Annotated in this window: 109 protein-coding genes and 5 tRNA genes (2 of these 114 running past the window's edge); 88 read left to right on the top strand and 26 right to left on the bottom strand. The window is 46.9% G+C overall.

Annotated elements, in window-relative coordinates; translation table 11 throughout:
• On the bottom strand, nt 1-219 hold the 5' portion of the coding sequence (pyrH, locus tag F0P94_RS11160) for a UMP kinase (RefSeq protein ID WP_150903958.1). It extends 510 nt beyond the left edge of the window; only the first 219 of its 729 coding nucleotides appear in the window; it begins with the start codon at nt 217-219; the stop codon falls past the left edge of the window.
• A gap of 336 nt (nt 220-555) precedes the next feature.
• Nucleotides 556-1,050: an acetyl-CoA carboxylase biotin carboxyl carrier protein subunit gene (locus F0P94_RS11155; RefSeq protein ID WP_150903957.1), complete on the bottom strand. Its 495-nt coding sequence runs from the start codon at nt 1,048-1,050 to the stop codon at nt 556-558.
• Nucleotides 1,051-1,129: 79 nt separating this feature from the next.
• On the opposite strand from F0P94_RS11155, the gene F0P94_RS11150 reads away from it, so the two are divergent.
• From F0P94_RS11150 to F0P94_RS11080, 15 genes are all read left to right on the top strand, one after another.
• On the top strand, nt 1,130-3,715 hold the full coding sequence (locus F0P94_RS11150) for a M1 family metallopeptidase (protein WP_150903956.1): 2,586 nt from the start codon (nt 1,130-1,132) through the stop codon (nt 3,713-3,715).
• A 227-nt stretch (nt 3,716-3,942) separates the two neighbouring features.
• A tRNA-Tyr gene (locus F0P94_RS11145) sits at nt 3,943-4,029 on the top strand.
• Nucleotides 4,030-4,046: 17 nt separating this feature from the next.
• A tRNA-Gly gene (locus F0P94_RS11140) sits at nt 4,047-4,119 on the top strand.
• Nucleotides 4,120-4,179: 60 nt separating this feature from the next.
• Nucleotides 4,180-4,251: transfer RNA gene (locus F0P94_RS11135), tRNA-Thr, on the top strand.
• Between the two features lie 63 nt (nt 4,252-4,314).
• Nucleotides 4,315-5,502, top strand: coding sequence for an elongation factor Tu (gene tuf / locus F0P94_RS11130; RefSeq protein ID WP_150903955.1), 1,188 nt, complete (start codon nt 4,315-4,317; stop codon nt 5,500-5,502).
• Nucleotides 5,503-5,624: 122 nt separating this feature from the next.
• Nucleotides 5,625-5,697: transfer RNA gene (locus F0P94_RS11125), tRNA-Trp, on the top strand.
• Nucleotides 5,698-5,732: 35 nt separating this feature from the next.
• Nucleotides 5,733-5,915, top strand: coding sequence for a preprotein translocase subunit SecE (gene secE / locus F0P94_RS11120; protein ID WP_317133061.1), 183 nt, complete (start codon nt 5,733-5,735; stop codon nt 5,913-5,915).
• 9 nt (nt 5,916-5,924) lie between these two features.
• A complete protein-coding gene (gene nusG, locus F0P94_RS11115) occupies nt 5,925-6,488 on the top strand; it encodes a transcription termination/antitermination protein NusG (protein WP_150903953.1) in 564 nt (187 codons plus the stop codon).
• 46 nt (nt 6,489-6,534) lie between these two features.
• The gene (rplK, locus tag F0P94_RS11110; RefSeq protein WP_150903952.1) at nt 6,535-6,978 is read left to right on the top strand and encodes a 50S ribosomal protein L11; all 444 of its coding nucleotides are present in this window, start codon (nt 6,535-6,537) and stop codon (nt 6,976-6,978) included.
• A gap of 14 nt (nt 6,979-6,992) precedes the next feature.
• A complete protein-coding gene (rplA, locus tag F0P94_RS11105; RefSeq protein ID WP_150903951.1) occupies nt 6,993-7,682 on the top strand; it encodes a 50S ribosomal protein L1 in 690 nt (229 codons plus the stop codon).
• Between the two features lie 11 nt (nt 7,683-7,693).
• The gene (gene rplJ / locus F0P94_RS11100) at nt 7,694-8,236 is read left to right on the top strand and encodes a 50S ribosomal protein L10 (RefSeq protein ID WP_150903950.1); all 543 of its coding nucleotides are present in this window, start codon (nt 7,694-7,696) and stop codon (nt 8,234-8,236) included.
• Between the two features lie 42 nt (nt 8,237-8,278).
• Nucleotides 8,279-8,656: a 50S ribosomal protein L7/L12 gene (rplL, locus tag F0P94_RS11095; RefSeq protein WP_150903949.1), complete on the top strand. Its 378-nt coding sequence runs from the start codon at nt 8,279-8,281 to the stop codon at nt 8,654-8,656.
• A gap of 294 nt (nt 8,657-8,950) precedes the next feature.
• The gene (gene rpoB / locus F0P94_RS11090) at nt 8,951-12,823 is read left to right on the top strand and encodes a DNA-directed RNA polymerase subunit beta (RefSeq protein WP_150903948.1); all 3,873 of its coding nucleotides are present in this window, start codon (nt 8,951-8,953) and stop codon (nt 12,821-12,823) included.
• Between the two features lie 147 nt (nt 12,824-12,970).
• Nucleotides 12,971-17,284: a DNA-directed RNA polymerase subunit beta' gene (gene rpoC, locus F0P94_RS11085; protein WP_150903947.1), complete on the top strand. Its 4,314-nt coding sequence runs from the start codon at nt 12,971-12,973 to the stop codon at nt 17,282-17,284.
• A gap of 1 nt (nt 17,285) precedes the next feature.
• A complete protein-coding gene (locus F0P94_RS11080; protein WP_150903946.1) occupies nt 17,286-17,609 on the top strand; it encodes a DUF3467 domain-containing protein in 324 nt (107 codons plus the stop codon).
• Nucleotides 17,610-17,953: 344 nt separating this feature from the next.
• On the opposite strand, the gene F0P94_RS11075 is transcribed toward F0P94_RS11080, so the two are convergent.
• Complete coding sequence (locus F0P94_RS11075) at nt 17,954-18,325, bottom strand: hypothetical protein (protein ID WP_150903945.1); 372 nt, start codon at nt 18,323-18,325, stop codon at nt 17,954-17,956.
• A 178-nt stretch (nt 18,326-18,503) separates the two neighbouring features.
• A tRNA-Arg gene (locus F0P94_RS11070) sits at nt 18,504-18,575 on the bottom strand.
• A gap of 304 nt (nt 18,576-18,879) precedes the next feature.
• Here F0P94_RS11070 and rpsL point away from each other — a divergent pair.
• From rpsL to F0P94_RS10885, 37 genes are all read left to right on the top strand, one after another.
• The gene (gene rpsL, locus F0P94_RS11065; RefSeq protein WP_150903944.1) at nt 18,880-19,302 is read left to right on the top strand and encodes a 30S ribosomal protein S12; all 423 of its coding nucleotides are present in this window, start codon (nt 18,880-18,882) and stop codon (nt 19,300-19,302) included.
• A 16-nt stretch (nt 19,303-19,318) separates the two neighbouring features.
• Nucleotides 19,319-19,786, top strand: a complete 468-nt coding sequence (gene rpsG / locus F0P94_RS11060; RefSeq protein WP_150903943.1) for a 30S ribosomal protein S7 — start codon at nt 19,319-19,321, stop codon at nt 19,784-19,786.
• A 3-nt stretch (nt 19,787-19,789) separates the two neighbouring features.
• Nucleotides 19,790-21,889 (top strand): elongation factor G, encoded by a 2,100-nt coding sequence (gene fusA, locus F0P94_RS11055; protein WP_150903942.1) that lies wholly within the window; start codon nt 19,790-19,792, stop codon nt 21,887-21,889.
• Nucleotides 21,890-21,900: 11 nt separating this feature from the next.
• Nucleotides 21,901-22,206: a 30S ribosomal protein S10 gene (gene rpsJ, locus F0P94_RS11050; RefSeq protein WP_150903941.1), complete on the top strand. Its 306-nt coding sequence runs from the start codon at nt 21,901-21,903 to the stop codon at nt 22,204-22,206.
• 182 nt (nt 22,207-22,388) lie between these two features.
• Nucleotides 22,389-23,006 carry a 50S ribosomal protein L3 gene (gene rplC / locus F0P94_RS11045; protein WP_150903940.1) on the top strand — a complete coding sequence of 206 codons (618 nt, stop codon included), beginning with the start codon at nt 22,389-22,391 and terminating at the stop codon, nt 23,004-23,006.
• 1 nt (nt 23,007) lies between these two features.
• Nucleotides 23,008-23,640: a 50S ribosomal protein L4 gene (gene rplD / locus F0P94_RS11040; RefSeq protein ID WP_150903939.1), complete on the top strand. Its 633-nt coding sequence runs from the start codon at nt 23,008-23,010 to the stop codon at nt 23,638-23,640.
• Nucleotides 23,640-23,927 (top strand): 50S ribosomal protein L23, encoded by a 288-nt coding sequence (rplW, locus tag F0P94_RS11035; RefSeq protein WP_150903938.1) that lies wholly within the window; start codon nt 23,640-23,642, stop codon nt 23,925-23,927. The genes rplD and rplW overlap by 1 nt, the downstream gene beginning before the upstream one ends.
• A 12-nt stretch (nt 23,928-23,939) precedes the next feature.
• Nucleotides 23,940-24,764 (top strand): 50S ribosomal protein L2, encoded by an 825-nt coding sequence (rplB, locus tag F0P94_RS11030; RefSeq protein ID WP_150903937.1) that lies wholly within the window; start codon nt 23,940-23,942, stop codon nt 24,762-24,764.
• Nucleotides 24,765-25,043: a 30S ribosomal protein S19 gene (gene rpsS, locus F0P94_RS11025; RefSeq protein ID WP_150903936.1), complete on the top strand. Its 279-nt coding sequence runs from the start codon at nt 24,765-24,767 to the stop codon at nt 25,041-25,043.
• Between the two features lie 2 nt (nt 25,044-25,045).
• Nucleotides 25,046-25,447, top strand: coding sequence for a 50S ribosomal protein L22 (rplV, locus tag F0P94_RS11020; RefSeq protein ID WP_150903935.1), 402 nt, complete (start codon nt 25,046-25,048; stop codon nt 25,445-25,447).
• 6 nt (nt 25,448-25,453) lie between these two features.
• A complete protein-coding gene (gene rpsC, locus F0P94_RS11015) occupies nt 25,454-26,284 on the top strand; it encodes a 30S ribosomal protein S3 (protein ID WP_150903934.1) in 831 nt (276 codons plus the stop codon).
• 30 nt (nt 26,285-26,314) lie between these two features.
• Nucleotides 26,315-26,740, top strand: coding sequence for a 50S ribosomal protein L16 (rplP, locus tag F0P94_RS11010; RefSeq protein ID WP_150903933.1), 426 nt, complete (start codon nt 26,315-26,317; stop codon nt 26,738-26,740).
• Between the two features lies 1 nt (nt 26,741).
• Nucleotides 26,742-26,954, top strand: coding sequence for a 50S ribosomal protein L29 (gene rpmC / locus F0P94_RS11005; protein WP_150903932.1), 213 nt, complete (start codon nt 26,742-26,744; stop codon nt 26,952-26,954).
• Nucleotide 26,955: 1 nt separating this feature from the next.
• Nucleotides 26,956-27,213, top strand: a complete 258-nt coding sequence (gene rpsQ, locus F0P94_RS11000; RefSeq protein ID WP_150904010.1) for a 30S ribosomal protein S17 — start codon at nt 26,956-26,958, stop codon at nt 27,211-27,213.
• Between the two features lies 1 nt (nt 27,214).
• Nucleotides 27,215-27,583: a 50S ribosomal protein L14 gene (gene rplN / locus F0P94_RS10995; protein WP_150903931.1), complete on the top strand. Its 369-nt coding sequence runs from the start codon at nt 27,215-27,217 to the stop codon at nt 27,581-27,583.
• Nucleotide 27,584: 1 nt separating this feature from the next.
• The gene (gene rplX / locus F0P94_RS10990; protein WP_150903930.1) at nt 27,585-27,923 is read left to right on the top strand and encodes a 50S ribosomal protein L24; all 339 of its coding nucleotides are present in this window, start codon (nt 27,585-27,587) and stop codon (nt 27,921-27,923) included.
• Entirely contained in the window at nt 27,923-28,477 is a 555-nt protein-coding gene (gene rplE / locus F0P94_RS10985) for a 50S ribosomal protein L5 (protein ID WP_150903929.1), read from the top strand. The genes rplX and rplE overlap by 1 nt, the downstream gene beginning before the upstream one ends.
• Before the next feature lie 4 nt (nt 28,478-28,481).
• Entirely contained in the window at nt 28,482-28,751 is a 270-nt protein-coding gene (gene rpsN, locus F0P94_RS10980; RefSeq protein WP_150903928.1) for a 30S ribosomal protein S14, read from the top strand.
• Nucleotides 28,752-28,835: 84 nt separating this feature from the next.
• Nucleotides 28,836-29,234 carry a 30S ribosomal protein S8 gene (gene rpsH, locus F0P94_RS10975; RefSeq protein ID WP_150903927.1) on the top strand — a complete coding sequence of 133 codons (399 nt, stop codon included), beginning with the start codon at nt 28,836-28,838 and terminating at the stop codon, nt 29,232-29,234.
• Nucleotides 29,235-29,248: 14 nt separating this feature from the next.
• Nucleotides 29,249-29,803: a 50S ribosomal protein L6 gene (gene rplF, locus F0P94_RS10970; RefSeq protein WP_150903926.1), complete on the top strand. Its 555-nt coding sequence runs from the start codon at nt 29,249-29,251 to the stop codon at nt 29,801-29,803.
• A 9-nt stretch (nt 29,804-29,812) separates the two neighbouring features.
• On the top strand, nt 29,813-30,160 hold the full coding sequence (rplR, locus tag F0P94_RS10965) for a 50S ribosomal protein L18 (protein WP_150903925.1): 348 nt from the start codon (nt 29,813-29,815) through the stop codon (nt 30,158-30,160).
• 6 nt (nt 30,161-30,166) lie between these two features.
• Nucleotides 30,167-30,685, top strand: a complete 519-nt coding sequence (gene rpsE / locus F0P94_RS10960) for a 30S ribosomal protein S5 (RefSeq protein WP_150903924.1) — start codon at nt 30,167-30,169, stop codon at nt 30,683-30,685.
• Nucleotides 30,686-30,688: 3 nt separating this feature from the next.
• Nucleotides 30,689-30,868 (top strand): 50S ribosomal protein L30, encoded by a 180-nt coding sequence (gene rpmD / locus F0P94_RS10955; RefSeq protein WP_150903923.1) that lies wholly within the window; start codon nt 30,689-30,691, stop codon nt 30,866-30,868.
• A gap of 1 nt (nt 30,869) precedes the next feature.
• The gene (gene rplO / locus F0P94_RS10950) at nt 30,870-31,313 is read left to right on the top strand and encodes a 50S ribosomal protein L15 (RefSeq protein WP_150903922.1); all 444 of its coding nucleotides are present in this window, start codon (nt 30,870-30,872) and stop codon (nt 31,311-31,313) included.
• A gap of 8 nt (nt 31,314-31,321) precedes the next feature.
• Entirely contained in the window at nt 31,322-32,644 is a 1,323-nt protein-coding gene (gene secY, locus F0P94_RS10945) for a preprotein translocase subunit SecY (RefSeq protein WP_150903921.1), read from the top strand.
• A gap of 2 nt (nt 32,645-32,646) precedes the next feature.
• A complete protein-coding gene (gene map, locus F0P94_RS10940; RefSeq protein WP_150903920.1) occupies nt 32,647-33,417 on the top strand; it encodes a type I methionyl aminopeptidase in 771 nt (256 codons plus the stop codon).
• Between the two features lie 3 nt (nt 33,418-33,420).
• Entirely contained in the window at nt 33,421-33,639 is a 219-nt protein-coding gene (gene infA / locus F0P94_RS10935; RefSeq protein WP_150903919.1) for a translation initiation factor IF-1, read from the top strand.
• Between the two features lie 5 nt (nt 33,640-33,644).
• Nucleotides 33,645-33,761, top strand: a complete 117-nt coding sequence (gene rpmJ, locus F0P94_RS10930; protein ID WP_150903918.1) for a 50S ribosomal protein L36 — start codon at nt 33,645-33,647, stop codon at nt 33,759-33,761.
• 18 nt (nt 33,762-33,779) lie between these two features.
• Nucleotides 33,780-34,157: a 30S ribosomal protein S13 gene (gene rpsM / locus F0P94_RS10925; RefSeq protein ID WP_150903917.1), complete on the top strand. Its 378-nt coding sequence runs from the start codon at nt 33,780-33,782 to the stop codon at nt 34,155-34,157.
• Between the two features lie 9 nt (nt 34,158-34,166).
• Nucleotides 34,167-34,559 carry a 30S ribosomal protein S11 gene (rpsK, locus tag F0P94_RS10920; RefSeq protein ID WP_150903916.1) on the top strand — a complete coding sequence of 131 codons (393 nt, stop codon included), beginning with the start codon at nt 34,167-34,169 and terminating at the stop codon, nt 34,557-34,559.
• Between the two features lie 30 nt (nt 34,560-34,589).
• On the top strand, nt 34,590-35,195 hold the full coding sequence (gene rpsD / locus F0P94_RS10915; protein ID WP_150903915.1) for a 30S ribosomal protein S4: 606 nt from the start codon (nt 34,590-34,592) through the stop codon (nt 35,193-35,195).
• 58 nt (nt 35,196-35,253) lie between these two features.
• Nucleotides 35,254-36,243, top strand: coding sequence for a DNA-directed RNA polymerase subunit alpha (locus F0P94_RS10910; RefSeq protein ID WP_150903914.1), 990 nt, complete (start codon nt 35,254-35,256; stop codon nt 36,241-36,243).
• 71 nt (nt 36,244-36,314) lie between these two features.
• Nucleotides 36,315-36,842 carry a 50S ribosomal protein L17 gene (gene rplQ / locus F0P94_RS10905; RefSeq protein ID WP_150903913.1) on the top strand — a complete coding sequence of 176 codons (528 nt, stop codon included), beginning with the start codon at nt 36,315-36,317 and terminating at the stop codon, nt 36,840-36,842.
• A 78-nt stretch (nt 36,843-36,920) separates the two neighbouring features.
• On the top strand, nt 36,921-38,033 hold the full coding sequence (carA, locus tag F0P94_RS10900; RefSeq protein ID WP_150903912.1) for a glutamine-hydrolyzing carbamoyl-phosphate synthase small subunit: 1,113 nt from the start codon (nt 36,921-36,923) through the stop codon (nt 38,031-38,033).
• Between the two features lie 18 nt (nt 38,034-38,051).
• Nucleotides 38,052-39,323, top strand: a complete 1,272-nt coding sequence (gene eno / locus F0P94_RS10895) for a phosphopyruvate hydratase (RefSeq protein ID WP_150903911.1) — start codon at nt 38,052-38,054, stop codon at nt 39,321-39,323.
• Between the two features lie 216 nt (nt 39,324-39,539).
• Nucleotides 39,540-39,842: an FtsB family cell division protein gene (locus F0P94_RS10890; protein WP_150903910.1), complete on the top strand. Its 303-nt coding sequence runs from the start codon at nt 39,540-39,542 to the stop codon at nt 39,840-39,842.
• Nucleotides 39,843-39,867: 25 nt separating this feature from the next.
• Nucleotides 39,868-40,422, top strand: coding sequence for a hypothetical protein (locus F0P94_RS10885; RefSeq protein WP_150903909.1), 555 nt, complete (start codon nt 39,868-39,870; stop codon nt 40,420-40,422).
• 290 nt (nt 40,423-40,712) lie between these two features.
• Here the strand turns inward: F0P94_RS10885 and hscA are convergent, their stop codons facing one another.
• Nucleotides 40,713-42,575, bottom strand: coding sequence for a Fe-S protein assembly chaperone HscA (gene hscA, locus F0P94_RS10880; RefSeq protein ID WP_150903908.1), 1,863 nt, complete (start codon nt 42,573-42,575; stop codon nt 40,713-40,715).
• A gap of 362 nt (nt 42,576-42,937) precedes the next feature.
• Here hscA and F0P94_RS10875 point away from each other — a divergent pair, with 362 nt between their 5' ends.
• The gene (locus F0P94_RS10875; RefSeq protein WP_191907015.1) at nt 42,938-43,639 is read left to right on the top strand and encodes a murein L,D-transpeptidase catalytic domain family protein; all 702 of its coding nucleotides are present in this window, start codon (nt 42,938-42,940) and stop codon (nt 43,637-43,639) included.
• A 171-nt stretch (nt 43,640-43,810) separates the two neighbouring features.
• The gene (locus tag F0P94_RS10870) at nt 43,811-46,024 is read left to right on the top strand and encodes a PKD domain-containing protein (protein WP_150903906.1); all 2,214 of its coding nucleotides are present in this window, start codon (nt 43,811-43,813) and stop codon (nt 46,022-46,024) included.
• Between the two features lie 554 nt (nt 46,025-46,578).
• Here F0P94_RS10870 and F0P94_RS10865 read toward each other — a convergent pair.
• Nucleotides 46,579-47,637, bottom strand: coding sequence for an Ldh family oxidoreductase (locus F0P94_RS10865; RefSeq protein ID WP_150903905.1), 1,059 nt, complete (start codon nt 47,635-47,637; stop codon nt 46,579-46,581).
• Between the two features lie 97 nt (nt 47,638-47,734).
• Here F0P94_RS10865 and F0P94_RS10860 point away from each other — a divergent pair, with 97 nt between their 5' ends.
• Nucleotides 47,735-49,357 carry a DUF4139 domain-containing protein gene (locus F0P94_RS10860; RefSeq protein WP_150903904.1) on the top strand — a complete coding sequence of 541 codons (1,623 nt, stop codon included), beginning with the start codon at nt 47,735-47,737 and terminating at the stop codon, nt 49,355-49,357.
• 528 nt (nt 49,358-49,885) lie between these two features.
• Here the strand turns inward: F0P94_RS10860 and F0P94_RS10855 are convergent.
• Entirely contained in the window at nt 49,886-50,833 is a 948-nt protein-coding gene (locus F0P94_RS10855) for a Ppx/GppA phosphatase family protein (protein ID WP_150903903.1), read from the bottom strand.
• 11 nt (nt 50,834-50,844) lie between these two features.
• Complete coding sequence (locus F0P94_RS10850) at nt 50,845-51,741, bottom strand: class I SAM-dependent methyltransferase (protein ID WP_150903902.1); 897 nt, start codon at nt 51,739-51,741, stop codon at nt 50,845-50,847.
• 133 nt (nt 51,742-51,874) lie between these two features.
• On the opposite strand from F0P94_RS10850, the gene F0P94_RS10845 reads away from it, so the two are divergent.
• The 9 genes from F0P94_RS10845 (at nt 51,875) to F0P94_RS10810 (ending at nt 61,911) form a co-directional block, all read left to right on the top strand.
• Nucleotides 51,875-52,303: a hypothetical protein gene (locus tag F0P94_RS10845; RefSeq protein ID WP_150903901.1), complete on the top strand. Its 429-nt coding sequence runs from the start codon at nt 51,875-51,877 to the stop codon at nt 52,301-52,303.
• A 55-nt stretch (nt 52,304-52,358) separates the two neighbouring features.
• Nucleotides 52,359-53,132, top strand: a complete 774-nt coding sequence (dapF, locus tag F0P94_RS10840; protein ID WP_191907014.1) for a diaminopimelate epimerase — start codon at nt 52,359-52,361, stop codon at nt 53,130-53,132.
• Between the two features lie 177 nt (nt 53,133-53,309).
• Nucleotides 53,310-53,837 carry a GNAT family N-acetyltransferase gene (locus F0P94_RS10835; RefSeq protein ID WP_150903900.1) on the top strand — a complete coding sequence of 176 codons (528 nt, stop codon included), beginning with the start codon at nt 53,310-53,312 and terminating at the stop codon, nt 53,835-53,837.
• A 223-nt stretch (nt 53,838-54,060) separates the two neighbouring features.
• Nucleotides 54,061-54,915, top strand: a complete 855-nt coding sequence (locus F0P94_RS10830) for a hypothetical protein (protein WP_225307191.1) — start codon at nt 54,061-54,063, stop codon at nt 54,913-54,915.
• Nucleotides 54,916-54,924: 9 nt separating this feature from the next.
• On the top strand, nt 54,925-55,305 hold the full coding sequence (locus F0P94_RS19905) for a glycosyltransferase (RefSeq protein WP_225307193.1): 381 nt from the start codon (nt 54,925-54,927) through the stop codon (nt 55,303-55,305).
• Nucleotides 55,306-55,724: 419 nt separating this feature from the next.
• Nucleotides 55,725-59,102, top strand: coding sequence for a preprotein translocase subunit SecA (secA, locus tag F0P94_RS10825; RefSeq protein WP_150903899.1), 3,378 nt, complete (start codon nt 55,725-55,727; stop codon nt 59,100-59,102).
• A gap of 11 nt (nt 59,103-59,113) precedes the next feature.
• A complete protein-coding gene (gene deoC, locus F0P94_RS10820) occupies nt 59,114-59,767 on the top strand; it encodes a deoxyribose-phosphate aldolase (RefSeq protein ID WP_150903898.1) in 654 nt (217 codons plus the stop codon).
• 69 nt (nt 59,768-59,836) lie between these two features.
• Nucleotides 59,837-60,379, top strand: coding sequence for a sporulation protein (locus tag F0P94_RS10815; protein ID WP_150903897.1), 543 nt, complete (start codon nt 59,837-59,839; stop codon nt 60,377-60,379).
• A 344-nt stretch (nt 60,380-60,723) separates the two neighbouring features.
• Nucleotides 60,724-61,911 carry a M20 metallopeptidase family protein gene (locus F0P94_RS10810; RefSeq protein WP_150903896.1) on the top strand — a complete coding sequence of 396 codons (1,188 nt, stop codon included), beginning with the start codon at nt 60,724-60,726 and terminating at the stop codon, nt 61,909-61,911.
• Nucleotides 61,912-62,256: 345 nt separating this feature from the next.
• Here the strand turns inward: F0P94_RS10810 and F0P94_RS10805 are convergent, their stop codons facing one another.
• Together F0P94_RS10805 and F0P94_RS10800 are read right to left on the bottom strand one after the other, a co-directional pair.
• Nucleotides 62,257-62,631, bottom strand: coding sequence for a hypothetical protein (locus F0P94_RS10805; protein WP_150903895.1), 375 nt, complete (start codon nt 62,629-62,631; stop codon nt 62,257-62,259).
• Between the two features lie 59 nt (nt 62,632-62,690).
• Nucleotides 62,691-63,899, bottom strand: a complete 1,209-nt coding sequence (locus F0P94_RS10800) for a porin (RefSeq protein WP_150903894.1) — start codon at nt 63,897-63,899, stop codon at nt 62,691-62,693.
• Between the two features lie 172 nt (nt 63,900-64,071).
• Between F0P94_RS10800 and F0P94_RS10795 the strand changes: the two genes are divergently transcribed.
• The 3 genes from F0P94_RS10795 to amaB all read left to right on the top strand — a co-directional run bounded on the left by F0P94_RS10795 (nt 64,072) and on the right by amaB (nt 68,847).
• On the top strand, nt 64,072-64,914 hold the full coding sequence (locus tag F0P94_RS10795; RefSeq protein ID WP_191907013.1) for a DUF2490 domain-containing protein: 843 nt from the start codon (nt 64,072-64,074) through the stop codon (nt 64,912-64,914).
• A 440-nt stretch (nt 64,915-65,354) separates the two neighbouring features.
• A complete protein-coding gene (locus tag F0P94_RS10790) occupies nt 65,355-66,839 on the top strand; it encodes a Do family serine endopeptidase (protein WP_150903892.1) in 1,485 nt (494 codons plus the stop codon).
• A gap of 430 nt (nt 66,840-67,269) precedes the next feature.
• Nucleotides 67,270-68,847: an L-piperidine-6-carboxylate dehydrogenase gene (gene amaB, locus F0P94_RS10785; RefSeq protein WP_191907012.1), complete on the top strand. Its 1,578-nt coding sequence runs from the start codon at nt 67,270-67,272 to the stop codon at nt 68,845-68,847.
• Between the two features lie 379 nt (nt 68,848-69,226).
• On the opposite strand, the gene F0P94_RS10780 is transcribed toward amaB, so the two are convergent.
• The 3 genes from F0P94_RS10780 to F0P94_RS10770 form a co-directional block, all read right to left on the bottom strand.
• On the bottom strand, nt 69,227-69,892 hold the full coding sequence (locus F0P94_RS10780) for a DUF2461 domain-containing protein (protein WP_191907011.1): 666 nt from the start codon (nt 69,890-69,892) through the stop codon (nt 69,227-69,229).
• 267 nt (nt 69,893-70,159) lie between these two features.
• Complete coding sequence (locus tag F0P94_RS10775; RefSeq protein ID WP_150903890.1) at nt 70,160-70,699, bottom strand: inorganic diphosphatase; 540 nt, start codon at nt 70,697-70,699, stop codon at nt 70,160-70,162.
• 268 nt (nt 70,700-70,967) lie between these two features.
• Entirely contained in the window at nt 70,968-71,768 is an 801-nt protein-coding gene (locus tag F0P94_RS10770; RefSeq protein ID WP_150903889.1) for an energy transducer TonB, read from the bottom strand.
• A gap of 115 nt (nt 71,769-71,883) precedes the next feature.
• Here F0P94_RS10770 and F0P94_RS10765 point away from each other — a divergent pair, with 115 nt between their 5' ends.
• Nucleotides 71,884-72,312, top strand: a complete 429-nt coding sequence (locus F0P94_RS10765; RefSeq protein WP_150903888.1) for a RidA family protein — start codon at nt 71,884-71,886, stop codon at nt 72,310-72,312.
• Nucleotides 72,313-72,479: 167 nt separating this feature from the next.
• Nucleotides 72,480-74,300, top strand: a complete 1,821-nt coding sequence (locus tag F0P94_RS10760) for a MutS-related protein (RefSeq protein WP_150903887.1) — start codon at nt 72,480-72,482, stop codon at nt 74,298-74,300.
• Between the two features lie 331 nt (nt 74,301-74,631).
• On the opposite strand, the gene F0P94_RS10755 is transcribed toward F0P94_RS10760, so the two are convergent.
• Nucleotides 74,632-76,674 carry a S9 family peptidase gene (locus tag F0P94_RS10755; RefSeq protein ID WP_150903886.1) on the bottom strand — a complete coding sequence of 681 codons (2,043 nt, stop codon included), beginning with the start codon at nt 76,672-76,674 and terminating at the stop codon, nt 74,632-74,634.
• Nucleotides 76,675-76,950: 276 nt separating this feature from the next.
• Here F0P94_RS10755 and F0P94_RS10750 point away from each other — a divergent pair, with 276 nt between their 5' ends.
• The 3 genes from F0P94_RS10750 to F0P94_RS10740 all read left to right on the top strand — a co-directional run bounded on the left by F0P94_RS10750 (nt 76,951) and on the right by F0P94_RS10740 (nt 79,454).
• On the top strand, nt 76,951-77,199 hold the full coding sequence (locus tag F0P94_RS10750; RefSeq protein ID WP_150903885.1) for a hypothetical protein: 249 nt from the start codon (nt 76,951-76,953) through the stop codon (nt 77,197-77,199).
• Between the two features lie 163 nt (nt 77,200-77,362).
• A complete protein-coding gene (locus F0P94_RS10745; protein WP_150903884.1) occupies nt 77,363-78,073 on the top strand; it encodes an outer membrane beta-barrel protein in 711 nt (236 codons plus the stop codon).
• Between the two features lie 289 nt (nt 78,074-78,362).
• Nucleotides 78,363-79,454, top strand: a complete 1,092-nt coding sequence (locus tag F0P94_RS10740) for an acyltransferase family protein (protein WP_150903883.1) — start codon at nt 78,363-78,365, stop codon at nt 79,452-79,454.
• Nucleotides 79,455-79,567: 113 nt separating this feature from the next.
• On the opposite strand, the gene tsf is transcribed toward F0P94_RS10740, so the two are convergent.
• From tsf to rplM, 4 genes are all read right to left on the bottom strand, one after another.
• On the bottom strand, nt 79,568-80,401 hold the full coding sequence (gene tsf, locus F0P94_RS10735) for a translation elongation factor Ts (RefSeq protein WP_150903882.1): 834 nt from the start codon (nt 80,399-80,401) through the stop codon (nt 79,568-79,570).
• Nucleotides 80,402-80,575: 174 nt separating this feature from the next.
• On the bottom strand, nt 80,576-81,337 hold the full coding sequence (rpsB, locus tag F0P94_RS10730; RefSeq protein WP_150903881.1) for a 30S ribosomal protein S2: 762 nt from the start codon (nt 81,335-81,337) through the stop codon (nt 80,576-80,578).
• Between the two features lie 21 nt (nt 81,338-81,358).
• Nucleotides 81,359-81,745, bottom strand: a complete 387-nt coding sequence (gene rpsI, locus F0P94_RS10725; RefSeq protein WP_150903880.1) for a 30S ribosomal protein S9 — start codon at nt 81,743-81,745, stop codon at nt 81,359-81,361.
• Nucleotides 81,746-81,755: 10 nt separating this feature from the next.
• On the bottom strand, nt 81,756-82,205 hold the full coding sequence (gene rplM, locus F0P94_RS10720) for a 50S ribosomal protein L13 (protein ID WP_150903879.1): 450 nt from the start codon (nt 82,203-82,205) through the stop codon (nt 81,756-81,758).
• Nucleotides 82,206-82,402: 197 nt separating this feature from the next.
• Between rplM and F0P94_RS10715 the strand changes: the two genes are divergently transcribed.
• On the top strand, nt 82,403-83,209 hold the full coding sequence (locus F0P94_RS10715; protein ID WP_150903878.1) for a hypothetical protein: 807 nt from the start codon (nt 82,403-82,405) through the stop codon (nt 83,207-83,209).
• 85 nt (nt 83,210-83,294) lie between these two features.
• On the opposite strand, the gene F0P94_RS10710 is transcribed toward F0P94_RS10715, so the two are convergent.
• From F0P94_RS10710 to F0P94_RS10695, 4 genes are all read right to left on the bottom strand, one after another.
• Entirely contained in the window at nt 83,295-84,008 is a 714-nt protein-coding gene (locus F0P94_RS10710; RefSeq protein WP_150903877.1) for an RluA family pseudouridine synthase, read from the bottom strand.
• Between the two features lie 370 nt (nt 84,009-84,378).
• Nucleotides 84,379-85,425, bottom strand: coding sequence for a sensor histidine kinase (locus tag F0P94_RS10705; RefSeq protein ID WP_150903876.1), 1,047 nt, complete (start codon nt 85,423-85,425; stop codon nt 84,379-84,381).
• 222 nt (nt 85,426-85,647) lie between these two features.
• Nucleotides 85,648-86,343, bottom strand: coding sequence for a response regulator transcription factor (locus F0P94_RS10700; protein ID WP_150903875.1), 696 nt, complete (start codon nt 86,341-86,343; stop codon nt 85,648-85,650).
• A 388-nt stretch (nt 86,344-86,731) separates the two neighbouring features.
• Nucleotides 86,732-87,604, bottom strand: a complete 873-nt coding sequence (locus F0P94_RS10695) for an aldose 1-epimerase family protein (RefSeq protein WP_150903874.1) — start codon at nt 87,602-87,604, stop codon at nt 86,732-86,734.
• Between the two features lie 389 nt (nt 87,605-87,993).
• Between F0P94_RS10695 and pnuC the strand changes: the two genes are divergently transcribed.
• The 13 genes from pnuC to F0P94_RS10630 all read left to right on the top strand — a co-directional run bounded on the left by pnuC (nt 87,994) and on the right by F0P94_RS10630 (nt 103,119).
• Nucleotides 87,994-88,569: a nicotinamide riboside transporter PnuC gene (gene pnuC / locus F0P94_RS10690; protein WP_150903873.1), complete on the top strand. Its 576-nt coding sequence runs from the start codon at nt 87,994-87,996 to the stop codon at nt 88,567-88,569.
• Complete coding sequence (locus F0P94_RS10685) at nt 88,566-89,072, top strand: AAA family ATPase (RefSeq protein ID WP_150903872.1); 507 nt, start codon at nt 88,566-88,568, stop codon at nt 89,070-89,072. The genes pnuC and F0P94_RS10685 overlap by 4 nt, the downstream gene beginning before the upstream one ends.
• A 498-nt stretch (nt 89,073-89,570) precedes the next feature.
• Entirely contained in the window at nt 89,571-89,894 is a 324-nt protein-coding gene (locus F0P94_RS10680; RefSeq protein WP_150903871.1) for a rhodanese-like domain-containing protein, read from the top strand.
• Nucleotides 89,895-90,667: 773 nt separating this feature from the next.
• The gene (gene guaB / locus F0P94_RS10675; RefSeq protein ID WP_150903870.1) at nt 90,668-92,137 is read left to right on the top strand and encodes an IMP dehydrogenase; all 1,470 of its coding nucleotides are present in this window, start codon (nt 90,668-90,670) and stop codon (nt 92,135-92,137) included.
• A 177-nt stretch (nt 92,138-92,314) separates the two neighbouring features.
• Entirely contained in the window at nt 92,315-94,378 is a 2,064-nt protein-coding gene (locus tag F0P94_RS10670; RefSeq protein ID WP_150903869.1) for a PP2C family protein-serine/threonine phosphatase, read from the top strand.
• A gap of 15 nt (nt 94,379-94,393) precedes the next feature.
• A complete protein-coding gene (locus F0P94_RS10665; protein WP_150903868.1) occupies nt 94,394-94,732 on the top strand; it encodes an STAS domain-containing protein in 339 nt (112 codons plus the stop codon).
• A complete protein-coding gene (locus F0P94_RS10660; RefSeq protein ID WP_150903867.1) occupies nt 94,725-95,135 on the top strand; it encodes an ATP-binding protein in 411 nt (136 codons plus the stop codon). The genes F0P94_RS10665 and F0P94_RS10660 overlap by 8 nt, the downstream gene beginning before the upstream one ends.
• A gap of 191 nt (nt 95,136-95,326) precedes the next feature.
• Nucleotides 95,327-97,615 carry a peptidylprolyl isomerase gene (locus tag F0P94_RS10655; RefSeq protein WP_150903866.1) on the top strand — a complete coding sequence of 763 codons (2,289 nt, stop codon included), beginning with the start codon at nt 95,327-95,329 and terminating at the stop codon, nt 97,613-97,615.
• A gap of 154 nt (nt 97,616-97,769) precedes the next feature.
• The gene (locus F0P94_RS10650) at nt 97,770-99,140 is read left to right on the top strand and encodes a peptidylprolyl isomerase (protein ID WP_150903865.1); all 1,371 of its coding nucleotides are present in this window, start codon (nt 97,770-97,772) and stop codon (nt 99,138-99,140) included.
• A 6-nt stretch (nt 99,141-99,146) separates the two neighbouring features.
• Nucleotides 99,147-100,112, top strand: a complete 966-nt coding sequence (locus F0P94_RS10645; RefSeq protein WP_150903864.1) for an AAA family ATPase — start codon at nt 99,147-99,149, stop codon at nt 100,110-100,112.
• A 195-nt stretch (nt 100,113-100,307) separates the two neighbouring features.
• Nucleotides 100,308-101,750 (top strand): FAD/NAD(P)-binding protein, encoded by a 1,443-nt coding sequence (locus F0P94_RS10640; RefSeq protein ID WP_150903863.1) that lies wholly within the window; start codon nt 100,308-100,310, stop codon nt 101,748-101,750.
• A gap of 66 nt (nt 101,751-101,816) precedes the next feature.
• Nucleotides 101,817-102,269 (top strand): hypothetical protein, encoded by a 453-nt coding sequence (locus F0P94_RS10635; protein WP_150903862.1) that lies wholly within the window; start codon nt 101,817-101,819, stop codon nt 102,267-102,269.
• 409 nt (nt 102,270-102,678) lie between these two features.
• A complete protein-coding gene (locus tag F0P94_RS10630) occupies nt 102,679-103,119 on the top strand; it encodes an RDD family protein (RefSeq protein WP_150903861.1) in 441 nt (146 codons plus the stop codon).
• A 173-nt stretch (nt 103,120-103,292) separates the two neighbouring features.
• Here F0P94_RS10630 and F0P94_RS10625 read toward each other — a convergent pair whose 3' ends face one another.
• Nucleotides 103,293-104,420 (bottom strand): cytochrome-c peroxidase, encoded by a 1,128-nt coding sequence (locus F0P94_RS10625; RefSeq protein WP_150903860.1) that lies wholly within the window; start codon nt 104,418-104,420, stop codon nt 103,293-103,295.
• 799 nt (nt 104,421-105,219) lie between these two features.
• Nucleotides 105,220-106,500, bottom strand: coding sequence for a hypothetical protein (locus F0P94_RS10620; RefSeq protein WP_225307190.1), 1,281 nt, complete (start codon nt 106,498-106,500; stop codon nt 105,220-105,222).
• A 184-nt stretch (nt 106,501-106,684) separates the two neighbouring features.
• Between F0P94_RS10620 and recA the strand changes: the two genes are divergently transcribed.
• Nucleotides 106,685-107,719: a recombinase RecA gene (gene recA / locus F0P94_RS10615; protein ID WP_150903859.1), complete on the top strand. Its 1,035-nt coding sequence runs from the start codon at nt 106,685-106,687 to the stop codon at nt 107,717-107,719.
• A 248-nt stretch (nt 107,720-107,967) separates the two neighbouring features.
• Complete coding sequence (locus F0P94_RS10610) at nt 107,968-108,774, top strand: DUF3108 domain-containing protein (RefSeq protein WP_150903858.1); 807 nt, start codon at nt 107,968-107,970, stop codon at nt 108,772-108,774.
• A gap of 392 nt (nt 108,775-109,166) precedes the next feature.
• Here the strand turns inward: F0P94_RS10610 and F0P94_RS10605 are convergent, their stop codons facing one another.
• Both F0P94_RS10605 and F0P94_RS10600 read right to left on the bottom strand, forming a co-directional pair.
• The gene (locus tag F0P94_RS10605) at nt 109,167-113,783 is read right to left on the bottom strand and encodes an Ig-like domain-containing protein (protein ID WP_191907010.1); all 4,617 of its coding nucleotides are present in this window, start codon (nt 113,781-113,783) and stop codon (nt 109,167-109,169) included.
• A 349-nt stretch (nt 113,784-114,132) separates the two neighbouring features.
• Nucleotides 114,133-115,343, bottom strand: the 3' portion of a protein-coding gene (locus tag F0P94_RS10600) for a T9SS type A sorting domain-containing protein (RefSeq protein ID WP_150903856.1). 628 nt of this gene lie beyond the right edge of the window; only the last 1,211 of its 1,839 coding nucleotides appear in the window; its start codon lies beyond the right edge, outside the window; it ends in the stop codon at nt 114,133-114,135.

Below are 115,343 nucleotides of genomic sequence, written 5' to 3'. Positions count from 1 at the left end.
CATGTAATCGCCTTGTACGCGGTCCAGACCAACTTCTTCGGCCTGCATGCCGCGGTAAATGTTGCCGCCGCCAATTACAATGGCCACCTGCACGCCCATATCCACTACCGATTTTATTTCGGCCGAATATTCTACCAGGCGGTTCGGGTCGATGCCGTAGTTTTGTTCACCCATCAGCGATTCGCCGCTTAACTTCAGTAAGATCCGCTTATATTTCACTTTATATCTGTTTTATAGTTTCTAAATAAATCTGCCTGGTTTTGCTGTTCAGATCATTAACAGTTTGCAACCCGAAATTCTTACCGTATTTCTTCAGTTTTTTTGAATTGCCCCGGTCTTCAGGCCGGGGTATAGTAAATCAGATTTTTTGGCTTTAGCCTAATCCTAATAGTAATTCAAGCTAAAAAGTTCGGCTAAAGCCAGAATCGGTTTGCTTTTATCCCCGGCCTAAAGGCCGGGGCAAATTAATGCCTGCAATAATTGTCCGATCCAACAATCAACAATCAACAATTCCAAAGTCGAACAATCGAATATCGAACAATCGAACAGTCGAGCTTAAAATTCCAGCAGCACCTGGCCTTTTTCCACGTTGTCCTTCACGTTCACCTTAATGGCTTTCACCACGCCGTCGCCCGGAGATTTCAGGATGTTTTCCATCTTCATCGCCTCCAGTACCAGGATCTGGTCGCCTTTTTTCACCTCGTCGCCCGGTTTTACTTTAATGTCGATTACCAGGCCCGGCATCGGCGCTTTAATGTCGTTGAACTTTTTCTCGGTGGCATCGCTCATGCCCATCTGGGCAAGCAGCAGATCGAAACGGTCTTTTACCGAAACCGTGTGCAGCGTACCGTTAATTTTCAGGGTGAAGGTTTTGGCTTTATAATCAGCTTCTACCAGTTCGGCCGAATACGAAACGTTGTCTTTAATAATATGAAAGCGGTTGGCATCGATCTGAACCAGGTCCCAGTTGAACGGTTCGCCGTTCAAAAGCAGGTTGCCTTGTTTGTTATCTACCTGCCAGGAAGTATCGCCGGATTTTACCTGCAGCATATTCGGGTAAGTTTAAAGCTTGAAATTGCGGGATTTCGAAGGGAATTTCCCAAATTGAGGCAAATTTAAGGATTTCGCTATGAATTTGAAGGCTTTTGCGGTAATAAGTTTCGCAGTGGCAACCGGTATGCTTTCGGGCTGTAAAACTGCCAAACCGGGTACAAATCAAAACAATGCTTCTCTAGGAATTATAACCGCGCCTGAAAAGCAAAAAACCGTACCGGAATGGGTGCCAAAACCGGCTCCGTACCAGCCTTCCCGCACCCAGCTCAACGACATCATCCATACCAAACTCCGCGTCAGCTTCGACTGGCAAAAGCAGCATCTGCTCGGCGAAGCCACTTTAACCTGCAAGCCGTATTTTTATCCGCAAAATACTCTGATTCTGGATGCCAAAGGCTTCGATATTAAGAGCATAGAACTGGCCAGCGGGAAAGAGCTGAAATACACCTACGACGGCAAAAAACTGAACATCACCCTCGATAAAACCTACACCCGCGATCAGAAATACGAAGTTTATATTAACTACGTAGCCAAACCCAACGAACTGGAAGCCGGGGGCTCGGCAGCAATCACTTCCGACAAAGGTCTGTATTTTATTAATCCGCTAGGGGAGGAGAAAGACAAACCCCGCCAGATCTGGACACAGGGCGAAACCGAAGCCAGTTCCTGCTGGTTCCCGACCATCGATTCGCCGAACGAGAAGATGACCCAGGAGCTTTATATTACCATTGAGAAGAATTTCAAAACGCTTTCCAACGGAACCCTTATCTACTCGAAAAATAACGCCAACGGCACCCGCACCGATTACTGGAAAATGGAACTGCCGCACGCGCCTTACCTCACCATGATGGCCATTGGCGAATTTGCGGTAGTGCGCGATACCTGGAAAAATAAAGACATCGATTATTACGTAGAGCCTAAATATAAGAACAGCGCCAAAGGCATCTTCGGCAATACCCCGGAAATGCTAACCTTTTTCAGCCAGAAACTAGGGGTAGAATATCCCTGGGAGAAATACGCCCAGGTAGTGGTGCGCGATTACGTTTCCGGCGCCATGGAAAATACGTCGGCCAGCGTGTTCGGGGAATTTGTGCAGCTTACCAACCGCGAACTGCTCGACCACAGCATGGACGAAATTATTGCCCACGAGCTTTTCCACCAATGGTTCGGCGACTTGGTAACTACCGAAAGCTGGAGCAACCTGCCCCTGAACGAAAGTCTGGCCACCTACGGCGAATACCTGTGGTTCGAGCATAAATTAGGGGTAGACGAAGCCGACCTGGCCCTGAACAACGATCTGAAAAGCTACCTCCGCGAAGCCGAAACCAAACAAGTACCCCTGATCCGCTACCATTACCAGGATAAAGAAGACATGTTTGACCGGCATTCTTATCAGAAAGGCTCCCGCGTCATGCACATGCTCCGCAAATACGTCGGCGACGAAGCTTTTTTTGCCTCTTTAAAGAAATACCTGGTAGAGAATAAATTCAAAACCGTAGAAATCCACAACTTAAGATTAGCTTTCGAAGAAGTTACCGGCGAAGACCTGAACTGGTTTTTCGATCAATGGTTCCTGCAGCCGGGCCATCCGCAGCTGAAGGTTTCGCAGCAATACGCCAACGGCAAGGTGATTTTAAATATTCAGCAAACCCAGGATTCAACTTTCACTCCTATATATAAGCTGCCCCTGAAGGTGGTCGTATGGACCAATAACCAGAAAACCGAACACCCGATCACCATTACCAAAGCAAACCAGACGTTCGAACTGCCTGCCGCCGCCCAGCCCCAGTTGGTTTTGGTAGATGCCGAAGCGCAGCTGCTCGGTACGCTTCAGCACGAGAAAAGTCCGGCCGAACTCATTTACCAGTACTACCACGCCGGCAAAGCAGTTCCAAGATTGCAGGCCCTGCAGGCACTTACTGCCAAAACCTCGGAACCGGAAGTACAGAAACTGCTGCAAAATGCCCTCAACGATAAATTCTGGCTTATCCGCAGCCAGGCCGTTACGAACTATAATTTAACTACCCGCCGCTTCAACAACGAAAAGGAGGGCGCCAAAGACTTTTCCGCTCCTGAATACAACCCGGTAAAGCAAAGGATCCGCGAAATAGCTTTAAAGGACCCAAAGACCTCCGTTCGCGCCGATGCCATCGCTACGCTGGCCAGTTTCAAAGATCCGGCTTATCTCCCTGTTTTCGAAAAAGCCCTGCAGGATAGTTCTTACACCGTAGTCTCGGCCGGCGTAGATGCGTTGATTTCCCAGGAGAATGTGCAGCCTTACCAGACAAAGCTCAAGAATTTAAAAAATACAGAAAGCGAAGAAGTAGTAGCCGCCCTCGCATCTTTCTATGCCCGCCACGGCGAAGGCACCGAATACCCCTGGTTTGAAAAGCAACTGACCCGCCTTTCCGGTCCGGCATTAACTTCTTTTCTGCCGGCTTTTGCCGCTTACTTATATAAAGTGGAAAATCCCGAACGTCAGAACGGAATAAACGCGATCGAAAACCTGGCAAAGACCCATAATGCGTATTATGTACGCCTGGCCGGTTATCAGGCGCTAACGCTTTTGGCCGACGAACACGGGGTGCAGGAACGCCTGAAAACGATCAGAAACAACGAAAAAGACGAAAGGTTACAGCGGATTTATAAGCAAATGCAGTAAAACGCTATATTTTTTCAAAAAAAAACAGGCAAGTAGTTTTAACTATTGAAAAAAGTTGTACTTTCGCATCGGTTTAAGGGAAAACGGTACTTTAAACCAGTCGAAAATAAACCTGAAAATATTTTTTCAGAAAAGTTTGACAGATTGAAAAAAGCAATTAATTTTGCAGCTCCTTAGGGAAACACGCTGAGAGTAGCGGTTCTGAAAAAGGATGTTTTTTGAAATATGGGGAGATTCCAGAGCGGCCAAATGGGACGGACTGTAACTCCGTTGTTGTAATGACTTCGAAGGTTCGAATCCTTCTCTCCCCACCAATTCTTTCATTAAACAAGCGGAAGTAGCTCAGTTGGTAGAGCGATAGCCTTCCAAGCTATAGGTCGCGGGTTCGAACCTCGTCTTCCGCTCAAAACAATGCAAGACAGATTTAAACGGTAGGTTTAAATCTTTTTTTGTTAATGCAATAAGCCGACGTAGCTCAGGGGTAGAGTACTTCCTTGGTAAGGAAGGGGTCGTGGGTTCAATTCCCATCGTTGGCTCAAAAGCGTATTTTATATTCTTTTCATAAATTAGTTTCAAACTATATCTAATATTCTTTAAAAATGGCTAAAGAAACATTTGATCGTTCCAAACCGCACGTAAACATCGGTACTATTGGGCACGTTGACCACGGCAAAACTACCTTGACTGCCGCTATTACTCAGGTTTTAGCGAACAAAGGTTTAGCTGCAAAACGCGATTTCTCTTCTATTGATAATGCTCCTGAAGAAAAAGAGCGTGGTATTACTATTAACACTTCCCACGTAGAATATTCTACTGAGAACCGTCACTATGCACACGTTGACTGCCCAGGTCACGCTGACTACGTGAAGAACATGGTAACTGGTGCTGCTCAGATGGACGGTGCTATCCTGGTAGTTGCTGCAACTGATGGTCCTATGCCACAGACACGCGAGCACATCCTTTTAGCTCGTCAGGTAGGTGTACCTGCTCTGGTTGTTTTCATGAACAAAGTGGACATGGTAGACGATCCGGAATTATTAGAACTTGTTGAGATGGAAATCCGCGAGCTTCTTTCTTTCTACGATTTCGATGGCGACAACATTCCGGTTATCCAGGGTTCTGCTCTTGGTGGTCTGAACGGCGATCCGAAATGGGTAGCTACAATCGAAGAGCTGATGGCTGCAGTAGATAGCTACATTCCAATCCCGGCTCGTTTAACTGATCTTCCATTCCTGATGCCAGTTGAAGACGTGTTCTCTATCACTGGTCGTGGTACAGTAGCTACTGGCCGTATCGAGCGTGGTGTAATCAACTCTGGTGAGCAGGTAGATATCTTAGGTATGGGTGCTGAAGGCCTGAAGTCTACAGTAACTGGTGTTGAGATGTTCCGTAAGATCCTTGACAGAGGTGAAGCTGGTGACAACGTAGGTCTGTTACTCCGTGGTATTGAGAAAACCGATATCCGTCGTGGTATGGTAATCTGCAAGCCAGGTTCTGTGAAGCCGCACATGAAGTTTAAAGCTGAGGTTTACGTTCTTTCTAAAGAAGAAGGGGGCCGTCACACACCATTCTTCAACAACTACCGTCCACAGTTCTACTTAAGAACTACTGACGTAACGGGTGTAATTACCCTGCCAGAAGGTGTTGAAATGGTTATGCCAGGCGATAACATCACCATCACTGTTGATCTGATCAACAAAGTAGCGATGGAAAAAGGTCTGCGTTTCGCGATCCGCGAAGGTGGCCGTACTGTAGGTGCAGGTCAGGTAACTGAAATCCTAGACTAATTAATTTAATAAGGCCCCGTTCTGTAGAAAATTCTTTGGAGCGGGGCTTTGTTTTCATAAAATTAATTCTTAAATTTGCACTCCAATTCACATTTAGTTGATTTGTGAGTGCATTTTTTTACACGGGCGTAGCTCAATTGGTAGAGTAGTGGTCTCCAAAACCATTGGCTGGGAGTTCGAGTCTCTCCGCCCGTGCTAGTTATTAAGTTAACAAATAAAAAATTACCGAAGTGAAGAAATATATCAGCGAAACTATTACGGAGATGCGGCATAACGTTGCATGGCCGACTTATACAGAATTACAAAAGAGTTCAGTATTGGTTCTGGTAGGAACGTTAGTATTTGCTTTGGTAGTAGGTACCATGGATTACATCTACGATGCCGGCCTTTCTTTGTTTTACAATCAATTTTAATTTCAGCACATGGCGGAATTAAAATGGTATGTAGTGCGCGCGGTGAGCGGGCAGGAGAAAAAGGCTAAAGCGTACATGGAAACCGAGATCATGCGTCAGGGCCTTACCGAGTATGTGCCCCAGGTATTGATACCGGCCGAAAAGGTGTACGAAATGCGGAACGGTAAAAAGCGCGTGAGAGAAAGAAATTTCTTCCCGGGCTATGTACTGGTACATGCAGACCTTTCGCACGGCGAAGCTGAACACATTATTATCAGCACGCCGGGCGTAATTGGCTTCCTTGGTGCGAACGAAGGAAGAAATAAAGAAAACAGCAAGCCGGTTCCGTTACGCTTGTCAGAAGTTAACCGGATCTTAGGAACGGTAGACGAAGCCGAGGAACAGGTAGAAGTACTGGAATCGCCATTTATTGTTGGCGAAACAGTAAAAGTAATGGACGGTCCGTTCAACGGCTTCTCCGGAACAGTGGAAGAAGTGTTCGAAGAGCGGAAGAAACTGAACGTTATGGTGAAGATCTTCGGCCGTAATACGCCGGTAGAACTAAACTACGTGCAGGTAGAAAAAGAGTCCTGATTAAAAAGAGTACAAATTGGGTTTATACCCGAACTTAAATAAAACAATGGCAAAAGAAATTAAAGGTTATCTGAAGCTACAGATAAAGGGAGGCGCCGCGAATCCTTCGCCGCCGGTGGGACCTGCACTTGGCTCGAAAGGCTTAAACATCATGGAGTTCTGCAAGCAGTTCAATGCAAGAACCCAGGATAAAGCTGGCCAGGTTTGTCCGGTACTGATTACAATGTACACCGACAAGTCATTCGACTTTGTGGTTAAAACTCCACCAGCACCGGTTATGCTTATGGAAGCCGCTAAAATAAAGAACGGTTCCAAAGAGCCTAACCGTAATAAGGTTGGTTCAGTTACCTGGGATCAGATCAGAGAAATCGCTACAGTTAAAATGCCGGATTTGAACGCATTTAAAATTGAAGCAGCGATGAGCCTGGTTGCAGGAACTGCCAGAAGCATGGGTATCACAGTAACAGGTACAGCTCCTTGGAGTGAATAATCAGAAAGGTAGAAATGGCTAAAAATACAAAAAACCGCAAAGCGGCATTGGCAAAAGTTGATTTGAATAAAGAGTATTCTTTAGGAGATGCAGCTGGTGTAGTAAAAGAAATTACTTTTACCAAATTCGATGCTTCCGTAGACATCGACGTTCGTTTAGGCGTTGACCCACGGAAAGCAGACCAGATGGTAAGAGGTATTGTTACATTACCACACGGTACAGGTAAAGAAGTTAAAGTATTGGTTCTTTGCACCCCGGATAAAGAGCAGGAAGCAAAAGATGCTGGCGCTGATTACGTAGGTCTGGACGATTATATCGCCAAGATCGAAAAAGGCTGGACAGATGTTGATGTGATCATCACCATGCCGGCTGTAATGGCAAAAGTAGGTCGTTTAGGCCGTATCTTAGGTCCTCGTAACCTGATGCCAAACCCGAAATCCGGTACAGTTACACCGGAAGTTGGCAAAGCGGTAAAAGAAGTGAAAGCTGGTAAGATCGACTTTAAAGTAGACAAAACCGGTATCATTCACACCAGCATCGGTAAAGTATCTTTCTCTCCTGAAATGCTTGCTGCAAACGCTGCCGAAGTTATCGCAACGTTAAATAAATTAAAGCCTTCATCTGCTAAAGGTACTTACATCAGAAGTGTAACCCTTTCCAGCACCATGAGCCCGGCGGTAACGGTTGACAAGAACTCAATCTAAGAAGGAAGACAATGACAAGAGAAGAAAAACACGCAATCGTACAGGAGCTGGCAGAGAAATTTGCTTCTAACAGCTTCTTTTATATCACCGATGCAGGTGGCATGACCGTTGCCGGTATCAACCGCTTCCGTCGTCTTTGCTTCGACAAAGGCATGGAGTACAAAGTTTACAAGAATACGCTTATCCGTAAGGCTTTAGATACTTTAGGTGCTGATACTTCCGAAATGGACAAGGCTTTAAAAGGCCAGTCTGGTATCCTGTTCTCCGCAGAAAGCGGCAGCGCTCCGGCGCGTTTACTGCAGGACTTCTACAAAAAAGAAGCTTACGGTAAGAAAGATATCGCAAAACCAGTTTTCAAAGGCGCATACATCGACAGCGACCTGTTTGTAGGAGGAGAGTATCTGGATACTTTATCCAAGATCAAATCCAAGCAGGAACTCATTGGCGAAGTTATTGGTCTGTTACAGTCTCCAGCGAAGAACGTTATTTCTGCGTTATCAAGCGGCGGCAACAAACTGGCTGGTATCCTGAAAACTTTATCCGAAAAAGAATAACAATTTAATCAATCAATAAATAACTTTTTAATTTTTATAAAAATGGCAGATTTGAAAGCATTCGCAGAGCAGTTAGTTAATTTAACTGTTAAAGAGGTAAATGAACTAGCTACTATCCTGAAGGATGAATACGGCATTGAGCCTGCTGCTGCTGCTCCTGTAATGATGGCTGGCGGTGGTGGTGGTGAAGCCGCTGCAGTTGAAGAAAAAACTTCTTTCGATGTGATCCTGAAAAACGCTGGTGCTTCTAAGTTAGCAGTAGTTAAGTTAGTAAAAGAACTTACTGGCTTAGGTCTGAAAGAAGCTAAAGAATTAGTAGATGGCGCTCCAAAAGAACTGAAAGCTGGTGTTGCTAAAGACGAAGCTGATTCTTTAAAGAAAGCTTTAGAAGAAGCTGGTGCTGAAGTAGAGGTAAAATAATTACCCTCCAGTAACCATATTCACAGAATTAGACCTGGCATTTCGTCAGGTCTTTTCCTGTTTGTACCCGATTAACATTACTGAATAGAATAACCGGTTTGCCGACGGGCAAAAGGGCTCCGGTTCGGAGGAGCGCAGGATTACTTTTTTTAACATAAGACCACAGGGTTTTAAGCAGGAGTTTTCCCGGTTAGTGAGTCAGTGATTTCCGAATAGTTTGAGGTGCCAATTATTTGCCAGGCTCGAGACCGGCAAGAAAAAAGAATTTAACTGAAACATTTAAATTTTTAACCATTGGCTAAAAACAGAACCGATGAGCGGATCAATTTCGCTTCCATCAAAAAGGTAATTGATTACCCGGACTTTTTAGATGTTCAGCTACAATCCTTCCAGGACTTTTTCCAATTAGAAACCGCGGCTGAAAACCGCACGGATGAAGGTCTCTTTAAGGTATTCGCTGAAAATTTTCCCATTTCAGATTCCCGCGAAAACTTCGTTCTGGAGTTTATCGACTACCACATCGATCCGCCGAAATATTCGGTAGACGAGTGTATCGACCGGGGCTTAACTTATTCCGTACCCTTAAAAGCAAAACTTCGCCTGATCTGTAATGATGAGGACAACGAAGATTTTGAAACGATCGAGCAGGAAGTGTTCCTGGGTAATATCCCGTACATGACCGAAAAAGGCTCTTTCGTGATCAACGGTGCTGAGCGCGTTATTGTTTCGCAGCTGCACCGTTCCCCGGGTGTGTTCTTTGCCCAGAGCAAGCATACCAACGGTACGAAATTGTACTCTGCCCGTATCATTCCTTTCAAAGGTTCCTGGATCGAGTTCGCTACCGACGTAAACAACGTAATGTATGCGTACATCGACCGTAAGAAGAAATTCCCGGTTACCACGCTATTACGTGCTATCGGTTACGGAACAGATAAGGATATCTTAGACTTATTCGGCTTGTCGGAAGAACTGAAAGCCGATAAGAAAACCCTTAAGAAAGCAGTAGGCCGCAAATTAGCTGCCCGGGTTCTGAGAACCTGGACGGAAGATTTCGTGGACGAAGATACCGGTGAGGTAGTTTCTATCGACCGTAACGAAGTGTTGCTGGAACGCGACATGGAAATTACGGATGAAGACATCGAAACCATTATCGATTCTGGTGTTAAAACGGTAATTGTTCACCGCGAAAACATCAACATCGCTGATTATACTATTATCTACAATACGCTTCAGAAAGATAATTCCAACTCCGAGCAGGAAGCGGTTGAGCAGATCTACCGTCAGCTCCGGAATACGGAAGCACCAGACGTAGAAACGGCTCGCGATATTATCCAGAAGCTGTTCTTCTCCGACAAACGTTACGATTTAGGTGATGTAGGTCGTTACAGAATCAACAAAAAATTAGGACTTGACAAGAACTGGGAAGCCAAGGTGCTTACCAACGAAGATATCGTCCTGATCGTGAAATACCTGATCGGTCTGATCAATTCCAAAGCGGTAGTGGATGATATTGACCACTTAAGCAACCGTCGCGTGCGTACCGTTGGCGAGCAGCTTTATGCCCAGTTTGGTGTAGGTCTTGCCCGTATGGCGCGTACCATTAAGGAGCGTATGAACGTGCGCGATAACGAAGAATTCAAACCGGTTGACCTGATCAACGCGCGTACGCTTTCTTCGGTAATCAACTCGTTCTTCGGTACCAACCAGTTATCGCAGTTCATGGACCAGACCAACCCGCTGGCAGAGATCACGCACAAACGTCGTGTATCTGCATTAGGGCCAGGCGGTCTTTCCCGTGAGCGTGCCGGTTTCGAGGTTCGTGACGTTCACTACACCCACTACGGTCGTCTGTGTACCATCGAAACCCCGGAAGGTCCGAACATCGGTCTGATTTCTTCCCTTTGCGTACACGCCCGCGTGAACGGAATGGGTTTCATCGAAACTCCTTATCGTACGGTATCCGGCGGTAAAGTTGATCTGGAAACCCCGGTGAAATACTTAACTGCCGAAGAAGAAGATACCCACCACATTGCCCAGGCAAACGCCCGGATCGATGATAAAGGTAATTTCCTGGCAGACCGCGTAAAAGGCCGTTTCGAAGGTGACTTCCCGGTTGAACCAGGTGAAACCTATACCTACATGGACGTAGCGCCAAACCAGATCGTATCGGTGGCCGCTTCCATGATTCCTTTCCTTGAGCATGACGATGCTAACCGTGCCTTGATGGGCTCGAACATGCAGCGTCAGGCAGTACCGTTAGTTAAGCCGCAGGCGCCAATTGTTGGTACCGGTCTTGAAGAACGCGCTGCTATCGACTCCCGTGCTTTGGTTGTAGCCGAAGGTACCGGTGAGATTGCTTTTGTAGATGCTGATAAAATTGTTGTTCGTTACGACTTAACCGAAGATGACAAACTTGTTTCCTTCGATGCTGAGTTAGTGACTTACGACCTGATCAAATTCCGTCGCACCAACCAGGATACTTGTATCAACTTAACGCCGATCGTTTACAAAGGTCAGCGCGTTGAGAAAGGCCAGGCGCTTTGCGAAGGTTACGCAACAAACCAGGGCGAACTTGCACTGGGCCGTAACTTACAGGTAGCGTTCATGCCGTGGCAGGGTTACAACTTCGAGGATGCTATTGTAATCTCCGAGAAAGTTGTGCGCGACGACGTATTTACTTCTATCCACATCGAAGAATTCGAGCTTGAAGTTCGTGAAACAAAACGCGGTGAAGAAGAACTTACTTCTGAGATCCCGAACGTTTCGGAAGAAGCAGTTCGTAACCTCGATGAGAACGGTATCATCCGTGAAGGTGCGGAAGTGCGTGAAGGCGATATCCTGATCGGTAAGATCACGCCTAAGGGCGAAACGGATCCGACTCCGGAAGAAAAACTGCTTCGTGCGATCTTCGGCGATAAAGCCGGCGACGTGAAGGATGCCTCGCTTAAAGCACCGCCATCCCTGAACGGTGTGGTAATCGATACAAAACTGTTCTCCCGTCCTAAAAAAGACAAAAACCTTCGGGCCAAGTCTAAGAAGGAAGTGGAAGAATTAAAAGCCCGTTACAACAGCGAACTTCGCGCGGTAAAGGGCATTATGATTGAAAAACTGACAGCTTTGCTCGACGGCAAAACTTCTCAGGGCATCAAGCATAAGTTCGGCGACGAGATCATGTCGAAAGGCGTGAAATTCTCAAGAAAGAACATTTCTGAGAACCTGTTCCCGGATAAGAACCCTTACAAAGACGAAAGCAACTACGCCGTTCCGGAAGAAGTTACCTTGTTCAAGGACCTGATCCTGGAAAACTGGACGAACGACGACCATACGAACAGCATGTTGCTGCAACTGGTGAAAAACTACACCAAGCGCCGCAACACGATCTCGGCCCGTTTCAAACGCGACCGGTTCACGCTGGAAGTTGGCGACGAGTTACCAGCCGGTATCGTGCAGCTTGCCAAAGTTTATATTGCCAAGAAGCGTAAGCTGAAAGTAGGTGATAAGATGGCAGGTCGTCACGGTAACAAGGGTGTGGTTGCCCGTATCGTGCGGGAAGAAGACATGCCGTTCCTGGAAGACGGTACGCCAATGGACATCGTGCTTAACCCGCTTGGTGTACCTTCGCGTATGAACATCGGTCAGATCTACGAAACCGTATTGGGCTGGGCTGGTTTAAAACTGGGCCGCAAATACGCTACTCCGATCTTCGATGGTGCCACGGAAGACCAGGTTGCCGCTGAACTTACCGAAGCCGGTTTACCGGATTGGGGACGTTCTTACCTGTTCGATGGTCTGTCAGGCGATCGCTTCGACCAACCGGTAACTGTAGGGGTAATATACATGCTGAAATTAGGACACTTAGTTGATGATAAAATGCACGCCCGTTCAATCGGACCGTACTCACTCATCACGCAGCAGCCATTGGGTGGTAAAGCCCAGTTCGGTGGTCAGCGTTTCGGTGAGATGGAGGTTTGGGCGCTCGAGGCTTTCGGTGCTTCGAACGTGCTGCAGGAGATCTTAACCGTGAAATCCGATGACGTTATTGGCCGTGCCAAAGCATACGAAGCCATTGTAAAAGGCGACGTATTGCCGAAACCAAATATCCCGGAATCTTTCAACGTATTGATTCACGAGTTAAGAGGTTTGGCGTTAGAGATCACGCTGGATTAAGAACTGCTGAAAAACCGTATGCTTCCGGCCTGAAAAAGTCAGGTAGCATGCACAGGGTAAAACAGTATGCCGGGAGGCTGAAAAAGTCTTCCGGCAATACTAACCCACCATCAAGTGTTCAAATCGTAAAATTTTCAAAACTGAAAAATGGCGTTTGCAAAAACAAAAAAATTAAATCAGGACTTCTCCAAAGTTACCATCAGCCTGGCCTCTCCGGAATCTATTCTGGAGCGTTCGAACGGTGAGGTAACCAAGCCGGAAACCATTAACTATCGTACGTACAAGCCCGAAATGGGCGGTCTGTTCTGCGAGCGTATCTTTGGTCCGGTTAAAGACTGGGAATGTCACTGCGGAAAATATAAAAGAATTCGTTACAAAGGCATCATTTGCGACCGTTGCGGCGTGGAAGTTACCGAGAAGAAAGTACGCCGGGAGCGTATGGGCCACATTGAGCTCGTAGTGCCGGTTGCCCACATCTGGTACTTCAAATCTCTGCCGAACAAGATCGGTTACTTATTAGGTCTTCCAACGAAGAAACTGGATCAGATCATTTATTACGAGCGGTATGTAGTAGTACAGCCGGGTATTCTGGCAGAAGACGGCGTGAACACGCTGGACTTCCTGACCGAAGACGAGTACCTGGACATGATCGACAAACTGCCGCGCGAAAACCAGATGCTGGATAATAACGATCCGAACAAGTTTATCGCGCGTATGGGTGCCGATGCGCTGAACATGCTGTTGGAGCGTCTGAACCTGGATGATCTTTCTTACGAATTGCGTTACTCTGCTGCCCACGAAACTTCCCAGCAACGGAAAGCCGATGCTTTAAAGCGTCTTCGCGTAGTGGAAGCGTTCCGTGATGCGGCAACCCGTGTAGAGAACAAGCCCGAGTGGATGGTTATCCGCATGGTGCCGGTTATTCCACCGGAATTACGTCCGCTTGTTCCTCTGGATGGCGGCCGTTTCGCTACTTCCGACTTAAATGACCTTTACCGTCGCGTTATTATCCGTAATAACCGTCTGAAGCGTCTGATCGAGATCAAAGCGCCGGAAGTAATTCTTCGAAATGAGAAGCGTATGCTTCAGGAAGCGGTTGACTCTCTGTTCGACAACTCCCGTAAAGTGAACGCGGTTCGTGCCGAAGGTAACCGTGCCCTGAAATCCTTATCAGATATGCTGAAAGGTAAGCAAGGCCGTTTCCGTCAGAACTTATTAGGTAAGCGTGTTGACTACTCTGGTCGTTCGGTTATCGTGGTAGGTCCTGAATTGAAACTGCACGAGTGCGGTCTGCCTAAGAACATGGCGGCTGAGCTTTTCAAACCATTCATTATTCGTAAACTGATCGAGCGCGGTATCGTGAAAACGGTAAAATCTGCCAAGAAGATCGTAGACCGGAAAGATGCGGTGGTTTGGGATATCCTGGAAAATGTACTGAAAGGTCACCCGGTTCTGCTGAACCGTGCTCCTACGCTCCACAGATTAGGTATTCAGGCTTTCCAGCCGCGCCTGATCGAGGGTAAAGCTATTCAGTTACACCCGCTTGTGTGTACGGCATTCAACGCCGACTTTGACGGTGACCAGATGGCGGTGCACGTTCCACTAGGACCTGCAGCAATTCTGGAAGCCTCTATGTTAATGTTGGCGTCGCACAACATCCTGAACCCTGCCAACGGTGCGCCAATTGCGGTACCATCTCAGGACATGGTTCTTGGTTTGTATTATGTAACCAAAGGAAAACGTACTACCGAAACCGAAGTAATTCCGGGCGAAGGCATGACGTTCTACTCTCCGGAGGAAGTTATTATCGCGATAAACGAAGGTAAACTTTCGAAGCAGGCTTACATTAAAGTAAGAACCAAAGATGTTGACGAAAACGGAAACCATGTCGTTCGCGTGATCGAAACTGTTGCCGGCCGCGTGCTGTTCAACCAGTTCGTGCCGGAAGAAGTTGGTTTCGTAGACGAACTTTTAACGAAAAAGAAACTGCAGCAGATCATTTCCCGCGTGTTCAAGGCAACGGGTATGGCGCGTACAGCTCAGTTCCTCGACGATATCAAAACCTTAGGTTTCCAGTCAGCTTTCAAAGGCGGTCTGTCTATGGGTCTTGGCGATATCGTTATTCCGAAAGAGAAAGACATCCTGGTAGAACAGGCCAAGAAAGACGTAGATGCTGTTTGGGCGAACTACTCGATGGGTCTGATTACGGATAACGAACGTTACAACCAGGTAATCGATATCTGGACGCGTATCAACAACCAGATCACCGAAACCCTGATGGGCCGTCTGGAGAAACACGACCAGGGCTTCAACTCGATCTACATGATGATGCACTCCGGTGCGCGTGGTTCGAGAGAGCAGATCCGTCAGTTAGGCGGTATGCGGGGTCTGATGGCTAAGCCTCAGAAATCCCTGCAAGGTTCGGTAGGTGAAATTATCGAAAACCCGATCCTTTCTAACTTCAAGGAAGGTCTGGACGTAATCGAGTACTTCATCTCTACCCACGGTGCGCGTAAAGGTCTTGCGGATACGGCTCTTAAAACGGCGGATGCGGGTTACCTGACCCGTCGTCTGGTAGACGTTTCTCAGGACGTGATCGTAAACGAAACCGATTGCGGTACGTTGCGTGGTCTGGAAGTAAGCGCGCTGAAAGATAACGAAGACATCGTGGAATCACTGTCTGAGCGTATCCTGGGCCGTAATAACGTGCACGATATCATCGATCCGATCACCGGTGAAATTATCCTGGAAGCTGGTAACGAGATCACCGAAGAGATCACCCGTCGCGTAGAAGCAACTTCTATCGAGACCGTGGAGATCCGTTCGGTACTGACTTGCGAAACCAAGCGCGGTATCTGTGCGAAATGCTACGGCCGTAACCTGGCTTCGGGCCGCATGGTTCAGAAAGGTGAAGCAGTAGGTGTAATCGCTGCCCAGTCTATCGGTGAACCAGGTACTCAGTTAACGCTCCGTACTTTCCACGTGGGTGGTACTGCCTCTAACATTGCGGTAGATGCTTCCATCCGTGCCAAGTTTGCCGGGGTTATAGAGTATGAAGATGTTCGTACCTTAGATACCATCAACAACGAAGGCGATCCGGTACAGGTAGTAATGGGCCGTTCAGGCGAGGTGAAGATCATGGAGCCGGGCACCAACCGCGTTCTTATTTCCAACCACGTACCTTATGGTTCCTTCCTGCTGGTGCAGAACGGTCAGACCATCGAGAAAGGCCAGGAGCTTTGCAACTGGGATCCGTACAACGCGGTTATCCTTTCCGAGTTCGACGGTACGGTTCAGTACGATGCCATCGTGGAAGGTATTACTTACCGCGAGGAATCTGATGAGCAGACCGGTCACCGTGAGAAGGTTATTATCGAAACCAAAGATAAGACCCAGAACCCTGCCATTGTGGTGGTTGCCAAGAATGGCGAACCGAAAGGTTACAACATTCCGGTAGGCGCCCACATTGTAGTGGATGACGCTGAGAAGATCAAAGCTGGTCAGATCCTGGTTAAGATCCCGCGTGCCATTGGTAAAACCCGCGATATTACAGGTGGTCTGCCACGCGTTACCGAATTATTCGAAGCGCGTAACCCGTCTAACCCGGCTGTTGTGTCCGAGATCGACGGTGTGGTAACCTACGGTGGTGTGAAACGTGGTAACCGTGAGATCTTCATCGAGTCGAAAGACGGTGTGAAGAAGAAATACATGGTGCCGCTTTCCAAGCACATCCTGGTTCAGGACAACGACTTCATCCGTGCCGGTATGCCGTTATCCGACGGTGCCATCACGCCAACCGACATCCTGAACATTCAGGGTCCGGGTGCCGTGCAGGAGTACCTGGTGAACGAGATCCAGGAAGTTTACCGTCTGCAGGGTGTGAAGATCAACGATAAGCACATTGAGGTGGTAGTTCGCCAGATGATGCAGAAAGTGGTGATCCTGGATGCCGGTGATACTTCGTTCCTGGAGCACCAGGTAATCGATAAAGTTACTTTCATGGAAGAAAATGATATGATTATCGATATGAAAGTAGTGGAAGATGCCGGTGATTCAACCAACCTGAAACCTGGTCAGATCGTAACCGCCCGCCGTTTACGTGACGAGAACTCCAGCTTACGTCGCCGCGACTTACGTTTAGTAACCGTTCGCGATGCATCGCCGGCCGTTTCCCGTCCTACGCTGCAGGGTATTACACAGGCTTCCTTGGGTACGCAAAGCTTTATCTCCGCAGCTTCCTTCCAGGAAACTACCAAGGTACTGAGCGAAGCGGCTATCCGCGGCAAGGCCGACGAACTGTTAGGTTTGAAAGAGAACGTAATTGTTGGTCACCTGATCCCGGCCGGTACTGGCTTACGCGAGTATACCAAGCTGATCGTAGGCTCGAAAGAGGAGTACGACAACCTGGTTGAGTCGAAACGTCAGACATCCGCCCGTCAACGCGAATTACAGGAAAGATAAGATGGCAGATAAAGCAAAGGACCAGCAGCCGAACCAGATCAACATCGAGCTTTCGGAAGAAATTGCCGAAGGCGAGTTTGCGAACCTGGCCATGATCGCCCATTCGAGCTCCGAATTCGTGATCGATTTTATCCGGCTGATGCCGGGTATTCCGAAAGCGAAAGTAAAAGCCCGGATCGTGATCACGCCGGAACACGCAAAACGGTTGCTGACCGCGCTCAACGAAAACATTGAGCGCTACGAAGCCAGCTTTGGCGCCATCAAACAGACCCAGGAGTTTCCCAGCTTTCCGATGAACTTCGGAGGTACCGTTGGCGAAGCTTAACCTATAAACAGTATTAAAATCCCATAAAAAAGTCCCGGTTGTTTCAGCCGGGACTTTTTGTTTTAAAATGGTAGCGCTTTCGCGTATTCTTTACATATAGGGGTAAGTGGAAGAGTTAAGGATCCCTGATTTTACCAGATTACATGCTCACCTTCCTGTCATTCTGAAAGAATCTTGTGATTTACAACTACAGGTTCTGTCCTCCGGTAGAACTAATATCCAGATTCAACCTGCTGAAACTAGAAATTTAAATTCTGTCAGGGAACAGAACAGGGTAGGGGCTTTATACCAGATAATTCAATGATAAATGGAATTTAAATAAAGGTAAAAGAGCAATAAGCCTTTTATTTCAGTTCTAAATCCCTGATCCTTCGTTCCAGAATATCATAAATCTTATGAGCAGCTACTAAGGCTTTATCACGGGGAATGTCATCAAAGGTGAACTTATGATCGTTCACTTTCCAGAAATGCAGGGAGCTATGGAAATGATCGATACCCAGCATAAAGAAGTCCTGGTCTATCCGATTCAGCTCCTCCTGCAACCCCGATTTGTTCAGGTTTAATAGGTGGGAAATATTAGCCGAAATATGAGCGAGGTCATCATGATAATAGACCACAATGCAGGGGCGGAGAGAATTATGACAATCCGAGATCCACTTATTTACCAGATCCTTTTCAAAGATATTGTCTTCATTTACTTCCAGAAATTTCTTCATACGATTTCGAGTTGAAACAGTAGGGACAGTTTTTAAGGTTGAATAAAAGGTATTAAAACACTCTACGAAATTTTAACCACAGGAACTATAAAAACAGAAAAAAATAACCGGGAATTTCAACAGAGAAGATAACAAAAAAGCCCTTCAGCAGCAGGCAGAAGGGCTTTTTTGTTATGAGTGGCCGCGTCAGGAATCGAACCTGAATCAAAAGCTTCGGAAACTTCCATACTATCCGTTGTACTACGCGGCCGGGGTATTTGTCCGAAGGGAAAGCAAAAGTAGAGATTATTTTCCAGATAATCTACACCCCGCAAAAGAAAATGCTAGCTTTTTTAAGCAAAAAAGTGACTAAGTCAAATAAAATCAGTACTTTTGCGGCTCAAATTTAGGCAAGTTAAAGAAATATGAGTAATTCAAAGCTCATTTACGCGCTTCACAAATGCGTAAGTGGCTTTAAATAATTACTTTAAAATATTTTTTGATTTTGCAAGGGATATTCTATACCTTTGCAAACTAAATTTTCGAGAAGAGTTCTATTTATAACAACTTTGTAAATGCCTACTATACAACAATTAGTAAGAAATGGAAGGGAGAAGTTAACCTTCAAATCGAAGTCTCCGGCTTTGGATTCATGCCCGCAGCGCCGTGGCGTTTGTACCCGTGTATATACTACAACGCCTAAGAAGCCAAACTCGGCTATGCGTAAAGTAGCCCGTGTACGCTTAACCAACGGTAAAGAAGTTAACGCTTACATTCCGGGTGAAGGCCACAACCTGCAGGAGCACTCTATCGTGCTGATCCGCGGTGGTAGAGTAAAAGATTTGCCAGGTGTTCGTTACCACATCATCCGTGGTGCTTTGGATACTGCCGGCGTAAACGGCCGTCTGCAACGTCGTTCAAAATATGGTGCAAAACGTCCGAAACCAGGACAAGTAGCTGCTGCTGGCAAAGGTGCTCCAGCTAAAAAGAAAAAGTAATAAATAGCTTAGTATAATGAGAAAAGCAAAACCAAAGAAGAGAATACTTCTTCCTGATCCTAAATACAAAGAAACCTTAGTAACTCGTTTCGTTAACTACTTAATGTACGACGGCAAGAAAAGTGTTGCTTACAGCATTTTCTACGACGCGTGCGATTTAGTAGAGAAAAGAACCAAAGAAAACGGTCTGGAAACCTGGAGAAAAGCCCTGAACAACATCATGCCGGGCGTGGAAGTAAAAAGCCGCCGCGTAGGTGGTGCTACTTTCCAGGTGCCTACAGAGGTTCGTCCGGAGCGTAAAATTGCTTTGGGTATCAAATGGATGATTCTGTATTCGCGTAAGCGTGGTGAGAAAACCATGATGGAGCGTTTAGCCGGCGAAATTATTGCTGCTGCTAAAGGCGAAGGCGCTGCCGTTAAGAAAAAAGACGATACGCACCGTATGGCGGAAGCGAACAAGGCATTCTCACATTTCAGATTCTAATACATGGCCCGCGACCTTAGATACACAAGAAATATTGGTATTGCCGCGCACATCGATGCCGGAAAAACAACTACCACCGAGCGGATTCTTTATTACACTGGTAAATCGCACAAGTTAGGTGAAACGCACGAAGGTTCTGCTACCACCGACTGGATGGAGCAGGAGCAGGAGCGTGGTATCACCATCACTTCAGCTGCCGTAACCGTAGACTGGACTTATCGTAACCAGCCTTACCATATCAACATCATCGATACTCCGGGTCACGTGGACTTTACCGTAGAGGTAAACCGTTCCCTGCGCGTACTGGATGGTCTGGTGTTCTTATTCTCTGCTGTAGACGGTGTAGAGCCGCAGTCAGAAACAAACTGGCGCCTTGCCAACAACTACAAAGTAGCCCGTATCGGTTTCGTTAACAAAATGGACCGCTCCGGTGCCGACTTCCTGAACGTTTGCCGTCAGGTAAAGGAAATGCTGGGAAGCAACGCGGTTGCGCTACAGTTACCAATCGGTTCCGAAGATGACTTCAAAGGCGTAGTTGACCTGGTGAACTTCCGCGGAATGACATGGAACGAGAGCGACAAAGGCATGACCTGGACCGAAGTTCCGATTCCGGACGATATGCTGGAAGAAGCTGAAGAGTACCGTGAGAAGTTACTGGAAGCAGTAGCTGAGTACGACGAAAGCTTAATGGAAAAATATTTCGAAGATCCGAGCTCGATCACCGAAGATGAAATCCTGGCCGCTCTTCGTGCAGCAACCATCGACATGGCTATCGTGCCGATGCTTTGCGGTTCATCTTTCAAAAACAAAGGTGTTCAGACCATGCTGGACTACGTGATGGCTTTACTTCCATCGCCGATGGATAAAGAAAGCATCATTGGTACTAATCCGGATACAGGCGCTGAAATTGCCCGTAAACCAGATACCAAAGAACCATTTGCCGGTCTGGCCTTCAAAATTGCTACGGACCCTTACGTAGGCCGTCTGTGCTTTGTACGTGCTTACTCAGGTGTTCTGGAAGCAGGCTCTTACGTATTCAATACCCGTTCAAACAATAAGGAGCGTATCTCCCGTATCTTCCAGATGCACGCCAACAAGCAGAACTCCATCGAAAGACTGGAAGCCGGCGACATCGGAGCGGTAGTAGGTTTCAAAGACATTAAAACCGGCGATACCCTTTGCGCCCAGGAAGCGAAAATCGTTCTGGAAGCAATGGAATTCCCGGAGCCGGTAATCGGCTATGCCATTGAGCCAAAAACGCAGGCTGACGTTGATAAAATGGGTATGGCAATTGCCAAACTTGTGGAAGAAGATCCAACGCTGGTAGTTCAGACTGACCACGAAACAGGTCAGACTATCCTGAAAGGTATGGGCGAGCTTCACCTGGAAATCATCATCGACCGGATGAAACGTGAGTTCAAGGTAGAGATTAACCAGGGCGCGCCGCAGGTAGCTTACAAAGAGGCTATCACCAAATCGGTAGAGCACCGCGAAACGTACAAGAAACAATCAGGTGGTCGTGGTAAATTCGGTGATATCGTATTCGAAATCGGACCGAGAGAAGATGACAAACCAGGTTTAGAATTTATAAACAACATCGTAGGGGGTGTAATTCCAAAAGAATTTATTGCCCCGATACAAAAAGGTTTCGAAGAAGCCATGAAGAACGGTGTATTGGCAGGTTTCCCGATGGATTCCATGAAAGTACGTCTGTTCCACGGTTCTTATCACGATGTTGACTCCGATGCACTTTCTTTCGAACTTGCAGCCCGTCAGGGTTACAAGGAAGCTGCAAAGAAATGCGCTCCGAAATTACTTGAGCCAATCATGGCAGTAGAGGTAATTTCTCCGGATGAGTACACTGGTCCGGTAACCGGCGACTTGAACCGCAGAAGAGGTTTGATGAAGGGTATGGATACCAAAGGCGGTGCCCAGGTGATTAAAGCCGATGTGCCTCTTTCAGAACTTTTCGGTTATGTAACCGATTTGAGAACCATTACCTCAGGTCGTGCTACGGCAACCTTAACGTTCTCTCATTATGAGCAAGTGCCTCAGAACCTGTCAGACGCAATTGTAGCCAAAGTAAAAGGTACCGCTAAGTAAGCATTAAGAAAATGAATCAGAAAATAAGAATTAAATTAAAATCTTACGATCACAACCTGGTTGATAAATCTTCTGAGAAGATCGTAAAAGCAGTTAAAGCAACTGGCGCGATCGTGAGCGGTCCGATTCCATTGCCAACTGAAGTTGACAAATACACCGTGTTGCGTTCGCCGCACGTAAACAAAAAAGCCCGGGAGCAATTCCAGCTGTGCACTTACAAGCGTTTGGTAGATATCTACTCAACCAGCTCTAAAACCGTAGATGCCCTGATGAAATTAGAATTGCCTTCAGGCGTAGACGTAGAAATTAAAGTTTGATTTCTGCTGGTAGGCATACCAAAAAAGGGACCGGAACTAACCGGTTCCTTTTTTTTATTTGTATCTGAAAATAAAATATTTACAAACCAATTTGGTTTAAACATTTTTATTTTAGTATCTTTGCACTCCCTTAGACAAACTGTGTAAGGGCGTAAATCATTTATAATCAATCTTAAAGTAGAATGCCTGGAATAATCGGTAGAAAAATCGGAATGACAAGCCTCTTCACGCCTGAAGGTAAAAGTGTACCCTGCACGTTAATCGAAGCAGGACCGTGCACCGTTACGCAGGTGAAAACTGTTGACAATGACGGCTATGCCGCGGTGCAATTGGGTTTTGGAGAGCGTAAAGAAAAAAACACACCAAAAGCATTAGCTGGTCACTTCAAAAAAGCTAACGCAACGCCTAAGGCAAAGGTTGTGGAATTTAAAATTGAAGAAACAGCTTTAGCGCTGGGAGATGTTGTGAAAGCGGATCTGTTTGAAGAAGGCGAATTCGTGGACGCTATCGGTACCTCAAAAGGTAAAGGTTTCCAGGGTGTAGTAAAACGCTACAACTTTGCGGGTGTTGGTGGCCAGACCCACGGTCAGCACAACCGCGGTCGTCACCCAGGTTCCATCGGTGCCTGCTCTTGGCCTTCCCGTGTATTCAAAGGAATGCGCATGGCCGGCCGTATGGGTGGTGACAGAGTTAAAATTCAGAACCTGCGCGTACTGAAAGTAATCGCAGACAGAAATGTAATCGTAGTAAGTGGTTCCGTTCCAGGTGCCAAGAATTCATACATTGTATTAGAAAAATAAGATGGAGCTTTCTGTATTATCAATTAAAGGTCAGGACACTGGCAGAAAGATTACTCTTTCTGATGCTATATTTGGCATTGAACCGAACGAACATGCCATGTACCTGGACGTGAAACAATATCTGGCTAACCAGAGACAAGGTACGCACAAATCAAAAGAGCGTAACGAAGTAGCTGGTACAACCAAAAAACTTAAGAAGCAAAAAGGAACAGGCGGCGCCCGTGCTGGTAGCATGAAGTCTCCTGTATTTATCGGTGGTGGTCGTGTTTTCGGTCCGCGTCCGCGTAACTACAGCTTCAAACTGAACAAAAAACTGAAAGCCGTTGCCCGTTTATCAGCGCTTTCTTCTATGGCAAAAGACAACAAAATTGCTTTAGTTGAAAACATTGAAATGTCGGCTGCAAAAACAAAAGATTTCGTTTCGATCCTTTCAAACCTGAAAGTTGCTGAAAAGAAAACCTTAATGGTTACCGGTGCAATCAACTCTAATGTTGTACTTTCTGCCCGTAACCTGCCTAAAGTAAAAGTATCGGTAGCAAGCAGCTTATCTACTTACGATATCCTGAATGCAGAAACTGTACTGTTTACTGAAGAATCAATCAATTCATTAGAACAACTTTATAGCAACAAGTAATGGAAATTTTAAAGAGACCTCTGGTTACTGAAAAGATGACCGCTTTGAATGAAGCTGGAAAGTATGCATTCGAAGTAGACAAAAAAGCGAATAAAGTTGAGATCAAGAAAACGATTGAAAAACTTTATGGCGTTACAGTGGAGAAAGTTTGCACAAACCGCACCCAGGGTAAATTGAAAGTGAAAATGACGAAAGCCGGTATGGTATCTGGTAGAAAAGCTTCTATCAAAAAAGCAATTGTTACCCTGAAAGCAGGCGAGACTATTGATTTCTATAACGGTATATAATTTACAATAAAAATGGCTTTAAAGAAACTAAGACCAATAACACCAGGTCAGAGATTTAGAATAGCTCCTGCCTTTGATGAGATCACCTCATCTACTCCGGAGAAATCTCTGTTGGCACCTATAAAAAAATCTGGTGGACGGAATGATTCCGGTAAGATGACCATGCGCTATATAGGTGGCGGTCATAAGAAGCAGTACCGTATGATCGATTTCAAACGGACTAAATTCGGTGTTCCTGCCGTTGTAAAAGCAATTGAGTACGATCCGAACCGTACAGCTCGTATAGCCCTGCTTTACTATGCTGATGGTGAGAAAGCGTATATCATTGCTCCGGCAGGTCTTACAGTAGGCACAACCATTTTATCAGGTAACGGAATTGCTCCGGAAGTTGGTAACTGCTTGCCGCTTGCTGAAATGCCGCTTGGTACAATTGTACACAACATTGAGTTAATGCCAGGTAATGGTGGTATCCTTGCCCGTTCCGCTGGATCTTATGCTCAGTTAGTTGCTCGCGAAGGCCGCTACGCTACTATCAAATTACCTTCAGGTGAAATGAGAATGGTATTGGTGAATTGCTTAGCCACGGTAGGTACAGTTTCTAACTCAGATCACATGAACGTGAACATGGGTAAAGCTGGTCGTAACCGTTGGAAAGGTATTCGTCCGCGCGTTCGTGGTGTTGCTATGAACCCGGTAGATCACCCAATGGGTGGTGGTGAAGGTAGATCATCAGGCGGTCACCCACGTTCACGTAAAGGGTTACTGTCAAAAGGTGCGAAAACCAGAAACAAGAAAAAATATTCCGAGCAGCTAATTGTTAATAGAGGTAAAAAATAAATGGGAAGATCATTAAAAAAAGGGCCTTATATTGACTTTAGGCTCGAAAGAAAAGTTCAGGCTCTGGATGAGACTGGCAAGAAAACAGTAGTAAAAACCTGGTCCAGAAGATCGATGATCTCTCCGGACTTCGTTGGACATACATTTGCAGTACATAACGGTAATAAATTTATCCCGGTTTATGTAACTGAGAACATGGTAGGACATAAGCTTGGCGAATTTGCTCCGACCAGAAACTTCAGAGGCCACGTAGCTAAGAAAGATAAAGGTAAGAGATAATCATGGAAGCAGTAGCAAAACTAAGAAACGTACCTACCTCCCCGCGCAAAATGCGTCTGGTAGCAAATATGGTACGCGGAAAGCAAGTAAACAGTGCCCTTGGCATTTTGAAATTCGAAGCCAATTCAGGTGCTGAGAAAATTGAAAAACTTCTTTTATCCGCTTTATCTAACTGGCAGGCTAAAAATGAAGATGCCCGCATCGAAGAGTCTAACCTTTACATCAAAGCTATTTTTGTAGATGAAGGACGTACTCTGAAGCGTCTTCGTCCTGCTCCTCAGGGTCGTGGTCACCGGATCCGCAAAAGATCTAACCACGTAACGCTGATCATCGATACTAAATCTGAAGAAGAAATGGTATCTAAAAAAGCAAAAAAAGCTGAATCAACCACTAAAGCCAAATAAGTTAAAATGGGACAAAAAGTAAATCCGATTGGTCTTCGCCTGGGCATTGTAAAAGGTTGGGACTCTAACTGGTACGGTGGCAAAGATTTCGCTGAAAAGCTGGTTGAAGACGAAAAGATCCGTAAATACATCCTTGCTCGTATCCCGAAAGGCGGTATTTCCAAAATCGTTATTGAGCGTACATTAAAAAGAATCACCATTACAATCAACACTGCCCGTCCGGGTGTGGTAATTGGTAAAGGTGGTCAGGAAGTTGATAAAATTAAAGAAGAGTTAAAGAAGATCACGAGCAAAGACGTTCAGATCAATATCTTCGAAATCAAACGTCCTGAACTTGATGCTAAATTAGTTGGCGAATCTGTAGCCCAGCAGCTGCAGGCCCGTATCTCTTTCCGTCGTGCCATGAAGCAGGCAATTTCTTCTGCTTTACGCGTTGGTGCTGAAGGTATCAAAATCCAGGTTTCCGGCCGTTTAGGTGGAGCTGAGATGGCACGTACCGAGCACTACAAAGAAGGAAGAACTCCTCTGCACACCCTTCGTGCCGATATCGATTATGCTTTATCTGAAGCACAAACGGTATACGGTAAGTTAGGTATCAAAGTGTGGATCTTCAAAGGTGAGATCTACGGCAAGAAGGACCTTTCTCCAAACCAGGTACCGGCAGAAAGCAAATCTGCTTCCGGCGCTCCACGCGGCGAAAGAAATGAACGTTCTGACCGTGGCGATCGTTCTGGTCGTCGCAACGATCGCGGTGGCGACAGAGGCGGACGTGAAAACAGAGGAGAAGGTGGCGGACAACGTCGCAATAACGCAGGTGGTGCTAAACCACGCCGCTAATTATAATTATAATCATCAAGTTTTTTAGAGATGTTACAACCGAAAAGAACGAAGTATAGAAAAATGATGAAAGGGCGGGTTACTGGTTTAGCTAACCGTGGTTCCTCTATCTCATTTGGCTCATTCGCTATAAAATCATTAGAAGCCTCCTGGATCACCAGCCGTCAGATAGAAGCGGCACGTATCGCGATGACTCGCGCTATGAAGCGTGAAGGCCAGGTTTGGATCCGCATATTCCCTGACAAACCGATTACCAAAAAGCCAGCCGAAGTTCGGATGGGTAAAGGTAAAGGTTCCCCGGAATATTGGGTAGCAAACGTAAAACCAGGTACCATCATGTTTGAATCTGATGGCGTGCCTTTGGAAGTTGCGCAGGAATCGTTAAGATTAGCTGCACAGAAGCTTCCGGTAAGAACAAAATTTGTTGTACGTAGAGATTACGTTGAGAGCAAGTAGTATGAAAAATTCAGAAATTAAAGCCCTTTCTCTCGACGAGCTGAAAGTGCAGTTAAATACAGAGCGGACAAACAGCCAGAACTTAAGATTCGCTCACTCTATTTCTCCACTAGAAAATCCATTAAAGATCAGAGAATCAAGAAGGCTGATAGCTAAATTGAACACTGAGATCCGGAACCGGGAAACAGCTTTAAAATCCCAAAATGCAAAGTAAAATGGAAGCGAGAAATTTAAGAAAAGAAAGAATCGGTAGAGTTGCCAGCAACAAAATGGACAAATCTATCACGGTTATGGTGGAAACCCGCACAAAGCACCCGCTTTACGGAAAGTTTATCACCAAATCTAATAAGTTCATGGCTCATGATGAAAACAATGAGTGTGGCATTGGTGATACTGTTCGCATTATGGAGACCCGTCCGTTAAGCAAAAACAAGAACTGGCGTTTAGTTGAAATTATAGAAAGGGCTAAGTAAGATGATACAACAAGAATCAAGATTAAGTGTAGCCGACAATTCTGGAGCAAAAGAAGTACTTTGTATTCGCGTTTTAGGCGGTACAGGTAAAAAATATGCTTCTATCGGCGATAAAATTGTAGTTACTGTAAAGTCTGCTTTGTCTTCAGGTAACATTAAAAAAGGAACTGTTACCAAAGCAGTTATCGTTAGAACGAAAAAAGAAATCCGTCGCAAAGATGGTTCTTACATCCGTTTCGACGACAACGCAGCGGTTCTTTTGAACAACAACGATGAGCCAAGAGGTACCCGTATTTTCGGGCCTGTTGCGCGCGAATTGCGTGAAAAGCAATTCATGAAAATTGTATCTTTAGCACCTGAGGTTTTATAAGATGAAAACAGTATCAAAAACTACAACAAAGCTTCACGTTAAAACCGGAGACACCGTTAAGGTTATCGCTGGCGATGAAAGAGGTAAAACAGGCAAGATTACGGCTGTGGATACCAATACTTCCAAAGTGATCATCGAAGGTTTAAACTTAGTGACCAAGCATAATAAACCAAGCGCTAAGAATCCTCAGGGCGGCATCGAGAAAAAAGAAGCCGGTATCCACGCCAGCAATGTAATGTTGGTTGAAGGAAAATCAGGCGCAAATGTACGTACAGGCAAGCGCCTGAATAATAACGGTAAATTAGAGCGTTATTCTAAAAAATCCGGGGAGGCAATATAATGGCATCAGCAAGATTAAAAGAGAAATACGAAAAGGAAGTTGCACCAGCTCTGAAAGAAAAATTTCAGTATAAAAGCGTAATGCAGGTTCCAAGAATCACCAAAATCAGCATTAACCGGGGTATTGGTAATGCGGTGTCTGATAAAAAATTAGTTGATATCGGAGTTGAAGAATTAAGCACCATCAGCGGACAACGTGCTGTTCCAACGAAAGCTAAAAATTCAATCTCCAACTTCAAACTGAGAGAAGGTATGCCGATCGGCGCCCGTGTTACTCTACGTGGCGAACGGATGTACGAATTCATGGACCGTCTCCTGACAATTGCGTTGCCACGTGTACGTGACTTCAGAGGTGTTAGCGACAAAGGTTTCGATGGTCGTGGTAACTACACATTAGGGGTTAAAGAGCAGATCATTTTCCCGGAGATCAGCATTGACAAGATCAAAGCAATTTCTGGTATGGATATCACGTTCGTAACCACTGCTAAAAATGATGAAGAAAGCTATGAACTGTTAAAAGCTTTCGGTATGCCTTTTACAAACGTTAAGAAATAATAAGATGGCTAAAGAATCCGTAAAAGCCCGCGAATTAAAAAGAATAGCAATGGTAGCAAAGTACGCTGAGAAGCGGAAAGAACTGAAAGCTGCCGGCGATTATGAAGCTTTGGACAAATTGCCAAAAAATGCTTCGCCTGTTCGCTTACACAACCGTTGCAAACTTACCGGCCGTCCGAGAGGATACATGCGTAAGTTTGGCATCTCCCGGGTTACCTTCCGTGATCTTGCATCCGCTGGTAAAATTCCTGGTGTAACAAAGTCAAGCTGGTAGGTAACAATTTAGTTTTAAGTTTTAAATTAATTGTAGTATCTTTGCGGCTCGCTCAGAGCGAAAAATACTTTTAATATACTGACAATGAATACAGATCCAATAGCGGACTACTTAACCCGTTTGCGTAATGCAATCAAGGCGAACCACCGGGTAGTTGAGATTCCGTCCAGCAAGATAAAAAAAGAGATCACAAAAGTACTTTACGAAAAAGGCTACATTCAGAGCTACCGCTTTGATGATGCTGGTGTTCAGGGTACTATCAAAATTGCTTTGAAATATAATCCTGCAACAAAGCAATCAGCAATTGTAAAACTGGAAAGAATTTCTAAACCAGGTTTACGTAAATATGCTCATTTAGAGAACCTGCCGCGTGTATTAAATGGTTTGGGTGTTGCTATCCTTTCCACTTCTAAAGGTGTGATCACCGAGAAAGAAGCACGCAATTTAAATGTAGGTGGCGAAGTTTTATGTTACGTATATTAAAAGTAGGCTAAGAGATGTCGCGTATAGGTAAATTACCAATCAATCTTCCTGAAAAAGTGGAAGTAACAGTTGCTTCAAATAATGAAGTAACTGTAAAAGGCCCGAAAGGCACTTTAACTACTCTTGTTGACCGTGATATGATCGTATCGCAGAATGACAATACCATTGTAGTTGAAAGACCAACTGAACAGAAACGTCACAAAGCCATGCATGGCCTGTACCGTTCCCTGTTGAATAACATGATAATTGGCGTAAGCGAAGGCTTTAAAGAACAATTAGAACTGGTAGGGGTAGGTTTTAAAGCCGCTATGACCGGATCTACGCTGGAATTATCGTTGGGATATTCCCACAATATTTTCCTTGCTTTGCCACAGGAAGTTTCTGTAACTGCAGTAACTGAAAAAGGTAAAGCTCCTCTTATCACCCTGGAAAGCATCGACAAACAATTGCTGGGTCAGGTGGCTGCCAAAATCAGATCACTCCGCAAAGTTGAGCCTTACAAAGGTAAAGGTGTACGTTTCGTTGGTGAAGAGATCCGTAGAAAAGCTGGTAAAACTGCCTCTAAATAAGTTTAAATCATGGCTGTAAATAAAGAACAAAGAAGATTAAGAATCAGAAGAAGTATCAGAACCAAAATTTCTGGTACTTCCGAAAGACCAAGACTGTCAGTATTTAGAAGCAATAAGAATATTTACGCTCAAATCATTGACGATTTATCAGGAGTTACAATTGCTTCTGCCTCTTCGTCAAAAGTTGATGGTAAAGAATCTAAAGTTCAGACTTCAACCGAAGTTGGAAAAGAGATTGCAAAACTGGCATTGGAAAAAGGTATTACCAGTGTTGTGTTCGACCGTTCCGGTTACCTTTATCATGGACGCGTTAAATCATTAGCCGACGGAGCACGTGAGGCTGGACTTAAATTCTAAATTATTATGATCAAGAATAATGTACGTGCTGTAAAGGCTAGCGAAACCGATCTGAAAGAACGGGTAGTAGCGATTAAACGTGTAGCAAAAGTAGTTAAGGGTGGCCGTCGCTTCAGCTTTTCTGCTATTGTTGTAGTGGGCGATGGTAATGGAACAGTTGGTTACGGCTTAGGCAAGGCTAACGAAGTTACCGATGCTATTGCTAAAGGAATAGATGATGCTAAAAAGAACCTGGTAAAGGTTCCTCTTTATCATACTACTGTTCCGCATGCTATTGAAGGCAAATATTCCGGTGGTTTTGTACTGGTGAAGCCAGCTGCTGCTGGTACTGGTGTACTTGCAGGTGGTGCTATGCGCGCCGTGCTGGAAAGTGCCGGTATTAAAGACGTATTAGCGAAATCTAAAGGATCTTCTAACCCGCACAACGTGGTTAAAGCTACTTTCGATGCACTTTCTAAAATGCGTGATCCTTTGGTTGTTGCTCAGCAACGTGGTATTTCATTATCTAAAGTATTCAACGGTTAAGCAATGGCACAAGTTACAATTACCCAGGTAAAAAGCATAATCGATAGACCTGAAACCCAGAAGCTGACAATTAAAGCTTTAGGTTTAGGCAAAATTAACAAAACAGTAACCGTAGAGCTTACGCCGCAGATTGCTGGAATGGTTAATAAGGTTCAACATTTAGTATCTGTAAAAAATATTTAAAATGAATTTAAGTTCATTAAAACCTGCTGAAGGCTCTGTTAAAAACAGAAAGCGCATCGGTAGAGGTACAGGTTCAGGCAGAGGGGGTACATCCACCCGTGGTCATAAAGGTGCGAAATCAAGATCTGGTTATTCAAGCAAAGCCGGTTTCGAAGGTGGACAGATGCCTTTACAGAGACGCGTTCCTAAGTTTGGTTTCAAAAACATTAACCGCGTAGAGTACTCTTCTATTAATTTAGATGTTCTGCAGAATCTGGCTGCTAAAGGTACTACTACCTTTACATTCGAGACTTTCAGAACAAACGGATTAGCTTCTAAAAATGATCAGATTAAAGTTTTAGGACGTGGCGAGCTTACAACAGCTGTTGAAGTTCAGGCCCATGCCTTCTCTAAATCTGCTATCGAAGCAATTGAAAAAGCAGGTGGTAAAGTAATTACCCTTTAATTTGGTATATGAATAAGCTTATTACAACTGTTAAGAACATTTTCGCGATTGACGATTTAAGAACTAGAATTCTAAATACGTTAGGTTTTATAGCCATTTTTCGTTTAGGTTCTTACGTTGTGCTTCCCGGCATTGATCCCTCGCAATTAAAATCTAACGCTCAAGGAATTTTTGGTGTTTTAGATACGCTTTTGGGAGGAGCATTTAGTAATGCGTCAATCTTCGCATTGGGTATAATGCCTTATATTTCTGCATCTATCGTACTGCAATTATTAACAATTGCAGTACCATATTTCCAAAAGATGCAGAAAGAAGGTGAGTCGGGTCGGAAAAAGATTAATCAGATTACCAGAGTTTTAACGATTGCTATAACCCTTGCGCAATCGGTAGGCTTTATTGCTACGATCAATAGCGAGGCAATAGTCGCCTCAACCACGCTCTTCACCATCAGTTCGATGATTATTCTTACAGCCGGAACAATGTTCTGTATGTGGTTAGGGGAAAAAATTACCGACAAAGGTATTGGCAATGGTATTTCCATGCTGATCATGATCGGGATTGCGTCGAGGTTGCCAGGTGCTATAATCGCAGAAGCTATTTCAAAGCAATTAAACGGAGCTTTATTATTTATCCTCGAGTTAGTTGTTCTCTACTTTATTGTAATGGCAGTAGTAATGCTGACCCAGGCAATTCGTAGAATTCCTATTCAATATGCAAAACAGATGGGCGCCGGTAATGCGGCGGCCGTTTCTGCCCAGCGCCAGTTTATTCCCCTGAAAGTGAATGCTGCCGGGGTAATGCCAATCATTTTTGCCCAGTCATTGATGTTTATCCCTGCTTTGGTTGGCTCGATGTGGCGCGATGTGAATGAAGACGTGGGAGGTTTTCTGAATACGTTATCAGATCCGCACTCTTTTGTACACAATCTTTTATTTGCCCTGCTAATTCTTGTTTTCACTTATTTCTATACCGCTATAAGTGTTAACCCTAATCAGATTGCAGATGATCTTAAAAGAAGCGGCGGTTTTGTACCGGGCATAAAACCAGGTTTAGCAACGTCTGAGTTTATCGACGATGTTTTATCAAAAATAACCCTGCCTGGCGCGATATTTTTGGCAATTGTTGCAATTTTGCCTACCTTTGCATTCCAATTAGGCGTTAGCCGTGAATTCTCCAGTTTCTTTGGCGGTACTTCCCTCATCATTATGGTTGGCGTTGTGCTTGATACGATGAATCAGATTGAGAGTTACCTGCTGATGAAACATTACGATAGTATGATGAAATCCGGCAAATTGAAAGGCCGGACTCAGAATATCGCAATTGCTTCTTAAGAATGATCTTTTATAAATCCGAAGAGGAAATAGATATTATCCGGGAGGGTGCCCAGATCTTAGGCAAAGCTCACGGTATAGTAGCTGAAAATATTAAAGAAGGTATCACCACCTTATCTCTCGATAAACTTGCTTACGAGTTTATCAGAGATTCGGGTGGTATTCCCTCATTTAAAGGTTATAATGGTTTTCCTAATAGCCTCTGTATTTCGGTAAACGAAGTAGTAGTACATGGTTTTCCCAGTCCTTATGTAATTAAGGAGGGAGACATTGTCTCAGTCGATTGCGGCGTGCATTATAAAGGCTATCACAGCGATAGTGCCTATACTCATCCAATTGGAAATGTTAATGCTGAAACTCGTTTACTTTTAGAGAAAACGAAAGAAGCCCTTTACCTTGGCATCGAACGAGCCATTGTTGGGAACCGGATGGGAGATGTAGCGCATGCTATTCAGCAGCACGTGGAAAAGGAAGGCTTTACCGTGGTGCGCGAATTGGTGGGGCATGGCATTGGCAAGAATTTGCACGAAGCGCCGGAAGTACCTAATTACGGAAAAAGAGGACAGGGGCTTAAATTGCAGGCTGGTCTTGTAATGGCTATTGAACCTATGGTAAATCTTGGAACCAGGAATATTGTTCAGGAAAATGATGGCTGGACAATCAGAACCCGGGACCGGAAGCCTTCCGCCCATTTTGAACATACTGTGGTAGTAAGAAAAGACAAAGCTGAGATTCTTACTACATTTGAATACATAGAAAAAGTATTAAGATAAAATATGGCCAAACAATCGTCAATCGAACAAGACGGTACAATCATTGAAGCATTATCAAATGCAATGTTTAGAGTCGAGCTCGAGAATGGACATCAGTTGATCGCTCACATCTCCGGTAAAATGAGAATGCACTACATTAAAATTTTACCGGGCGATAAAGTTAAGCTGGAAATGTCGCCATACGATCTTAGCAAAGGAAGAATTGTTTACCGATATAAATAAAAATAATGAAAGTCAAAACATCCGTAAAAAAGAGAAGTGTTGACTGTAAAGTGATTCGCCGGAAGGGCAAGCTTTACGTGATCAACAAGAAAAACCCACGTTATAAACAAAGACAAGGCTAAAAAAAATAAAAAATAAACATGGCTAGAATAGCAGGAGTAGATATTCCGGACAAAAAAAGAGGCGAGATCGCGCTGACCTATATCTTTGGTATTGGCAGAAGTGCATCTAAGTCTATCTTAACCAAAGCCGGAGTAAGTTACGATAAAAAAGTAAGTGACTGGACAGAAGACGAGGCAAGTGCTATCCGTAACATTATCGCTACAGAGCACAAAACCGAAGGTGTTCTTAGGTCAGAGGTACAGCTCAATATCAAACGTTTAATGGATATTGGGTCTTACCGGGGCTTACGTCATAGAAAAGGTTTACCAACCCGCGGTCAGCGTACCAAAAACAATTCACGCACCCGGAAAGGTAAGCGTAAAACTGTTGCAAATAAGAAAAAGGCTACTAAATAATATTAGATAATGGCTCAGAAAAGAAAAGATAAAGCTAAGAAGCGTGTTGTCGTTGTTGAACAGACTGGCCAAGTCCATATTAAAGCCTCTTTCAATAATATCATCATCTCAGTTACTAATAATAACGGCCAGGTAATTTCCTGGGCTTCTGCAGGTAAAATGGGCTTTAAAGGCTCAAAGAAGAATACTCCTTATGCCGCCCAGATGGCTGCTTCTGATTGTGCAAAAGTGGCTTACGAAGCTGGTATGCGCAAAGCAGAGGTTTTCGTTAAAGGCCCTGGCGCAGGTCGCGAATCCGCGATCAGAACTGTTCAGAATGTTGGAATTGAAGTAACTACCATTAAAGACGTTACTCCGCTTCCGCACAACGGTTGCCGTCCGCCAAAACGCAGAAGAGTTTAATTAGTAGCATTTTATTTGACATAATATAATATGGCAAGATATACAGGCCCCAAAAGCAAAGTTTCCAGAAGATTCGCTGAGCCGATTTTCGGTGCAAGCAAAGCATTGCAAAAGAAAGCTTATCCTCCTGGGATGCATGGTCGTGGCCGCCGCAAAAAACAGTCTGAATACGCCATTCAGCTGATGGAAAAACAAAAGGTTAAGTACCTTTATGGTATGCTGGAGAAACAGTTTTCTAACCTGTTCCAGAAAGCTGCCGCTAAAGGTGGAGTAACCGGCGAAACTTTCCTGGCGATGTTAGAGTCGCGTCTGGATAATACCGTTTATCGTTTAGGTATTGCTCCAACCCGTCGTGCAGCCCGCCAGCTTGTTTTACACAAACATATTACCGTAAACGGAGAGATCGTTAACATTTCTTCATATTCTTTAAGACCAGGCGATATTGTAGCAGTTAGAGAGAAATCTAAATCTTTAGAAGTTATTACCAACAGTCTTTCTGCCCGGAACGCCCGTCAGTTTTCTTGGTTAGAATGGGATGGTAAGGAGATGACCGGTAAATTCATATCGGCTCCTTCTAGAGATCTGATTCCTGAAAAAATTCAGGAGCAGCTGATCGTTGAGCTTTACTCTAAGTAATCTTTTTACTTAGAGTGAAGTTTCCCCAAATAAATTTTCAACCATTAAAATTGCGTATATGTCAATATTAGCTTTTCAAATGCCTGAAAAAGTTGTCATGGAAAAGTCAGATGACTTTAACGGACAATTTGAATTCAAGCCACTTGAAAAAGGATATGGTGTAACAATTGGAAATGCTTTAAGACGTATCTTATTATCTTCGCTGGAGGGTTATGCGATTACCGCTATTCGGATTCCGAGTGTGCTGCATGAGTTCTCAACCATCGAAGGGGTAATGGAGGATGTTTCCGAAATTATCCTGAACCTGAAAATGGTTCGTTTTAAGAAAGTGTCGGATATGGTAGATGATAAGATCACCGTTACTATTTCCGGTAAAGACAGCTTCCTGGCAGGCGAGATCAATAACTTCACCAGCAGCTTTGTGGTTCTGAACCCTGATCTGGTAATTTGCCACCTGGATTCCAGCGTTAATTTTGAAATTGAATTAACCATTCAGAAAGGCAGAGGCTACGTACCGGCAGATGAAAATAAGCCGAACGAGCAGGTATTTGGTCAGATCGCGATCGATGCTATTTACACTCCGATCAAGAATGTGCGTTACAGCATTGAAAATACCCGGGTTGAGCAGAAAACTGACTACGAGAAACTTTTAATTGACATTCAAACGGATGGTTCAATCCACCCGGAAGATGCCTTAAAAGGAGCCGCCAATATCCTGATCCAGCATTTTATGCTGTTCTCGGATAATACCATGACTTTCGAAACTGCCAAGCAGGAAGAAGAAGAAGCGGTTGATGAGGAAATGCTGCATATGCGTAAAGTGCTGAAAACGCAATTGAGCGATATGGATCTTTCCGTTCGTGCTTACAATTGCTTGAAAGCCGCGGATATCCGTACTCTTGGCGACCTGGTGCAGTTAGACCTGCAGGATATGATGAAGTTCAGAAATTTCGGTAAAAAGTCTTTGACTGAGCTGGAAAATCTGGTAGAAGAGAAAGGCTTAACCTTCGGGATGGATCTTTCTAAGTACAAATTAGAAGAAGATTAATAAATCGACTGCATAATTCCCGATCCCTTAATTGGTTGATCGACGGTATGCACGTGCACAATTAAATAAAAATGAGACACGGTAAAAAAATAAATCACTTAGGAAGAACCTCTGCTCACCGCAAGGCGATGCTTTCTAACATGGCTTCATCTTTAATTCTTCACAAGAGAATTACTACTACAGTTGCCAAAGCAAAAGCATTACGTAAGTACGTAGAGCCTCTTCTTACAAAGTCGAAAAACGATACTACGCACTCTCGTCGTACGGTTTTCTCTTACCTGCAGAACAAAGATTCGGTTAAAGAATTGTTCGATACGGTAGCTGCTAAAGTTGCTACCCGCCCAGGCGGATACACCCGTATCTTCAAAATGGGTAATCGTTTAGGTGACAACGCCGATATCTGTATCATTGAGCTTGTTGACTTCAACGAGACGCTGGTAAAAGAAACTGGTGCAGGAGCTGCTGCTAAAGGTAAATCCCGTAGAAGATCTTCTGGTAAGAAGAAAGCTGAAGGCGCTGAAGCTGCTGCAGGCTCTACTACTGAGATCAACGATACGTCTGCCACGGAATCTACTGAAACTGCAGAAGATGCGAAATAAGGTTAACTCCTTGAAATAATTTTAAAAGGGATACGATGGAAGTCGTATCCCTTTTTTATTTTTGCAAAACCCTTTATTATGAACAACAAGAAAGCGCTGGATGCCATCTTAATGCTGGAAGATGGTACTGTTTTTAAAGGTAAAGCCCTTGGCTCGGTTGGTACTACCGGTGGAGAGCTTTGCTTCAATACCGGCATGACCGGCTACCAGGAAATTTTTACCGACCCTTCTTATTACGGACAGTTGGTTTTAACTACTACTTCGCATATTGGGAATTACGGCGTAATTCCTACGGAGGTAGAATCTGATAAGATCCAGATCAAAGGGTTGGTATGTAAGGAATTTTCTACGCACTTTTCGCGCAAAATGGCCGACACTTCGCTGCAGGAATATTTTGAAAAAGCAGGTGTGGTTGGAATTTGCGAAATTGACACGCGGGAATTGGTGCGGTATATCCGTAGTAAAGGCGCCATGAATGCCGTAATTTCTTCCGAGATCTTAGATGAAGCTGAACTTGCCCTTCAGTTAAAGAATGTACCTTCGATGGCGGGCTTAGAGTTATCCTCGAAAGTTAGTACCTCCGAACCGTATGGTTTGGAAGCCGAAAACCCGAAGTACAAAGTTGCCGTTCTGGATCTTGGCGTAAAGCGGAACAGTCTGGATGAACTGGTTAACCGGGGTTGCGAATGCAAAGTATTCCCTTATAATACTCCTTTTGAGGAAATGGAAAAGTGGGGACCGGATGGCTATTATATTTCCAATGGTCCGGGCGACCCGGCTGCTACTACTGAGGCGGTGAATACCGTAAAGGAAGTGCTTAAAATTGAGAAGCCACTTTTCGGTATTTGTATGGGGCACCAGGTGCTGGCGCAGGCCAACGGAATTCCTACCTATAAAATGCATAACGGCCACCGCGGTCTGAACCATCCGGTTAAGAACCTGATTACCGGTAAATGTGAGGTAACTTCGCAGAACCATGGTTTTGCGGTAGATGCTGAGGCGGTGAAAGATCATCCGGAAGTGGAAGTAACGCACATAAACCTGAACGATAATACCGTAGAGGGAATCCGGATGAAGAACAAACCGGCATTTTCGGTACAGTACCATCCGGAATCTTCGCCGGGGCCGCACGATTCTGAATACCTTTTCGACGAATTTATTACCTTAATCAATAACTCAATTAAAAAATAAAACTATAAACAGCTAGACATGGGCTTGATCCAAGACATTAAAGCGCGCCAGATCTTCGATTCGCGCGGTAACCCGACAGTAGAAGTAGATGTAATTACCGAGAATGGTTTCCTGGGCCGCGCTGCGGTTCCTTCCGGAGCTTCTACCGGTAAGCACGAAGCCGTAGAGTTGCGCGACGGCGATAAGAGCCGCTACATGGGCAAAGGCGTAAGCCAGGCCGTGAAAAATGTGAACGAGCTCATCGCCGATGAGCTGATCGGTTTCTCGGTGTACGAGCAGAACCTGCTGGACAAGATCATGATCGAGCTGGATGGCACACCAAACAAAGCGAAATTTGGCGCCAATGCCATTCTGGGCGTTTCCCTGGCTATTGCCCGGGCGGCAGCGCAGGAAGCTGGTTTAAGCTTGTTCCGTTACGTAGGTGGTACTTCGGCCAATACCTTGCCGGTACCAATGATGAACATTCTGAACGGCGGCAGCCACGCAGATAATGCCATCGATTTCCAGGAATTCATGATCATGCCGGTTGGCGCTTCCTCTTTCTCTGAAGCGTTACGCATGGGCTCGGAAGTATTCCACCACCTGAAAAACGTACTGAAAGATAAAGGCCTTTCTACGAACGTAGGCGATGAAGGCGGCTTTGCGCCGAACTTGTCTTCGAACGAAGATGCTATTAAAGTGGTATTGCAGGCGATCGAAAAAGCGGGTTATAAGCCAGGCGACGATATGATGATCGCCATGGACGCGGCCAGCTCCGAGTTTTTTGACGGTAAACACTACCATTTCAAAAAATCTACCGGCGACAAACTGACTTCTTCGGAGATGGTTTCTTACTGGAAAGACTGGTGCTCGAAATACCCGATCCTTTCAATTGAAGACGGTATGGACGAAGACGATTGGAAAGGCTGGAAAGAACTGACTGATACTGTGGGTGATAAAGTGCAGCTGGTAGGTGATGACCTGTTCGTTACGAACGTGAAACGCCTGCAGGAAGGTATTGACCAGGGCGTAGCTAACGCAATCCTGATCAAGGTAAACCAGATCGGTTCGCTTTCCGAAACCATCGATGCGATTAACTTAGGCCGTAGAAACGGTTATAAGAGCATCATGAGCCACCGTTCCGGCGAAACCGAAGACAACACCATTGCTGACTTGGCTGTAGCGTTGAACACCGGTCAGATCAAAACCGGTTCGGCTTCGCGTTCTGACCGGATGGCGAAATACAACCAGTTGCTCCGCATTGAGGAAGAACTGGGTGAAACCGCTTACTATCCTGGCAGAAAAATGTAGTTTCGAATTTTCGATTGTTCGAATTTTCGACAAATAAATAAAGCGCTCTGGTAGAAAATTTTATACCGAGTTTCTTTGTAACTTTAAGGCCGCTTTCAGCAATGAGGGCGGCTTTCTTTTTAGTCTTTAGATGTTGGATATTAGACGCTGGACTTTTAGTTTCTAAAACTCCTAACTTTAAACTCATAACTCTTAACTCTTAACTTTTGCAAAGCAATGCTGGAGCGTATACCAAGAATTTTCCGGAGCTTTTATTTTCTCGTGACGGCGGCGTTTCTGGTATGGATGTTCTTTTTCGATGAGAACGATTTCATCCGGCAGTACCAGATGAGCAAAAAGCTGAGCGACCTGGAAGAGGAAAAGGAATACTACTTATCGAAAATTGCGGAAGTGCAGAAGGACCGCCACGAACTGATGAGCAATGCTGACTTGCTTGAGAAGTTCGCCCGGGAAAAATACCTTATGAAGCGGCCTGCGGAGGAAGTGTTTATTGTAGTTCCGAAGAAGGAAGATAAGTAGCTTTTTGGTTGGGAATGCTACTGTTTTGGAGGTAAGAGTAAGCTTTTTTATAAAGTGCATTCTGATTTTCTTCGCCTGCCTATCTATTTGTATAAAAGGTTTTTCTCAGGAATTAGGCGGGAAAACTAAAGATGAGCTCTTAGGCCCTTGGGAGTTTACGCCGAAGCTCGGATATGTTACTCAAAGTGCAAGTGGCTTGGAGGTAGGCCTGTTGTATGGAAGAGGCCTGGATATTCACAATAGCTTGACTTACGAGATACCTTCTTATGGAATAGCCACTGGGGGCGAAATTCTTGGCTATAATGGGAAAGTGTTTTTTATGCCAAAGCTTTCTGCTGAATTCCATTCCATGGCTTATGGCGGTAGATTAGACTTCTCTTATTTTAAAGTCAATAAGCATCAAGATTTATATTTAACCCCGCAATTTGGTTTAGGTATTACTTCTTTTCTTAGTCTGCTTTTTGGCTACAATATTTCTTTATCGGGTAAGAATTCAGATTACCTTAGTCCAATAAAATTCAGCATCTATTTAAATGCGCCAAAGCATTTTTCAAAAGGTGGAAAATTCTGGCCGGGTTAAAAATATAAATCCTGCTCTTTGTAGTCTTACGCAGGAGGACTGCAAAGCCTTTATGAAACAAGCCGTCTCTAACGGCGATACTCCACGCGAGTAAGCATCTACTGAAGAAAATTCATGGTAGCGTAGGGAAGTCAAAGACTTCCTTTTCATTTATAGTTTGTAGTCCTCCTGCGGAAGACTACAAACAGCAAAACAATAAGCTTGAAAACGCTACTATTTTCCTGCTAAAAACTAAAAAGCCACCTCAGAAGAAGTGGCTTTTACTTTTAATGTAGAAACGCTATCGTTTGCTATTCGATCTTCTTGCCTGCCATCGCTTTCTTAATCGAAATCTGCATCACGCGTTCGGCGAAAGGACGGGTTTGTTCTTCCAGTTCGTCTACGGCTTTCAGGATCTCGTCTTTGCTTTCGGATGGGAGTACAGCGCGGAGCTTGGCTAGGTTTCCTTCGGTAATGGAAATTTCTTCCGGGGTTAAATGCTCTTTATTTTTCTTCAGGAAATTCTCTACCTGGTAAAGCATCTGGTCGGCGGTGGTGCGGGCTTCAATTACCATGCGGGCGGAAACGTCTTCTTTGGCGTGGGTAATGGAATCCATCAGCATTTTTTCTACCTGGTCGTCGGTGAGGCCGTATTGCGGTTTTACTTCTACCTGCTGGTGCACGCCGGAACGCAATTCAATGGCTTCGACGGTTAAGATGCCGTCGGCATTCAGGATGAAGTTTACGTCAACTTTGGGCAGACCGGCCGGCATGGCAGGAATTCCCGTCAGGTTGAATTCGGCGAGCTTACGGTTTTCTTTTACCAGATCGCGTTCGCCCTGGTACACGGCAATTTTCATGTTTACCTGACCGTCTACCGAAGTGGTGTACTGGCGGCCGGCTTTGGTCGGGATCTTGGAGTTGCGCGGAATAATGCTGTCCATCAGGCCGCCCATCGTTTCGATGCCGAGCGTTAAAGGCGTTACATCCAGTAGCAGCACATCCTGGCGGTTGCCGGCCAGTACGTCGGCCTGAATGGCGGCGCCCAAAGACACTACTTCGTCCGGGTTCAGGGAGTTGTTGGCCGGTTTTCCGAAGAAATCCGATACGGTTTTGTACACCAGCGGCACACGGGTAGAACCACCCACCATAATTACCGAGTCGATCTTATCGGCAGTCAGGTTCGCATCCTGCAGCGCCTGCCGGCACGAAACCATGGTACGTTCTACGATTGGCGTGATCAGGTTCTGGAATTGCTGTTTATTCAGATCGCAGGTTAAACCGGTAGCGGATTTGGCCGAAAAAGTATCGTGCGTGGTGAGTTGCTTTTTGGCTTCTTCGGCCAGTAAACGGATCTCCTGGCTCAACGATTTATTTTCCTGCAGCACTTCCGGCACCAACCCGTTTTCCGTTAACCAATGGTCGATAATTGCCCGGTCGAAGTCATCGCCGCCCAGATAAGTATCGCCGTTGGTGGAAAGCACTTCGAAAATGCCGTTGCTGATCTGAAGAATGGAAATATCGAAGGTGCCGCCGCCTAAGTCGTACACGGCAATCGTTTTTTCTTCCGAAGGATCCAAGCCGATGCCATAAGCCAAAGCTGCTGCCGTTGGTTCGTTCACGATGCGAAGCACTTCCAGCCCGGCCAGTTTGCCGGCATCGCGGGTAGCCTGCCGTTGCGAATCGTTGAAATAGGCCGGCACGGTAATTACGGCGCGGTTCACCGGGGTTTTTAAAGCATGTTCGGCGCGCTTGCGGAGTTCTTTCAGGATCTCGGCCGAAAGCTCGATCGGGGAGTAGAAGTTATTGCCGATGCGCACTTTTACCAGGCCTTCGGTATTGTCGTCGATGATCTTGTAGCCAAAGAAATTCCGGTGGGCATCCAGATCGCCGTACGATTTTCCTAAAAGACGCTTTACCGAATAAATAGTATTGGCCGGGTCGGTAAGCAGGTAAGGCTTGGCTTCGTTGCCGACTACGGTTTCGCCGTGCGGACCGAAGTGCACCACGGAAGGCACGATCTCGCCCATTTCCTGGTCGTTTATTGCTACTGCTTTCTTCAGCTCCGGGTGCATGTACGCTACCAGGCTGTTGGTAGTGCCCAGGTCGATGCCCACCACCATGTCTTCCTGCTGAAGGCTGCCCGTAGAGAGGTTTATTGCAACTTTTGCCATAGTTCAAACTTAGGGGTTGCAGGGAATTCTGCAAGCCGGGGCAAAATTACGAATAAATGCCCGATTTAAGTTGGAAGAAAAAAAGTGGAGAATACCGGGAATAAATTTGTGCCCCAATGCGTTTAACTTAAAAGATCCTATCATTTTTAACGCAGCCGGTGTTTAATCGTATAGAGTTATTCGAATGAGGAAGATAGTTTGGCTGGGTTGGAGTTAGTTCTGAATATTACTTTTAAAAGATAAAGCACATGCGGAAAGGAAATAATACGACGAAAGGGTTGGCAGGTAAGCGGTTTGCAAAACGTATTCTGCCTTTTTTTGCGCCCTTATTTTTGGCCAGCCTCTCGGCCCCTTCTAAAACAGTGGAAGCCAAATCTGCCCTCAACGCGGTACACTCTAAAATTGAAGCGCTGAAAAACTCGAACTTCCAGATGAGTATTCTGGAAATGTACGAAGACCTGGGCCTGGAAAAACAGGGGCTTTCCCTGAAAACCTTCGACGAAGCGATAATGGGGTACCTCAACCTGAAAAATGCGGGCCTGCTCTCCGGGAAGCCTTACCTCTCCATTGTCGATTTCGACCGGCCTTCTACCCAAAAACGTTTCTGGCTGATTGATCTTAAAAAGCGCAAAGTGCTGAATTATACCTACGTAACGCACGGGAAGAATTCGGGCGGCACCATTGCCAAACAGTTTTCCAATATAAACGATTCGAACATGAGCAGCCTGGGTTTTTACGTAACCGAAGCGGTTTATTACGGCAAGCACGGCTTATCGCTGAAGCTGGACGGGGTAGACGAAGCGCATAACTCCAATGCCCGTTTGCGGAACATTGTGATGCACGGCGCTGATTATGCCACCGAAGATTTTATCCGGCAGCAGGGCTATTTAGGCCGCAGCGAAGGTTGCCCGGCCTTGCCGATGGGCGAACACAAAGACGTGATCGAAAAAATTCAGGACCGTACGGCCTTGTTCATTCATTCGGATAAGCAAGATTATAGTTCCCGCTTCCTGAACCAGCAAACGGCTATGGAAGTGTTTTATAATAATGAGAACGTGATCTGAGTTCTATTGCAGCAAACATTAGTAAGTCCGCCCGGTTAATTCAGGCGGACTTTTTTTATGAGTTTCCCTGGCGTTGGAAGGATAAAATATTGATGCTGATACTTGTTGGGAATAACAAAAGTAAATTTTATATTTAGCGAATAAAGTACTGCTACTCCTAAAATTCCTGCTATGAAATTAAGATCATTACTCGCTGCATCCCTTTTAGGTCTTTTTCTGAACAACGCGGCCGAAGCCCAGACGCAACCGGCTAACGGTTGTACCACCGATGCCTATAACCGGGCCTTAGCGCAAAAGCACCCGGCCACGTCTGCCAGTAGCGCGGCCATAGAACAACAGATCCAGCAATACATCCGCCAGCAGGCAAATCGGAGAAAAGCCGGGCCGGTACTTAAAATTCCGGTGGTGGTGCACGTGGTTACCGAAAGCGGCTGTAACGGTATCTCCAAAGCCCAGATCCTGAACGGGCTGGAAGTTGTGAACCAGGATTTCAGAAGGCAGAACCCGGATACGGCCAACACACGCGCCATTTTTAAGCCTTACGCCGCAGATACCGAAATTGAATTCGTGCTGGCCCGTATAGGTCCAGGGGGAGCGGCAACCGAAGGTATTAACCGCGTTACTTCACCGCTTGCCAATTTATCGCATAATTGGGACGACCTGAAGATTGCAGTACCAGCTTGGCCCACAGATAAATATTTAAATATCTGGTTAGTAGAAAGTATAAATTCCAATGTAGTACCCGGAGCACATGAAAGCGGTTATTCCCAGTTTCCAGGTGTCGGCCCCTGGAATACATACGGCGTCGTTTTAATGCATTCCATGTGGGGTAAGCAAGGCGCAGTACCTGGCTCAACTGCCCTGAACTCCGGTCGTGAAGCAACCCACCACATAGCCCATTCTTTTCACTTAATGCATGATTGGGGATGTAGTAATACCAATGGAAGTTGCTCCGGCGACCTGGTACTCGATACCCCGCCTTATGATCCTGCATTAATAACTTCGCCATGTAACCTTAATCAGAATACTTGTCAAAACGATGTAAGTTGCAGCGGCTTTACCTCTGATATGCCTGACCAGGTTGAAAACTACCTGTACCCATCTGCTCCGGATTGCAGGAACATGTTTACCCAAGGGCAGAAAGCCCGGATGCAGGCTGCTTTAAACACTTACCCTCAGCTTCAGAATTTAATTTCCGCTTCCAATGCCATTGCTACCGGAATAGATCCAGGTGTAACGGTAAGGCCAATGCTACCAATGCCTTATTTTTGTGTGGACAACCGAAGAATTTGTGAGGGCGGTTCCATTACCTTCACCGACAAATCGTACGAAGCGGCAGGAACAAGCTGGTACTGGAATTTTCAGGGCGGAACGCCGGCTACTTCCACGGCGCAAAACCCGGTAGTTACTTATAATACGCCAGGGAAATATGATGTCACGCTTTCGGTTGCGAACGCTGATGGAGTAATGACTCTTTCCATGAACGACCATATAACCGTAGTGCCAACCAGCAATCGGTTGAATATAAGCTACCCTCATTATTATGTAGAAAATTTTGAGGAACCTACTTTCCCGGAAAGCGCTACCCCCAACCGAACCTGGGAAAAAAGCACCAGCTCGCTGGCGGCCAATGCCGGAAACTGGACCCAGGTAAATACCGCATCTTCGGGTTATAGTGGCGGTACAAATAGCCTTCGCCTGCAGAATGCCAATATTCCGGCCGGAACGATCTCAACCTTAATTACGCCAAACTTCACTTTCCAGGGTGGTATTCCGAGCCATTTAGGTTTCTATTATGCCTATGCCAAAAAGAACAACCAGCCCTTGGAAGAATTACAGATTTCTGCCTCTGCCGATTGCGGCCAGACCTGGGACGTTCCATTTATTAGGTTAAGAGGAAATCAATTGGTTACCAACGGTGGCACGATAGTTCCGGGTAATTATGTTCCAGCTTCCGGCGAGTGGCAAATGGAATCAGTGCCTTTTTCCCAGGCCCTGCCTTTTGGCAATTTGCCTTCCCACATTATGTTCAAAGTGGAAGCGGTAAGCAACAGTGGCGGCAACCTTTATTTTGATCATTTCTTCATGGGAACGGTGCTGGGTGTGGGGGAAAATCTGGCCGCAAAGCATAAGATCAGCCTTTTCCCGAACCCGCTCACTTCCGAAACCGGTATCGCTTTTGAATTAAAAACTGCTGAGAAAGTAGCCGTAAAAGTGATGGATGTGGTTGGAAATACAATTTACGAACAGCAGGAAAACACTTTTAAAGCAGGTTCGCATACCATTTCATTAGCCGGTAAACTGAAAACAGCCAAAGCCGGCATGTACCTGGTGCAAATGAGTTTGGGCGGGAAAGTGTATAATACCAAACTGCTCGTTCAATAAGAATCAGGCTCCAGAAAAATGGAAAATGCGCTGTCAGGTAATGGCAGCGCATTTTTTTATGGGGTAGTTTTTCAATGGTTTTTCCGGTAGCTATCTTTTAAAAAAGGCCGTCATCCTTCGCTGTCGCTCATGATGACAAGTTAAAAAACTGAAGTACGGTTGTTGGTGAAAACACCATAGCCGTCAGGCTAGGAAGAAAAGCCGGTCATTCCGAGTACAAGTAAGTGCGGGAGCACGAAATTTGCGAGCGTAGCTCTCGAGGAAACTTATACATACTTCTATGACAAAGCGAGCGTTGCAAGATTTGTCTTACCGTTTAATTTAAAATATGCGGCTTCAAAAGTTCCCTCAGAGCTCCGCTCGCAAGTTTCGCGCTTCCTCGCGCTCACTTGTGTTCGAGATGACCCAATAAATTAGCTTAGCCTGACGGCTATAGTGTTTTCACCAACAACGGCAAGTTCCTTTACTTTCATCGCAACCCTAAAAAAAACCGATCTGAAATTTTTCCCTACTCAGGAAAACAAAATATTTCGAGATTATCTGAATAGAAAAACCTAAAACGTCAAACTGAATTTCTTCGCCAGTTCTTCCAGGTCCTTAATTACCGGATCTAATAAATAAATGCCTTCTTTCATGCGCTGCTCGGACGTAAGGCGTTCCGGATCGCCGGGAATCAGTACCTGTTCGCCGGGCTTGGCTTTGGAATTGCGGAAAGTCCGGATCCAATTGTCCATGTGGGCTTTGAATTCATCGGCCGGACGGAAACCATCTACCCGCATCGCTCCTAAGAAATGGCCGATGCCTTCGCCTACCGGGTTTTCCGGCAACGGCAGAAAGCTTACGAAGGGCGGCACCCACGGGCCGTAGTTGGCCCCGGAAAGTACCGCCGAAAAAATATCGACTACCGAACCCAGCGCGTACCCTTTGTAGCTTGCCGATTCACCGCCTAAAGGCAGCATGGCGCCACCTGCTTTTAATTCTTCCGGATCGGTAGAGTCTTTGCCTTCTTTGGTTTGCACCCAACCCAGCGGGGCTCTTTGTTTCTTGCGCTGCAATACTTCCAGTTTGCCGTTGGCCGCCGTGGTGGTAGCCATATCCATAATAAAGTCAGGTTCTTCGCTGGCCGGAATAGCAATGGCAATCGGGTTCGTGCCCAGTAAACGGTCCAGGGAGTTGGTCGGCGCTACCAGCGGACTGGCATTGGTCATTGCCCAGCCCACCATGTCGTGGGGCAGGGCGCGCATGGCGTGGTAACCGGCAATCCCAAAGTGGTTCGAATTCTTTACCGAGATCCAGCCGGAACCCGCCACCTGGGCTTTCTGAATGGCAATATCCATGGCTTTGGGCGCCACCACCAAACCTAAGCCGGAGTCCCCGTCAACGGTAGCCGTGCTGGGCGTTTCGTGGATGATCCTAACTTCGGGTTTCGGATTTACCCGGCCGGCATCCCATAGGCGTACATACCCGATCAGGCGGGCAATGCCGTGCGAATCTACCCCTCGCAAATCGGCCGCTAGAAGTGCTTCGGTAGCTAAACGCGCATCTTCCTCCGGGCAGCCCATGCTCAGGAACACGCTTTCGGTAAAATTGAAAAGCTGATTATATGAAAACATCTATATAGTGCGTTAAAACGGTAAAATTACCATATAATTCGATAGAAGTTTTGGTGTCTGCTTTGTTTCTTTACCAGCCTGTCTTAAAATAAGCCTTATGCATTTTTCGGTCCGTAATCTTTCCCTGTTTTTTTTCCTGATTTTAATAGCCTTTCCGGCTGCCGCCCAAGTGGTAAAGGAAGTGAGTTCGGAAGTGAAAGCCGTTACCGTGTTCCTGAACCGTGCTCAGGTTTCGGCGGAAGCTAAAACCAATCTGCCGATGGGTACCTCGGAAATCGCGCTTACCAATATTCCGGCGGCCCTGGACCAGAACAGCATCCAGGTACAGGGACAGGGAAACTTTACCTTGCTGAGCGTGCGCTTCGATTACGATTATCTGCGGCAGAATACCAAACCCCGGGAACTCCGGCAGGCTGAAGATTCCCTGACGTATTATCAAAACCAGGTACGGACGCTGAACGACCAGATCGACATTTACAAAAAAGAAGAAGGCATGGTGTTGTCGAACCAGAGTATTGGCGGGCAGAAAGGCGTGGTGGTGGAAGACCTGGAAGATGCTGCCGATTTTTTCCGGAACCGTTTGTTTGCCATCCGGGCCAATATCCTGAAAAACGAAAACCGCCTGAAACGCCTGAACGAACACGTAGCCCGTTTTACAAACTTAGTGAACAACTTCAATTATAAAGACAACCGCTCTAATGGCCGCATCCTGGTAACGGTTTCTTCCGATATTCCTACACAAGCGCAATTCAAAATAAGTTACGTGGTGCTGAATGCCGGCTGGCAACCGGCCTACGATCTCCGCGCGACCAATACCAAAAATCCGGTAACCTTCTTTTACAAAGCCAATGTGTTTCAGAATACCGGCGTGAACTGGAAAAACGTGCAGCTTACCCTGGCCACCACCAATCCGAGTATCGGCGCCACCAAACCGCAACTGCAACCCTGGTACCTCGATTTTTATGCCATGCCGAAACGGAAATTGTTTTCCCGCAAAGATGCCACAACCCTCTCCATGCAAGCTGATAAAGCAGCCCCAGTAGTTGCAGAAGAAGAGGTAGCTTTAGCCTCCGCGCAAACCACAGCCGATTACGTGCAGGTTTCGGAGTCCGCTTTGGCGGTGAATTTCGAACTGAAGATCCCGTATTCGGTACCGGCGGACGGAAAAATGCAATTGGTAGAAATTCAGCAATACGAAGTGCCAAGTACCTTTATTTACACCGCCGTACCCAAACTGGCCCCGGAAGCATTCCTGACGGCACAACTTACCGGCTGGGACGAACTGAACATTTTACCCGGCGAAGCCAACGTATTTCTGGAAGGCACTTTTACCGGCAAAACTTTCCTGAACCCTCAGGTTACCGGCGATACCCTGCAGGTTTCACTTGGCCGCGACAAAAGGGTAGTGCTCACGCGCGAAAAAGTAAAGGAATTTAAAAGCAAAAGCTTTCTGGGCGGCAACCGCAAAGAAACCCGCGGTTTCCTTATTTCAGCACGCAACACCCGCGACCAGGCCATCGAATTAACACTGGAAGATCAGATCCCGGTAAGCAACAACAGCCAGATAGAAGTAGAATTGCTGGACGATGGCGGTGGAAAACTGGACAAGAATACCGGGAAAGTAACCTGGCAGCTAAAACTGAACCCGAACGAAACGAAGAAAGTACCGCTGAAATTCTCGGTAAAATACCCGAAAAACGAGCAGGTGCCGGGGCTATGATTTTGGTAGTGAGTATCAGGTATCAGGATTTTTAGGTGAGAAACGCTATCGTTTTTGGATAGAAAATTTATGCATGTCGCAAGTTTAGCGAAGCGTAACTTGTGACCGGCCTTTTGGCAAGTTTGTAACTTGCCTTGCTCGAAGAGCAAATTACTTTAGCCTAGGAAAAGCTATTTAGTAGTTGTATTGGCGTTCCGCCTTCATTGCCGTCTGCTTTAGCTGACGGAATCTGGCTGAAATTTCACTTATGGCTTTAGCCTGAATCTTTTTCTGCACAAGAATGGTCTGGCTATAGCCTGCTAATAAAGCCTTCCTGCTTTCCGTCAGCTAAAGCAGACGGCAATAAATAGGTTTTCCAGAAAGCTAGAGGAGCCTTAATGAGTTGAGAATCGAATAGTTTTCAATACCTCCGCCTTTACAAACTGGCTAAACAAAAAAGCCACAAGTTACGGCTACACCTAACTTGTGGCATCGTAATTTTCCAATCCGAAAATCCTGCTACCTGATACTTGCTACATGCTACCAACCTTACACCGGCGTCTTCTGCGCCAGCAATTGCTGCAGCATGCCTTCTTTCAGGGCGTAAGCCGATACCCTAACCCGTTCGATCTGGAATTCCCGGATCACAAAATCGATCAGGATCAACGCTACTACGATCATGTCTGCCCGCATCTCGATCATTCCCGGAATAGCCAAACGCTGGGCGTGGTTCATAGGAAGGATTTCGTAGTACATGCGGTAAAAAGCTTCCAGTGGAAGCGTAGCTTCGGAGCTCGGGTTGTCCAGACGGTTAATGCCATGCTTCCATGCTTCTATGTCGCAAAGGGTATCGAAAGTGCCGGAAGAACCGACTAAGGTTTTAGGCTGAAATTCCTGCACGGCTTCGGCTAGCGGCGCGAGTTTATGCAGGAGGAATTCGCGTTCGGCGGCAATCTCGTTTTCAGGAATCGGGTCGTGTTTGAAGAAATGGTCGAGCAGGCGCTGGGCCCCGATCTCGAAGCTACGCTTCCAGAACACGGTGTCGCGGTTACAAATGATGAATTCCACACTGCCGCCGCCAATATCAATGATCAAGTTCTTTTCATAGCCCAGGTCCATGGCGCTACGCACGCCGTAATAGATCAATTCGGCTTCGCGGTCGCCGGTAATAATTTCAATATCGAAACCGATCTTGGTGCGGATGTCTTCGGCCAGTTCCGGACCGTTGGCCGCGTTGCGCATGGCGCTGGTGGCCAGGGCTTTCACGTCGGTCACGCGGTATTCGGCAATCTTTTCTTTGAACGTCTGTAAAGTTACCATGGCCCGCTCGTAAGCGTCCGGGGCAATGCGGCCGGTACTAATGCCGCCGCGGCCCAGTTTTACCGGTAACTTTAATCTAAGCAACACATTGCTCCGTCCGAAGTAGTCGATTTCCGTGATAAGCAAATGAAACGTGTTCGTACCCAGGTCGATGAGAGCAATGCGTCGTTTATTCATAGAGTGAGCGTTTAAAGTTTGGCCGGAATGGTAGTGCTAAAGCGGAAAAAAGTGCCTAACGGCAGCTTACGTAAATTTCGGTCTTGCAGGTAAATTTCGCCGAACTCCTGCTGCTTTTTCGGGAAATTAAAGGTCTGGTTCATCAGGTTTTCCAGAATTAAAGCCGAAAAACCCAGGGAGTATAAGTTTATTACGAGAAAATTCTGTTTTGGGTCGAGCAGTTCGGCACAGAGTTTCAGCATTTCGTTCAGTTCGTCTTCCAGCTGCCACTTTTCGCCGTTCGGTCCGCGCCCGTAAGCCGGAGGGTCCAGAATGATGCCGTGGTATTTATTTCCCCGCTTAACCTCGCGCCGCACAAAGGTCATGGCATCTTCCACGATCCACCGAATATCCTTCAGGCCACTGGCTTCCATGTTTTCGCGCGCCCAGAAATTTACCTGCTTCACCGAATCTACGTGCGTAACCTGAGCGCCGGCGCCACGGGCTGCTAAACTGGCTCCTCCCGTATAGGCAAACAAATTCAACACCTTCGGGTTCTGAATTGTTTTGCACTGGTCGTAAATAAATTTCCAGTTCGGGTCCTGCTCCGGGAACAAACCCACGTGCTTAAAGCTCGAAAGCCCCAACCGGAACTTCAGTTTCAGATCCTGGTATTTATAGTTGATGAACCATTGCTCGGCCATTTCCTTTTTCAGCATCCACTGTCCGCGTTCGGTGCTGCCTTTTTCGCGCTTAAAAATAGCCTGAGCCAGGTTTTTCCATTCGTTCTCCGAAAGGCTTTTATCCCAGATGGCCTGCGGTTCGGGCCGGGCCAGTACAAAATCGCCGAAGCGCTCCAGCTTTTCAAAATTGCCGGAATCGATCAGTTCGTAATCGGGCCAGTTCGAGACAGTGAGGAAAGAATACATATAAGTAGGTCGTAAATTTTCTGCAAAACGTTGCGCAAAGGTAGTAATTTCGTTGTTGGTTGCTTGTTGTTCGTTATTTGGTTGAAAATTGCGGAACTTGCGATTGTGACAAGAGGCAAGTCATTTAATTAGAATGAAAGTAAATTTTCAATTAGTAGATAACTATGCTATAAGTTTCGAAGGCAGGCACATCGATGTTCACAATAATTTTAATTTTCTTGGTTTTGAATATAAAGTAGAAACTCAGACGTTAATTTTGAAGTGGATTAAGTCTGCTGGTGATTGGGTTAATTCAGATGAATTGCCACAGTTTGCTCTAATTCATTTTGAGGTTAATTATTTAAATATCACTCCCAGAAATCCGCTTTCACAGACATCGGAAGATACCTGTTTAAGTGATATTACCTTTTTTCCCTCCTCGGACCGCATTACGAATGACAGTATAATTGGTCAAAGTATGCCACATAATAAAGATGATATACTTTACCTTTTTCAAAATGATCAAGTAATAAGAGTTAATTGTAAAGAAATAAGGTTTATTATCGGTACGGAAGAAATTTAGAAAAGCTTTTGAACTTACCCTTAACCTATTTCAATACCATTTTTCACACTAGTAGATGACCATACAATTCCACAAATACCAGGGTACCGGCAACGACTTCGTAATGATCGACGATCGTGAAGAAAAATTCCCGGCTCAGAATTACGACCTCGTAAAACGGCTTTGCGACCGTCGGTTCGGTATTGGCGCCGACGGCCTGATCCTGCTCCGGAACAAAGACGGTTACGATTTCGAAATGGTGTACTACAACGCCGACGGCCGGCCGGGCTCCATGTGCGGAAACGGCGGCCGTTGTACGGTAGCATTCGCCAGGTTCTTAGGCGTAATTCAGAATAAAACACACTTCTTAGCAGCCGACGGCGACCATGAAGCAACGGTAGAAAACGGTTTAGTTTCCCTGAAAATGAACGAAGTCACCAGCATTGAATGCGGAACAGATTTCTATTACCTGAATACCGGCTCGCCGCATTACGTAACGTTTGGCCAGAATGTAGCTGAAGAAAACGTCTATGAAAAAGGCCGCACCATCCGCTACAACGAACGGTTCAAACAGGAAGGTACGAACGTAAATTTCGCCGAAGAACGCCCCGATAAAAGCCTTTATATTCGCACCTACGAACGCGGCGTAGAAGACGAAACCTATTCCTGTGGCACCGGCGTAACGGCTACCGCTATAGCGGCCTCTTTGCGCGGCGTTCAAAGTCCGGTAACTATCGAAACGCCCGGCGGCAAATTGGAAGTGTCGTTTAAAAAGCAAAGCGAACATTTTACCGATATCTACCTAACCGGCCCCGCCGAACAGGTTTTTAAAGGCGAGGTGGAGATTTGACAATTTGAAGATTTGGAAATTTGAAAATGAGGAAATGCCCGTGTCTTATAAAGAATCTGACTTCGGATAACCTCCAAACCTCACAGGTTTCCGAAACCTGTGAGGTTTTACTGAAAACTAGCCCTCTTTCACTATTCAAACAATTAACAATCAGCAATTAACAATTAAACAATTTCCATGTTCCTGGCATCAGATAAAATAAGCTTGCGGGCGCTTGAACCAACCGATCTGGAGTTGCTGTACGAACTGGAGAACGATGTTTCGGTTTGGGAAGTAAGCAATACCACTTCCCCCTATTCTAAATTCGTACTGCAAAAGTACCTCGATAACGCGGCTGCCGATATTTATGAAACGCGCCAGCTCCGGTTGGTGATCGATGCAAAAGGGCACGGCGCGGCCGGAACCATCGACCTGTATGATTTCGAGCCCCTGCATTTACGGGCCGGGGTGGGCATTAGCGTGCTGCCGGACTTCCGGCAAAAACAGTATGCTTCAGAAGCCCTGAACCTGCTCAAAGCCTACGGCCGCCAGTACCTGAACCTGCACCAGTTATACTCCTCCATTCCGGCCGATAACGTTGCCAGTCTGCAGCTTTTTCGCAAGTCCGGTTTTGTGGAATGCGGCCTCAGGAAAGACTGGCTCCGCACAGCAGAAGGCTGGAAAGATGTAGTTGAGTTTCAGTATCTTTTCTCGGAACAATCCTGAAGTTGGCCAACGTGTCCGAGTGTGAACGATAAACGAATTCCTTATTTGCTTCCCGGCAACCCTGCTTTACTTCTTTAAAAAGGAGGTTGGCAAATGGGTGCGGATGGTTTGCAGCCTTTCCCCTTAACAGCCGTATTTCAATTCTATCCGGAGTCATTCTTGTTTTCTTTATTTACAGGCTTTCTAAAATCTAAATTTTCTGTTCACTCCTAAACGCTTCCGTATGAAAATAAATGAACACGAATTCATGGAAGGGCCAGCGGCTTTGCCATTCGATCTTACTGTCTGGAAAAACCCGGCCAGCCTTACCGAAGCACCGCTTCCGAAAAAGCCGGCCAGTTTAAACGAATTTCTGAATAACCTGCCGGACCTGATCTGCCTCTCGCATTTGCGGTGGGATCTGGTGTACCGGCGGCCTCAGCATTTGCTCACCCGTTTTGCCCGGCACGCGCGCATTTTTTACATCGAAGAACCGGTTTTCTACGCTAATGCCAAACCCCACTTCAACCTGACTACCCGCGGCGAAAACATCACGGTGCTGGTGGCGCATTTACCCGTTCATTTATCGCCCGAACAGGCCGCCACCATTCAGCAGGAACTTTTGGATTCCTTTTTAGCGGAGCAGGGGGTTACCCGGTTTATGCTCTGGTATTATACACCCGTGGCCTTGGAAATAACCCGCCATTTAAAACCCGAACTCACCATCTACGATTGCATGGATGAGCCGGCTGCTTCTTATCCCGCGCCGCGCTTGCGGGAACTGGAGATTGAATTGTTCAAAAAAGCCGACGTTATTTTTACCGGTGGCCGGAGTTTGTACGAAGCCAAAAAAAGCATTCACCCGGAAGTTTACGCTTTCCCGAGCAGCATCGATTTCAGCCATTTTGCAGCCGCCCGGGAATACCTGCCGGAGCCCGAAGATCAGCAGCAAATTCCCTTTCCGCGCCTGGGCTTTTTTGGCGTGATCGACGAACGCTTCGATGCGGAATTGCTGGGAGAATTAGCAACTGCCCGGCCAGACTGGCAATTCGTAATTATCGGCCCGGTAGTAAACCGCGCGCCGGAAACCTTGCCGTAAAGGCAGAACATTCATTACCTGGGCAGCCGGAAATACGAAGAGCTTCCCGCGTATCTGGCCGGTTGGGAGGTTGCCCTTTTGCCGATCGTGGAAAATGAATTTACCCGGTTCAACAACCCCGCCAAAACGCCCGAATACTTAGCTGCCGGCAAACCCGTAGTTTCCACCCCGATCCGGGATGTGGTAAAGCCTTACGGCGAAAATGGGTTGGTGCAGATCGCCGGCAACGCCGGGGAATTTGAAGCGGCTATTGAAAAGGCTTTTCTTCAGAAAAACGATAGGGAATGGCAACAAAAAACCGACGCCTTTTTAAGCAACATTTCCTGGGATAAAACCTGGTACAACATGGTTACTTTAATGCGGATCGCCTGGTCCGAAAAAGAAATGTAAGCTGCTTTTGTCTGATATGACCTAACCTGCTTCAGCCGGTCTTGGAGTGAATACGGAAAAAATTTAGCATAAATTCCTGATAAAAAGAAGCCGGAATTGCAGGTTTCTGATACGGAATTACACTTGTTCTGCCAACCTGGGTAGCTTCGGGGTTGCATTTTGTCAGGAATATCAGAAATTAGGCCGCTAAAATGCTAGGGGTTGATGCTCAAAAAGTTAATTAGTAAAAAGAGCTGTTAAATAATAAAAAGGAATAAATTTTCGGTAAAAGTTGTTGTAATTTCTGGGAAAAGCCGCAAGTTTGTCATAACCTGGGGCTTTTGGCCTTTATGGCATTGTTTTCGAGTGGCTTGCTTCCATATTTCGGAAATACCCTTTATTTTTGAGATTAATCTAGAGAATACTAAATAAAAGACAAAATGTTCGATTTTATCGGAAAAACCGTCGCGAAGTTGTTTGGCACGAAGTCGGAGCGGGATATTAAAGAAGTAATGCCCTACGTAGCGCGTACCAACGAAGAGTACGCCAAACTGGCCGGCTTATCCGACGACCAACTCCGCCAGCGCACGGCCGAAGTAAAAGCAATTATCGACGAACGCCTCAAAGGCATCGACGACCAGATTGCCGGCTTGCACGCGCAGGTTCAGAATGATACCAACCTGGATATTACCCAGAAAGAAAATATATTCACCCAAATCGACGAGCTGGAAAAACAGCGCAACAAAGACCTGGAAGTAGTGCTGTTAGAAGTATTGCCCCAGGCTTTTGCCATTGTAAAAGATACCGCCCGTCGTTACAAAGAAAACCATAAATTAACCGTAACCGCCACCGAGCTGGACCGCGAATTTGCTTCCCGCAAACCAAACGTTCAGATAGAAGGCGACAAAGCGGTTTGGCATAACCGCTGGATGGCCGCCGGCTCTGAAGTAGTGTGGGACATGCTCCATTACGACGTACAGCTGATCGGTGGTACGGTGCTGCACATGGGTAAAATTGCCGAAATGGCGACCGGTGAAGGCAAGACCTTAGTGGCAACCTTACCGGCCTTCTTAAATGCCCTTGCCAAGCGCGGCGTGCACGTAGTAACCGTAAACGATTACCTGGCCAAGCGTGACTCCGAATGGATGGCGCCGCTTTTCGAATTCCACGGTCTTACCCTCGATTGCATCGACAAGCACCAGCCGAACTCCGATGCCCGCCGCCGCGCCTACCAGGCCGATATCACCTACGGCACCAACAACGAATTCGGCTTCGATTACCTCCGCGACAATATGGCCCGCGACCCGGAAGAACTGGTACAGCGCAAGCACCACTTCGCCATGGTCGATGAGGTTGACTCCGTATTGATCGATGATGCGCGTACGCCTTTGATCATTTCCGGGCCGGTACCGCGTGGCGATGAACACGAATTCTACGTCCTGAAACCACGCATTGCTATGCTGGTGGAAGCGCAGAAAAAGCTCGTAAATAACTTATTGGTTGAAGCCAAAAAACTGATCAAGGAAGGAAACGACAAAGAAGGTGGCCTGGCTTTATTCCGCGCGTACCGCGGCCTGCCTAAAAACAAACCGCTTATCAAATTCTTAAGCGAAACCGGCGTTCGGGCCGTACTTCAGAAAACCGAGAACTTCTACCTGCAGGACAACTCGCGCCAGATGCCGGAAGCCGATAAGCCGCTGTTCTTTACCATCGACGAAAAGAACAACCAGATCGAGCTTACCGAAAAAGGGATCGATTTAATTACCGGTCAGGGCGAAGACCCGCACTTCTTCATCATGCCGGACATCGGGATGGAGATTGCGCACATCGAAAACAACAAAGAGCTTACCCACGAAGAAAAAGTACATGCCAAGGATAAGCTCCTGGATGATTTTTCTGAGAAGTCGCAGCGCATTCACACCATTAACCAGTTGCTGAAGGCTTACACCTTATTCGAAAAAGATACCGAATACATTGTAACCGATAACCAGAAAGTTAAAATTGTAGACGAGCAGACCGGCCGCGTAATGGAAGGGCGCCGTTACTCCGACGGTTTGCACCAGGCCATTGAAGCGAAAGAAAACGTGCGCGTAGAAGATGCCACGCAAACCTACGCTACGGTAACGTTGCAGAACTATTTCCGGATGTACCACAAACTTTGCGGTATGACCGGTACGGCTGAAACCGAAGCCGGCGAGTTCTGGGAAATTTATAAACTGGACGTTGTAGTAATTCCAACCAACCGCGTTATTTCCCGCGACGACCGCCACGATAAAGTTTACAAAACCGTTCGCGAGAAATTCAATGCCGTTGCTGACGAAATTGTAGAACTAACCAAAATCGGACGTCCGGTACTGGTAGGTACTACCTCGGTAGAAATTTCGGAACTGGTAAGCCGTATGCTGAAAATGCGTGGCATCAACCACCAGGTTCTGAACGCCAAGCACCACCAGCGCGAAGCTGAAATTGTAGCCGAAGCCGGTAAGCCGGGCACCGTTACCATTGCTACCAACATGGCTGGTCGGGGTACTGACATTAAGCTGGCTCCGGAAAGTAAAGCTGCCGGCGGTCTGGCCATTATCGGTACTGAGCGTCACGAATCGCGCCGCGTAGACCGCCAGTTGCGTGGTCGTGCCGGCCGTCAGGGTGACCCGGGTTCTTCGCAGTTCTTTGTTTCCCTGGAAGACAACCTGATGCGTTTGTTCGGCTCGGACCGGATTGCGCGTTTAATGGACCGCATGGGCTTAGAGGAAGGCGAAGTAATTCAGCACTCTATGATCTCCAGCTCCATTGAAAGAGCTCAGAAAAAAGTAGAAGAAAACAACTTCGGAACGCGTAAGCGCTTGCTTGAGTACGACGACGTGATGAACGCGCAACGCGAGGTGGTTTACAAACGCCGCCGCAACGCCCTGCACGGCGAACGTCTGGAACTCGATATCTGGAACATGATCTTCGACGCCAGCGAGGATATTGTGCTCAACAACAAACTGCTCAATAATTTCGAAAACTTCGAGTTGAATGTGATCCGGGTTTTCGGTTTCGATACCACTATTACCGCCGCCGAACTGACCAGCCAGCCAGCCGAAGTACTGACCCAGCGTTTGTACGACGAAGCCCTGCAGCATTACTTGGCCAAGAACGCCCATATTCAGGAGCATTCTTTCCCGATCATTACCGATATTCACATCAACAGCGGCCCGCATATCCAGAACATTGCCGTGCCGTTCTCCGATGGGAAGCAAACTATTTCGGTAGTGGCCAACCTGGAAAAAGCGTTCCAGAGCCGTTCGAAAGAGCTGATCAAGGCCATGGAGAAAATTGTAGTGCTGAACACCATCGATCAGGCCTGGACCCAGCACCTTCGCCAGATGGACGACCTGAAGCAATCGGTACAGAATGCCGTTTACGAGCAGAAAGACCCGCTTTTGGTTTACAAATTCGAATCCTTCGAGTTGTTCAAACGCATGATCGGTAAAGTGAACGAAGAATCAGTAGCTTTCCTTTCCCGCGCCGACATTCCGGTGCAGCAGGAGCAGGAAGTGCACGCCGCGCCGGAACAGGTGCGCGCACCGCAACCAAAGCTGAAGCTGGAGAAAGAATCTGGTTTAGACTCACTGGGTGCCGGTCCGGAAGATTTTGCCCCGGAGCAGGTAATGCCGGAAGCCCCGAAGCAAACGCCGGTGCGCGCTACCAAAGTGGCCAACCGTAACGACAAAGTGAGCGTACAGTACGCCGACGGCAGAGTGCTTCGCGACGTGAAATACAAGAGCGTGGAAGACGATGTGCTGAATAACCGTTGTGTTCTGATCGAAGACTAATTTATTGTAAAATGACCCTGAACCTGGCTTCTTATATCGATCACACCCTGCTTCGGCCGGATGCCACCCAGGAGCAGGTTCAGAAATTGTGCGAAGAAGCCAGGGCTTATAATTTCGCGGCCGTTTGCGTGCCCCCGTGCTACGTGAAAACGGCCAAAGAAGCCCTGGGCGAAACGCCGGTAAAAATAGCGTCCGTAATCGGGTTCCCGCTTGGGTACTCGCTTACGGACGTTAAGTTTTTTGAGACCCACAAAGCCCTTGCGCACGGCGCCAACGAAATAGACATGGTCATTAACGTGGCCGCCTTCAAATCGGGGCATTACGCCGAAGTGCAGGAAGAGATCGAACAGCTTTCCACGCTTTGCCACTTTAAAAATGCAGTGCTGAAAGTGATCGTGGAAACCGCTTTGCTTACGCCGGAGGAACTGGTACGCATCTGTAAAATGTGTGCCGAAGCGAACGTAGATTACGTGAAAACGTCTACCGGTTTTTCGAGCCGCGGCGCCAGCGTGGAAGATATCCGGATCATGCGCGAAACGCTTCCGGAAAATATTAAAATAAAAGCATCCGGCGGAATTAAAACGAAGGAGTTTGCCTTAGAACTTATTGTTGCCGGCGCCGATCGCTTAGGAACTTCTTCCGGCGTAGCTTTAATGGCAACATAAAACCGGAAAGTCAGATTTAAAAGAGATAGCTGAAACAGCTGTCAGGCGGAACAAAAAATATACTTCGGAATGAGAAAACAGTATCAGATCTTAGCATTAACCTTACTACTCACTATTTTTTCAGCCTGTGCGGGTTCTAAAGCTACGGGTACTTCCGGTAATGCTAAAACCTCCGGCGCTAAAACGGTAGCCGCCGGCGCCAAAAAAAGCAGAACCGAAGACCTGAGCGCCTACCGGCCGAAAGTAGCAGCCGTGCCGGAAAACCTGACTGCTTCGGCGTCAGTAATGCCCACGCATCATGTAAACGAAAAAGTAGCATCTTTACTCGATACTGTTGCCAATGCCAATAAAAATATCAAGTACGCCCAGGGCTACCGGATCTTAGCCTACACCGGCAACGACCGTAAAACCGCCTTCGATTTGCGCAAAGCCATCATCGGCCAGATGCCGGAAGAACGCGATTATTTAACCTACGTGCAACCAACCTTCAAGCTCAAGATCGGCGATTTCTACAGCCGCATGGAAGCCAACCAAGCCCTGCAACAGATCCGCAACATTGTGCCGAACGCCTCCATTATTGCCGAGCAGGTAAACGTGAACCGCCCGCGATAAGCATAGTTTTTAAGCCGAAAACGCTATTGTTTTTAGAAAAATCTTAACTTGAAACCTCACAGTTTATTTAGCTGTGAGGTTTATTATTTTTGTAGCGTAGGGTTTAAACCCAATGCCGTCAACTTAAGCATTATTATTAACTGGTATCGCTGTTTCGGACATCTATATCCATTCGGACATCCTTGTCCGCGTGTATAGATACGGGGACAAGGATGTCCCCGGCAGTTTACTTTCAGACATAGATGTCTGAAAGAGCAATAATTCCTTAAGTTGACGGTGTAGGGTTTAAACCCTACGCTACAAAATAGCACATCAGCACATTAAAAAATTAGCACATTAAAAAAATGTCCGATCTGAAAGCCCGCGTAAAGCAACTTGCCTCTGAATTTGCTTCCGAAACCGTTAATATCCACCAGCACCTGCACGCCAATCCCGAACTTTCTTTCCAGGAATTTCAGACTTCGGCATTTGTAAAAAATACGCTGCAAAGCTACGGACTGGAAGCGGAAACCATGGCCGGAACCGGTCTGGTGGTATTGCTGAAAGGCCGGAACCCGGAGAAAAAAGTAATTGCCCTGCGCGCCGATCTGGATGCTTTACCCATTTTTGAAAAGAACGAAGTAAACTACAAGTCTAAAAACGAAGGGGTGATGCATGCTTGCGGCCACGATGCGCATACGGCTTCTTTATTAGGAACAGCCCGCATTTTAAGCCAGCTCAGGGAAGAATTCGAAGGAACGGTAAAACTCATTTTTCAGCCGGGGGAAGAAAAGTTTCCGGGAGGCGCGAGCCTGATGATAAAAGAAGGCGTTTTGCAGAATCCGGTGCCGGAAGCTATTTTAGGCCAACACGTTTTTCCGCTTTTGGAAACCGGCAAAGTAGGTTTCCGGAGCGGCATGTACATGGCCAGTGCTGATGAGATCTATGTAACCGTACGCGGCAAAGGCGGTCACGCGGCCATTCCGGAAATGAACATCGACCCGGTGTTGATCTCAGCACATATTCTGGTGGCTTTGCAGCAGATCGTGAGTCGGGTTGCCAGTCCCAAAATTCCGACGGTTTTATCTTTCGGGAAAGTGCAGGCCAACGGCGCTACGAACGTAATTCCCGACGAAGTGAAAATGGAAGGCACCTTCCGGACGATGAACGAAAAATGGCGGGCCGAAGCGCACGTTAAAATGAAAAAAATGGCGGAGGAAATGGCCGAAGCCATGGGCGGCAGCTGTGAATTTACGATCCTGAAAGGCTATCCATTTCTGCAGAACGAACCGGAACTGACGGCCAAAGCCCGCGAAGCTGCGGAGCAATATTTAGGCGCAGAAAACGTGGTAGATCTGGATCTGTGGTTGGCAGCGGAAGACTTTGCTTATTATTCCCAGGAAACGGCCGCCTGTTTTTACCGCTTAGGCACCCGCAACGAAAGCCGCGGCATTGTTTCTTCCGTGCACACGCCAACCTTCGATATCGATGAAAATGCCCTGGAAATTGGCAGCGGTTTAATGGCCTGGCTGGCCCTGGAACAATTGAAATAAGCAGCTGAAATAAAAAAAACATCCGGATACCGAAAATGGTACCCGGATGCCCTGAAAAACTAAAATACTACCAAAGCTTTTTTTTTTGCAGCTTTCTTACACCCTGGCCTGTCCCCTGACAGGCCGGAATATTGCGGCTCACTTCTGGAAGCCAACCCAACCTATCAAATATTTTACCTTAATTAATCGCTTTTGGGAAGCTTATGCACAAGGCTCATAGCTGCAGTGCTTCCGGCCTGTCGGGGGACAGGCCGGGGTGGAAAGGGGTAGAGAGCTGAAATAAAAAGCATCCGGATGCCGCAAAAGGATATCCGGATGCCCTTGAAAAACTATAATACTGCCAAATTATTTTTGCAGCTTCCTTTTAAACGTAAAGGTGTAGAAGGGATTGCCGCCGGTTATTTCATCCGGAACGCCCGCCGGAATAATGGCCGTGGAGCTGTTCACGAGTTCGAAGCCTTGCTGGTTCAGGTTTTCCATTTCCCGGAGGATAGGAGCCAGGTCATAGCGTTGTTCGGTTTTCTCCCGGTGGAATTCCCGTTGCTGGGTAGGGTTGGAGCCCACCGTTAAGCTGATGTAATTCCTTTTTCCATCCTGAAAAACGTTTAGCACGGCATAATCTTCGGTCCGGGCCGGGGCAGCTTTTTCAGTTGAAATAAAGCCCACCAGCCCTGCAATTCCTATCAGACTTGTAATTATCGGAATCAGGATCTTTTGCATAGAACAGCAGTTTTAAATGCAACAAGATCAGAAGCAATTTGTTGCTGTTCTCAGGTAAATTAAATTCCCAGTTCCACCTGGAAACGCCAGATCCAGGCATCTCGATTGCTGCGTTCAACCGTCAGGTTTTCCCGCTCCTGATAGGTCAGGTCACTCTGCAATTTAATGCGGTGCCACCGGTAATAATAGTTGCCTACAAGGGTGTATTCCTTCGTTTGCAAGGCCAGTTCATCCACTTTTTCGTTGGGTTTTACAAAAGCGTAACGGCCACCGATCTCGAAATGATTGCGGAACTGGTAACTCAGCTGGGTATTCAAACCATAACCGGTAAGCACGTACCGTACCTGACTGAAATCAGGGTTAAAGGTTAACGGACGGGTAGCATCGCGGTTCATATATTCGGTATAAAAGGCAATGCCTTGGTATTTCAGCAAGGCGTCCAGTTCGTAGGTCCGGATGTCTGTAGAACTAAAAAGATCCCGGCCTATCTGGCCACCGGTGCGGGTCGCGTTTTCGTTATAGGAAGCCATGCCACCGATGGATAATTTCGGGGTTTCTTCAAACGCCCAGTCGCCTTCAAAATAATCGCCGTCGTATTTGAATTTGCCGAAAGGCAGCACTTCGCCGCGCACGGTATACGCCAGGCCAACGCCCCGGTCGAAGGTGTTGCGGCCGTCGCCGGTAGTTACCGCAGCCAGTAAGTTCACGCCCACGTTCCCAATGCTTTCTTTTAAGGAGCCATGAAAACCAAAATCGCGGTCAAGATTAAAGGTAGAGTTTACAATGGAACGGTCTACGAATTGCTGTTCGCCGGAAGAAATTACCCGCTGACGGTTGCCCGGCAGTTTCGTCTGGCCGAAACCGATCCGCAATGCCGGCAGGAAACGGTAGAATACCACCGCATCGAGGATAATTTGCGGGTTCGGGGAATTCGCTAAATCCATGTCGGAAGGGGAAAAGCCTAACTGTAAATTATAGGTCAGCTTTTGGGATTTCAGGTAACCGGAAGTCCTTAGGCGAAGGCGGCGCACCAAGCCGCTTTGCCTTGCCAGATCAGCATCGGAGCCGGATTCGGTGGCCAGTTCTACGCGGTTCTGCATCCGGAAGCGCAAGTGCATCGCGCTGCTGCTGTCCTGAGTCATAAACCGGATGCCGTTCACGTCGTGAAAAGAAACATCGATGGGTTGGATGCTGCCGGTCTGGGCCAGAGCCGGAAGCGAAGAAATTAAAACAAACAGCAAGGGGAGCAGGTAACGGTGTCGCATCATCAAGTTCAGGATTGCCGGAAGATCCGGCTAAAAACGAAGAAAATTCAGCCGGCAAAATTAGAGTTCTTTCCCGAAGCATAAACCCCGGAATTGCCAAATTGTTAAGTTTTGCTGAAATTTCCGGCAATGGTTCCCTTTACTGCGTATGTTGCTGTTGAAAATGCTATCCGTTATGAATAAAAAACTGGTTCTGGTTTTAGGTTTGTGGTTTTTGAATGTGGCCTTTGCCGAAGCTCAGGTAAAAAAAGTGAAATCCGATCCGCTGATCTGGACCGACCTGCAGGCTGATTTCTATTTAAAAAACAAGGGCTTTTTCTTTTTCCGTAACCAGTGGCGCCACAACACCGATTCCGATTTTCCGGGGCTGAAAGAATCCGGCGCGTTAAGTAAATTCTACCAGGTATACGTACTGGCCGGTTATGAGCAACGCTTCACCGAGAAGTGGAGCGGCAGCCTTTTTGCCCGCTACACCTTCGATACTTTCAACGATAATCAGATCTACCAGGCGGCTTTGCGGCACAACGGAAAAATCGGCGAAACCAGTTTTATCAAGCGTCTGGCTTACGATTACATCCGTCCGGAATTTGGCGACAGCCGCGGCCGTATTCGCCCTAGCGTGGCACTGGAACGGAATTTTAAACTCGGTAACCACACGCTTCGGCCGCACCTTTCCTATGAGTTATTCTTTTACCAGGATTTCAAAGAGGAAGATCCGCTGATCGAAACCCGCACTGTAGACCGCTCCCGGTTACGCATTGCCGCCAGCTATAAAGTTACCCCGTACCTGTGGCTTACGCCTTACTTCACCAAACAAACCGAATACTACTACGTGCTCGATACCTTTACCGGCGAAGATGATGATCAGGGCAACCCGATCATCAAAGAAAAAGGCGGCAAACGCAACCGCATCGACCCGATCTTCGGGTTCGACATTCGGTTCATTATCCGGGGTAAAAACACCTCCGACGAAACCGTACCGCAGCTCTCTTCCCTGAACGATGCTGCCGGCAACTAATCGGCTAAAAATACTGTTGGTTAAATAAACGCCGGAAATAGTAATTACCGGAAATAGTAATTAAAAGTGCCCTTGTCTTTCTGACAGTCCGGCTTGGTAAAAGTGGCAGTGTTTTTGCCTCTTGACAAAAACCCAATTACATTTTATATTCGTAAAATCCTGAATGTAACGGTAGGATTATAACCGGAAAACTCAAGGCTTATTTTGTTGATAGTCAATATTAACGGATACCTTTATTTACAACTATAGCGGTAAAGCCGTATAAAAACCGGTCTGATTTTTGCAAAAAAGGCAAACAGAATAAATACCGGTTTAATTTGAAGCACTATATACCAGATTAACTATCTCATCGTTTTATTTCCGGATGCCTTAACAGCTTCCGGTTTAAGAAAAGAAATTTGTTAAACTGAAAATAAAAAGTAAAAACAGAAACGTAAAAAATGGAAGCAAGAAAATTCATCCTTGGCCTTATGATGTCAGCCACCATGGGAGGCGGCATGGCCATCGGGGGTTACAAGCTCCTGGAAGAAGAAAAACAACCCCTCGCACAGACTGCTGTCGGCAATAACGTTCGCTACACCAGCATGATGCGCAACAGCGATGTAGTAGTGCCGGAAGGCCTGAACTTTGTGAATGCTGCTGCCAGCGTTACGCCGGCTGTGGTGCACGTTCAAACCGAATATAACCGTCCGCAAAGCCAGGCTTACGGCCAGATGGACCCGCTCCTGCGCCAGTTCTTCGGCGATAGTTTCGGCGGTTTTCAGCAGCGGCCGCAAGGTCCGGCCCAGGGCTCTGGTTCCGGGGTGATAATCGCGTCGAACGGCTACATTGTAACGAACAACCACGTAATTGATAAAGCCGATAAAATTAAAGTTGTACTGGATGACAAACGTGAACTGGAAGCAACCTTAGTAGGTACCGACCCGAACACCGATCTGGCGGTACTGAAAGTGAACGCCGACAACCTGCCGGCCATCCGTTACGGAAACTCCGATAACGTGCGAGTAGGCGAGTGGGTGCTGGCGGTAGGTAACCCCTTCAACCTGAACTCTACGGTTACCGCCGGTATCGTAAGTGCCAAAGGCCGGAACATCAATATTCTGCGAAACAAAGACAACATGGGCGTTGAGTCTTTTATTCAGACCGATGCCGCGGTGAACCCTGGTAACTCCGGTGGTGCGCTCGTAAACCTGAACGGCGATCTGGTTGGTATCAATACGGCTATTGCCACGCAAACCGGTTCTTATTCCGGCTACTCTTTCGCGGTGCCAACTTCCATCGTAAGTAAAGTGGTGGATGACCTGTTGAAATACGGCGAAGTGCAGCGTGCCTTACTGGGCGTGAGCATCCGCGAAGTGGACGCTACCCTGGCAGCTGAGAAGAAGATCAATACCCTGAACGGCGTGTACGTAATGGGCCTGAATAAAGGCAGCGCTGCTTCGGAAGCCGGGCTGGAAGAAGGCGACGTAATTACGAAGATCAACGGCGTGAACGTGAATACTTCGGCCCAGCTGCAGGAGCAGGTAGCCCGGTTCCGTCCCGGCGATAAGATCAAAGTAACTTTCCTCCGCGACAACAAAGAGAAAACCGTTAACGCCACGCTCCGCAACAAAATGAACGATACCGAAATTGTTCGTTACGATCCGGGCAAGGAAATTGAGATTGACGGCGCGAAGTTCAAGCCTTTAACCAAACAGGAACTGAGCAAATTCGACTTGGAAGGCGGCGTGAAGATTGACGACGTAAAGAACAGCAAGTTCCGCGAATCCGGTATGAAAGACGGCTTCATAATTCTGCAGATCGATAAAACGGACGTGAAAACACCGAAAGACGTAGAAAAACTGCTGAATGACCGCAAAGGCGGTATCCTGATCGGCGGGATTTATCCGGACGGTCGTCAGGCCTTCTATGCGCTGCACCGCTAAGATGTAACAGCACTAAAATAACCCGAAAAGGCTTCTGCAAATTGCAGGAGCCTTTTTGTTTATGTAGCTTTGCAATTAGTCGATTTGGAGATTTGAAAATTTGAAGATTTGAAAATTTGAAAATGGTAGGGTTTCCCCGGAAAAACCTGCTGATTTTCACTGGCGCAAATCTTTTTCACTGGCGCAAGTGTTAAGCGAAAGCGTCACTTGGGCCTGAAGAACAAAAGCCAGTCTCCGGACTGGCGAAAGCAGGTAACTAAGATATTACATTCCCGAAAAGTCCTCCCCTGTTTTTAGGGGAGGATTTAGGAGGGGTAAGACTTCCACCTGTTCATAGGCCCAAGTGACGCTTTCGATTAACACTTGCGCCAGCGAAATTTTTTAAGTAATTCATTAGCAATTAATAATCAGCAATAAACCATTCAATAATATGAAAGACACCATTGCAAACGCACCTATGACGGCTGCCATCAGCGAAATGCTGCAGCAACTGGGCATTAAAGAAGTAAACCCGGCTTACAGCACCGGCCTGAACTGGGGTGGACAAAATAACAAGCACGTACGGGAGATCTACTCGCCGGCCGACGGTAATTTAATTGCCAGTGTGCACATGGCTACTGCCGAAGATTACGACAACGTAATTGCAACCGCAGAGCAGGCTTTTAAAGTGTGGCGCAAAGTGCCGGCTCCGAAGCGTGGTGAAATTGTTCGCCAGATCGGAAACAAGCTCCGCGAAAACAAAGAAGCGCTGGGCAAACTGGTAAGCTACGAGATGGGTAAAATTCTGCAGGAAGGCTTAGGCGAAGTGCAGGAAATGATTGACATCTGTGACTTCGCGGTTGGTCTGTCCCGTCAGTTGCAGGGTTCTACTTTGCACTCCGAGCGCCCTTCGCACCGCATGTACGATCAGTACCATCCGCTGGGCGTGGTAGGCGTAATTTCGGCCTTCAACTTCCCGGTAGCGGTTTGGAGCTGGAACGCCATGCTGGCAGCCGTTTGCGGCGACGTAACGGTATGGAAACCATCTGAAAAAACACCGCTTACGGCTATTGCCTGTCAGCACATCATCCGTGAAGTACTGGCGGCCAACGAACTGCCGGAAGGCATCTTCTCAGTGATCATCGGCGATGCAGAAATCGGTAGCAAAATGGCGCACGATACCCGCGTGCCGTTGGTATCTGCAACCGGTTCTACCCGCATGGGCAAGAAAGTAGGCGAGGCCGTTGGCGCCCGTTTAGGCAAATCGTTACTGGAGCTGGGCGGCAACAATGCCATTATCATGACCGAACATGCCGATATCGAAATGGCATTACGCGCGGTAGTATTTGGTGCCGTTGGTACTTGCGGTCAGCGTTGCACGTCAACCCGTCGTTTAATTATTCACGATTCTATTTACAACGAAGTAAGAGATCGTCTGCTGAAGATCTATCCGAACCTGCCAATTGGTAACCCGCTGAATGCCGGTACTTTGGTTGGTCCGCTGATCGATAAGCATGCCGTAGATATGTTCCTGAACGCACTGGAATCGGTACAGAAAGAAGGCGGAAAACTGCTGGTTGGTGGCGATATCCTTTCCGGCGAAGGCTACGAAACCGGTACTTACGTAACGCCGGCTATTGTAGAAGCTGAAAATCACTACCACATGGTGCAGGAAGAAACCTTTGCGCCGATCCTGTACTTAATTAAATACAGCGGTTCAGTAGAAAACGCCATCGAAATTCAGAACGGGGTGAAGCAAGGTTTATCTTCTTCTATCTTCTCTACCAACATGCTCGAAACCGAAGCATTCGTAAGCCACTGGGGTTCCGATTGCGGTATTGCCAACGTAAACATCGGTACTTCCGGTGCAGAAATTGGCGGTGCTTTTGGCGGAGAAAAAGATACCGGCGGCGGCCGCGAATCCGGTTCCGATGCCTGGAGAATTTACATGCGTCGCCAGACGAACACGATCAATTTCAGCCGCGAATTACCGCTGGCCCAAGGCATCGAGTTCAAGATCATGGACTAAAACGCTAGCATTTTAAGCTAAAAAAGGAAAGCCGCCCGGAAGAAATTCGGGGCGGCTTTTTTATTGAGTTTTTTACTGCCGTTGTTGGTGTTTTCACCAACAACTTTCCTCCGAACAGTTCTTCTGAACAATTTCGGTTGTTGGTGAAAACACCAACAACGGCAGCGGAGCTAAATATTTTGCTCTTTTCGCTCTTCCGGATTTACAATCCGGAAGTACAGTAGCCGCGGATTTGTAATCCGCCTTGCACGGTGGTTAGCTATAAAATGCTATTCCTGTCAGAATAAAAGTCGAATTGCAAATCCTTTCAATAAGTGTTTTCGGATTACAAATCCGAAAGAGCAAGAAATCAGCAATCAACAATCAACAATCAATAATTCTACCGGATCGCTTCCCGTAGAAAATCATTCACCGGTTTGCCGGCGTGGTAGTATTCCATGAGCAGGTCCGGCAGGTTCTCTTCCAGGATCAGATTAGGGTCGATATCGGCGGAATAGAAAAATTGCTTATTGGCGATAAGGGGTTGTTCTTCGTAGAGGTCGCGGAGTTCTTTGGGAATTACCTTGTTGCGTTCGCCCTGCAGACAGCCGTATTTTTGCACGAAAGCTTCTTCGCAAACAATACTGTTAAAGCGTTCCATTTCATCTTCGATGTGGTGGCGCACGCGGGTCAGGTTATCTTTTTCCAGGTCGTAAGTGCCGCCGCCAACCGTAATTTTTTCTGGGGAAATGCGGAAGAAAAAGCCCGGGCATTCTTTCGATTTTTTGCCGCCGTGCGAAATATTGGCGGACATGTGCGTGTTGAAAGGCGTTTTATCGCGGGAGAAGCGGGTGTCCTTCTGAATCCGGAACATGGCATCGGTAACCGGAATCCGAAGTTCCTTGTCAATCATGCTGATCCGGTCGATCATTTCCTGCACTAACTCTTTAAAGGGGCGTTTTACAGCTTCGTCGTATAAAGAGCGGTTGTCTTCAAACCATTCCTGATTATTATTTCCGGAAAGCTGTTCAAAGAACCGGAAAAAATCGGCAGTGAAATAAGGCATTGTTTTAACGTTCGACATAATATTTTCAAGCCTTAAAGTAAGTGAACTTATGCCTAAAAATACTTAACCTTTTCTACATTGTAAACAAGAAATTCAACTTTTTACTTCCTGGCCGATAAAAAACGGAATTTCACGGTGTTGTCAGGTATGTTAGCTAAGGAAAGAAGACCGGTGTAAAAACAGTTGCTGCCGGAAGCTGCGCCTTGATGTGGCCCTTTCGAAAGGCTAAAGGAATGAATAACGAAAAGGTGTTTTTGAAAGGGAAGTTCAGGACTTCTTCTGATAAGCTTCGGCTGCTTTCCTGATCAGTTTAAGCGCTTGCGGCGGACCGTGCTTGCCCACTACCTTAAATTCCCGGCCCATGCCTTCGTTATACGCCTTAAAGAAGTGTTCAATTTCCTCGAGCAAAGGTTTAGGAAGATCGTGCAGGGTTTTAATGCCTTTATGCATGCGAACGTTTTCCGATACCGCCAATAGCCGGTCATTCCTCACGGTATTACCGTCTTCGGTTTGTTCGGCTTCTATTACGCCAATAGCCCGGGCCTCTACCAGACAGCCGGTAAAAACGGGCTCATCCATTAAAAGTAAAACATCCAGCGGGTCGCCGTCTTCCGCTAAGGTGTTGGGCAAAAAACCGAAATCGAAAGGGAAGAAGCTGCCCTCGGGCAATACATTTTTAAACTTGAACAGCAGCAGTTTTTCGTCGAACGAAAATTTGTTGCGGCTGCCTTTCGGTGTTTCGATGATCACGTTCAGCGTATCGGTTTTCGGATCGGTAGGGGGTAATTGGAGGTAAGGCGAAGTCATGGTTTTCGGATGATTAGCCATCCCTATACTTCGCCAGAAGTGAGCGGGTTTAAGATTGCTTTAAGAAAGTTTACGGGAAATGGTGTGACAGGAAAATAACCCACCCCTAACCCCTCCGGGGAGGGGAATTCTTCCTCGATAACTATTCAGATAGATTTTTAAATTATTTCCAATTACGATGTACTTAAAGAGTAAGCTGAAAGCAATTGCAATGTTCGGTAAATTCCCCTCCCCGGAGGGGTTAGAGTGGGCTCCTTAAGAATAAAAATTACAGCTGAAAAATAACCGGAAGGATCATTTTCTGACGGATCGACTGGCCGTTGTATTGCGCCGGTATCCATTTCGGGCCTTTTTCAATTAAGCGGATCGCTTCTTCGTCCAGGCCGCTGCCCATTTTCTGAATAACTTTCAGGTTGCTCAGGCTGCCGTCTTTTTCCACCACAAACTCTACCATTACGCGGCCCTGCACCTGGTTCTTGCGTGCCTTGGCCGGGTACTTCTGGTTTTGCTTCAGGTACACAAAAAAGTCTTCGGTGCCTATTTCAGGACGGGCGGCCATTTCAGGAGTTACGCGTTTCAGGTTAGGGTCTTCGGCAGGCGGTGCATCGGGGGAAGTGTTCGAGGCGGTGGCGGCCGGCGTAGTGGGTTGTACGGGCATGGTGAACAGCAGCGGCATGGTAATTTTCTGGCGCACGGTTTGCCCGTTGTGTTTGGCCGGTTCCCATTTCGGGCTGTTCTTAATTACGCGTAACGCCTCAGAATTACACGATTCGTCGAGACCTTTTACAATTTCCGGGTTCGATACCGAACCGTTCTTTTCCACAATAAACGATACTTCTACCGTGCCCTGGGTTTTGTTGCGGAGCGAAAAAGTAGGGTAGGTCAGGTTCTTGCTGATATAGTCCTGAAAGCCGCTGTAACCGCCTTTGGGCTGGGCGGGGTATTCCACCGCTTCGTAAACCGGTTCTCTTCCCTGGCCGAAAGCACAGGGGGCAGCAAAAGTTAAAATACCAATGAGGAGGCCAAAGGCCAGATTTTTGTTCAATGACGTTGCGATAGAATTTTTCATGTTAACTCAACTGCTTTTTCTTTCCGGATGAATATATCACAATGCAAACTTAATGCTGTTTTGTGTTCCTGAACACACAATTCCTTAAAATTAATAAAAAAACCTAAATTTGTGTATGGCAACAGAAGACAAAGAATTATTGAACTCCTCCAAAGCCCCGGAACCGGTTGGCTTGTACCCGCACGCCCGCCGGGTGGGTAATCTTTTATTTTTATCGGGCGTTGGTCCGCGCGAACGCGGCATGAAGAAAATTCCGGGTGTAGAGCTCGATGAAAACGGCAACATTCTTTCTTACGACATCGAAGCGCAATGCCATTCGGTTTTCCGCAACGTGCGCTACATTCTGGAAGATTCCGGCTCCAGCTGGGACAAACTGGTAGACGTAACTGTTTTTCTGACCAACATGAAAGACGATTTTAAAACGTACAACCGCATTTACGCCGAATATTTTAAAGACAACCAGCCTTGCCGCACCACGGTAGAAATTAACTGCCTGCCTACGCCTATCGGCATCGAGCTGAAGTGTATTGCTACGATCGATTAGTAGCAGGTATCAGGTAGCAAGTATCAGGTATCTGGTATCTGGATTTTTAATCTCAGTAGCTTAGGGTTTAAACTCTGGGCTACTGAGATTTTTTTTCTCCGCTACGGAAGGATTTTTTCTTTTCATACTTTTTCGGCCGGAAACCATAGGGTTTAGTAGCTTTGTACATGAACCATTCTGAAATTTCAACTCCGGAAACTACCTTTAAGAAACGCCAGCACGATTTTGCTTCTCTGGAAAATACGTTCCGGCGGAAAGCCAACCAGATTTCGCTGGTGCGGCTAAGCGTTTTTCTGACAGGTGCTGCTTTGGCTGGTTGGTGCTTTTATACCGGTAATGATGCGTGGGGCTTTCTGGTAATCATGGTTTTTTATCTTGGATTTGGTTTCCTTGTCCGGTTGCACAGCCGCTTGCAATACCAGCAGGAACATAACCGTATTTTAAGCCTGATAAACGCCGAAGAAATCTCCCGGCTTCAGGGCAAGCTTTCCATTTTCGACGACGGTTCTCGCTATAAAGACAATCAGCATTACTACACATCCGATCTGGATGTTTTTGGTTCGCATTCGCTGTATGGTTTGGTAAGCCGGGCGGTTACCGTTTCCGGGAAAAATACGCTGGCCCGATGGCTGCAGCAGGCGGCGGCAAAACCCGAGATTTTAGCGCGACAGGAAGCGGTGCAGGAAATACTGCCGGAGCTGGAATGGCGGCAGCAACTCGAAGCCAAAGCCCGGCATTACAAACGCAAAACCGACCACCTGCCCGACTTCCTGAACTGGCTGGCGCAACCCGGCTTTTTTGCCCAACGCAAATGGCTTTTGGGGCTTACTTTTTTGCTGCCTTTGGTTACCATTTCGGCCATTGGTCTGTGGTACTTCGATCTGCTTTCGGGCTATGTAGCGGGCGCGCTGGCGTTTGTGCAGTACCTTTTTCATGCAACCTTCAAAAAAGCCAAAGATGAAATTCAGGATAAATCCGAAGACCTGCACAAAGAGGTAGCCGGCTACGTTTCGGCGCTGGAACACATCGAAAACCGGGAATTCAGCAGCGCAAAATTAAGGCAGGTGCAGGCCAGACTTTATCTGAACCAGGTTCCTGCTTCTGCTTCCATCAAACGCTTGGCTACCATTCTGGATTACCTTTCGGCCACGCAAAATGTTTATTTGAACCTGCTGGTAAACAGCCTGCTGATGTGGGATTTTTTCTGGCTCTGGCAACTCGATAACTGGAAACAAAAATCGGCGCCCTTATTTGAACCGGCCGTGCTGACCTTAGCCGAAGTGGAATGCTTAGCCAGTTTTGCCGCTTTTCAATATGCTAACCCGGGGTACGCGGTGCCGGAAATCAGTGACGAACCGTTTGAAATTTCTACATCGGAATTGGGGCACCCGCTTATTTTTGTTTCCGAACGCATCACCAATTCTTTCACCACTTCCGGCGCCGGAAAAAGCCTGATCATTACCGGTTCCAACATGTCCGGCAAGAGTACTTTCCTCCGCACGGTAGGTTTGAACATGGTGCTTGCTTATGCCGGCTCAGCGGTTTGTGCGCAACGGTTTAAAGCGTACCCGATGCAGGTTTTCACGGCCATGCGCACCGAAGACAACTTAGCCGAAAGCACTTCTTCCTTTTATGCCGAACTGAAACGCCTGAAAATGCTACTGGATCTGACGGAAAAACCCGAACCGGTCTTTTATTTCCTCGATGAAATTCTGAAAGGCACCAATTCCAAAGACCGGCATTTAGGTGCCGTAGCGCTAGTAAAACAATTGCACCAGCGGCAGGCCAGCGGCATGGTTTCCACCCACGATCTGGAGCTAGGCAACTTGGAAAACGAAATGCCGGGCTCGGTTAAGAACTACAGTTTCAACAGCCGCATAGAAGGCGATAAGATCATATTCGACTACAAACTTACTCCGGGAGTATGCGGCAGTTTCAATGCCAGTAAGCTTATGCAGCTGATGGGAATTGCGATTGAGGAAGCGTAGGAAATGGTAGAAGTTGGCAAAGCTGGTCTGCTGTAAGGCGATTTTGGTTTTTCATAGCTTTTAACCACCCCCAGCCCCTCCTTGAAAAAAGGAGGGGAGCTTGTTTCTGCTAAGTTCTTATCTTTTTGAGCCTTTATTTCTGCAATTTTTGTCAGCCAGCTATTAGTACCAAATTTAAAATTCTGCAGGCAGCAGCTCCCCTCCTTTTTTCAAGGAGGGGCTGGGGGTGGTTGTTTACTCCAACAAAAAAGCCCCGGAACTTCCGGGGCTTTTTTGTTCTGCTGATATACTCATGGAGAATAGCACATTAGCACATTAAATCATTAGCTCATTAACCAGCTTTCTCATCCTTCAGCGTGCGGCCGAGCCAGTCGAAGAAGACGCGCTGCCATAGTACGCTGTTTTGCGGTTTCATTACCCAGTGGCCTTCCTGCGGGAAGTACAGAAAACGGCTCGGGATGTTCTGCAATTGCGCCACGTTGAAAGCTTCCATGCCCTGGTTGATCGGTACGCGGAAATCCTTTTCGCCGTGAATTACCAGAATAGGGGTGTCCCAGTTTTTGACGAATTTATGCGGGCTGAATTGTTCGAAGCTTTTGCTTGGGTTCTTGTCGTAGTAGCCATTACCGATGTCGTGTTTGGCAAAGAACATTTCTTCGGTGGTGCCATACCAGCTGTCTAAATTGAACAGGCCGCAATGCGAAATAAAGGTCTTGAAACGCTTGTTGTGCATACCGGCCAACTGGTAAACCGAATAACCGCCGTAGCTCGCGCCAACCGCGCCGAGTTTGTCTTTATCCACGTAAGGCTCTTTGCTCATGTCGTCGATAGCCGTCAGGTAATCTTTGATTGGCTGACCGCCCCAGTCGCCGCTGATGCTGTTGTTCCACTCTGTGCCGAAGCCCGGCAAACCACGGCGGTTTGGCGCTACTACAATGTAACCATTAGCGGCCATCAGTTGGAAGTTCCAGCGGTAAGAGAAGCTCTGGGAAACCGGGCTTTGCGGACCGCCTTGACAGTAAAGCAGGGTAGGGTATTTCTTTTTCGGGTCGAAATCCGGCGGGTAAATGATCCAGCTCAGCAGGTCTTTGTTGTCGGTGGTTTTGGCGGTGCGCGCTACCACTTTGCCCAGTTTCAGTTTGCTCAGCATTTCGGTGTTGATGCTGGTAAGCGGGGTTTCCTTGGCGTCCTTCATGCTTACCAGTACCAGTTCGGCCGGCTGGCTCATGCTGGTTTTGTTTACAATAAAATTCTGCCCGGCAATATCCAATGCGTTGTAGTTGAACTGGCCGGTAGAGAACTGCTTCACGGCTTTGTCTTTCACATCGGCTACGAAGATCTGCTGCGTGCCTTTCAGGGTGCTGGTGAAGTATATCTTTTTGCCGTCGTTCGACCAGGTAATGCCGGAGGCCGATTGCTCGGTAGAAGGCGTAATTTCTTCTTTTTTATTCGACTCGAAATCGTAAACGAAGATCCGGTTGCGGTCCGATTCGAAACCCGGCGTAGCCATGCTTAGCCAGGCTATTTTTTTACCGTCCGGGCTGTAAACCGGCTCGGTGTCGTAGCCCATCATGCCTTCGGAAAGGTTGCGCGTCTGGCCGGACTTGAGGTCGTACAGGTAAATGTCGGAATTGGTGGATACCGCGTAGGATTTACCGCTTTCTTTTTTGCTGGTATAGGCAATAGTATTGCCGTCCGGGCTGAAGGTAAGCTGCTCTACGCCGCCGTGCGGCATGAGCGGAGCATCGAACGGTTCGCCTTTCATGATATCCTTCGGTTCGGAAGTTAAGGCGCCGTCTTTGTAGCCGGCGTAAAATACGTGGCTTACCTTAAAGTCGTCCCACTCGTTCCAGTGGCGGTACATCAGGTCGTCTACAATGCGGGCATCGGCCTTGGGCAGGTCCGGGTAAATTTCCTTTACTTCCTTGCCATTCTTCACGTCTTGGGTAAACAGCACGTGGTTCATGGCTTTGGCGTATTTGAAGTTGGCAATGCCTTCTTTCAGATCGGTGATCTTCTTTTTATCGGAGCCGTCCGGGTTCATTTCGTAGAGCTGCACGGTACCGCTTTCGGCCGAAAGAAAGGCGATCTTTTTGCCGTCCGGGCGCCAGGTTACGTTAAATTCGCTGGCTTTGGTATCAGTCAGCTTTTTGGCCGGTCCGCCGTTTGCCGGAATCAAGTAAATGTCGGCGTTGCCTTTGTTTTCTTTCAGGTCGTAGTAGGTAACGGTGTACACTACAGACTTTTTATCGGGCGAAACGTCGGTATCGCCTAAACGGCCGAACTGCCAGAGCAGCTCCGGCGTAAGGGTTTGCTGGGCCTGCAGCGCGGAAAGGGGAAGGAACAGCGCGGCGGCAAGGATCAGTTTTTTCATCTATTTCAATAGCAATTTAAAGTCCTAAGTTAGAAGGTTTTTGCCAGAAACGGGAATAGAAATTTCCCGTACTTAAAAAATGTCTGCTTCCGGACAAAACAGACAAGGCGGAACACTTTTTTCGCATTATTTCCTAGCCTTTTGCAGCGGAAGAGGCTACGGAGAGGGCATTCCCGGCAAGATGAAAACGGAACTTGCAATAGAATATTGGAATAATTGTTTTTTATATAAGGCTTTTTTTTAAGTTTGCCCCGTGACTTTAAATCTGATAAAACTATGCGCTTAGTAGCCAATATACCTCACGAAGATGTACGGATCTCGGTTTTTGCCTGGAACGATAAATTCCTGGTAAAATTTGAAAAGGCCGGAATGGAGCAAACCTATAAAATTGCCGAAATCGATATCCCCGGCGACGGCGATTTGGAAAAAATGCTGGACGAAGAATTTATTGATACCGTTCTGGAGAATTTTCAGCGGATGGGCAAAAGCTGGAAAGAAGCCCAGGAGCGGATGGATACGCTTTAAGCCTGGTAAGGAATTTTTACAGAGGAGCCTGCTTTATGCAGGCTTTTTTGTTGAAGTTCCTTTAATTGTCGTTGCTATTATTTGTTATTGTAGCTTGATTTTGTTTCTTTGTTAAGCATTCCTTACATAGCGTTTGCCTTATTAAACGAATAATCTATAGTATATGAAAAAGCTAATTATAGCAGCCTTAGCCTTCGTGTCATTTAATTCCTATGCCCAAACTGCTGATCTAAAACCAAATTCTAAAATAGCGCTTGGTGTTTCCTTTTCTCCCGATTATTCCTATCGTACATTAAAATCTGATGCAGACAGTAAATGGATTATCGATATTCGCGAAGAGGTAGAAAGTGCTAAACTTGGTTATACTACCGGTGCTAATGCGCTCATCAATTTAAGCAATCGGTTCTCGTTAGAAACAGGGTTGCTTTTTTCTGATAAGGGTTACAAGGCAAAGGTAAAATATATTGTAACTGAACCCGATCCAAATGCTCCTGAGTCGGCAAAGCATAATTATCGTTATTTAACCCTGGATGTGCCTCTTAAGGTAAATTATTACATAACTACCGGGAAGATCAAAGCTTTTGCGTCGGTCGGAAGTTCAGCAAACTTCTTTATGACTGTAAAGCGAACGTCAACTTATGAGTACGCGAATGGGAAAACAGAAAAGAAAACGGTGCCCGCCTCAGATTTTGGTTATGAAAAAGTAGATATTGCGGCGTTGGCAAGCGTGGGAGTTGATTACGCGTTAACAGAAAACCTGCTTCTCCGGGTAGAACCCATTTACCGTCGGTCTGTTACCTCTATTACCAAACTTCCTATTGACGGATACCTGTATTCAGCTGGATTGAATCTTGGTGTTTTTATGAAGTTGTAAATTCTTTAGAATCAAAGTAAGAAGGTCTGCCTCTTTTCGGAAGCAGGCCTTTTTGATTTAATATTGTATCGTTTTAGCAAGGGAAAATTCATCTGTTTCTGTAATTTTACTAAAACAGGCAATTTAATTTTCGCACCTTTACCATTTTTAGAAAAAATCCAATCAATTATTATTTTTCTTGTAACTTATTGCTGAAAGAAATAGAAGGAATCTTGGTGTTGTGTGTTAAATTTGAATTTGCAAAACTTTATACAGTCAGAAAAAGGCACATATTTAAGGCACATATTTAATGCAGAATAATGTAAATCGAATCGATTATTTAGATTCAGTAAGGGGGATTGCTGCCATGATGGTGGTGGTCTATCATTTTATTGGCTGGAAATGGGGCGAAAAGGTTTATTATAATCTAGGCTCCCTGGTGTTTAACGGTAGCGATGCTGTTTCCTTGTTTTTTGTGCTAAGCGGGTTTGTTCTTTCCTTTAAGTATTTACACACCGCAGAAGAAATTAATATAGAAAAATATGTATATAACCGGGTGCTCCGGATTTACCCGGCGTTCGTTTTTACCGTTCTTTTGAATTTTCTTTACTGGAACCGTCATAACCTGGATGTAAACCTTCTGGCAGATATTTTTTATGCAAACAGCCAATCGCTTTGGCAGGAATTGGTATTGGTACGACATGCTCATAAATTTTACATACCTGGCTGGACATTAGGTATTGAAATGGCACTGTCGTTGCTTATGCCTTTGTTGGTGGCAGGTGCCAGAAAGGACATAAAATATGTTGCCTGGCTAATTCCGATTTCAATTTTTATCGGTGGCGGCTTTATTTCAATGTTTGTTTTTCACTTTTGTTTAGGTGTTATTCTGGCCTATTTTTATAACCAAATCAGAGAATTTAATTTCCGCGAGCATAAGCTTTATCCATTCAGGTTTTTGTTATTATTCGCCGTATTCCTGCTTTTCTCGATACGCCACCTTGAGCGAATTTGGCCTTTCGGCGAAACCTACCATAAATATGCAAAGCTTTATAACGTTGATTTCTTTCATATAACCGGCTTTGCTTCCTTCCTTATTCTGGCTTGGATAATTAATAGCAAAAGTGCCCAGAAGGTGCTTGCCATTAAGCCTTTAGTTTTTTTAGGGAAAATTTCTTACAGTGTTTACTTAATGCACTGGCTTATTGTTGTAATCGTAATGGAAAAATGGGACTGGATCAACGACATCTTTAAGAACCGTACTATTACCTTTTCGGTAATGTTGCCTGTAACTATTATTGCAACCCTTATTTCAGCCACAATTGTTTATAATCTGATTGAAAAGCGATTCATTAAACTTTCCAGAAAGGTTAACAAAACTCCTCAAAAAGTATTGGTTTAAAAGAAATACTTTTTGTATCGCCTCTTTTCGCAATTATTGTCTTAATGCAAAAAAGGTCTGCCTCTTTTCAGAAGCAGACCTTTTTACTTTAAAATAGTAGCGTTTTCGGGAAATTAACCGATCTGAACACGTTTGAATTCAGAAACAGTTAAGCCTTTAGTCTTGCTATCCAGTAATTTAGCGATTGTCATAGATGGGTCTTTAACAAATTCCTGGTTCAGCAAAGTAGAATCTTTGTAGAATTTGTTCAGTTTGCCTTGCGCAATTTTTTCCAGCATTTCTTCCGGCTTACCTTCTGCACGGGCCTGCTCTTTACCGATCTCGATCTCACGGGCAATGGTAGCAGCATCAACGCCGTCTTTGTCAACCGCGATTGGCTTCATAGCAGCGATCTGCATGGCTACGTCTTTACCAACTTCCTGTACATCGGCACCGTTTACGTTTTTCAGGCCTACTAATACGCCTAATTTACCGTTAGAGTGGTTGTAAGCAACTACCTGGTCAGCAGTAACGGTTTCGTAAGAAACTACATCGATCTTCTCACCAATTTTACCCATCAGGTCAGTGATGTGGTCGTTCAGGGAACGTCCGTCAGCCTGAGGAGCAGCCAGTAATTCTTCTTTGGTGCCAGCGTTGGTAGAAACAGCTGCATCCAGAACGGCTTTCGCCAGATTTTTGAAATCTTCTACTTTAGAAACCGGCTCGGTTTCGCAAGCTAAAGCAATAACTTTACCGGTTGTACCTTCAGCATTTACCTGCGTTAACACAATGCCTTCAGAAGTTGCGTTGTCAGCGCGTTTGCTGGCAATCTTCTGGCCTTGCTTCCGTAGAATATCTACCGCGGCTTCCATGTCGCCGTTGGCTTCGGAAAGGGCTTTCTTGCAGTCCATCATACCGGCGCCGGTCATTTGTCTCAGTTTGTTAACGTCTTGTGCTGTAATAGCCATGTTTTTTTTAATTAGAAATTAAAAATTAGAAATTCTGTTTCTGGGTTGGTCCTGTACCGTTTTCCGGTAATTCGGGCGCAAAGATAATAAAAAAAGGGAACAGGGTTGCACGGCAGCCGCTGTTCCCTTTTGGGATATCTAAATAAAGGCAGGTACAAGACCTGCCTCTACTAATTACTCTGCAGCGATTTTTTCAGCAATACCAGCTTCGTCAGCTTGCTTGCGGTCTGCATCTTCTTTGTCGATCTTACGCTCAGACAGGCCTTCTTCAATGGCTTTGCCAATTACGCCTACGATCAGGGCAATAGATTTTGAAGCATCGTCGTTTGCCGGGATCGGGAAATCAACTAATTCAGGGTTAGAGTTGGTATCGCAAACTGCGAAAACCGGTAAACCTAACTTCTGGGCTTCTTTAATGGCAATGTGCTCACGCTTTACGTCAACTACGAATAAGGCAGCTGGTAAACGGGAAAGATCAGCAATACCACCCAAAACGCGACCTAATTTCTCACGCTCGCGGGTAAGCATTAAACGCTCACGCTTGGCGATGTTAGAAACCATTAACGGGTCTTTCATCATTTTGTCGATGGTAGCCATTTTCTTTAACGACTTACGAACCGTAGCAAAGTTGGTAAGCATACCACCTAACCAACGATCGGTAACGTAAGGCATTTTCAGTCTTTTCGCTTCGTCGGCAACAATTTCCTGCGCTTGCTTTTTGGTAGCAACGAACATGATCTTGCGGCCGGATTTGGCGATCTGACGGATAGCAGCAGCAGCTTCGTCTAAGGCTACAACTGTTTTATTTAAATCGATAATGTGGATGCCGTTTTTCTCCATGAAAATGTACGGCGCCATTTTCGGATCCCACTTGCGGGTAAGGTGGCCAAAGTGCACACCGGCATCAAGTAATTGTTTATAATTTGTAGTTGCCATTCTTCTAAGTACTCTTTAAGATTAACGCTTGCTGAACTGGAACGATCTTCTCGCTTTTCTTTTACCGAATTTCTTACGCTCCACCATACGTGGGTCACGCGTAATGAAACCTTCTTTCTTCAGTGCCGGACGAACTTCCGCATTTTCTTCGATCAGGGCTTTGGTGATCGCTAAACGGATCGCTTCTGCCTGGCCGCTGATGCCGCCGCCTTTAACGTTAACTTTAACATCGTATTTTCCAACTGCTTCCAAGGTAGCAAATGGCTGGTTCACGATGGTTTGTAGTACTTCGTTCGGAAAGTATACTTTTATATCTCTATCGTTAATAGTGATATTCCCTTGCCCAGACGTCATGTAAACACGCGCCACCGAGGTTTTTCTTCTACCAGATGTGTTGAGAATTTCCATTAATGGTTAATTATAGATTGATTTTTAAAGTTTTAGGTTGTTGTGCTTCGTGCGGATGCTCGGCACCTTCGTAAACGAACAGGTTGCGGAACTGCTCGCGGCCCAGACGGGTGCGTGGCAACATACCTCTTACAGCACGCTCAATTACCATGTTTGGCGATTTAGCCATTAATTCACGAACAGTAGTATGTTTCTGACCACCTGGGTAACCAGAGTGCGTTACATATACCTTGTTGTTCATCTTTTTACCCGTTACCCGCAGGTTTTTAGAGTTGATCACGATCACGTTGTCGCCGCAATCGGAGTTCGGGGTGAAAGATGGCTTGTGCTTGCCACGCAGAACGTTGGCAATCTGGCTCGCTACGCGGCCTAAAGTGGCGTCTCCGGCGTCTATCACTACCCAACCTTTATTAGCGGTCGCTTTATTAACTGATAGCGTCTTATAACTTAAGTGGTCCATTAGTTATGGTTAATTGTTTATAAATGAGTTATTTCACTCCCAATAAATCGAAAATGAGGTGCAAAGTTAAGCCTTTTTATCGGATTTGCAAATTGCTGAGAATTAAAATGTTTTAATGAAACTGGTTAATTGTTATTGGCATTGTCGTTGTTTGTTAGCGGAAATCCAATAACTTCGAATTTTAAAACCTTGAGCCTATGTCGCTCTTTTTGAATAGTATTCTTCCTCGCATAAAACAATTTAGTGCCTCTTTAGATCAGAAGGAATTGTTTGTTGATAAGCCTTGGGCGGTTATAGATGAAGAACTGAATCAGCAAAAATACATTTTCCGAAGAAGCGGCGAGCTGATAATGTCTTTAAACGGGCAAGTTTCTATGGGTGCTTGGGAGTATTTGCCAGAAGCAAAGTGTATCCTGTTGGATCGAGTTTCGGATAAGATTCTACTGAATCATAATTTTCTAAATCCTGCTGTAATGATTTTAAAAAAAGATGGTTATAAAAATGCGAATTTGATTTTAGCAAATGAAGTTCTTATTCCTGATTTGGATGTAGCCACTTATTTGCAAAATCTGTTGGATAATAAGAATTGTGAAGATAAACTGACTATAGATAAAGCTGAAGAAGAATATCGAAATAAGAATAATAATGTGATAGAAACAGTAAATGGAGAAAAGTTACAAGTTGCTTTTTCAAAATCATGGAAACTTAAAGGAACAAAAGTTTTCCAAAAAGGAACACTAATAGATGATGGGATTTATGAATTATATAAAGGTAAATTTTATGAAATTGTAAATGGTGAGATCATAAATACTTATTTTAGGCAATCATTCAAGACGAAATTAGGTCTAATTCAAGTTGAAAAAGAGGTTGACCAGCTTGGTTTCTCCGTTGGAAACTTAGTGTTTCTAAATGGTTTACCTGCTCCAAACGGGAAATATAATTTAGGGTTTTTGTCAAAAATTTTAGTTGAGAATGGGAGGATAAAAAACTCTACATTTTTCTAATCATCCTCGCCTTGGAATTGTTTAAAGCAAGGATGCTTAGAAGCCTATTGTTTTAAGTTAAAAGTCTATGATCTTTTACTGTAAGCTACGCATACTGCCCCAGCATCTTCACCAACACCTGGAAATCCTTCGGGTAAGGCGCTTCTACTACAACCGGTTCGCCGTTCAGTAATTTAAAGCCCAATTGCGTCGAATGCAGTGCAAAACGTTTGATGAGCGGTTGTTCTTCGGTTTGCTGTTTTAAGTTGAATTTACGTTTCAGGCTGGACAGGAATAAAACTTCGCCGCCGTAGAGTTCATCGTTCACAATCGGCGCTTTCAGATACATCAGGTGCAAACGGATCTGGTGCATGCGGCCGGTAATGGGTTTGCAGGCGATCAGGGAATGTTTGGCGTAGGTTTCGATGGTATTGAAAATGGTTTGCGCGGGTTTACCTTTAAAGGCCAGTTTGGCTTTCCCCTTGGTGCCCGGTTCAATGGCGCGGTCTACTTCCACATTCTCGAATTTATGCACGCCCCACACTACCGCATGGTAGAGTTTATCTACCTCGCGGTTCTCGAACTGCATGGAAAGGTGGCGGTAAGCTTCCGGGTTTTTGGCAATGGCAAGCGCGCCGGAAGTTTCTTTGTCGAGGCGGTGACAAACCTGGGCATCGGGGTGGTATTGGCGGGCGAGTTTGAGGAGGTTGGTGGCGTTCAGAGCGCGGTCTTCCAGGGTGGCCAGGAACGGGGGTTTATTTACAACTATAAAATCGTCGTTCTCAAAAATAATGAGGTCGGTAAAAACAGGATATTTCATGCAGGGTTTTTCGTTGCTTTGGCTACCGTTTTTTAGCATTTTCACGAAACGGCATTCTGCAAAGGTACGGAATTTACCCCACCTAAATCCTCCCCTAAAAACAGGGGAGGACTTTTCAACCACCCCCGAACCCCTCCTTGAAAAGGAGGGGAGCTTTTGTTTCTGCTAATTGTTAGTTTTTGTGCATTAACATCTACTGTTCATAGCTTAAACAGAACTGCCGGTTTTAAGTTGAATATGGTTTTGCTGCGCCTGAATTATCCTCTCTGAGAAGAAGAGGTTATTGAGGATCAGCTAAATCATTTAAATCCTAAAAATCCTGATTCAAACAAAAAGCCCTCCCCTGTTTTTAGGGGAGGGTTGGGTGGGGTCAGTTGGGCTTCTTATTGGCCTTCAGTAATTTGAATTTAAGGGTGGTGCCTTTACCTACTTCGCTGGAAACCTCCAGGGCGGAGCGATGGGCTTCTATTATGTGCTTGCAGATAGAGAGGCCGAGGCCGGTGCTGCTGCCGGTGGTTTCGCGGCTGCGGCTTTTGTCTATGCGGTAAAAACGCTCGAAGATCCGGGCCTGGTGTTCTTTGGCAATGCCGGCGCCGTCGTCGCGAACGGTTACTAAGATGCGCTTTTTGCCGTCTTTCAGGGTAAGCCAGATGTTGCCGTTTTCGCGGCCGTATTTTATGGCGTTGTCTATCAGGTTTATGAGTACCTGCTTAATGCGGTGCGGATCGGCGTATACGCGGAGGTGGCTTTCGATGTCGTAGAACAGGTGCAGTTTAATGCCGCGGGAAGCCGCTTTTTGTTCCAGTTGCTCGAAAACTTCGTTGGCCAGTTCCATGATGTCGAAAGGCCGTTTTTCCATTTTTACCACACCTTTTTCCAGCTGTGAAATGGTGATCAGGTCCTGCACCAGCGTATCTAAACCGTCGAGGCTTTTGGCAGCTTTCTGGAGGAATTTGTCGCGCACGTTCACATCGTCTACCGCGCCATCTAATAAGGTATGGATAAAGCCCTGGGCGGCAAAGATCGGGGTTTTCAGTTCGTGCGATACATCGGCCAGGAATTCGCGGCGTAAGGCCTGCAGGCGTCTCAGTTCGTCGATCTCCTTCTGCTTCTGTTCGGCCATCTGGTAGATCTCGTCCTTGATGCGTTTCAGCGGTTCGGGCCGGAACAGGAATTTGTTGCTCATCCGCCGGAATTCCTTGCGCTTAATATGCTCCAGACCGGCGTAAATGTTGTTGATTTCCCGGAAAACCAAGGCTTCGTAGGAAAAATAGACCAGAATAAAACTCACCCCGAAGGTAATGCCCAGCCAGAAGATCTTAGCCCGGGGCCCCAGAAGATCGGAAACAGCCAGGTAGCCCACCACCATACCCGCTACTGCAAGAGAAATTAAAATGGCAATGCTGCGGGAACTCATACTTTGATTCGGATGCGGGGCTGGAACAGCGTCTTTTGCGGTTTTTTTGGTTTACAAAGATACCGTTTTATCTGATTGCTAAATTGTTGATTGTTAATTGCTGATTGTTTTCTGAATTGAAATAAAATGGTAAAGCTTCGGTTTCGAAGAGTAATGCGGCAATAAGCTCTCTGAAGTGAAGCCTATCTAATTTTTTCCAATCAGCAATTAACAATCAACAATTCAATCAGTATTAAACTTATACCCCACACCTTTTATGGTCTGGATGTTCTCTTCGCCGATCTTTTCGCGGACTTTGCGGATGTGCACGTCTACGGTGCGGGGAATTACGAATACGTCGTTGCCCCACACGTTGTCGAGCAGTTCTTCGCGGCTGAAAACTTTGTTGGGTGTGCCGGCTAAAAATGCCAGGAGCTCAAATTCTTTTTTCGGGAGTACAATTTTCTGGTCGTTCTTGTAAACGGCAAAGCTGGTACGGTCTATACGCAAGCCGCCGATGGAAATTTCCGGGGTTTGCTCGGGATTCTGCTGGTTGTCGCGGCGGACGTAGGCGGCCAGGCGGCTCATGAGGGCGCGCGGCTTTATGGGCTTGGTAATGAAATCGTCGGCGCCGGCTTCGAAGGCCGCTACTTCGGAAAATTCTTCGGAACGGGCCGTTAAAAACAGGATGTAGGTGTCTTTAAAACGCTTTTGTTCGCGGAGGTGGCGGCAGGCGGCAATTCCGTCCATTACCGGCATCATTACGTCGAGGAGGATAATGTCGGGGCTGAAGGTGATGGCGGTTTCTACGGCTTTTTTGCCGTTCTCAGCGCTGGCCACTTCGTAGCCTTCCTTGGTTAAGTTATACTGCAGCAGCTCAATGATATCCGGATCGTCGTCTACCAGTAGTACTTTATATTTCGCGTTGTTTTGGCTCATGATTTCAGGAAAACTCAACTTTGGTGTAATTCAGGCTTCCGGTTACAAATTTCCGGTTATGCAGCGGTTAAATCAACCCCGAACCTGATAATTAACAATTACTTAACGTATGAGTTTCCATTTGTGAAAGGTAGAACAATTTTACTCTTCCGGATTCTCCCCTTCAGGGGAGCCAGGGGGGGGTTTACACCTGCTGATACTTCAACCGGAGTTTAACATCCCTTTATATGCTCAAGGGGATAGTCATTAGCCAAAATGAAGCGGCCCTGATCAGAGAAGAGGAAATCTTATTTACGGTTTCTGCATCCTGATAGACGGAAAAAGCAGATCCGGGCTCCTGGTACTCAGGAGCCCGGATCTGCTTTTTATTTTACAGCTGAACAAAGACTTACGATACGGTGATGGCGTAGCTGCACTCGAATTTCTGGCCCGGCGGCAGCGTAATTATTCCTTCTTTTTCGCGAAGGTCGGTTATTTTTCCTTCCGGGCTGGTTATCCCGTGCCACGGCTCAATGCAAACGAAGTCGGCGCCCGGCACATCCGGCGTCCAGATACCCAGGTACGGGAAGCCGTGCAGTTCCAGTTCTACCTGGTGGTTATTCTTCTCCGATCTCAGGCGCACGTTCTGGAGCGGGTTGTTTTTCAGAACGATGGCATCCTTTTCGAACAGTTCCCGGCGAAGCGGCAGTTTTTCAGCATTTTTTACTACGGTTTCGGTTTGTCCGCTCAGCAGGCCGTCGTGCAGCAGGCTCCGCTCCAGGGTTTGTGGTTCGCCGAATTCCAGAAAGTAATCCGAGAAATTATCGCCGTTCAGCGGACAGTTAAAGCCTGGATGACCGCCAATGGAAAAAGGCATTTCTTTTTCGTCGAGGTTCTGCACCCGGTAATCCACCTGCAGGCGGTTGTCGTCGAGGGCATACAAAACTACCAGGCGGAAATGGAAAGGGTAGTGGGCCAAGGAAAGGTCCGACCAGTTTAGCGCCAGTGTCAGGGTGCTTTCGTCGCTTTCTATGGTTTCAAAGATCATGTCGCGGGCAAACCCGTGGCGCGGCAAATGGTAGGAGTGGCCGTCTAAAAGGTACTTATGCTCCGGCAGCGAACCCACGATCGGAAACAGCACCGGTGCGTGCCGGCCCCAAATCTTGGAGTCGCCCTGCCAGATGTATTCAACGTCGTCGGTCAGATTGAGGAAACTGCAGACTTCGGCGCCTTTGGCCTTAACTTTTACTTCGAAACGGGAATTGCGCAGCGTGTGGATCATAGTTGAAGGGTTTAGTTGGCGTTTAAAAGGTAAGCAATTATACGGGCATACCCTAATTTTTCGTTCAGAGTTATTTAACAGACATCACGCAAGCAGGAGAATGGTCCCCCTTTAGGGGAGGAGGGAGGAATTTACGTTATTTGATTTTTAAAATGATCAGATAAATCTCCTGTCCTCCCCCTACCCCCTCCAAAGGGGGCCCTTCAAAAACTCGCGTTAGGTCAGGTATTTAATTCCTGAGCTGCCGGATTGTTTTGGCCGCTGGCAATAAAGTCCGGTTCCGGTTAGAAACAGCAAGCCGTTTTAAAAAAGACAGGGTTTATGGGGTTTGTTTAAGTTATTTGCCTTTTCTTTGACTTGGATTTCGGCGGCAAAAGCCTGCCATTTTTATGTTCGGATTGAATTTATTTGAAGTAATCGGTACCGTTTCCGGAATACTGGGCGTGTGGCTGGCCGCGCGGCAAAACGTCTGGACCTGGCCGGTGGGGCTCCTCAGCGTAATTGTTTACACGATCTTCTTTTTTCAGATCAAGCTGTATGCCGATATGTGGTTGCAGGTTTTTTACATTGGCGCAAGCCTTTACGGCTGGTACGAATGGCTGCACGGCGGAAAAAATAAATCCGAACTTCATGTTTCCACCCTGCCTTCCCGCGGACGCTTGCTGGCTGTGCTTACCGGCGGCATCCTGACTTTGGTGCTGGGTTTTTTATTCCAAACCTATACCGATGCGCATTACCCGGTGCTGGATTCTGCATTGGCGGCTTACAGCCTGGTAGGGCAGTTTCTGCTTACCCGCAAAAAGATCGAAAACTGGATATTGTGGTTTGTGGTTGATGTAGCTTACGTAGGCTTGTACTGGGTAAAAGGGGCTTACCTAACGGCATTCCTGTACTTTATTTTCCTCGGACTGGCCGTGCAGGGTTTTGTTTTATGGCGGAAAGAACTAAAAGCAGTCAGAGCATGAAACGCATTGCCATAACCGGCCCGGAATCGACGGGGAAATCTACGCTAGCGCAACAACTGGCTACTCATTTCAACACCGTTTGGGTACCCGAATTTGCCCGCGATTACATTGCAGACCTAAACCAGCCTTATACGCCGGAAGACCTGGAGAAAATTGCCGCCGGTCAACTGGAATTACAGCAGGCAGCCGAAAAGCAGCAGCCTGAAATCCTGTTTACCGATACCGAACTACTGGTTATAAAGGTCTGGAGCGAAAACGCCTTCGGTTCCTGCCCCGCCTGGATCCTGGAAAAACTGGAAAGCCAAACTTTCGATTTGTACCTGCTCATGGATGTAGACCTGCCCTGGGAACCCGACCCGCAACGCGAACACCCGCACCTCCGCAATTACTTTTTTCAGCTTTACAAAACCCAATTGGAGCAATACGGTTTTCCTTACCAGATCATTTCCGGCACCGAACAGCAACGGTTTCAGGCGGCTTTGAGAGCGTTGCAGAATGTCTGAACCGGGATCAGGATTTGCAGGATTTAAGGATTTTCAGGACAATTGTCTGAATCAGAATCAGAATTTTTAGAATTATAGAATTTTCAGAATTGAAATTTTATTGGAAGCCAAGGCTTAAGATTTTGTCAGGATTTATACCTGAACGCATAAAGAAATGCTATTAAAGGAATTCCACCTTGGTCTGTGTCGCACAGGCCGAAGCAGAATTGCCTGTTTTGGTAGGAGTTTTTAGCAGCAGCAAAGTGTTCTGTACGCCGCAGCCCTTGGTAAACAGCACTACCAACCTGATGAGATTCCTTCTGCCGTCGGAATGACGGAAAATAAACAGTAGCATTTTTAGCAAAAAAACTGCTTTATGCCGACAAGGTCCTTCATATCTACGCTCGCAAGTTTCGCACTCCCTTGCTCACTTGTGTTCAGGATGACAAAAAAGAAGGAGTAAAATTATCTAAAAACAATATTAAATTCAGCCCGAAAACCTAAACATCAACCTCACCAATGCTATCCGAAATCACTCCGAAACAACTAAAAGAAAAACTCGCCGCCGGCGAAAACCTGCAACTGATAGACGTACGGGAGCCGGACGAATTTGAGATCTGTAAAATTGAAGCCAGCCAGTTGATTCCCTTAGGCGAAATTCCCGGGCGTGTCGGTGAAGTAGACAAAACCAGGCCGGTAGTAGTAATTTGCCATCACGGGTTCCGGAGCGCACAAGCCATTCAGTATTTGAGCCAGCGGTTCGGTTACGATAACCTCCTCAACCTGAAAGGCGGCATTCACGAATGGGCGTTGCAGGTAGATCCCGGAATGCAGGTTTATTAAAACTGATTATTGGATTAAAAGCTTAGCAGGCAAATTATCTGAATCGGAATCAGAATTTTCAGAATTAACAGAATTATAGAAACGAAGTTCGGGGGAGCCAATTTTCAGGATTTTTAATCTATCCATGTACGGACAGGGCTTGACTGTCCCACGCATATCGCCAGCGCAGCGCCCCCGAAAACCACGTTAGCAGATAAAAACTAAATAAAAGAAGGCCCAATTGGAGGGAAACTGATACCAGTTTCTAAGGAGAAAGACTTTGGATTAACCGGTGCCGAGGCACGAGGCAGCCCGGTAGGGCAGGTGAATCCACGGCTTTCGAGTTAGAAACGAAGCCACCCGGCTTGAGGGAAAAGCTCAATTGGATGTCGAAAGTAATGCGTTAAAGAAGTCCTTTCTTCTTCGGGCTAGCACAAGACAAATCGGTTTAACTAAAGACAAAAGTTGCCTCTGAATTATCCGCATAAGTCATTTTTGAGGCTCACGCCTCACTGAAGTTGAAAACTTCAGTTCATGCATAGGTCTAGGTTGAAAACTTGAACCAGTAATACTGAATTAGTGAATTTACAGGCGATTCAACATTTAAGCCAGCCTTCAGTTATCCAGTTCTTTAATAATACTCTTTATTAAACCCTAATCAGAAACAGTAGGATAATGGATGGAAAAACTACCAAGCTATAAAAATAATTTAGATATTTTTAAGAAATACGCTCGTAATCTGATAGATAATAGTAATTTTGCATTGCAAATAGAAGTCCTTAATTTTATTTGCCATGCGTTCAGATCAGCCCAAAGTTCTCTTCGAAGCCCTTACTTACGACGACGTCCTGTTGTTACCGGCCTACTCCGAAGTTCTCCCTAAAAACACCGATATTACCACCCGCTTAACCCGCAATATCCGGTTAAACGTGCCTTTAATTTCCGCCGCCATGGATACCGTAACCGAAGCCGAAATGGCTATTGCCATGGCCCAGGAAGGCGGAATCGGCATTGTGCACAAAAACATGACCATCCGGGCGCAGGCCGAGCAGGTACGCAAGGTGAAACGGTCCGAAAGCGGCATGATCCTCGATCCGGTTATCCTGCTCGAAGATGCCCTGGTAGGCGATGCCCTGCGGCTGATGAAAGAAAATAAGATCGGCGGCATTCCGGTGGTAAATTCCGAAGGAAAGCTTACCGGTATCATTACTAACCGCGATTTGCGTTTCGAGAAAAACCGCGAACAGCCGATCTCGGCCATCATGACCCGCGAAAACCTGATCACCGGCCCGAAAGGCATCAGCCTGGAAAGCGCCGAAGAGATCCTGCAGCAATATAAGATCGAAAAGCTACCGGTGGTAGACAACGATGGCAAACTCATCGGGCTTATTACTTACAAAGACATTCTGAAAAAGAAAAGCCACCCGAATTCCTGCAAAGATGAATACGGACGTTTGCGCGTAGGCGCTGCTGTGGGCGTAACCGGCGACATGTTCGAGCGGGTGGCCGCCCTGGTTGAAGCCGGCGTGGACGTGATCAGCATCGATACCGCACACGGACATTCCAAAGGTGTACTGGATGCAGTTAGCGCAATCAAAAACAAGTTCCCGAAACTGGAAGTAATTGCCGGCAACGTGGCTACTGCCGAAGGCGCCAAAGCACTGGCCGATGCCGGAGCCGATGCCGTGAAAGTAGGCGTAGGTCCGGGCAGTATCTGCACCACCCGCATAATTGCCGGTATCGGTGTTCCGCAGCTTTCAGCGGTAATGGAAGCGGCCCGCGGCCTGGAAGGGACCGGTGTTCCGGTAATTGCCGACGGCGGTATTAAATTCTCCGGCGATATTGTAAAAGCTTTGGCCGGCGGCGCAAGCTCCGTAATGGTGGGGTCTTTACTGGCCGGTACCGAAGAAGCGCCGGGCGAGATGATCATTTACGAAGGCCGGAAATTTAAATCGTATCGCGGCATGGGTTCTATCGAGGCCATGGAAGTTGGTTCGAAAGACCGTTATTTCCAGGATGCCGAAGACGATATCAAGAAACTGGTGCCGGAAGGCATTGTAGGCCGCGTGCCATACAAAGGTTTGGTGGCCGAAGTAATTTACCAGATGGTAGGCGGTTTACGGGCCGGTATGGGCTATTGCGGCGCGGCCAGTATCGAAAAGCTGCAGGAAGCCAGAATGGTGAAGATCTCTCCGGCCGGTCTGCGCGAAAGCCACCCGCACGATGTACAGATTACCCGCGAAGCGCCGAACTACAGCCGTTAAGGTTTCGGCGCTTCGGCGCTTTATTTTTTCTTTGTTTTTAATTTGTTCATTATCAGGTAAGTTGATCTGAAGCAAATATTATTTGTTTACTATATTAGCTTATCGCTAACCTTTTTCCTATTATTCAGTATTGAGTTCAGAGTACAATTTATAATTCGAAGCAGGCTTTAAGCACAAATGCCCTATACTACCCGTTTAAAACGTTCTTATGCGGCGCTTGCTGTTGCCAGTTGGTTGCTGTTGCTGGGCAATATCATTCTTTGCATAAAAACGAATGTAAACCTGCAGGAAGGTTCGGTTTATCTGCATCTGAATAATGTGCTGGTGGTGGCCTTTACGCTGGGCGTGTTTATGGCCCAGCACCACAATACCGAGCATTTCAAAGGCACCGACTTCCTGACCTACCTCTGGAAGCTGTTTGCGCGCGCCGGAATTGCTGCCTACGTTTGCCTGGTACTGCACCTGGGCTACGAAATAGGCTCGCGGTACTGGTTCAACCCGAACCCTTACCTGGAGAATGTCATTTACAACATCAACTTTGCCCTCTTTATTTACTTCCTGGCCAAAGCGTTCAACACCTGGAAAAGGCTCATCCTCTTTCAGAAATCGAAAGCCTTGCACGTGGAATGGCGCTGGTTTGAATGGCTGATGTACGGTTCTTTGCTGCTCACGCTTTTCAACGTGAACTACATTACCTACATCTTTATCCCGCTCATGTGTTTGCTGGTGCTTTACATCTTTTTTGTAAGCGTAAACCTGCGGTGGGTAGCCTACCTGAACCTGACCAAAAAGTGGCGTTCTATCTTTCTGCTGGGAGCCATTCTGGTTAGTATTTTCCTTTTTGCCAAGTATTTTCAGATCCAGAACGATAACCAGACGTTGGTGGTAAACCACGGCGATCATCCGTTCGTGCTGCTGATGCTCTTCTTCGTTTTTGTGTATTCGCTGGCTTCGTTGCTGGTGGCGGTTTTCAGTTTGCCTACTTCCAAGGTTTTCGAACAGAAGCGCGAAGACTTACTGAACATTCAGCGGTTAAGCCAGTCCATTCAGCAGGGGCAGGACGAATCGCAAGTGCTCGATATTTTCTTCGATAGCGCCATCCGTGCTTCGGGCGCCGATGCGGCCTGGCTGGAAGAACTCCGGACCGAAGAAATGGTTACGCACACGCTGAACCTGGACACCGCTAAAATAGACCTTATCCGCCAGGTGCTCAAAAGCCTGAACCTGAACAACGTCGATTATATCAACAACAACCTGGATATGAATTATCATTTCCGGGAACTGGGTTTGCCTTTTAAATCGATGCTGGTGGTGGCCCTGAAATCGAACAAGGAAACCTTCGGGGTACTTTACCTCCTCAAAGACGTGGAGCATGCCTTCGACCGGGAGACCGTGAATACCGTAAGGACCTACACGAACCAGACCATTCTGACCATTGAAAACCTGCGGCTGATTGAAGATTCGTTGCAGAACGAACGCTACAAGGAAGAGCTGAAAATTGCCAGCGCCGTGCAGGACAGCCTCATTCCGAAATCGTTCCCGAGCGACAGCTGGTTTCAGATCAGTACGTTTGCCAAAGCGGCGAAAGAAGTAGGGGGAGACTTTTATGACTTCCTCATGCTGAGCGAATCGAGGATCGCCATTATCATCGGCGACGTGTCGGGGAAAGGGGTTTCGGCGGCGTTTCACATGGCCCAGATGAAGGGTATTTTTCATGCTCTGATGCAGGACAATCTAGATCCGGTGGTGTTTATGCTGAAAGCCAATTCTGCCCTGAGCCGATGCCTGGAAAGAACCTCGTTCATCACCTCTTCGTTGTATATAATCGATTACAAAATGCAGGGGCTCTCGTTTGCGCGGGCAGGGCATTGCCATACGCTGTACTATAACTCTATGACCGAGGAAACGTTCTATTTCCAAACCGAAGGGTTGGGTTTAGGGATCATCCGCGATGCCAGTTATGCCAAGCGCATTCACAAGCTGCACTACGATTATAACCCCGGCGACGTAATGGTGATCTATACCGATGGCGTAACCGAAGCCCGGAGCCCTACGAACGAAGAATACGGCGAAGACCGGCTGCGGGAAATGCTCATGCAAACCTACCACCTGGAAGCCGATGATATAAAATATGCGATTATTAATGACCTGAATGAATTTACCGGGGACGCCCATATTCACGACGACCAGACGCTTCTGGTAGTAAAATTTAAAAATGTTCAACCTAAATTTCAGATGTGACGTAAAGGAACTGCGATGAAAATTACACACGAAATCAAAGACAATACCATCACAATTAGCCTGGATGGCGAATTGGATGCCAGCTCATCTGTATTACTGGATGAAGAGTTATCGAACCCTTCGATCATGAAGTACAGTAAAATTCTAGTAGATTGCGCCAAGCTGAACTACATTTCTTCAGCCGGTTTAGGTGTGTTCATTTCGCACCTGCAGCGCTTCGAAGATTCCCAGATCAAGCTTATTTTCTACAACATGCAGGAAAAAGTGAAAAACGTATTCGAAATCCTGGGTCTCGATCTGCTCATGACTATCGTTTCCACCTACGACGAAGCAATGACTGTCGCGAATGAATAACAGCATCCGGATCAGCTGTAGTAAGAAAAACCTTAAAACGATCCGCGAATTTGTAACGCAGTACCTGAGCCAGTACGAACTGTCGGACATTGTCCTGAACCAGATCGTGCTGGCCGTGGATGAGATCAGCGCTAACCTGATCATTCATGCCAACCAGGAAGATGCCAGTAAGTTTATGGAACTGGCCATTGAACGGTTAAACGGGCAACTGCTGTTCGAAATCTCGGATAACGGTATTTCTTTTCAGCATTCAAATTACAAAGAGCCCGACATCGAGGAGCATATCCGGATCGGGAAGAAGGGAGGCGTTGGCATTGCCATCGTTAACCGGATTATGGATAAGGTGGAGTTCACTTCCAGAAACGGGCGCAACATTTGCCGCCTGTATAAAACCGTGTTTTAAAAACCCGCCTCCTGTAGGCGGGTTTTTCCTTGAAATTCCTATCATTTTTTGGGAGCTTATCCTCTATAGAACCGCTGTAATCCCCAGATGTTATAAGTTTGTCTCAAAAAAAATCGTTAAAATTGCGGCACTCGAAATATTAACTTTATATTCGTAGCCAGAAAGCTGATTTATTTTTCCGATTTTAACTTATGCGTAAACACTTATTAGTAATAGGGGCTGTTACCCTGTTATGGACGAGCTGCAAAACCAGTAAACCATCTGCCAGCCAGAACCAGCCAGTAATTGAAACCATCGGTTCGAAACCGGTTTACACGTCAGAGTTTCAATACGTTTACAACAAGAACAACGCCAACGCCGACAATGCTTATTCCAAAGAAAGCATTCAGGAGTACCTTAACCTGTACACCAATTTCAAGCTGAAGGTAATGGAAGCCGAAGCCCGCGGCCTCGATACCACCGAAGCCTTCCGCCGGGAACTTGACGGCTATAAACAACAATTAGCTCAGCCTTACTTAACGGAGAAAAGCGTAACCGATCAGCTCGTGCGCGAAGCGTATGACCGGATGCAGAAGGAGATCAACGCCTCGCACATTCTGCTTACCGTAAACCCGGATGCCGAACCGAAAGATACCCTGGAAGCTTACAATAAAATTGTTGCCTTGCGCAAGCGAGCACTGGCCGGCGAAGATTTCGAAATGCTGGCCCGGGAAAATTCTCAGGACCCTTCGGCCAAAGAAAACGGCGGTCGTTTAGGTTATTTCACGGCGCTGCAAATGGTTTACCCGTTCGAAGATGCTGCTTATAAAACCCCGAAAGGACAGATCTCGCAGCCGGTGCGTACCCGTTTCGGTTACCACATCCTGAAAGTGAACGATGTGCGCAATGCCCAGGGCGAAATTAAAGTGGCCCACATTATGGTGCGCGCAACGCCGGGCATGCCTAAGGCCGATTCGGCCGAAGCAAAACGCAAGATCGACGAAATTTATAACCGCGTTCAGAAAAAAGAAAGCTGGGATAAACTTACTTCCCAGTTCTCGGAAGATGCAGGCTCGGCGAGCAACGGCGGCGAACTACCTTGGTTCGGTACCGGCCGCATGATCCCGAGCTTCGAAGAAGCCGCTTTCAACCTGAAAAACCCGGGCGATATTTCGCAGCCGGTGCAAACGCCTTATGGCTGGCACATTATTAAGTTAATTGAAAGAAGAGGCCTGCCGACTTACGAAGAAACCGAAGCTTCCCTGCGCGGCCGTGTAGCGAAAGATTCCCGTTCTGAACTGAACAAAACGGCTTTCTTAAAGCGCATCCGTACCGAAAATAAATTCACCGAAATTAAAGGCTCCAAAGAAATTGCTTTCAGTAAAGCAGATACTTCGCTTACAGCCGGCCATTTCAAATACAAGCCTGCTTCTGCCAAAGACAAAGTAGGCGATACGCCGCTGTTCCTGATCGGCAATAAGAAGTACACCATTAAAGATTTCTTCGAGTACGTAAGCGCCAACCAGCAGCCAAGAAAAAGCGGCACTCCGGCGCACTACATGCAGAGCCTTTACGACCAATACGTAGAAGCCAGCCTGATGAACTTCGAGAAAGCCAACCTGGAAAACAAATACGTAGACTACAAAATGCTCGTGAAAGAGTACCGCGACGGTATTCTGTTGTTCCAGTTAATGGACGAAAAAGTATGGAGCAAAGCGATTGAAGACACTACCGGCCTGAAAGCGTATTTCGAGCAGAACAAAGAAAAATACAAGTGGGATACCCGCGCGCAGGCAACCATCATCAGCGCTGCGAGCAAAGACCTGCTGAACAAAACCCAGAAATTACTGGCCGGCGGCCGCTTCGAAAACAAGAAACTGGAGCCGAAATCTCTGAAGTTCGATGCCGGTAAAGATGCCTTCACCAAAGAAACCCAAACGGCCCTCGATAACCTGGTAGCCCAGCTGAATGCCGACGAAGCCTTAACGGTAGAAGTTAGCGGCAGCGCCGACGCCAAGGAAGCAGCCAAAAACAAGAACCTGGCTAAAACCCGCGCGCAGAAAGTAGTTACTTATTTAACTTCCAAAGGCATTGCTGCCAACCGCATTAAAACGGTAACCGCACCGAAAGTAAAAGCAAGCCGCGCCGTAAACCTGACGTATTACTCTTCCGATCCGGCGGTGCTGGAAAGCAACCTGAACGAGAACAATCCGCTGGCCGTACAGATCACGAGCAAGAAATTCCAGAAAGGCGAAAACAAAGCCCTGGATGAGATCGAGTGGAAAGAAGGAACCTTCCCGGTAGAGCGCGATGGCCGTTTCATGCTGATAAAGATCGAGAAAGTATTGCCGCCAACGTACAAAAACCTGAACGAAGCCCGCGGCATTGCCACTTCCGATTACCAGGCTTACCTGGAAAAACAGTGGATCGATGAACTACGTGCCAAATACCCGGTGCAGGTAAATCAGAGCGAAGTAGACAAACTTATTAAGAAACAGTAGGTTTTAGATAGAAAAAAGGCGCTGCTTTACCGGCAGCGCTTTTTCTGTTTAGGCCGGGAATATTTTCCGGCCCGAAATCAAATTTACCGGCGGGCTTTTGCGTTAAGGCTAATAGGTCTTATATGTTAGCAGCAGGCCATATTTTTTATTTTCAATGATCGTATCTAAAAACAGTATATTTTTAAACCAAAAAGTCTGGGCGTTCCTGTTTTGCTGGGCCCTGCTGGTACCGGCTTTCGGGCAGCAGCGGAAAAACCCGGTTATCGACGGCATTATCGTAAAGCTCGATAACCAGATTATTCTGAAGTCGGAACTGGAAATTAACCATGCCCAGATCGTAGCTTCCGGCCAGGCCGATTCGCCGAACCTGAAGTGCGAGATCCTCGAAAACCTGGTAATGAACAAGCTGATGCTGGCCCGCGCCGATGCCGACTCCGTAGTGGTGCCGGACGAGCAGGTGAAAGGCGAACTCGACCGCCGCATGGCATACTTTGTGTCCCAGATCGGCAGCGAGCAGAAACTGGAAGAGTACTACAACAAGACTATAAAGCAACTCAAAGACGAGCTCCGCAAGCAGGTGCGCGACCAGCTGGTGCTGCAACGCATGCAGGACAACATAACCGGCAGCATTTCGGTTACGCCCAGGGAGGTCACCAATTATTTCAACCGGATTCCGCAGGATAGCCTGCCGTATTATTCTACCGAGGTGGAAGTGGGTCAGATCGTGAAGATAGGAAAGCCAAGCCGCAAAAACCGCGACGAAGCCCGGAAAAAACTGGAAGACATTAAAAAACGGATCGAAGCCGGTGAAGATTTTGCTACCCTGGCCCGCCGTTATTCCGAAGATCCTGCCTCGGCAGCCGATGGCGGAACGTTAGGCTTTTTCAAGAAAAAAGAACTGGTTCCGGAATACGAAGCCGCCGCTCTTAGCCTGGAGCCCGGTAAACTTTCCCGCGTGGTAGAATCACAATTCGGGTTTCACCTTATTCAGCTTATTGAGCGCCGGGGAGAAGAATTCAATACCCGCCACATTCTGATAAAACCGGCCGCCAGCGAAGTGGATATGGCCGAAACCGCCGCCCAACTGACCAAGATCCGGGCCAGCATTCAGAAAGACAGCATTTCGTTTGCTAAAGCCGCCAAAGAATTCTCCGACGACCGCGCAACCAAGGACAATGGTGGATTATTTGCCAACCCACGCGATGGCAGCCCGTACATTCCGCTGGATAAACTGGACCCGACCGTTTTCTTCATCATCGATACCATGAAAGTAGGGCAGATCAGCAACCCGATGCCGTACCGGACCGAAGACGGCAAGCAGGCCCAGCGCATTATTTACCTGAAATCGAAAACACCGCCGCACCAGGCCAACCTGAAAGACGATTACCAGAAGATCTCGGCGGCCGCCCTGAACGATAAAAGAAGAAAAGCATTAGATACCTGGTTCGATAAGAACCGGAATTCTGTATACATGGAGGTGAACCCGGATTATCAGAGCTGCAACCTCCTGCAAACGCCGAACTAACGAACTATGAAGCAATTTCAATCCGATAAAGAAGCTGCCGATGCGCTGTTTCAGAGCGTAAAAACCCTGAACCAGGAAATTTCGAAAGTAATTGTAGGTCAGGATGAAGTAGTAAGACTGGTACTTACCGCTATTTTTTCTCAGGGCCATTGCTTACTGGTTGGAGTACCCGGCCTGGCCAAGACCTTGCTTATTCATACCATTGCCTCTTCGCTGGACCTGAGCTTCAACCGTATTCAGTTCACGCCCGACCTGATGCCTTCTGATATTGTAGGTTCCGAAACCATGGACCAGAGCCGGAATTTCCAGTTCGTAAAAGGGCCGGTGTTCTCCAACATTATTCTGGCCGACGAAATTAACCGCACGCCGCCTAAAACCCAGGCCGCGCTGCTGGAAAGCATGCAGGAATATTCGGTAACCGTTGCCGGAAGGAAATACGATCTGCCGCGGCCGTTCTTCGTGCTCGCCACCCAGAACCCGATCGAGCAGGAAGGTACGTATCCGTTGCCGGAAGCCCAGCTCGACCGTTTCATGTTCAACATTACCCTGGGTTATCCTTCTTTCGAAGCGGAAAAGCAGATCGTGAAAAACACAACCAGCGGCCAGAAAGCTACGGTAAACAAAGTGCTTCATTCCGAAGAAATTATGGCTTTCCAGGAGTTGGTGCGCCGCGTGCCGGTGGTAGACAACGTGGTAGATTATGCCGTAAAACTGGTGCACAAAACCCGCCCTAATACCGGTATGGCCGCTCCGGTTGCCAACCAGTTCCTGGAATGGGGCGCCGGCCCGCGGGCTTCGCAGCACTTAATTGTTGGAGCTAAATGCAATGCCCTGCTGAACGGAAAATACTCTCCGGATATTGAAGACGTGCAGGCGGTTGCCCTGCCGATTCTCCGCCACCGGATCGTGCGCAATTTTAAAGCCGAAGCCGAAGGAATAACTACCGAAAAAATTATTCAGGATCTGCTGTAAAAAAATGCTATCCTTTTTCTCTGAAAAGCCTGTTGCCGGATTCCGGTGGCAGGCTTTTTCGTTTTATTTACCCCAAAAGGGTAGGGGTTCAGGCTAAAAAAGCCAGAGGCAATTGGTAGGAAACGCAACTTTCCGGCGAAATATTTGTAAAATTAGGCTCAATTAAATTTACTACCGAAACGACCTGCTAAACCAATGGCCTCTGAAAAATGCGTTACAATTATTGGTGGAGGTTTTAGTGGTACGCTAACGGCGGTGCAGCTGCTTCGCCAGACCCCTTTTCCCATTAGCGTGAAGATCGTAAATACGGGCTATCCTCTAAGCAAAGGCGTCGCGTATTCGGCCGAAAGCAACCTGCATCTGCTGAACGTACGTTCCGGCCGCATGAGCGCTTTCCCGCACCAGCCAAAGCATTTTGTGCACTGGCTCGAAAACCAGCCCGATGTGCAGCAGTACTGCCAGCCGGGCGAATGCCTGGCCGATGCCTTTATGCCCCGCAAAGTGTATGGCCGCTACATAGCCTACGTGCTCGATTGTGCCCGGGATAATATGCCGGCGGGCTGCCGCCTGCAGTTTATTGAAGACGAAGCGCTGGAAGTTACTCCGCAGGCAAAGGGCAAATACCAGGTCACGTTAAAGAGCGGCGAGCCCTTTTTAACCGAAAAAGTGGTTTTTGCCCTCGGAAATTTCGCCCCGTCGCCCATTGCCGGCCTTGATCCGGAAGTGGTGGAAAGCAGTTTTTATTTCGGCAACCCCTGGAAACCGGAAGCGCTAACAAACCTGAAACAAAACGAAACGGTTATGCTGATCGGTACGGGCCTGACGATGGTAGACGTGGTGCTGAGCCTTTTGGAACAGAAGTTTGCCGGCAGGATCATCGCGTTTTCCCCGAAGGGTTACCTGCCCATGGAGCACCGCCACACCAAACCGTATCCCGATTTCCGGAAAGAACTGCAGCCACCGTATAAGTTGGCCCGCATTTATCCCGAGGTAAAACGGCATATCCGCCAGGCTATTTCCCAGGGCAGCAGTTGCGAAGCCCTTATCGACTCGCTCCGCCCGCTTACCCAGGAGATCTGGCAGGAATTATCGCTGGAAGATAAACAGACCTTTCTGAGGCATTTAAGTTCGCTCTGGAGTGTTTTCCGGCACCGGTTGTCGCCCCAGGTAGCGGCCCGCATTCAGGAAGCCCGGCAAAGCGGCCAGCTCGAGATCCGGGCGGCGCGTTTGCAACACGCAGCAGTGCAGCCGGAAGGCCTAACCGTAAAGCTGAAAGAACGCGGGCAACTGCAAAACGAAAACGTAGTGGTGCACCGGCTCATTAATTGTACCGGTCCGCAATGTAATTATGAAAAAATAGAAACCCCGCTGGTGCAGCAGCTGCTTCAAACCCGGCTGCTGCAACCTGACGAGCTTCACCTGGGATTACTGGCCGGTCCGGAAGGAAAGCTTATTCAGAAAAACGGTAAGCCTTCCAACGCTTTGTTTACAATCGGGCCGGCTTTACGGGGCGCGCTTTGGGAATCTACGGCCGTGCCGGAGATCAGCGAGCAGGCTGCGCACCTGGCGCAAACCATTCTGCACGCCTTTATGCCGGCCCCGGAAACTAAAACGGAAAATACCGGCGCAAAGGCCTAAAAGTAAATGCAATTCCGTACTTTTGTACCTGAAAGACTACTGTTTTTTAGAACCTGAATCAATCTTATGGAAGCTGCTTCGCTTTACCAACGTTTTAGAGAGAACCTCGAAACCATTGTAATGCTGCTGGATAAAGGCACCGATATCCGCACTACGCCCTTAAAAACTTCTATTCCGCTGGAGGTAAACCTGTTGTGCGAAGTTTTGGGCCAGAAAGGCGTATTCCTGAACATAAAAGCCGAAGGCATCAGCGCCATTAACGATCTGCAGCAGGCTTACCGGCAACAGGAAACGGCCGTGCTCGATGCCATGGCCCAAATTCTGGAAGACAAACGTGCCTGGATGAAAACGCCGGAAGGCAAGATCCTGCTGAAAGAACTGTTGATCCGTCGCCTGGAATACTTTAACGAAACGGCCCGGTCTATGATGGTAATGACAAACCAGACCACCTTAAAAAGCCCGATCCAGCACATTCACCCGCACCACCGCGACGAGAACATTCACCCGCGGCTGAAGTAAGTGTGCACTTAGGCTTTGCCCTGAATGAAAGAAAATACTGCCCTTATTGGGGAGCTTGAGAAAATGAAAAGCTGCATTCCGGTGCAGCTATTTTGTTTTAGGGAATGAACGTGCTTCCAGAACGCCTTTCCAGAAATAATTAGGTTCCCCCCCCTTCTGTCATTCTGGAAGAATCTTGTGATTTCCTGGCTCTAAACAGCATTAAAGAACAAAGCCTCGAAGAAAGCAGAAAAGGAACTGGTTTAGGGCGGAAGGTTGTTACTTGCTGGAATTTACGACTGACACTAATTGAGCCGGAAGCGCGTTTTAAGGATGACTTTTACCGGCGCTTCAAAAATGTAAACCATCTGGAAGAAGCAATGTTTAAAAGGTCAAGGTTGTCAGAAGTTTTTAATTATCTTTGTTTTATATGAATCCGGAATACCCATCTACCCATAACTGGCACATCGAAAACGACCAGGAACCCATGCCGACTGCCGTTTCCTGGAACGTGCGCCTGGTAAATTACCTGATCGACAATATCTTTCTGGCCTTGTGTACTTCTTTCATCATGGCAACCTTTTTCCCGGAGGAAGTGATCGCGGCTAATTCTATGTTGCTGGTGTCGATCATGTATCCGTTACAGTTTGCCTATTACTTTCTTTGTGAGCATTTCTTCGGTCGCACCCTGGCTAAAGTTATGACCAATTGTTACGTAACCACCGAATACAACGAAAAGCCGCCTTTGAAAGCTATTCTGCTACGCACGCTTTGCCGCCACATTCCCTTCGAATATTTTTCTTTCCTGGGCAACGGCATTGGCTGGCACGATAAATTCAGCAAAACGTTCGTGGTCCGGAAAGCGGCCTAAGCTTATTTGCCAAGGTTACGGCCTTCAGTTTTATAATATATTTACGCATTCAAAATCGCCGTTAGAGGTCCACCAACCTGGCAACGGCGATTTTTTTATTCCCGCCTCTTGAAATCAAAATCCGAAAAACCTGAATGGTAGGAAAAGGGCCGGAAAAGTGCGTGGAGCTTTTTTTATCCCGGGCGGTAGCCGTCGGTTAAGGTGCGCATAAAGGCGGTAATATCGCGGATTTCCTGCTCGGTTAATTTCAGGTTGCCCAGTTCTTCGTTATTCATGTTTTCCGGTACTTCCGGTTTTCCGAACCGACCGGTATCGCGCTCGTTATAAAAACGCACCGTTTCTTCCAAAGAAGCAATTACCCCGTTGTGAAAATAAGGTGCCGTAAGCGCTACGTTCCGCAAGGTTGGTACTTTGAATTTGCCGTTTTCTTCCGGTTTTCGCACCACAGCGCCCAATCCCAGATCCGGTATGTAATTCCCCTTTTGCTCCTTTTTAATTTCCGGATTGGCCGGTAAACCGATGTTGTCGTACGTGAAATCAGTGAACAATACCAGCCCCGTTTCCGGATCGGGTTCGGAAGAGTGACAGGCGGCGCAATTTCCTTTTTTCGGATCGTTAAAGAGCTGCAGACCCCGGAGTTCCTGGTCGTTCAGCTGGGTTTTTCCTTTCAGGTAAAGATCGTATTTCGAAGAAAAAGGGCTCACCTGGGAAGTGTGTTCAAAGGCAGCAATGGCCTTAGCCAGGCTGGTAACGGCAGTTTCCGGATCATCCAGCGCCTGTTCTCCGTAAACCTGTTCAAACAATTGCCGGTAAGAACTTTGCTGTAAATAAGCGGCCAAACGGTTCTTATCGGCATTCATCTCAAGATGGCTGAACAAAGGCACTGTAGCCTGTGCGGTCAGCGAATTGGCACGACCGTCCCAGAAGAAACCGCCTGCATAATGGTTTTCAGTAGAATCGAAGTGGAAAGGTGGCGTAAAAGCGGCGTAGGCTACCGAAGCGGCATTTCTGTTGCCCGACAACCCCTTTACCGCACCGGCCGAAACAAACCGGTTCAGCGGGTCGGCAAAGCCTTTTTGCGGCGAATGGCAACTGGCGCAGGAGAGTCCCGCCGGGTTGGAAAGATTGCTGTCGAAGAAGATCTTCTCGCCTAGCAACTGTTCCTGTTTTATCAGGTTTCCTGACTTAGCCTCTTTTCCGGGTAAAGCAAAAAAAGAAGTTGCCGGCACATTCCGAGAAGAAACCGTTAAACCGATGGTGAATAAAAGTAAAAGCGCCGAAAGCAGTACCGAAACTCTCATAAGCAAGACCTTTATTGTTGAGAAAGAAACAATGCTTTCCTGTAATAATTACATTTCAGGTTCAGGCTTATGTACGGCTTCGCGCGGTTAAAGTCTTAATTAGAGGGAAGTTCCTTTTGAAATTACAGTTCAGCGATAGGTACAATGGTCGAAAAGCCTTCTTTAAAGATAGATTTTAGTGTTGGCTGGTATTTTCACCTTTGCTGTCAACTGAAGAAGAAAAGCATTGTCTGTCCACAATGAAATTGTCTGAATCAGAATCAGGATTTTCAGGATTTAAAGATTTTCAGGACAATTGTCTGAATCAGAATTTGCAGAATTATAGAATTTTCAGAATTTTTCTTCTAGATCTTGTACTACGATATCGCCAGCGCAGCGCCCCTGAAAACCACGTTAGCAGATAAAAACTAACTTAAAAAAAGCCAGCCACGGAGGAAAACTGACACCAGTTTCTGTGAGAGCGGCCTCCAAGCTTACCGGTGCCGAGGAACGAGGCAGCCCGGTAGGGCAGGTAAGGTTGCAGCCGCGAACGCAGAAACGAAGCCACCCGGCTTGAGGGGAAAAGTTAGGTATGAGTTAAAAGTTATGAGTTTAGAGGTGATGCTTGTTTGAAAACGCTATGCCATTAGGGAAAAAGGCTCAATCGTCAAAAAGATCCTAGGCAACAGACGACGAAATAAAGTAGCTTTTCCCGATTGCTATTGTAAAACACCAACCTTACCAAGCTTGAAAGAAGCTTCTTTAAAGCTGAACAGTTTCATGAATAAAATAGCAAACGCGAATTAATTAAACATCAGTTTTACCGGCTACGCAATTTTGGTTTCCCCAGAAAAAAATCAGTATTGAAATTCAGGTATAAACCCGCCGCAAACTCCACGCTGCCGGTCCGGAAATCGTAAAACGGCTCCAGCCTTCCGGTAAAGGTCAGACCGGAGTACTCGGTTTTATCTGCATTTAAAATTGGCCAGTCTTTCATAATGCGTAAAATCAGCAACTGCCGGTGCTTTTCGATATACCCCGGATTTTTGACCGTGGTAGATACCGATTGGTAAAGCCTTCCGCCGAATTCCGAAATGTAGCCGTTGCCCTTCCAGTAGCTCAGCATGAAGTTCGCCCAGCGCGTATCCGCTCCCGCGTTCAGGTAAATGCCCGAACCGCCCTGGAAAGGAAACTGGTGCGTAAAGGAATGGTCTTTGTAGCCTACGAAGTAGTTTTTGGTGTAAATATTCCGGAGAAAGGATTCCTGTTGAAGGCTGTCGTTCCAGTTGCTTAAGTGGCTGGTTATTTCAAAACCGGTGGCGCCATTAAATAAAGTCGTTAGGGGGTGGTCGTTCACATCAATTTGTCCGCCTTTATGTTTGGCCGTAAATTGTAGCGGAAAGGAAAGCTGGGTACGTTTAAAGAAAAAGCCTTTCAGGTTACCCGTAAAGCCGCCGGCAATTTCTTCCTGTTTCGGATCGTAAGCGTATTGCATTACCTGCCAGTCTACCCAGGTTTGAAAATCGAAGCGGTTTCCATCGTATTTATACTGAATACCGTTCTGAATGGGAGTGGTTAATTGCCGCTCAAAATCCCAGAGCGGTTCGATGTAACCAAAGTTCAGATTGCCGTGTAAGGTACCAAACAAAAACGTATGTTTCCCGGTTGAATAGATCGCAGTGAAAGTTGGCTGGATCAAACGGTATTTCCGGTTGCCAAAATCTTTCAGCAATAATACGCCGGCCTCAAGCTTGATCTTTTCGGAAGCATAATATTTCAGGCTGGGCTGTAATTGGTACCCGAAAAGCGTATAGCCATCGGCAATTTTATTGAAATATTCATTATCTTTAAAAAAGCCTAAGGTGCGAGTGCCAAGTTCCAGATTGCCGCTCGGATAGCCCCAGTCTGGCGTTCTTGCATCGTAGCAGATGATATACCTGGAGTTTGTTATTGAATCGTAGCCCATAGAAGGCCTTTCCTTTGCATAGTTGAGGTCTACCTTATCGAACCGATTATAGAACGCCTGATTCGGCAATTGCGCGTAAGTGACTGGTGCTAAAAATATTAGTAAAAGGCTGAAAAATAAACGGCAAAAAGGCATAAAATATCGTAGGGTTTTGGCACTAAAAAGTACCTTGGTCTGTTACAATTCGGCAAGCAGGTGCAGGTTTGGCAGTCTGAAAATAGAATACTAAAAATACTTGCAAAGCATTGCTAAAAATTGTAATTTAGGCCTGAAATTACGGAATATAAAACAACATACAGCTATAAAAGAGAAAGACAAAATGAGTGCAGCCAACGAAAAATTAAAAGCCCTTCAGCTAACCATCGATAAGCTCGACAAAGCCTACGGTAAAGGTACCGTAATGAAGCTTAGCGATACGAAAGTGGACGATGTTCCTGCTATTCCGACCGGTTCGCTGGGTTTGGATATTGCCCTGGGCATCGGTGGTTTGCCAAGAGGTCGTGTGGTAGAGATCTATGGTCCGGAATCTTCCGGTAAAACCACCCTTACCATGCATTGCATTGCCGAAGCGCAGAAAGCCGGCGGTTTAGCCGCCTTCATCGATGCGGAACACGCTTTCGATGCTTCTTATGCTAAAAAACTGGGTATCGATGTTGAAAATCTATTGATCTCGCAGCCCGATAACGGGGAGCAGGCACTGGAAATTGCCGATAACCTGATCCGCTCCGGCGCGATTGACATTATCGTGATCGACTCCGTTGCGGCCCTCGTTCCGAAAGCGGAACTGGAAGGCGATATGGGCGACAGCAAAATGGGTTTACAGGCCCGTTTAATGTCTCAGGCGCTGCGTAAATTAACTGGTACCATCAACAAAACCGGATGCTGCTGCATCTTCATCAACCAGTTGCGCGAGAAGATCGGCGTAATGTTCGGTAACCCGGAAACCACTACCGGTGGTAACGCCCTGAAATTCTACGCTTCTGTACGTCTGGATATTCGTCGTATTGGTCAGATCAAAGAGAACGCCGACAACATTACCGGTAACCGCACCAAGGTGAAAGTAGTGAAAAACAAAGTGGCGCCTCCGTTCAAAGTGGTGGAATTCGACATCATGTACGGCGAAGGTATTTCCAAAGTAGGCGAGATCCTTGACCTGGGCGTAGAGCTTAACATCATTCAGAAATCAGGTTCGTGGTTTGCCTACAACGGCGACAAACTGGGCCAGGGCCGCGATGCGGTGAAAAACCTGCTGCTCGACAATGAAGGCCTGATGGAAGAAATCGAAGGCAAGATCCGCGCCATGGTAAAAGGCGAACCAGACAAGGTTGCCGCTGCCCTGGAAGACGTAGAGTAGTCTCGAATTTTCGAATGTTCGTATATTCGAGTAAGTTAAGGTTTAGTCGAACCTACGAATATTCTAACCTACGAAAATTCGAACATACGAACTTCGAACATACGAAAAAAAGGTGCGGTGGAAATCGCACCTTTTTTGTTAGAAAATGGTTGTGTGGCAGAAGTATCACTTTTTTTTAATTTTCTCGTACTGAAATTCTGGTATGAGATTTGAAATCTGGTTCTGTAATTCAGAAAATACCTAACTCTATGAAACGTTACCTTTTACCATTCTTCCTGGTTCTGTTAGTAGTTGCCGGCTTCAGCCTTTCCAGCTTCGAAAGCCGCGATACCATGCGCCATCTCGACAACGACAGCTTCACCTCCGGCGAAAAGCTGGACTACAAAGTGCATTACGGTTTAATTAATGCAGCCGAAGCGACCATCGATGTAGACAAAGACATCCAGATGATCAACAACCGGCCGTGCTTTAAAGTAAACGTGTTCGGTAAAACCACCGGTTCCTTCGATTTTTTCCTGAAGATCCGCGATACCTGGCGTTCTTACATCGACACTACTTCTATTGTGCCGCAACGTTTCCACCGGAACATCGAGGAAGGCAAATACCGCAAAAAGGAGAACATCATGTTCGATCATTACAAGAACCTGGCAACGGTAGAAGACAAAAAGGAAACCAATACCTTTAAAGTGCCCGACAACGTGCAGGATATTGTAAGCGGCGTTTACTACCTCCGCACCTTAAACTACGACAAGCGTAAGATCGGGGAAGTAATTAAGATCCAGGGCTTTTTCGATGATGAAGTTTTCGATTTCACGGTAACGTACCGGGGCAAAGAAACGGTAGAGACCAAAGCCGGCAAGATCAAAGCCATTAAACTGATCCCGAAAATGCCGAAAAACAAACTGTTCGACGGCGAAGATGCGATCACCGTTTATTTGTCCGACGATAAAAACAAAATTCCGGTACTGATCCAGGCCGAAATGTTTGTAGGTTCGGTTAAGATCAACCTGCATAAATACAAAGGCCTGAAAAGCCCGCTGGCCCTGGCCAACTAATTAAGAATAACTTATAATGAAAAAAACAGCGCAATCGAAAGGGTGCGCTGTTTTTTTGTCTTTGAAATTCCGGCTTTCTCATATTAGCTGGTTCAAGTTTGAGCGAAGCGGTAACTTGGACCTATAAATAATCTGAAGTTTGTAACTTCAGTGAGGCGTGAGCCTCAAGAAAGGCTTCTGCTGGTTATTTGAAAGTATAAAAAATCCAAAGTTATGCGTAGAATTAGCGCAGCGTTCTACGCATTCCCGGAGAGCCAATCTCCCGATTGGCGTAACAAACCAATTGAAGACCAATTCAGCCTTACAGTATTAAAAGTAAGAAGCTCCCGAAACTATTCCCGGGAGCTTTTTACTTTTTATCAAAACAGATTGCAGGTTTTCTGCCAGAAACCTTACCGTTTAATAGTCAGTTTCTGCATCACATATTTATCGCCTTGCTGCACGCGGAGCAGATACAATCCGGTCGGCAGGGTTTCTACCATTATGCTGCTTTGCAATTGACTTTCATTTTTGCGGAGCTGCTGTTTCTGAATCAATCTTCCGGTCAGGTCGAAGAGCTGGAGCTGCACGTTGCCGCGGTAATTGTTTACCAGCTTCAGATTAAATACAGCAGTAGCCGGGTTCGGGTAAATGCTGAGTTGCGATAAAGCCAGTTCTTCTGAAGCTCCGCTGATCAGGATATTGACTGCTGCCGAAGTAGCCGTGCAACCGTTATGGGTTACAGTTACGGTATAGCTTCCGGTAGAATCGGCTACATATACCTGGTTGGTAGCGCCGCTTATCGGATTACCGTTCAGGAACCATTGGTACGTTGTGCCCGGCGAAGCAAATAAGGTATTCCCGCTTTGGGTAATGGTAGCCGTTGGAATGGCATTCAGGTTTACGGTTACCGGACTGGCCTGGCTCATACAGCCGCGGGCGTTGCTTACCTGCACGTAGTAATTACCGGCTTGCGTAGCCCAGAGCGAGTCAGCAGTTTTTCCGCTTAAAAGCGTACCATTTAAGAACCACTGGTAGGTAAAGTTGCTGTTGGCAGAAGTGCTTAACCGAATGGAATCGCCGGAGCAGAAGGTCAGCGGACCGCTGGAAGTAATGGCAGCAGTTGGCACCGCATCCATACTTACGTGCATAATGCGGGAAGTATCGGAGCAGCCGGCAGCGTTGGTAACCACCACCTGGTACGAGCCTGGTTGGTTGGCAAGCAGGGAAGCGGAAGTGGAACCTGTCAGTAAAGCGCCATTATAAAGCCAGGCGTACGTTCCGGCAGCTGTGGTAAACAGGTTTGTGCTTCCGCCAGCACAGAAAGTAGTATCGGAACTGTGTAGAATTACAGGCGTTTGGGAAGGCACAGCGGTAATGGTAATTGGGGCAGAAGAAACGGTACAGCCGGCCGGCGTAGAAACGAGTACCTGGTAGTTGCCGCTTTGAGTGGCTGCAAAAGTCGCATTCGTTGCCCCGCTGATGCTTTGGCCGTTGCGCTGCCACTGGTAGAGCCAGTTCGTGCCGGAAACCGCTGCAAGGGTAACTGAGCTGCCTGCACAGAAGGTAAGTGGCCCGGCAACGGTAACGGCAGCAGTTGGCAGGCTTTCTACGGTAACTGGTAAAACCCGGGAAGTATCACTGCAGCCGGTGGTATTAGTAACTACCACCCGGTAGTTACCGGCCTGAGAAGCTGTAAAGGAACTTGCGGAGGCATTGGCAATAGCCACCCCATTCAATAACCATTTATAAGAACCAGTGGAAGTAGTAAACAAACTTACACTGCTTCCGGCACAGATCGTAGAATCGGAAGTTGCCTGTAAGGCGGGTTTCTGTACCGGTACTGTAGTAATAGCAAGCAGGTTCGAAATGGCCGTGCAGCCCGTTGGCGTGGTAACCAATACCCGGTAGTCGCCGGACTGGGTTGCTGCAAACGAAGCTGAAGTAACCCCGCTAATGTTGATACCGTTGCGCTGCCATTGATAGAGCGAGTTAGCTCCGGGAACAATTGCTAAACTAACCGAACCACCGGCACAGAAAGTAAGCGGGCCATTGGCATAAATAGTTGCTGTCGGAAGACTTTCCACCGCAACCGGTAAGATGCGCGAAGTATCATTACAACCGGTGGCGTTGGTTACTACTACCCGGTAGTTTCCGGCCTGAGAAGCAGAAAAAGAAGCTGTAGTGGCATTGGCAATGAAAGCGCCGTTCAGTAACCACTGGTACGTTCCGGTTGCGGTAGTAAACAAACTAACCGAAGTTCCGGCGCAAATAGTAGAATCGGAAGTGGCCTTAATGCTTGGTTTGGCAAGGGTAATAACGTTAGCGCTAAGCTGGCTGGAAGTAGCCGAGCAACCTGCCGGAGTAGTAACCATCACGCGGTAGTCGCCGGATTGCGTGGCGGAATAATTGGCCGTAGTAGCACCGGCAATATCCTGGCCGTTGCGCTGCCATTGGTATAGCCAGCCCGTGCCGGTAGCAGCTTCCAGGTTTACGGAACCGCCGGCGCAGAAAGTAAGGTTACCGGCTGCCGTAATGGTAGCTGTTGGCAGCGGTGCGGTAGTAACGGCAACCGGGCTGGAAGCATTGAAGCAGCCGCGGCTGTTGGCTATTTCCACGCGGTAATTGCCGGGCGTGGTAACGTTCAGCAACGAGGCCGTGGCATTAGCCAGAAGCGTATTGTCTTTGTACCAGCGGTAAGTATAACCCGTTCCGGAATTAGCAACCAAGGCTACCGTACCACCGGGACAAATGGCCGTAGGACCGGCAGCCGTTATCTGGGCAATGGGGCCCGGATCGATGCTTACGGTGGTGATCTGCGAATAATTGCTGCACAGGTTGGCGTTGCCGGTTACCAGTACGCGGTAATCGCCGGGCTGGGTGGCCATCAGGGAAGTGGAAGTCTGGCCGGGCAGGTCGATGCCATTGCGCTGCCATTGGTAGGTTTGCTTGTTTACGGATGGTGTGCTGATGGTAACGGCCCCGTTCTGGCAAATGGTAGTGGAACCCGAAACGTTTATCACGATGCCCGGCGCAGGATTAATGGTAACCGGAATGCTGTTGGAAACCATGCTGCAGCCTTTGGCATTGGTTATGCGCACGGTAAAGTTTCCGGCCTGACTGGCGGCATAAGCAATGCCGGTTGCGCCGCTAATATCGGTGCCGTTGTGTTGCCACTGGTACTGAATGCCCTGGCCCGGAGGAGCCACTAGGGTTACGCTCTGGTTCTGGCAAATGGCGGTAGGTCCGGAAGCGGAGATCAGAGCAACCGGCGGTTCGTTTACGGTTACGGCCACGGGCGCGGAAACCTGGCTGCAGCCGAACTGGTTCGTAACCGAAACGCTGTAGCTGCCGCTTTGGGTGGCCGCATAAGTTGCCCCGGTTGCGCCGGCTATAAAATCGTTGCCGCGTTTCCATTGGTAAGTAAAGCCGGCGCCGGTATTGGCCTGCAGTTGCACGCTGCCGCCTAAGCAGACTTTCGTTACAGTTGGGGCGGTTACGGTGGCAGTAGGCAAAGCCTGGTTTACAATACTCAGGGTTACGGCAGCCGAAGTATCGATGCAGCCGTTAAAGTTACGGACGATGACGCGGTAATCGCCGTTCTGCAGGGTGCCGTAGGTGGAGGTAGTTGCGCCGGGAATGTTCTGGTTGTTGCGCTGCCACTGGTAAGTAAGCTCGCCGCCGCTGGTTACTTTGGCCTGCAGTAGAACGGGTGGGGCACCGTCGCAAATGGTGAGCGAGCCGGTCAGCGAGGAGACTACGGTGGCTTTTACTACGCCGCAATCCAGCATTTTGGCGCGGAAGTTCCGGCCGTCGGCGGGCAATAAAGTAAATGTGCCAAGTACTGAAGGAGTTAGCTGGCAGCGGTTACTGTAATAGATGCCGCCGGCATTATCGGTAGTAAGATATTTATAAGATTTACTTAAGCCACTAGGCTCGACAAATAAGTTCCAGCCTTTACCTTGGTCGATCCAGCGAACTGTACCATTGGGGTTGTAAGCCAGCATAAAGGCATTACCGTTGGGGCCGGAATAGATTTCGCCATTTTGGCTTAGCAGGCTGGCGGTACCGGGAAAGAGGTAGCTGGTAAAAATATTGCCCCAATTATCTACGGCAGTATTTGCCAGCTTAGCTTGGCCGGAGCCCAGGTAATCAGGTTTATGCACCCAAGATAGTTGGCCGGATGCATTGTATTTGGCCAGGAAGGCCTGCATGGTTGCGCTGCCTTTGGTAAGGATAGTACCACCAATTGTGGCATCGGCGAATTGGTAGGTGCCTGAAACGTATAGGTTACCTTCGCGGTCAGTGGTTATGTTGCTGATATCTTCATCTGCATTGGCACTACCTTCATGCTTTACCCAGAGCACATTACCGACTATTCCGTATTTTACAATAAACACATCGTACCGGTTTGGCGTGCCAGAAGTGAAGGTTCTTCCGCCTATCGTTTCAGTTCCTATAAATTGACCTGCAAGAAAAGTGTTACCATCTTGATCGGTGGCAAAATCAGTGTAACCGGGGGTGGTGGTGGTAAACGCTCCTATTACTTGACCCTGAGGGTTGTATTTTATTACTTTGCCTCCACGTACGGAGAAACAATAACTGTCGAAGCAGGCATTGCCTCCAGCAGCAAGAACATACAGATTGTCGTTTTTATCATTGCCTGAAAAAGAAACCCTGGTAGAATTTAGATCATCCGAACCAGTACTTTGTTTGGCCCAGATTACGTTGCCCAAGGTGTCGAGTTTAATAACGGCTCCGGTAAAGGGAGGGTTAATTGTCGACACGGATGCCTTTGGGCTAACCAACCTGTAAGGCCCTGCCTGCAGGGTATCGGAGAAATGCCCAACAATATAAATATTGCCCTGCCGGTCTATGGAGGAAAGTTTTAATTCATCGGATTTCAGAGAGCCAAAAGTAAGGAATTGTTTTACCCATCTAAGATGGCCGTGGCGGTCGTAGCTGGCAAAAAGAGTATTAGATTCCGAATTTCGATACGTTACGCCGTTAATGATCAATGAATCCTTCACTATATAACTTAAATATATACGCCCCAGAGAATCGGCTTGGTGCCCGGAAATCCTGCCAGGAGCATCGCCTCCTACTAAATGTGTTGTTACTACTGGTGCTTGATAGGCCCACTGCCAACCTCTCTGCGCTGTGGCGGGTACAATATAAAGCAGATTTAATAATAAGATAAGGTAAAAGTTTTTTATCATAAGCGGTTAGTTTTAACAGGTAGAGGTTATAAAGTGCGGTTTAAACTGGATAATAAAAAAATCACCACCTTTTTTGTGTCAGACAATGGTTACAAGTAATTGGTTGCCTATTAAAAAGTAAAGCTGCCTGCTAACGGCAGGCAGCCTTTGTGAAGATAACCTATTGTTTTACAATCCTGATAGTGGTTATTTTTTCGCGACTTTGCAGGCGAGCTAGATACACACCGGCTGGCAGAGGTTTGCGGCTTTGCCAAGTTAAAGTGTTATTGCCTGGCTTCAGGTGCTTTATTTCCAGCTTATCCAATTGCCGGCCGGTAAGATCCAGAAGGGTAAGTGTTTGCGGAGCATCAGTGGCGTCAATTTGTAAATTAAAGCGTACTTCGTCCGAAAACGGATTTGGGAATGCGGTAAAGCCATTGCTCGTGCCGCCTTGTGTTTGTCGAAGCTGTACTGTGCCTGGTTTATTTTCACTTCCTTTATATTTAACATCATTGTTATGTTTTTCTTCCAAGTCTACAAACATGTACTGGTTCTCTACATTGGAATAACTTCCAGCAATAGAAGGGATGAGTTGATTACCTACAAAAGGTTCATCTTCAGAATCGGGAGCATAATTACCTTTATTTACCCAAGCCAGCTGAGAGCCTTGGCGTGCACCGTTTCTCATGGTAGCTGCCATGATGTTCAGGTTTCGTTGGTGGGCTGGCCCAAAATTAGTATTTATGGTCCAGGCAACTACGTATTGTCCAGAGCGGCCAAATTCGTTGTACCGATAGCTCACTACAGGTTCGTAGTTCTCGGTATCAGTATACCCGGAATTTACGGTAGTTACTGGGTGGGTAACATTGTTGAAGCGGCCAAAATTATAGATCGCCGAGTAGGTATAAAAACCTGTTTCGTCGCAACCACGGTGTACTGGACCGGTTACCGCTTCGAAATCACGAGCATAGGTGCCGAATATTTTGCGGGATGCTATACGTGGCCGATAAGTGCCGGAATTTGGTTGGGCATTGCCGGTAAAGAACCCGGTTGTAAGACTAGGAGAGCCGGTGGTGTTTAAAATGCGCTGGTCTATTACCCATTTTTTATCGGTACTGAAAAAGAGGGGTAGAAAACTCATTTTACTATAAGTGAACGTTACGGCCAATTCACCATTGACATCCTGTTCCGAGAGCGCTACATCCGGGTATTTGTTATGCTCATAAAGTAAATTGCCAGTTACACTAATCTTATCGCCCCTAGGGCTTGTAGAATTATAATCAATATCGATGGTGGTGCCTTGCAAGCCATTAAATTGGCTGCTAACGCCAGAAAGTCTGCTACCATCTATATTTCCAAATACTGCATAAATCTCGCTGCGTACAACGTCGA

The organism is Adhaeribacter soli, assembly GCF_008727925.1.
GTDB classification, from domain to species: domain Bacteria; phylum Bacteroidota; class Bacteroidia; order Cytophagales; family Hymenobacteraceae; genus Adhaeribacter_A; species Adhaeribacter_A soli.
This window is presented reverse-complemented; position numbering and strand designations above follow the sequence as displayed.

Coding starts and splice junctions, on each gene's coding strand:
- F0P94_RS11155 (WP_150903957.1), bottom strand. CDS start 1,050: ATGCTGCAGGTAAAATCCGGCGATACTTCCTGGCAGGTAGATAACAAA.
- F0P94_RS11150 (WP_150903956.1), top strand. CDS start 1,130: ATGAATTTGAAGGCTTTTGCGGTAATAAGTTTCGCAGTGGCAACCGGT.
- tuf (WP_150903955.1), top strand. CDS start 4,315: ATGGCTAAAGAAACATTTGATCGTTCCAAACCGCACGTAAACATCGGT.
- nusG (WP_150903953.1), top strand. CDS start 5,925: ATGGCGGAATTAAAATGGTATGTAGTGCGCGCGGTGAGCGGGCAGGAG.
- rplK (WP_150903952.1), top strand. CDS start 6,535: ATGGCAAAAGAAATTAAAGGTTATCTGAAGCTACAGATAAAGGGAGGC.
- rplA (WP_150903951.1), top strand. CDS start 6,993: ATGGCTAAAAATACAAAAAACCGCAAAGCGGCATTGGCAAAAGTTGAT.
- rplJ (WP_150903950.1), top strand. CDS start 7,694: ATGACAAGAGAAGAAAAACACGCAATCGTACAGGAGCTGGCAGAGAAA.
- rplL (WP_150903949.1), top strand. CDS start 8,279: ATGGCAGATTTGAAAGCATTCGCAGAGCAGTTAGTTAATTTAACTGTT.
- rpoC (WP_150903947.1), top strand. CDS start 12,971: ATGGCGTTTGCAAAAACAAAAAAATTAAATCAGGACTTCTCCAAAGTT.
- F0P94_RS11080 (WP_150903946.1), top strand. CDS start 17,286: ATGGCAGATAAAGCAAAGGACCAGCAGCCGAACCAGATCAACATCGAG.
- F0P94_RS11075 (WP_150903945.1), bottom strand. CDS start 18,325: ATGAAGAAATTTCTGGAAGTAAATGAAGACAATATCTTTGAAAAGGAT.
- rpsL (WP_150903944.1), top strand. CDS start 18,880: ATGCCTACTATACAACAATTAGTAAGAAATGGAAGGGAGAAGTTAACC.
- rpsG (WP_150903943.1), top strand. CDS start 19,319: ATGAGAAAAGCAAAACCAAAGAAGAGAATACTTCTTCCTGATCCTAAA.
- fusA (WP_150903942.1), top strand. CDS start 19,790: ATGGCCCGCGACCTTAGATACACAAGAAATATTGGTATTGCCGCGCAC.
- rpsJ (WP_150903941.1), top strand. CDS start 21,901: ATGAATCAGAAAATAAGAATTAAATTAAAATCTTACGATCACAACCTG.
- rplC (WP_150903940.1), top strand. CDS start 22,389: ATGCCTGGAATAATCGGTAGAAAAATCGGAATGACAAGCCTCTTCACG.
- rplD (WP_150903939.1), top strand. CDS start 23,008: ATGGAGCTTTCTGTATTATCAATTAAAGGTCAGGACACTGGCAGAAAG.
- rplW (WP_150903938.1), top strand. CDS start 23,640: ATGGAAATTTTAAAGAGACCTCTGGTTACTGAAAAGATGACCGCTTTG.
- rplB (WP_150903937.1), top strand. CDS start 23,940: ATGGCTTTAAAGAAACTAAGACCAATAACACCAGGTCAGAGATTTAGA.
- rpsS (WP_150903936.1), top strand. CDS start 24,765: ATGGGAAGATCATTAAAAAAAGGGCCTTATATTGACTTTAGGCTCGAA.
- rplV (WP_150903935.1), top strand. CDS start 25,046: ATGGAAGCAGTAGCAAAACTAAGAAACGTACCTACCTCCCCGCGCAAA.
- rpsC (WP_150903934.1), top strand. CDS start 25,454: ATGGGACAAAAAGTAAATCCGATTGGTCTTCGCCTGGGCATTGTAAAA.
- rplP (WP_150903933.1), top strand. CDS start 26,315: ATGTTACAACCGAAAAGAACGAAGTATAGAAAAATGATGAAAGGGCGG.
- rpmC (WP_150903932.1), top strand. CDS start 26,742: ATGAAAAATTCAGAAATTAAAGCCCTTTCTCTCGACGAGCTGAAAGTG.
- rpsQ (WP_150904010.1), top strand. CDS start 26,956: ATGGAAGCGAGAAATTTAAGAAAAGAAAGAATCGGTAGAGTTGCCAGC.
- rplN (WP_150903931.1), top strand. CDS start 27,215: ATGATACAACAAGAATCAAGATTAAGTGTAGCCGACAATTCTGGAGCA.
- rplX (WP_150903930.1), top strand. CDS start 27,585: ATGAAAACAGTATCAAAAACTACAACAAAGCTTCACGTTAAAACCGGA.
- rplE (WP_150903929.1), top strand. CDS start 27,923: ATGGCATCAGCAAGATTAAAAGAGAAATACGAAAAGGAAGTTGCACCA.
- rpsN (WP_150903928.1), top strand. CDS start 28,482: ATGGCTAAAGAATCCGTAAAAGCCCGCGAATTAAAAAGAATAGCAATG.
- rpsH (WP_150903927.1), top strand. CDS start 28,836: ATGAATACAGATCCAATAGCGGACTACTTAACCCGTTTGCGTAATGCA.
- rplF (WP_150903926.1), top strand. CDS start 29,249: ATGTCGCGTATAGGTAAATTACCAATCAATCTTCCTGAAAAAGTGGAA.
- rplR (WP_150903925.1), top strand. CDS start 29,813: ATGGCTGTAAATAAAGAACAAAGAAGATTAAGAATCAGAAGAAGTATC.
- rpsE (WP_150903924.1), top strand. CDS start 30,167: ATGATCAAGAATAATGTACGTGCTGTAAAGGCTAGCGAAACCGATCTG.
- rpmD (WP_150903923.1), top strand. CDS start 30,689: ATGGCACAAGTTACAATTACCCAGGTAAAAAGCATAATCGATAGACCT.
- rplO (WP_150903922.1), top strand. CDS start 30,870: ATGAATTTAAGTTCATTAAAACCTGCTGAAGGCTCTGTTAAAAACAGA.
- secY (WP_150903921.1), top strand. CDS start 31,322: ATGAATAAGCTTATTACAACTGTTAAGAACATTTTCGCGATTGACGAT.
- map (WP_150903920.1), top strand. CDS start 32,647: ATGATCTTTTATAAATCCGAAGAGGAAATAGATATTATCCGGGAGGGT.
- infA (WP_150903919.1), top strand. CDS start 33,421: ATGGCCAAACAATCGTCAATCGAACAAGACGGTACAATCATTGAAGCA.
- rpmJ (WP_150903918.1), top strand. CDS start 33,645: ATGAAAGTCAAAACATCCGTAAAAAAGAGAAGTGTTGACTGTAAAGTG.
- rpsM (WP_150903917.1), top strand. CDS start 33,780: ATGGCTAGAATAGCAGGAGTAGATATTCCGGACAAAAAAAGAGGCGAG.
- rpsK (WP_150903916.1), top strand. CDS start 34,167: ATGGCTCAGAAAAGAAAAGATAAAGCTAAGAAGCGTGTTGTCGTTGTT.
- rpsD (WP_150903915.1), top strand. CDS start 34,590: ATGGCAAGATATACAGGCCCCAAAAGCAAAGTTTCCAGAAGATTCGCT.
- F0P94_RS10910 (WP_150903914.1), top strand. CDS start 35,254: ATGTCAATATTAGCTTTTCAAATGCCTGAAAAAGTTGTCATGGAAAAG.
- rplQ (WP_150903913.1), top strand. CDS start 36,315: ATGAGACACGGTAAAAAAATAAATCACTTAGGAAGAACCTCTGCTCAC.
- carA (WP_150903912.1), top strand. CDS start 36,921: ATGAACAACAAGAAAGCGCTGGATGCCATCTTAATGCTGGAAGATGGT.
- eno (WP_150903911.1), top strand. CDS start 38,052: ATGGGCTTGATCCAAGACATTAAAGCGCGCCAGATCTTCGATTCGCGC.
- F0P94_RS10890 (WP_150903910.1), top strand. CDS start 39,540: ATGCTGGAGCGTATACCAAGAATTTTCCGGAGCTTTTATTTTCTCGTG.
- hscA (WP_150903908.1), bottom strand. CDS start 42,575: ATGGCAAAAGTTGCAATAAACCTCTCTACGGGCAGCCTTCAGCAGGAA.
- F0P94_RS10870 (WP_150903906.1), top strand. CDS start 43,811: ATGAAATTAAGATCATTACTCGCTGCATCCCTTTTAGGTCTTTTTCTG.
- F0P94_RS10865 (WP_150903905.1), bottom strand. CDS start 47,637: ATGTTTTCATATAATCAGCTTTTCAATTTTACCGAAAGCGTGTTCCTG.
- F0P94_RS10860 (WP_150903904.1), top strand. CDS start 47,735: ATGCATTTTTCGGTCCGTAATCTTTCCCTGTTTTTTTTCCTGATTTTA.
- F0P94_RS10855 (WP_150903903.1), bottom strand. CDS start 50,833: ATGAATAAACGACGCATTGCTCTCATCGACCTGGGTACGAACACGTTT.
- F0P94_RS10850 (WP_150903902.1), bottom strand. CDS start 51,741: ATGTATTCTTTCCTCACTGTCTCGAACTGGCCCGATTACGAACTGATC.
- F0P94_RS10845 (WP_150903901.1), top strand. CDS start 51,875: ATGAAAGTAAATTTTCAATTAGTAGATAACTATGCTATAAGTTTCGAA.
- dapF (WP_191907014.1), top strand. CDS start 52,359: ATGACCATACAATTCCACAAATACCAGGGTACCGGCAACGACTTCGTA.
- F0P94_RS10835 (WP_150903900.1), top strand. CDS start 53,310: ATGTTCCTGGCATCAGATAAAATAAGCTTGCGGGCGCTTGAACCAACC.
- F0P94_RS10830 (WP_225307191.1), top strand. CDS start 54,061: ATGAAAATAAATGAACACGAATTCATGGAAGGGCCAGCGGCTTTGCCA.
- secA (WP_150903899.1), top strand. CDS start 55,725: ATGTTCGATTTTATCGGAAAAACCGTCGCGAAGTTGTTTGGCACGAAG.
- deoC (WP_150903898.1), top strand. CDS start 59,114: ATGACCCTGAACCTGGCTTCTTATATCGATCACACCCTGCTTCGGCCG.
- F0P94_RS10815 (WP_150903897.1), top strand. CDS start 59,837: ATGAGAAAACAGTATCAGATCTTAGCATTAACCTTACTACTCACTATT.
- F0P94_RS10810 (WP_150903896.1), top strand. CDS start 60,724: ATGTCCGATCTGAAAGCCCGCGTAAAGCAACTTGCCTCTGAATTTGCT.
- F0P94_RS10805 (WP_150903895.1), bottom strand. CDS start 62,631: ATGCAAAAGATCCTGATTCCGATAATTACAAGTCTGATAGGAATTGCA.
- F0P94_RS10800 (WP_150903894.1), bottom strand. CDS start 63,899: ATGATGCGACACCGTTACCTGCTCCCCTTGCTGTTTGTTTTAATTTCT.
- F0P94_RS10795 (WP_191907013.1), top strand. CDS start 64,072: ATGAATAAAAAACTGGTTCTGGTTTTAGGTTTGTGGTTTTTGAATGTG.
- F0P94_RS10790 (WP_150903892.1), top strand. CDS start 65,355: ATGGAAGCAAGAAAATTCATCCTTGGCCTTATGATGTCAGCCACCATG.
- amaB (WP_191907012.1), top strand. CDS start 67,270: ATGAAAGACACCATTGCAAACGCACCTATGACGGCTGCCATCAGCGAA.
- F0P94_RS10780 (WP_191907011.1), bottom strand. CDS start 69,892: ATGCCTTATTTCACTGCCGATTTTTTCCGGTTCTTTGAACAGCTTTCC.
- F0P94_RS10775 (WP_150903890.1), bottom strand. CDS start 70,699: ATGACTTCGCCTTACCTCCAATTACCCCCTACCGATCCGAAAACCGAT.
- F0P94_RS10770 (WP_150903889.1), bottom strand. CDS start 71,768: ATGAAAAATTCTATCGCAACGTCATTGAACAAAAATCTGGCCTTTGGC.
- F0P94_RS10765 (WP_150903888.1), top strand. CDS start 71,884: ATGGCAACAGAAGACAAAGAATTATTGAACTCCTCCAAAGCCCCGGAA.
- F0P94_RS10760 (WP_150903887.1), top strand. CDS start 72,480: ATGAACCATTCTGAAATTTCAACTCCGGAAACTACCTTTAAGAAACGC.
- F0P94_RS10755 (WP_150903886.1), bottom strand. CDS start 76,674: ATGAAAAAACTGATCCTTGCCGCCGCGCTGTTCCTTCCCCTTTCCGCG.
- F0P94_RS10750 (WP_150903885.1), top strand. CDS start 76,951: ATGCGCTTAGTAGCCAATATACCTCACGAAGATGTACGGATCTCGGTT.
- F0P94_RS10745 (WP_150903884.1), top strand. CDS start 77,363: ATGAAAAAGCTAATTATAGCAGCCTTAGCCTTCGTGTCATTTAATTCC.
- F0P94_RS10740 (WP_150903883.1), top strand. CDS start 78,363: ATGCAGAATAATGTAAATCGAATCGATTATTTAGATTCAGTAAGGGGG.
- tsf (WP_150903882.1), bottom strand. CDS start 80,401: ATGGCTATTACAGCACAAGACGTTAACAAACTGAGACAAATGACCGGC.
- rpsB (WP_150903881.1), bottom strand. CDS start 81,337: ATGGCAACTACAAATTATAAACAATTACTTGATGCCGGTGTGCACTTT.
- rpsI (WP_150903880.1), bottom strand. CDS start 81,745: ATGGAAATTCTCAACACATCTGGTAGAAGAAAAACCTCGGTGGCGCGT.
- rplM (WP_150903879.1), bottom strand. CDS start 82,205: ATGGACCACTTAAGTTATAAGACGCTATCAGTTAATAAAGCGACCGCT.
- F0P94_RS10715 (WP_150903878.1), top strand. CDS start 82,403: ATGTCGCTCTTTTTGAATAGTATTCTTCCTCGCATAAAACAATTTAGT.
- F0P94_RS10710 (WP_150903877.1), bottom strand. CDS start 84,008: ATGAAATATCCTGTTTTTACCGACCTCATTATTTTTGAGAACGACGAT.
- F0P94_RS10705 (WP_150903876.1), bottom strand. CDS start 85,425: ATGAGTTCCCGCAGCATTGCCATTTTAATTTCTCTTGCAGTAGCGGGT.
- F0P94_RS10700 (WP_150903875.1), bottom strand. CDS start 86,343: ATGAGCCAAAACAACGCGAAATATAAAGTACTACTGGTAGACGACGAT.
- F0P94_RS10695 (WP_150903874.1), bottom strand. CDS start 87,604: ATGATCCACACGCTGCGCAATTCCCGTTTCGAAGTAAAAGTTAAGGCC.
- pnuC (WP_150903873.1), top strand. CDS start 87,994: ATGTTCGGATTGAATTTATTTGAAGTAATCGGTACCGTTTCCGGAATA.
- F0P94_RS10685 (WP_150903872.1), top strand. CDS start 88,566: ATGAAACGCATTGCCATAACCGGCCCGGAATCGACGGGGAAATCTACG.
- F0P94_RS10680 (WP_150903871.1), top strand. CDS start 89,571: ATGCTATCCGAAATCACTCCGAAACAACTAAAAGAAAAACTCGCCGCC.
- guaB (WP_150903870.1), top strand. CDS start 90,668: ATGCGTTCAGATCAGCCCAAAGTTCTCTTCGAAGCCCTTACTTACGAC.
- F0P94_RS10670 (WP_150903869.1), top strand. CDS start 92,315: ATGCCCTATACTACCCGTTTAAAACGTTCTTATGCGGCGCTTGCTGTT.
- F0P94_RS10665 (WP_150903868.1), top strand. CDS start 94,394: ATGAAAATTACACACGAAATCAAAGACAATACCATCACAATTAGCCTG.
- F0P94_RS10660 (WP_150903867.1), top strand. CDS start 94,725: ATGAATAACAGCATCCGGATCAGCTGTAGTAAGAAAAACCTTAAAACG.
- F0P94_RS10655 (WP_150903866.1), top strand. CDS start 95,327: ATGCGTAAACACTTATTAGTAATAGGGGCTGTTACCCTGTTATGGACG.
- F0P94_RS10650 (WP_150903865.1), top strand. CDS start 97,770: ATGATCGTATCTAAAAACAGTATATTTTTAAACCAAAAAGTCTGGGCG.
- F0P94_RS10645 (WP_150903864.1), top strand. CDS start 99,147: ATGAAGCAATTTCAATCCGATAAAGAAGCTGCCGATGCGCTGTTTCAG.
- F0P94_RS10640 (WP_150903863.1), top strand. CDS start 100,308: ATGGCCTCTGAAAAATGCGTTACAATTATTGGTGGAGGTTTTAGTGGT.
- F0P94_RS10635 (WP_150903862.1), top strand. CDS start 101,817: ATGGAAGCTGCTTCGCTTTACCAACGTTTTAGAGAGAACCTCGAAACC.
- F0P94_RS10630 (WP_150903861.1), top strand. CDS start 102,679: ATGAATCCGGAATACCCATCTACCCATAACTGGCACATCGAAAACGAC.
- F0P94_RS10625 (WP_150903860.1), bottom strand. CDS start 104,420: ATGAGAGTTTCGGTACTGCTTTCGGCGCTTTTACTTTTATTCACCATC.
- F0P94_RS10620 (WP_225307190.1), bottom strand. CDS start 106,500: ATGCCTTTTTGCCGTTTATTTTTCAGCCTTTTACTAATATTTTTAGCA.
- recA (WP_150903859.1), top strand. CDS start 106,685: ATGAGTGCAGCCAACGAAAAATTAAAAGCCCTTCAGCTAACCATCGAT.
- F0P94_RS10610 (WP_150903858.1), top strand. CDS start 107,968: ATGAAACGTTACCTTTTACCATTCTTCCTGGTTCTGTTAGTAGTTGCC.